Source organism: Nautilia sp. PV-1 (assembly GCF_004006315.1).
Lineage (GTDB): Bacteria > Campylobacterota > Campylobacteria > Campylobacterales > Nautiliaceae > Nautilia > Nautilia profundicola_A.
Map to the genome: position 1 here is coordinate 1,306,888 of NZ_CP026530.1, position 115,343 is coordinate 1,422,230.

The 115,343-nt window shown below is 33.9% G+C and carries 104 protein-coding genes, 1 tRNA gene and 1 pseudogene (2 of these 106 only partly in view); 26 read left to right on the forward strand and 80 right to left on the reverse strand.

Going from position 1 to position 115,343, the window contains the following annotated elements; translation table 11 throughout:
* The 3 genes from thrS to C3L23_RS07035 all read left to right on the forward strand — a co-directional run.
* Positions 1 to 378 carry the end of a threonine--tRNA ligase gene (gene thrS, locus C3L23_RS07025; RefSeq protein ID WP_127681225.1) on the forward strand. It extends 1,458 nt beyond the left edge of the window, so only the last 378 of its 1,836 coding nucleotides appear in the window; its start codon lies beyond the left edge, outside the window; it ends in the stop codon at positions 376 to 378.
* A complete protein-coding gene (infC, locus tag C3L23_RS07030) occupies positions 375 to 911 on the forward strand; it encodes a translation initiation factor IF-3 (protein WP_127681227.1) in 537 nt (178 codons plus the stop codon). The genes thrS and infC overlap by 4 nt, the downstream gene beginning before the upstream one ends.
* A gap of 74 nt (positions 912 to 985) precedes the next feature.
* Positions 986 to 2,221, forward strand: a complete 1,236-nt coding sequence (locus C3L23_RS07035; RefSeq protein ID WP_127681228.1) for a diguanylate cyclase — start codon at positions 986 to 988, stop codon at positions 2,219 to 2,221.
* Here the strand turns inward: C3L23_RS07035 and fliY are convergent, their stop codons facing one another.
* The 10 genes from fliY to aroQ are packed head-to-tail and all read right to left on the reverse strand — an operon-like array spanning position 2,222 to position 9,456.
* Positions 2,222 to 3,034, reverse strand: a complete 813-nt coding sequence (gene fliY, locus C3L23_RS07040) for a flagellar motor switch protein FliY (RefSeq protein ID WP_127681229.1) — start codon at positions 3,032 to 3,034, stop codon at positions 2,222 to 2,224.
* Positions 3,027 to 4,097, reverse strand: a complete 1,071-nt coding sequence (gene fliM / locus C3L23_RS07045; RefSeq protein ID WP_127681230.1) for a flagellar motor switch protein FliM — start codon at positions 4,095 to 4,097, stop codon at positions 3,027 to 3,029. Before fliM ends, fliY begins: the two co-directional genes overlap by 8 nt.
* The gene (locus C3L23_RS07050) at positions 4,090 to 4,779 is read right to left on the reverse strand and encodes an RNA polymerase sigma factor FliA (protein WP_127681231.1); all 690 of its coding nucleotides are present in this window, start codon (positions 4,777 to 4,779) and stop codon (positions 4,090 to 4,092) included. The genes fliM and C3L23_RS07050 overlap by 8 nt, the downstream gene beginning before the upstream one ends.
* Positions 4,776 to 5,111: a hypothetical protein gene (locus tag C3L23_RS07055; RefSeq protein ID WP_127681232.1), complete on the reverse strand. Its 336-nt coding sequence runs from the start codon at positions 5,109 to 5,111 to the stop codon at positions 4,776 to 4,778. The genes C3L23_RS07050 and C3L23_RS07055 overlap by 4 nt, the downstream gene beginning before the upstream one ends.
* A 9-nt stretch (positions 5,112 to 5,120) precedes the next feature.
* Positions 5,121 to 5,987 carry a MinD/ParA family protein gene (locus C3L23_RS07060; RefSeq protein ID WP_127681233.1) on the reverse strand — a complete coding sequence of 289 codons (867 nt, stop codon included), beginning with the start codon at positions 5,985 to 5,987 and terminating at the stop codon, positions 5,121 to 5,123.
* Entirely contained in the window at positions 5,984 to 7,240 is a 1,257-nt protein-coding gene (flhF, locus tag C3L23_RS07065) for a flagellar biosynthesis protein FlhF (protein WP_127681234.1), read from the reverse strand. Before flhF ends, C3L23_RS07060 begins: the two co-directional genes overlap by 4 nt.
* A 1-nt stretch (position 7,241) precedes the next feature.
* Positions 7,242 to 7,742 carry a 2-amino-4-hydroxy-6-hydroxymethyldihydropteridine diphosphokinase gene (folK, locus tag C3L23_RS07070; RefSeq protein ID WP_127681235.1) on the reverse strand — a complete coding sequence of 167 codons (501 nt, stop codon included), beginning with the start codon at positions 7,740 to 7,742 and terminating at the stop codon, positions 7,242 to 7,244.
* Positions 7,743 to 7,745: 3 nt separating this feature from the next.
* Positions 7,746 to 7,910: a hypothetical protein gene (locus tag C3L23_RS09515; protein WP_168175725.1), complete on the reverse strand. Its 165-nt coding sequence runs from the start codon at positions 7,908 to 7,910 to the stop codon at positions 7,746 to 7,748.
* A 16-nt stretch (positions 7,911 to 7,926) separates the two neighbouring features.
* A complete protein-coding gene (locus C3L23_RS07075) occupies positions 7,927 to 8,940 on the reverse strand; it encodes a M24 family metallopeptidase (RefSeq protein ID WP_210402412.1) in 1,014 nt (337 codons plus the stop codon).
* 24 nt (positions 8,941 to 8,964) lie between these two features.
* Entirely contained in the window at positions 8,965 to 9,456 is a 492-nt protein-coding gene (aroQ, locus tag C3L23_RS07080) for a type II 3-dehydroquinate dehydratase (RefSeq protein WP_127681237.1), read from the reverse strand.
* A 74-nt stretch (positions 9,457 to 9,530) separates the two neighbouring features.
* On the opposite strand from aroQ, the gene C3L23_RS07085 reads away from it, so the two are divergent.
* Entirely contained in the window at positions 9,531 to 10,745 is a 1,215-nt protein-coding gene (locus C3L23_RS07085) for a metal-dependent hydrolase (RefSeq protein ID WP_127681238.1), read from the forward strand.
* On the opposite strand, the gene C3L23_RS07090 is transcribed toward C3L23_RS07085, so the two are convergent.
* From C3L23_RS07090 to C3L23_RS07135, 10 genes and pseudogenes are all read right to left on the reverse strand, one after another.
* A complete protein-coding gene (locus C3L23_RS07090) occupies positions 10,746 to 11,363 on the reverse strand; it encodes an OmpA family protein (protein ID WP_127681239.1) in 618 nt (205 codons plus the stop codon).
* A gap of 10 nt (positions 11,364 to 11,373) precedes the next feature.
* Entirely contained in the window at positions 11,374 to 13,533 is a 2,160-nt protein-coding gene (locus tag C3L23_RS07095; RefSeq protein ID WP_246831057.1) for a DNA translocase FtsK, read from the reverse strand.
* 28 nt (positions 13,534 to 13,561) lie between these two features.
* Positions 13,562 to 16,171: a flagellar hook-associated protein FlgL gene (gene flgL / locus C3L23_RS07100; protein WP_210402413.1), complete on the reverse strand. Its 2,610-nt coding sequence runs from the start codon at positions 16,169 to 16,171 to the stop codon at positions 13,562 to 13,564.
* A 166-nt stretch (positions 16,172 to 16,337) separates the two neighbouring features.
* Complete coding sequence (xseA, locus tag C3L23_RS07105; RefSeq protein ID WP_127681241.1) at positions 16,338 to 17,675, reverse strand: exodeoxyribonuclease VII large subunit; 1,338 nt, start codon at positions 17,673 to 17,675, stop codon at positions 16,338 to 16,340.
* 8 nt (positions 17,676 to 17,683) lie between these two features.
* The gene (locus C3L23_RS07110; RefSeq protein WP_127681242.1) at positions 17,684 to 18,661 is read right to left on the reverse strand and encodes an alanine racemase; all 978 of its coding nucleotides are present in this window, start codon (positions 18,659 to 18,661) and stop codon (positions 17,684 to 17,686) included.
* Between the two features lie 39 nt (positions 18,662 to 18,700).
* A complete protein-coding gene (gene rpsR / locus C3L23_RS07115) occupies positions 18,701 to 18,985 on the reverse strand; it encodes a 30S ribosomal protein S18 (RefSeq protein WP_127681244.1) in 285 nt (94 codons plus the stop codon).
* A gap of 10 nt (positions 18,986 to 18,995) precedes the next feature.
* Positions 18,996 to 19,481 carry a single-stranded DNA-binding protein gene (ssb, locus tag C3L23_RS07120; protein WP_127681246.1) on the reverse strand — a complete coding sequence of 162 codons (486 nt, stop codon included), beginning with the start codon at positions 19,479 to 19,481 and terminating at the stop codon, positions 18,996 to 18,998.
* Positions 19,474 to 19,809, reverse strand: coding sequence for a 30S ribosomal protein S6 (rpsF, locus tag C3L23_RS07125; protein ID WP_127681248.1), 336 nt, complete (start codon positions 19,807 to 19,809; stop codon positions 19,474 to 19,476). Before rpsF ends, ssb begins: the two co-directional genes overlap by 8 nt.
* Before the next feature lie 184 nt (positions 19,810 to 19,993).
* A pseudogene (locus tag C3L23_RS07130) lies at positions 19,994 to 20,251 on the reverse strand (four helix bundle protein); the annotation flags it as partial.
* Positions 20,252 to 20,346: 95 nt separating this feature from the next.
* Positions 20,347 to 21,897 (reverse strand): fatty acid--CoA ligase, encoded by a 1,551-nt coding sequence (locus C3L23_RS07135; protein WP_127681250.1) that lies wholly within the window; start codon positions 21,895 to 21,897, stop codon positions 20,347 to 20,349.
* Between the two features lie 96 nt (positions 21,898 to 21,993).
* Between C3L23_RS07135 and C3L23_RS07140 the strand changes: the two genes are divergently transcribed.
* Positions 21,994 to 22,953 carry a PAS domain-containing sensor histidine kinase gene (locus C3L23_RS07140; protein WP_127681252.1) on the forward strand — a complete coding sequence of 320 codons (960 nt, stop codon included), beginning with the start codon at positions 21,994 to 21,996 and terminating at the stop codon, positions 22,951 to 22,953.
* A gap of 63 nt (positions 22,954 to 23,016) precedes the next feature.
* On the opposite strand, the gene C3L23_RS07145 is transcribed toward C3L23_RS07140, so the two are convergent.
* The 16 genes from C3L23_RS07145 to prfB all read right to left on the reverse strand — a co-directional run bounded on the left by C3L23_RS07145 (position 23,017) and on the right by prfB (position 36,157).
* Positions 23,017 to 23,502 carry a type II secretion system protein gene (locus C3L23_RS07145; protein WP_127681254.1) on the reverse strand — a complete coding sequence of 162 codons (486 nt, stop codon included), beginning with the start codon at positions 23,500 to 23,502 and terminating at the stop codon, positions 23,017 to 23,019.
* A complete protein-coding gene (locus C3L23_RS07150; RefSeq protein WP_127681256.1) occupies positions 23,502 to 23,948 on the reverse strand; it encodes a type II secretion system protein in 447 nt (148 codons plus the stop codon). Before C3L23_RS07150 ends, C3L23_RS07145 begins: the two co-directional genes overlap by 1 nt.
* Before the next feature lie 159 nt (positions 23,949 to 24,107).
* Complete coding sequence (locus C3L23_RS07155) at positions 24,108 to 25,325, reverse strand: type II secretion system F family protein (RefSeq protein ID WP_127681258.1); 1,218 nt, start codon at positions 25,323 to 25,325, stop codon at positions 24,108 to 24,110.
* A complete protein-coding gene (locus C3L23_RS07160) occupies positions 25,315 to 26,988 on the reverse strand; it encodes a GspE/PulE family protein (RefSeq protein WP_127681260.1) in 1,674 nt (557 codons plus the stop codon). The genes C3L23_RS07155 and C3L23_RS07160 overlap by 11 nt, the downstream gene beginning before the upstream one ends.
* Positions 26,985 to 27,509 carry a hypothetical protein gene (locus C3L23_RS07165; protein WP_127681262.1) on the reverse strand — a complete coding sequence of 175 codons (525 nt, stop codon included), beginning with the start codon at positions 27,507 to 27,509 and terminating at the stop codon, positions 26,985 to 26,987. The genes C3L23_RS07160 and C3L23_RS07165 overlap by 4 nt, the downstream gene beginning before the upstream one ends.
* Positions 27,493 to 28,149, reverse strand: coding sequence for a tetratricopeptide repeat protein (locus C3L23_RS07170; protein WP_127681264.1), 657 nt, complete (start codon positions 28,147 to 28,149; stop codon positions 27,493 to 27,495). Before C3L23_RS07170 ends, C3L23_RS07165 begins: the two co-directional genes overlap by 17 nt.
* Positions 28,146 to 28,829 carry an AAA family ATPase gene (locus tag C3L23_RS07175; protein WP_127681266.1) on the reverse strand — a complete coding sequence of 228 codons (684 nt, stop codon included), beginning with the start codon at positions 28,827 to 28,829 and terminating at the stop codon, positions 28,146 to 28,148. The genes C3L23_RS07170 and C3L23_RS07175 overlap by 4 nt, the downstream gene beginning before the upstream one ends.
* On the reverse strand, positions 28,819 to 30,168 hold the full coding sequence (locus C3L23_RS07180) for a type II secretion system protein GspD (protein ID WP_127681268.1): 1,350 nt from the start codon (positions 30,166 to 30,168) through the stop codon (positions 28,819 to 28,821). Before C3L23_RS07180 ends, C3L23_RS07175 begins: the two co-directional genes overlap by 11 nt.
* On the reverse strand, positions 30,165 to 30,533 hold the full coding sequence (locus C3L23_RS07185) for a hypothetical protein (RefSeq protein WP_127681270.1): 369 nt from the start codon (positions 30,531 to 30,533) through the stop codon (positions 30,165 to 30,167). Before C3L23_RS07185 ends, C3L23_RS07180 begins: the two co-directional genes overlap by 4 nt.
* Entirely contained in the window at positions 30,530 to 31,117 is a 588-nt protein-coding gene (locus tag C3L23_RS07190; RefSeq protein WP_127681272.1) for a hypothetical protein, read from the reverse strand. Before C3L23_RS07190 ends, C3L23_RS07185 begins: the two co-directional genes overlap by 4 nt.
* On the reverse strand, positions 31,110 to 32,543 hold the full coding sequence (locus C3L23_RS07195) for a hypothetical protein (protein WP_127681274.1): 1,434 nt from the start codon (positions 32,541 to 32,543) through the stop codon (positions 31,110 to 31,112). The genes C3L23_RS07190 and C3L23_RS07195 overlap by 8 nt, the downstream gene beginning before the upstream one ends.
* Before the next feature lie 4 nt (positions 32,544 to 32,547).
* Positions 32,548 to 32,997, reverse strand: coding sequence for a Tfp pilus assembly protein FimT/FimU (locus C3L23_RS07200; RefSeq protein WP_127681276.1), 450 nt, complete (start codon positions 32,995 to 32,997; stop codon positions 32,548 to 32,550).
* Entirely contained in the window at positions 32,997 to 33,443 is a 447-nt protein-coding gene (locus tag C3L23_RS07205) for a hypothetical protein (RefSeq protein ID WP_127681278.1), read from the reverse strand. The genes C3L23_RS07200 and C3L23_RS07205 overlap by 1 nt, the downstream gene beginning before the upstream one ends.
* A gap of 1 nt (position 33,444) precedes the next feature.
* Complete coding sequence (locus C3L23_RS07210; protein ID WP_127681280.1) at positions 33,445 to 34,401, reverse strand: type II secretion system protein; 957 nt, start codon at positions 34,399 to 34,401, stop codon at positions 33,445 to 33,447.
* 26 nt (positions 34,402 to 34,427) lie between these two features.
* Positions 34,428 to 35,057: a type II secretion system protein gene (locus C3L23_RS07215; protein ID WP_127681282.1), complete on the reverse strand. Its 630-nt coding sequence runs from the start codon at positions 35,055 to 35,057 to the stop codon at positions 34,428 to 34,430.
* The gene (gene prfB / locus C3L23_RS07220) at positions 35,054 to 36,157 is read right to left on the reverse strand and encodes a peptide chain release factor 2 (RefSeq protein WP_127681284.1); all 1,104 of its coding nucleotides are present in this window, start codon (positions 36,155 to 36,157) and stop codon (positions 35,054 to 35,056) included. Before prfB ends, C3L23_RS07215 begins: the two co-directional genes overlap by 4 nt.
* 58 nt (positions 36,158 to 36,215) lie before the next feature.
* On the opposite strand from prfB, the gene panC reads away from it, so the two are divergent.
* A complete protein-coding gene (gene panC, locus C3L23_RS07225) occupies positions 36,216 to 37,034 on the forward strand; it encodes a pantoate--beta-alanine ligase (protein ID WP_127681286.1) in 819 nt (272 codons plus the stop codon).
* Here the strand turns inward: panC and C3L23_RS07230 are convergent, their stop codons facing one another.
* Positions 37,035 to 39,713, reverse strand: a complete 2,679-nt coding sequence (locus C3L23_RS07230; protein WP_168175726.1) for a hypothetical protein — start codon at positions 39,711 to 39,713, stop codon at positions 37,035 to 37,037.
* A gap of 19 nt (positions 39,714 to 39,732) precedes the next feature.
* The gene (locus C3L23_RS07235) at positions 39,733 to 39,972 is read right to left on the reverse strand and encodes a hypothetical protein (protein ID WP_127681289.1); all 240 of its coding nucleotides are present in this window, start codon (positions 39,970 to 39,972) and stop codon (positions 39,733 to 39,735) included.
* Positions 39,973 to 40,037: 65 nt separating this feature from the next.
* On the opposite strand from C3L23_RS07235, the gene rimO reads away from it, so the two are divergent.
* Together rimO and tilS are read left to right on the forward strand one after the other, a co-directional pair.
* The gene (gene rimO / locus C3L23_RS07240) at positions 40,038 to 41,336 is read left to right on the forward strand and encodes a 30S ribosomal protein S12 methylthiotransferase RimO (RefSeq protein WP_127681291.1); all 1,299 of its coding nucleotides are present in this window, start codon (positions 40,038 to 40,040) and stop codon (positions 41,334 to 41,336) included.
* Positions 41,317 to 42,246 carry a tRNA lysidine(34) synthetase TilS gene (gene tilS / locus C3L23_RS07245; protein WP_127681293.1) on the forward strand — a complete coding sequence of 310 codons (930 nt, stop codon included), beginning with the start codon at positions 41,317 to 41,319 and terminating at the stop codon, positions 42,244 to 42,246. Before rimO ends, tilS begins: the two co-directional genes overlap by 20 nt.
* A 109-nt stretch (positions 42,247 to 42,355) precedes the next feature.
* Here the strand turns inward: tilS and C3L23_RS07250 are convergent, their stop codons facing one another.
* Entirely contained in the window at positions 42,356 to 42,817 is a 462-nt protein-coding gene (locus C3L23_RS07250; RefSeq protein ID WP_127681295.1) for an HAD family hydrolase, read from the reverse strand.
* Between the two features lie 109 nt (positions 42,818 to 42,926).
* Here C3L23_RS07250 and C3L23_RS07255 point away from each other — a divergent pair, with 109 nt between their 5' ends.
* Positions 42,927 to 44,252 (forward strand): CsgG/HfaB family protein, encoded by a 1,326-nt coding sequence (locus tag C3L23_RS07255; protein ID WP_127681297.1) that lies wholly within the window; start codon positions 42,927 to 42,929, stop codon positions 44,250 to 44,252.
* A gap of 1 nt (position 44,253) precedes the next feature.
* A complete protein-coding gene (locus tag C3L23_RS07260) occupies positions 44,254 to 44,721 on the forward strand; it encodes a hypothetical protein (RefSeq protein WP_127681299.1) in 468 nt (155 codons plus the stop codon).
* Here the strand turns inward: C3L23_RS07260 and C3L23_RS07265 are convergent.
* From C3L23_RS07265 to glmM, 3 genes are all read right to left on the reverse strand, one after another.
* Positions 44,722 to 44,798: transfer RNA gene (locus C3L23_RS07265), tRNA-Val, on the reverse strand.
* Positions 44,789 to 45,265, reverse strand: a complete 477-nt coding sequence (lspA, locus tag C3L23_RS07270; protein WP_127681301.1) for a signal peptidase II — start codon at positions 45,263 to 45,265, stop codon at positions 44,789 to 44,791. Before lspA ends, C3L23_RS07265 begins: the two co-directional genes overlap by 10 nt.
* A gap of 3 nt (positions 45,266 to 45,268) precedes the next feature.
* Positions 45,269 to 46,591 (reverse strand): phosphoglucosamine mutase, encoded by a 1,323-nt coding sequence (gene glmM, locus C3L23_RS07275; RefSeq protein WP_127681303.1) that lies wholly within the window; start codon positions 46,589 to 46,591, stop codon positions 45,269 to 45,271.
* Between the two features lie 79 nt (positions 46,592 to 46,670).
* On the opposite strand from glmM, the gene rpsT reads away from it, so the two are divergent.
* Together rpsT and prfA are read left to right on the forward strand one after the other, a co-directional pair.
* Positions 46,671 to 46,943 (forward strand): 30S ribosomal protein S20, encoded by a 273-nt coding sequence (rpsT, locus tag C3L23_RS07280; protein WP_127681305.1) that lies wholly within the window; start codon positions 46,671 to 46,673, stop codon positions 46,941 to 46,943.
* A 96-nt stretch (positions 46,944 to 47,039) separates the two neighbouring features.
* A complete protein-coding gene (gene prfA / locus C3L23_RS07285) occupies positions 47,040 to 48,107 on the forward strand; it encodes a peptide chain release factor 1 (RefSeq protein WP_127681307.1) in 1,068 nt (355 codons plus the stop codon).
* Here the strand turns inward: prfA and C3L23_RS07290 are convergent.
* The 5 genes from C3L23_RS07290 to C3L23_RS07310 all read right to left on the reverse strand — a co-directional run bounded on the left by C3L23_RS07290 (position 48,104) and on the right by C3L23_RS07310 (position 62,522).
* A complete protein-coding gene (locus tag C3L23_RS07290; RefSeq protein WP_127681309.1) occupies positions 48,104 to 49,549 on the reverse strand; it encodes a TIGR03032 family protein in 1,446 nt (481 codons plus the stop codon). The two genes, prfA and C3L23_RS07290, sit on opposite strands and share 4 nt — an antisense overlap.
* A complete protein-coding gene (locus C3L23_RS07295; RefSeq protein WP_210402415.1) occupies positions 49,524 to 50,375 on the reverse strand; it encodes an alpha/beta hydrolase in 852 nt (283 codons plus the stop codon). Before C3L23_RS07295 ends, C3L23_RS07290 begins: the two co-directional genes overlap by 26 nt.
* 2 nt (positions 50,376 to 50,377) lie before the next feature.
* Positions 50,378 to 59,986, reverse strand: a complete 9,609-nt coding sequence (locus C3L23_RS07300) for an autotransporter domain-containing protein (RefSeq protein ID WP_127681311.1) — start codon at positions 59,984 to 59,986, stop codon at positions 50,378 to 50,380.
* Between the two features lie 79 nt (positions 59,987 to 60,065).
* Positions 60,066 to 60,470 (reverse strand): NUDIX hydrolase, encoded by a 405-nt coding sequence (locus C3L23_RS07305; protein ID WP_127681313.1) that lies wholly within the window; start codon positions 60,468 to 60,470, stop codon positions 60,066 to 60,068.
* 66 nt (positions 60,471 to 60,536) lie between these two features.
* Positions 60,537 to 62,522, reverse strand: coding sequence for a methyl-accepting chemotaxis protein (locus tag C3L23_RS07310; protein WP_127681315.1), 1,986 nt, complete (start codon positions 62,520 to 62,522; stop codon positions 60,537 to 60,539).
* A 122-nt stretch (positions 62,523 to 62,644) separates the two neighbouring features.
* Between C3L23_RS07310 and bcp the strand changes: the two genes are divergently transcribed.
* Positions 62,645 to 63,100, forward strand: coding sequence for a thioredoxin-dependent thiol peroxidase (gene bcp, locus C3L23_RS07315; protein WP_127681317.1), 456 nt, complete (start codon positions 62,645 to 62,647; stop codon positions 63,098 to 63,100).
* A 160-nt stretch (positions 63,101 to 63,260) separates the two neighbouring features.
* On the opposite strand, the gene smpB is transcribed toward bcp, so the two are convergent.
* The 12 genes from smpB to mqnP form a co-directional block, all read right to left on the reverse strand.
* On the reverse strand, positions 63,261 to 63,716 hold the full coding sequence (gene smpB / locus C3L23_RS07320) for an SsrA-binding protein SmpB (RefSeq protein ID WP_127681319.1): 456 nt from the start codon (positions 63,714 to 63,716) through the stop codon (positions 63,261 to 63,263).
* 31 nt (positions 63,717 to 63,747) lie between these two features.
* The gene (proB, locus tag C3L23_RS07325; protein ID WP_127681321.1) at positions 63,748 to 64,506 is read right to left on the reverse strand and encodes a glutamate 5-kinase; all 759 of its coding nucleotides are present in this window, start codon (positions 64,504 to 64,506) and stop codon (positions 63,748 to 63,750) included.
* The gene (gene obgE, locus C3L23_RS07330) at positions 64,487 to 65,560 is read right to left on the reverse strand and encodes a GTPase ObgE (RefSeq protein ID WP_127681323.1); all 1,074 of its coding nucleotides are present in this window, start codon (positions 65,558 to 65,560) and stop codon (positions 64,487 to 64,489) included. Before obgE ends, proB begins: the two co-directional genes overlap by 20 nt.
* Positions 65,561 to 65,701: 141 nt before the next feature.
* Positions 65,702 to 65,965 (reverse strand): 50S ribosomal protein L27, encoded by a 264-nt coding sequence (gene rpmA / locus C3L23_RS07335; protein ID WP_015902555.1) that lies wholly within the window; start codon positions 65,963 to 65,965, stop codon positions 65,702 to 65,704.
* 14 nt (positions 65,966 to 65,979) lie between these two features.
* The gene (gene rplU / locus C3L23_RS07340) at positions 65,980 to 66,291 is read right to left on the reverse strand and encodes a 50S ribosomal protein L21 (protein WP_127681325.1); all 312 of its coding nucleotides are present in this window, start codon (positions 66,289 to 66,291) and stop codon (positions 65,980 to 65,982) included.
* 84 nt (positions 66,292 to 66,375) lie between these two features.
* Positions 66,376 to 66,747, reverse strand: coding sequence for a RidA family protein (locus C3L23_RS07345; protein ID WP_127681327.1), 372 nt, complete (start codon positions 66,745 to 66,747; stop codon positions 66,376 to 66,378).
* A gap of 41 nt (positions 66,748 to 66,788) precedes the next feature.
* Positions 66,789 to 67,625: a patatin-like phospholipase family protein gene (locus C3L23_RS07350; RefSeq protein WP_127681329.1), complete on the reverse strand. Its 837-nt coding sequence runs from the start codon at positions 67,623 to 67,625 to the stop codon at positions 66,789 to 66,791.
* 234 nt (positions 67,626 to 67,859) lie between these two features.
* Positions 67,860 to 68,252 carry a 30S ribosomal protein S9 gene (rpsI, locus tag C3L23_RS07355; protein WP_246831117.1) on the reverse strand — a complete coding sequence of 131 codons (393 nt, stop codon included), beginning with the start codon at positions 68,250 to 68,252 and terminating at the stop codon, positions 67,860 to 67,862.
* A 5-nt stretch (positions 68,253 to 68,257) separates the two neighbouring features.
* Positions 68,258 to 68,680, reverse strand: coding sequence for a 50S ribosomal protein L13 (rplM, locus tag C3L23_RS07360; RefSeq protein WP_127681333.1), 423 nt, complete (start codon positions 68,678 to 68,680; stop codon positions 68,258 to 68,260).
* Between the two features lie 109 nt (positions 68,681 to 68,789).
* Positions 68,790 to 69,254 (reverse strand): DUF6115 domain-containing protein, encoded by a 465-nt coding sequence (locus C3L23_RS07365; protein ID WP_127681335.1) that lies wholly within the window; start codon positions 69,252 to 69,254, stop codon positions 68,790 to 68,792.
* A complete protein-coding gene (locus C3L23_RS07370; protein ID WP_127681337.1) occupies positions 69,247 to 69,756 on the reverse strand; it encodes a hypothetical protein in 510 nt (169 codons plus the stop codon). The genes C3L23_RS07365 and C3L23_RS07370 overlap by 8 nt, the downstream gene beginning before the upstream one ends.
* 2 nt (positions 69,757 to 69,758) lie before the next feature.
* Positions 69,759 to 70,595 (reverse strand): menaquinone biosynthesis prenyltransferase MqnP, encoded by an 837-nt coding sequence (gene mqnP / locus C3L23_RS07375; RefSeq protein ID WP_127681339.1) that lies wholly within the window; start codon positions 70,593 to 70,595, stop codon positions 69,759 to 69,761.
* A 77-nt stretch (positions 70,596 to 70,672) separates the two neighbouring features.
* Between mqnP and miaA the strand changes: the two genes are divergently transcribed.
* A complete protein-coding gene (gene miaA, locus C3L23_RS07380) occupies positions 70,673 to 71,530 on the forward strand; it encodes a tRNA (adenosine(37)-N6)-dimethylallyltransferase MiaA (protein WP_127681341.1) in 858 nt (285 codons plus the stop codon).
* Between the two features lie 11 nt (positions 71,531 to 71,541).
* Here miaA and C3L23_RS07385 read toward each other — a convergent pair whose 3' ends face one another.
* From C3L23_RS07385 to C3L23_RS07445, 13 genes are all read right to left on the reverse strand, one after another.
* Positions 71,542 to 72,903: a class II 3-deoxy-7-phosphoheptulonate synthase gene (locus tag C3L23_RS07385; protein ID WP_210402416.1), complete on the reverse strand. Its 1,362-nt coding sequence runs from the start codon at positions 72,901 to 72,903 to the stop codon at positions 71,542 to 71,544.
* Between the two features lie 105 nt (positions 72,904 to 73,008).
* Positions 73,009 to 75,273: a hypothetical protein gene (locus C3L23_RS07390; protein ID WP_127681345.1), complete on the reverse strand. Its 2,265-nt coding sequence runs from the start codon at positions 75,271 to 75,273 to the stop codon at positions 73,009 to 73,011.
* A 31-nt stretch (positions 75,274 to 75,304) separates the two neighbouring features.
* Positions 75,305 to 76,642 (reverse strand): NADH-quinone oxidoreductase subunit N, encoded by a 1,338-nt coding sequence (locus tag C3L23_RS07395; protein WP_127681347.1) that lies wholly within the window; start codon positions 76,640 to 76,642, stop codon positions 75,305 to 75,307.
* Positions 76,642 to 78,069, reverse strand: coding sequence for a NuoM family protein (locus C3L23_RS07400; RefSeq protein WP_127681349.1), 1,428 nt, complete (start codon positions 78,067 to 78,069; stop codon positions 76,642 to 76,644). Before C3L23_RS07400 ends, C3L23_RS07395 begins: the two co-directional genes overlap by 1 nt.
* Positions 78,069 to 79,922, reverse strand: coding sequence for an NADH-quinone oxidoreductase subunit L (locus tag C3L23_RS07405; RefSeq protein WP_127681351.1), 1,854 nt, complete (start codon positions 79,920 to 79,922; stop codon positions 78,069 to 78,071). The genes C3L23_RS07400 and C3L23_RS07405 overlap by 1 nt, the downstream gene beginning before the upstream one ends.
* Complete coding sequence (locus C3L23_RS07410) at positions 79,915 to 80,223, reverse strand: NADH-quinone oxidoreductase subunit K (protein WP_127681353.1); 309 nt, start codon at positions 80,221 to 80,223, stop codon at positions 79,915 to 79,917. Before C3L23_RS07410 ends, C3L23_RS07405 begins: the two co-directional genes overlap by 8 nt.
* Positions 80,224 to 80,225: 2 nt before the next feature.
* Positions 80,226 to 80,693: an NADH-quinone oxidoreductase subunit J gene (locus C3L23_RS07415; protein WP_127681355.1), complete on the reverse strand. Its 468-nt coding sequence runs from the start codon at positions 80,691 to 80,693 to the stop codon at positions 80,226 to 80,228.
* On the reverse strand, positions 80,693 to 81,262 hold the full coding sequence (locus tag C3L23_RS07420) for a 4Fe-4S binding protein (protein WP_127681357.1): 570 nt from the start codon (positions 81,260 to 81,262) through the stop codon (positions 80,693 to 80,695). The genes C3L23_RS07415 and C3L23_RS07420 overlap by 1 nt, the downstream gene beginning before the upstream one ends.
* Before the next feature lies 1 nt (position 81,263).
* On the reverse strand, positions 81,264 to 82,235 hold the full coding sequence (locus tag C3L23_RS07425) for a complex I subunit 1 family protein (protein WP_127681359.1): 972 nt from the start codon (positions 82,233 to 82,235) through the stop codon (positions 81,264 to 81,266).
* Between the two features lie 9 nt (positions 82,236 to 82,244).
* Positions 82,245 to 83,894 carry an NADH-quinone oxidoreductase subunit C gene (locus C3L23_RS07430; RefSeq protein ID WP_127681361.1) on the reverse strand — a complete coding sequence of 550 codons (1,650 nt, stop codon included), beginning with the start codon at positions 83,892 to 83,894 and terminating at the stop codon, positions 82,245 to 82,247.
* Between the two features lie 9 nt (positions 83,895 to 83,903).
* On the reverse strand, positions 83,904 to 84,377 hold the full coding sequence (locus C3L23_RS07435) for an NADH-quinone oxidoreductase subunit B (RefSeq protein ID WP_015901732.1): 474 nt from the start codon (positions 84,375 to 84,377) through the stop codon (positions 83,904 to 83,906).
* A complete protein-coding gene (locus C3L23_RS07440; protein ID WP_127681363.1) occupies positions 84,361 to 84,699 on the reverse strand; it encodes an NADH-quinone oxidoreductase subunit A in 339 nt (112 codons plus the stop codon). Before C3L23_RS07440 ends, C3L23_RS07435 begins: the two co-directional genes overlap by 17 nt.
* 159 nt (positions 84,700 to 84,858) lie before the next feature.
* The gene (locus C3L23_RS07445; RefSeq protein ID WP_127681365.1) at positions 84,859 to 86,571 is read right to left on the reverse strand and encodes an ATP-binding protein; all 1,713 of its coding nucleotides are present in this window, start codon (positions 86,569 to 86,571) and stop codon (positions 84,859 to 84,861) included.
* 51 nt (positions 86,572 to 86,622) lie between these two features.
* Between C3L23_RS07445 and C3L23_RS07450 the strand changes: the two genes are divergently transcribed.
* From C3L23_RS07450 to C3L23_RS07490, 9 genes are all read left to right on the forward strand, one after another.
* The gene (locus C3L23_RS07450) at positions 86,623 to 87,282 is read left to right on the forward strand and encodes a 16S rRNA (uracil(1498)-N(3))-methyltransferase (RefSeq protein ID WP_127681367.1); all 660 of its coding nucleotides are present in this window, start codon (positions 86,623 to 86,625) and stop codon (positions 87,280 to 87,282) included.
* A 149-nt stretch (positions 87,283 to 87,431) separates the two neighbouring features.
* Positions 87,432 to 88,070 carry a response regulator transcription factor gene (locus tag C3L23_RS07455; RefSeq protein ID WP_127681369.1) on the forward strand — a complete coding sequence of 213 codons (639 nt, stop codon included), beginning with the start codon at positions 87,432 to 87,434 and terminating at the stop codon, positions 88,068 to 88,070.
* 63 nt (positions 88,071 to 88,133) lie between these two features.
* Positions 88,134 to 89,999, forward strand: coding sequence for an ATP-binding protein (locus tag C3L23_RS07460; protein ID WP_127681371.1), 1,866 nt, complete (start codon positions 88,134 to 88,136; stop codon positions 89,997 to 89,999).
* Entirely contained in the window at positions 89,996 to 91,327 is a 1,332-nt protein-coding gene (locus C3L23_RS07465; RefSeq protein WP_127681373.1) for a response regulator transcription factor, read from the forward strand. The genes C3L23_RS07460 and C3L23_RS07465 overlap by 4 nt, the downstream gene beginning before the upstream one ends.
* Entirely contained in the window at positions 91,324 to 94,761 is a 3,438-nt protein-coding gene (locus C3L23_RS07470) for a tetratricopeptide repeat protein (RefSeq protein WP_127681375.1), read from the forward strand. Before C3L23_RS07465 ends, C3L23_RS07470 begins: the two co-directional genes overlap by 4 nt.
* Positions 94,758 to 96,068: a glycosyltransferase gene (locus C3L23_RS07475; protein WP_127681377.1), complete on the forward strand. Its 1,311-nt coding sequence runs from the start codon at positions 94,758 to 94,760 to the stop codon at positions 96,066 to 96,068. Before C3L23_RS07470 ends, C3L23_RS07475 begins: the two co-directional genes overlap by 4 nt.
* Complete coding sequence (locus tag C3L23_RS07480; RefSeq protein WP_127681379.1) at positions 96,065 to 96,250, forward strand: hypothetical protein; 186 nt, start codon at positions 96,065 to 96,067, stop codon at positions 96,248 to 96,250. The genes C3L23_RS07475 and C3L23_RS07480 overlap by 4 nt, the downstream gene beginning before the upstream one ends.
* On the forward strand, positions 96,213 to 98,039 hold the full coding sequence (locus C3L23_RS07485) for a polysaccharide deacetylase family protein (RefSeq protein WP_127681381.1): 1,827 nt from the start codon (positions 96,213 to 96,215) through the stop codon (positions 98,037 to 98,039). The genes C3L23_RS07480 and C3L23_RS07485 overlap by 38 nt, the downstream gene beginning before the upstream one ends.
* Positions 98,032 to 99,009, forward strand: a complete 978-nt coding sequence (locus C3L23_RS07490) for a hypothetical protein (RefSeq protein ID WP_127681383.1) — start codon at positions 98,032 to 98,034, stop codon at positions 99,007 to 99,009. Before C3L23_RS07485 ends, C3L23_RS07490 begins: the two co-directional genes overlap by 8 nt.
* Here the strand turns inward: C3L23_RS07490 and rdgB are convergent.
* The 8 genes from rdgB to typA all read right to left on the reverse strand — a co-directional run bounded on the left by rdgB (position 99,002) and on the right by typA (position 111,749).
* The gene (gene rdgB / locus C3L23_RS07495) at positions 99,002 to 99,583 is read right to left on the reverse strand and encodes an RdgB/HAM1 family non-canonical purine NTP pyrophosphatase (RefSeq protein WP_127681385.1); all 582 of its coding nucleotides are present in this window, start codon (positions 99,581 to 99,583) and stop codon (positions 99,002 to 99,004) included. The two genes, C3L23_RS07490 and rdgB, sit on opposite strands and share 8 nt — an antisense overlap.
* Complete coding sequence (locus C3L23_RS07500; protein ID WP_127681387.1) at positions 99,580 to 100,863, reverse strand: M14 family metallopeptidase; 1,284 nt, start codon at positions 100,861 to 100,863, stop codon at positions 99,580 to 99,582. The genes rdgB and C3L23_RS07500 overlap by 4 nt, the downstream gene beginning before the upstream one ends.
* Entirely contained in the window at positions 100,863 to 101,831 is a 969-nt protein-coding gene (locus C3L23_RS07505; RefSeq protein ID WP_127681389.1) for a murein L,D-transpeptidase family protein, read from the reverse strand. Before C3L23_RS07505 ends, C3L23_RS07500 begins: the two co-directional genes overlap by 1 nt.
* 27 nt (positions 101,832 to 101,858) lie before the next feature.
* Entirely contained in the window at positions 101,859 to 103,772 is a 1,914-nt protein-coding gene (locus C3L23_RS07510; RefSeq protein ID WP_127681391.1) for an EAL domain-containing protein, read from the reverse strand.
* Positions 103,773 to 103,849: 77 nt separating this feature from the next.
* Entirely contained in the window at positions 103,850 to 107,326 is a 3,477-nt protein-coding gene (locus C3L23_RS07515; protein ID WP_127681393.1) for an efflux RND transporter permease subunit, read from the reverse strand.
* Between the two features lie 8 nt (positions 107,327 to 107,334).
* Positions 107,335 to 108,369, reverse strand: a complete 1,035-nt coding sequence (locus tag C3L23_RS07520) for an efflux RND transporter periplasmic adaptor subunit (RefSeq protein WP_127681395.1) — start codon at positions 108,367 to 108,369, stop codon at positions 107,335 to 107,337.
* Positions 108,366 to 109,748 carry a TolC family protein gene (locus C3L23_RS07525; RefSeq protein ID WP_127681397.1) on the reverse strand — a complete coding sequence of 461 codons (1,383 nt, stop codon included), beginning with the start codon at positions 109,746 to 109,748 and terminating at the stop codon, positions 108,366 to 108,368. The genes C3L23_RS07520 and C3L23_RS07525 overlap by 4 nt, the downstream gene beginning before the upstream one ends.
* A gap of 192 nt (positions 109,749 to 109,940) precedes the next feature.
* Positions 109,941 to 111,749, reverse strand: coding sequence for a translational GTPase TypA (gene typA / locus C3L23_RS07530; RefSeq protein WP_127681399.1), 1,809 nt, complete (start codon positions 111,747 to 111,749; stop codon positions 109,941 to 109,943).
* Between the two features lie 181 nt (positions 111,750 to 111,930).
* Here typA and C3L23_RS07535 point away from each other — a divergent pair, with 181 nt between their 5' ends.
* From C3L23_RS07535 to C3L23_RS07545, 3 genes are all read left to right on the forward strand, one after another.
* A complete protein-coding gene (locus tag C3L23_RS07535) occupies positions 111,931 to 113,631 on the forward strand; it encodes a methyl-accepting chemotaxis protein (RefSeq protein ID WP_127681401.1) in 1,701 nt (566 codons plus the stop codon).
* A gap of 45 nt (positions 113,632 to 113,676) precedes the next feature.
* Positions 113,677 to 115,083 carry a flagellar hook-length control protein FliK gene (locus C3L23_RS07540; RefSeq protein WP_127681403.1) on the forward strand — a complete coding sequence of 469 codons (1,407 nt, stop codon included), beginning with the start codon at positions 113,677 to 113,679 and terminating at the stop codon, positions 115,081 to 115,083.
* Between the two features lie 65 nt (positions 115,084 to 115,148).
* On the forward strand, positions 115,149 to 115,343 hold the start of the coding sequence (locus C3L23_RS07545; protein ID WP_127681405.1) for a flagellar hook capping FlgD N-terminal domain-containing protein. 477 nt of this gene lie beyond the right edge of the window; the window shows 195 of its 672 coding nt (coding positions 1-195); it begins with the start codon at positions 115,149 to 115,151; its stop codon lies off the right edge, out of view.

Below are 115,343 nucleotides of genomic sequence, written 5' to 3' on the forward strand. Positions count from 1 at the left end.
AGAGCTATTATAGGAAGCTTTGAAAGATTTATAGCAATCCTTACAGAACATTATGCGGGTGAATTCCCTACATTCATAGCTCCTATAAAAGCTATATTCGTACCAATTTCAGAATCGCACGTAGAATACGCGAAAAAGCTTCAAAAAGAGCTTCTTGAAGCCGATATTAATACTGAAATATTTGCAAGCAACGATTCACTTAATAAAAGAATCAGAAACGCAGAAAAAAGAAGAGTCGGTTATGTTGTAATAGTCGGTGATGAAGAGGTTGAAACTGAAACAGTTGCAATCAGAGACAGAAAAAAAAGAGAACAATACAAAATGACAAAAGGAGAATTTGTGGAAATGATCAAAAACTTAAGCGAGGTTAAACTATGAGTAAAAAAGAAGATAAAGTACTAATTAACGAAGAAATTGTTGATTTAACAGACAGAGTAAGACTAGTTGACGGAGAAGGTGAGCCTAAAATCGTTGATTCAAACAAAGCTCTTGAAATTGCATATAATAAAGGACTGGATTTAGTTTTAGTGGCACCTAATGCAAATCCTCCCGTAGCTAAAGTAATGGATTACGGAAAATACAAATACGAACAGGAAAAAAAGAAAAAAGAAGCTAAGAAAAAACAGGTTAAAATAGAAGTAAAAGAAATCAAATTCACTTCTAAAATCCAGGAAAACGATATAAATTATAAAGTAAAACATATAAAAGAATTTCTTGAAAAAGGAAAACACGTAAAACTGAGAGTTTTCTTAAGAGGTAGAGAACTTGCCACGCCTGAAAAAGGATTTGAAGTAATCAACAGAGTATGGGACATGATAAGCGATGTAGCTGAAAAACAAAATGAGCCTAAACTTGAAGGAAACTATATAAACCTCCTAGTAACTCCAATTAAAAAGAAAACTAAAAAATAAAACTTCCTTCTTTCTTAACCCTCTTTTATTATAAATATGTTAATATATTGTATATATATCAATAAAGGAACTTTATGCTCCCGCATAATAAAAAACTGCTTATTTATATAGCCGTACTGTTTATATTTTTATATAGTGTTATTGTAGTTTCTTTTTATTACATTCTTAACGATATAGCCATTAATCAAAACAAACAAAAACTTCATAACATACTTTTATACGAACAGGCACAAAAAAATTACGTAGACAAATATCAAAAGAAATTTATTTATTCCCTACAGCATCAAAACATACTTTCAAAAGAATTTTTTTCACCGGTATTAATGTCTGCCACATTTATAACAAGGCATACGTTGGAAGAGTATAACAAACTAAGAAAAAAAGAACATCTTCCTGAAATAAAATACAAAATTGCTTCAGACAATCCAAGAAACCCTGTAAATAAGGCAAATAAAAAAGAATTAAAACTTTTAGAAAAGTTTAATAATAAAAAAATCGATATTTATTCAAAAAAAATTAAAATTAACGGAAAAGATTATATATATTACGCAATCCCGGTAGTGCCCAACAACAAGTCTTGCATGAAATGCCACAGTAATCCTAATCTGGCTCCGGAAGATTTAATCAAAATGTATGGGGACAAAGCCGGTTTTCACGAAAAAATCGGTCATATCAGGGCATTGCTTTCATTAACTCTGCCTCTTGAAGAAGAGTATACTTTTATTAAAAAAATAAGTTTCATTTTTAATCTAATTCTTCTTGGACTGTTTATCTTTACATATATAATTATCTATTTTATAATAAAAAAACTTGACAAAAAAGACAGACAGATCATCGAAAGTTCATATACGGATGAGCTGACCCAGATATTTAACAGAAAAAAATTCAATACCGATATCAAAAAAAACATGAAAAACTTTAATAAACTTTCACCATATCTGATGCTCATAGATATTGACCATTTTAAAAAAATAAATGATACTTACGGCCATCCGGTGGGAGATTACGTGTTAGAAGAACTCACTAAACTAATATCTGAAAACATCAGAAGCAATGATAAATTCTATAGAATCGGAGGTGAAGAGTTTGCAATAATCTCCACCCAGAAAAACAACGAAAATGAAAGAATCTTTGCTGAAAAAATTAAGAATCTGATAGAAAAACACTCTTTTGACAAAGTAGGCAATATAACGATAAGTATAGGCTTTACCAAATACCAGCCTGAAGAATCATATCACAACTGGTATAAAAGAGCGGATGAAGCTTTATATGAAGCAAAAAAAACAAGAAATACGATTATTGAAAAATAACTACTTTTTAAGAGAGTTTAATCTTTCTTCCCTGCTGCCTATCGAAGTAATCTGAATACCGAAGTTTCCGTCAACTATCACCACTTCACCTTCACCTATTTTTTTATCTTCAATTAAAATATCAAGAGGCTCTTTTGCAAGCTGGTTAAGTTCTACGATACTTCCTATATCCATTCCTATCACGTCTTTTAAAAGCATAATTTTACTGCCTATTCTAACTCTCAGCTGCAGTTTAATATCCAGAAGCATTTCAAGATTTTTCATTTCACCTTTTAAATCCGGATGTTTAGCCTGATGCTGTGCTTCTGCAGCCGCTTTTGAAGGCATTAGTTCGTCATATACGTTTTCATCAAACACAACCTGACAAACTTTAACCACATCATTTACCTTACATTCCATATTTATGGCATATGCGTATTCGCTAAGGTCTTCTTCTTTGTCTACAAAAAACACATTTGTTATTTCAAAATCCAGATTCGGCATATTGTCCTGTGCGCCCAAAGTTGTTTTAAGCGCCCCGAACACATTTGAAATAATCTCTTTTATTGCGTCTAAATCATCATCGTTCATTTCAGTTTTCGGAGTACCCTCACCCGCTAACATTAAATCACCGAGAGCAGTAGCAACTTCTGCGGGAACCAGGAACAGTATTTCCCCTTTAGGTTTTACTTTAATAACAATTTTTGCATAAGGAGGCTTTGTAGGACCTAAATCTTTAGTTTCGGACAACACCGAAACTTCAGGCGCTATTCCTATTAATCCTTCTATAGTGGATTTTATTTCGTTTATTAACAGTTCTTTAAACTCATTCACTTTCTTCTCCTGTTATCTGTTCAAGTCTTTCTTTACGTTTTTGTTCCAGTTTTTGTAAAATTTCTTTTATTTCGTCATGTTCGGTTTTTAGGATTTCTTTTATTTTTATACTTCTTCTGTATCTTCTGACTCCAAATTCCGCCACAAATTTTTCTCTGCCGTCAACTTTTACAATAACGGTATCGTCTGCTGGCCTGTTCAGTTTGATTATATCACCGACTTCAAGATCCAAAACCTGATTCATATTAAGCTCAGCATATCCCAGAACTGCCTCAAGCTCTATTTTAGCACCTCTTAACAGAGCTCTTAATTCTTTATTTCTTGATTTTCTTCCGCTTGTTTCGTTAAGCATCAAATCTCTGTTTGCAAGTCTAGGAAGCAAAGATTCTATAGTGATTACTGGATAACATATATTCATCATACCACTGGTCTGTCCTATTATAATTTCCATAATAACCATAATAACGATTTCGTTTTGAGCAACAATCTGTACTACGTTAGGAGAAGACTCTTTTGCTTCAACAATAGGATACAAATCCATAATAGGAGACCAAACTTCTTTCATATTCTGTGTTACTACTTTTAAAATCTGATCAAGCAGATTCAGTTCTATATCGGTAAATTCCCTTGTCGTATCAAAAGGGGCTCCGCTGCCTCCTAAAAGTCTGTCAATCATAGGAAAAACAATTGAAGGGTTAAGTTCTATAACACCTTTACCGTCCAGAGGTTTCAAAGAAAAAACGTTAAATGACGTAGGACTCGGAAGACTCATCAAAAATTCGCCGTAAGTCATCTGGTCTACCGAATGCAGTTGTATTTCAACTATACTTCTCATTAAAGAAGAAATATCGCTTGCCAGACTTCTTGCCATTTTATCATGTATGGCTCTAATTGAGCGAAGCTGTTCTTTGCTTACACGGTTAGGTCTTTTAAAATCGTATAGCGTTATCTGTCTGTTATCAAGTATATCGGACGCTTTATCAAGCTCGTCCGGTGCTATATCTTCTTCTTCAACAACTTCAAGTAGAGCGTCTATTTCTTCTTGTGATAGAATATCAGCCATTTAACTCTTTCCTTAATTTTTTAATTACGTTTTTATGAATTTGAGAGATTCTGCTTTCGGTAACACCTAAAATTTCGCTTATTTCTTTTAAAGAAAGCTCTTCGAAATAATAAAGCTGTATAATGAGCTGTTCTTTTTCACTCATTTTTTTTAAAACCTTTTTAATTGTTTCAATCAGCTCTTCTTCTTCTATTTTCATACTTACGTTTTCAAAAAAATTCATTTGCTCTTCAATAGGCATCACATTGTATATTTCACTGGCGTTTTTAGCCCGCCTTACTTTTTCAACATCAATGCCAAGCTGCTGCGCAATATATTCGTCATCAGGCTCAACATCATATTCAGCCTGATAACTTTCCACTATTTTTTCAATATCTTTTATAATCTTTCTGTCGCTTCTGCTGACCGTATCCAGACTTCTAAGAAAATCAAGCATGCTTCCGTATATTCTTTTTTGGGCATATCCCCAGAAATTATCGTTTTGCTTCGGATCATATCTTCTTGCAAGCTTTACAAGCTCTTCAAGTCCGATAGACACAAGATCGTTAAACTCCACACTGCTAGGAAGCCTTTCTTTAAGTCTGGCCGCCATTGCTTTTACGGCAGGCATATAATCCACCGCCAGTTCGTCTTTATATGTTTTTAAATTTTCCTCATAAGGATTATTCATTACCTGCGTCATGATTTATTCTTTATGATTTGTAATTCTTCTTCTTCAATCTGCTTAATAAACTCATAACTTTCAAGAATAAAATCTTCTTTTTTCTCTAATTCTTTTATCTGAACATCCAATATTTCGTCTATTTCGTGTTTGTTAAAATATATTACTTTTTTAATATCAAGATATTTAATAAAAAACGTTACACTGGCAAGTCCCAGTAAATAAAACAATGCGGTAATCAGTACAGTTGCGTATAAAAAATGTTCGAAATCGAATTCATGCAGTATAGAAAATATGACACCTATAAAAAATCCGCAAGAAGCTAAAAAAAAGATAAAGTTTTCTCCTCTCATTTTTCACCTTTAAAATCCTGAAAATATTTTTCTGAAAAAGCGAGTAATGCCCTTTTCTTCTTCTAGCACTTTTCGTTCCGAAATTTTTGCTATCTTTCTTGCCACTTTAAAAATCTGCTCGCTTGGAGCCGAGAGAGGATCTTCTTTTACAAACAAAACTCTTTTAATAGACGAGTTTGTAACAAGTTTGTCCTTTTTAAGATATCCGATCATCTGCAGCCTGAAATCGCTGTTGAGATTACTATTTGCAACATTTTTTATTTTTGTAAAAATATTAATAGCCTCTTTTTCACTTGAAACTTCATTTAAAAGCATAAACGCAAGTTCTTTCTTTTCACTGATAATTTTAATCATTGCATACGCATCCGTAATTGCGGCCGGCTCCGGAACCGTTACAACGATTATATCATCTGCGGCATCAAGCCACATCTGTACTTTTTTATCAATACCGGCTCCAGTGTCTATAATGAAAAAGTCGTAATCATTTAAAAATTCCAGTTCGTTAAAAAAACGGCTTAAACTTACCTCATCGGCAAAATCCATAATTTCATCCCCGCTCTTACCCGGAATCAACACAAAGTCTTTTTCTATCTCAACGACTATATCTTTTAAAGAACATTCGTTTTTCAATACGTTATAAATATTTTTTTTAGCGTTAACCTTTAAAATAACATCTAAATTCGCAAGACCAATGTCAGCGTCAAAAAGAGCCACTTTAAATCCTAATTTATGAAGCGCGTATCCAAGGTTAGCGGTAACTGTGGTTTTACCAACCCCACCCTTACCGCTTGTTATCGCTATAAAACGTGTATTCTTAGGGCGTTTAATATTATCTGTCTGTAATAATTCTTTTAGTTTGTCCGCTTGAGTTTTCAATTAAACTCCTTATTTAATATACCTTTTAGTAAATAATCCGCCCCCGCCTCCATCAAATCATCCGGCACTTCCTGACCTATTGAAAAATAGCTCACAGGTTTTTTGGTGTCAAGAAGCAGCGAAAATATATTACCGTATGTTTTTGTTTCGTCAAGTTTTGTAAAAACAAACGTATCTATCGGCAATATTGAAAAGTTTTTATAAATATCAACTAAATCTTCATATTTTGTAACCGCCGATAACACAAGATTGATATTTATTTCGGCAAATGTATCCACTTTCAAAAAACTCTTAAGTTTTTCAATTTTTTCTTTGTCGTGCTGAGAGCTCCCGACTGTGTCTATAAGAATATAATCATTGTGTCTGAGAGAATTCAGCGCATCTCCAAAATCGCTAGGATCAACCACTGTTTCAATAGGCAGCCTCATCATCTTGGCATAAGTCATAAGCTGTTCTACCGCACCTATTCTGTATGTGTCAAGGGTAATAATTCCGACTTTATGTCTTTGAGAAAGTTTATATGCATATCTGGCCGCAAGTTTTGCGATAGTAGTCGTTTTACCTACCCCAGTAGGCCCTACAAACATCATTATTTTTTTATGCGGCGGTCTTACTTCCCTTTCTACCCTTATCGGAACCATTTTTTTTAGAAGCGTATGAAAATATCTTTTTATTGTTTCTCTGTTTTTTCTCATTTTAAGAGGCATATATTTGATAGTGAGTTTCATTATTTCGTCAAGATGTTTTTCGCTCATTCCGCTTGCTCGTGAAAGAGCATATATTTCACTAAATTCTGGAGGCAGTTCCAATTCGTTATTGTTTACCATATCCCATACAGTTGCCTGTAAAAATTTAAGCGTATCGGCTATTTGCGATATCTGGTTTTTAAGAGCTATAATATCTTCGCTCTTTTGAGGTCCTAAAGGATTTGAATGTACAGCTGCTGCCGTATTTTGTGTATGTGAAGCGTATTCATAACTTTTTTCGTCATCGGAAAGAGAAGAAATCTCTTTTGCCGCACTGCTGAGTTTAAGCATAACTTCTTTTACATGTTCTTCGTCACTCGTAACGTTTTTGCGTGGTTTAATATTTTCTTCTTCTATTGCAACCACTATTTCATACAGCCCTTGAGAAGTTAAAGTTTTTTTCTTTATTTCCTTGCTTGAGACAATAACAACGTCATCTCCAAGTTCTTCTTTAACTTTATTCAATGCTTCTGTATATGTCGGTGCGGTAAAAGTTTTTAGTTTCAATTTAATCCTTTAATGCAAGTGGTACTAAAACTGAATCCCTTTTTTTGTAATACGGGTGCGGCAAAATTAATCTTTTTTTGTTTATTTTAACATTATTATACAATATTATATCTAAATCTAGCGTTCTTGGCGCATTTTTAAAGCTTCTTTTCCTTCCGAATTTCTTTTCTGTATACAATAAAAACCTTAAAAGCTCGCAAGGTGAAAAATCTGTTTTTATTACCATCACGGAATTATAAAAATCCGGCTGGTTTAAATACCCGAAAGGCGGGTTTTTATAAATAATTGAAGTCTGAACAATATCTATTTTAGGATGTTGCCGTAAAAAAATATACAGTTTTTTAAACCTTCTTATACAGTTGCCTAGATTACAGCCTATTCCGATTAAAGCCGCATTTTTTTTCCTGCTTTTTTTGATTTTTGCCGGGAAAAACACGGTTTTGATTATTTTTATATTTTTGTTGTTCCGGTTTTTTTCAGTTGCCAACTTTCCACACTCCATTTTTTATTTAGGCATGCCTCTTCCGGCTATATATCCGTAAATTCTTCTTATTATTCTTTTTATGATAGGAGTGAAATCGCCTTTTTTTATTGCTCTTTTTATAGCATTCACATCCCCTAAATATTTTGCCGTTTTATAAAGTACCGTTCTGATTTTGCTTATACTCATAATATCCCCCTGTTTTTTACCACTCGCTTAATACTTCTACTTTACCGTCATGCGTAATCATAACCATATCTTCAATTCTTACTCCGAATTCTCCCGGAAGATAAATGCCCGGTTCGATAGTAAACACCATACCCTCTTGTATTTTTATTCTGTTTTTTGAATTTACGTAAGGCCATTCATGTATATCCAGCCCAACTCCGTGCCCGAGTGAATGAACAAAATAATCACCGAACCCTTCTTTTGCGATAACATCTCTTGCTATTTTATCAAGTTCGCATATTTCCATGCCTATTTTTATACTTTCTATGGCTTTTAACTGCGCTTTTAATACGGTGTCGTATACTCTTTGTATTTTTTTATCTTTAAATTTCTGATATTTACTCATGGAGATATGTTTACCGATATGTACCGTTCTTGTTCTGTCCGAACAGTATCTTTTATATTTAATACCCGCATCAAGCAGCAAAAGATCATTTTTCTTAAGCTTTTTATTACTTACTTTTGCATGGGGCTTAGCTGCATTTTCGTTTACTGCCACTATAGGTTCGAAACTCAGCTCTCTTCTTCCTCTTTTTGTCAGAAACTCTTTAAACCTGTAAGAAAGTTCGTATTCGTCAATACCAGTATCTATAGCCGAAATAAAGTCATCAAAAGCTTTTGCGCCTTTTTTAACAGCTTTTTTTATAATATGAAGCTCCTGATCGGTTTTAATCATTCTTTTTTTATGGGAAAAATATTTTTCTTCTTTTATATTTGCAACTTTAGAAAGTTTTCTGTAGGAATCAATATCCCAGTTTAAAGGGTCAAGCACTATTCTTTTAATTTTGTGTTTTAAAATAAGCTCTTTTGCCTTTTTTAATAAATCTCTGGCTTCAATAACCTCGGCCTGGGCTTCTTCTTTTGCTTCTAATGTATATCTACCGTCGGTTATTACATATCTGTAATCGCCCAACTTTAAAAAAACGGCATTATCGCTGCTCCATCCGCATTCATAATAAATTTCATTTTCTTTATTTACAATATAATCCATTATATGGCCTTAAAAAACGGCGGCTTATTGTTTAGCCGCCTCTGCCTGGGCTTTAGCCTGAGCTTCTTTAGCCATTTTTATTTCATTTAAAATTTGAATCATTGCAATTAGACCCAAATGATAGCTAAACGGACCGAATCCGCTGATTGTTCCTCCGACGATATCAGAAATTAAAGATTTTTGTCTAAACTCTTCTCTTGCCGCAATATTTGAAAGATGAACTTCTATTGTAGGTAGATTTACAGCTTTAATCGCATCTCTTACAGCTATAGAATAATGTGTAAGCGCCGCAGGATTTATAATAATTCCATCAACGTTTTCATTCACGCTTTCCTGAATTGCGTCAACTATGTCACCTTCATGATTTGACTGATAAAATTCTATTTCAAAACCGTTTTGTTTAGCAAACGCTTCCATGTTTTTATTTATATCTTCCAATTTCATTGGACCGTATATATTCACTTCTCTTACACCTAACATGTTTAAATTTGGACCGTGTATAACTTTTATTTTCATAAAATCTCCTTTTTTTATGTTATTTTACTATAATTTGGCACAAGTTTTGCTACAAATTTAAAAAAGGACCGATTTTGATTAAATTAAAAGCCGATTACGTTCTGACTTTAAATGAAAAATATGAAATTATTAAAAACGGAGAAGTGGTCTTTGATGATAAGATCATAGACGTAGGAACCGATCTTGAATACGATTTAAAAGAAATCTACCTTGGAAAAAACTCAGTAATTATGCCTGCACTTATTAACACACATACCCATTTAGAATTCAGTTCTAATTATACACATTTGGAATACGGGGATTTTATGAGCTGGCTCAATTCAGTTTTAGAACACCGAGAAGATCTTTTTCACGGATGTAAAAGCGAATGTTACAAATCGGCAATAAAAGAGATGAAAAAAAGCGGAATATGCGCATTCGGTCAGATAAGCTCCACTGGCAACGATCTTAAATACCTTAAACACTCTCCGTTAAAAGTCGTGTATTTTAATGAAATAATCGGTTCAAATCCTGCTGCCGTCGATATGATTTACCAGGATTTTCTGGCAAGAATAGAACAGTCAAAAGAAGTTAAAAACGATAAATTTAAAATCGGCCTTTCAATACATTCACCATATTCGGTTCATCCTATACTGATGAAAAAGGTTATTGAAATTGCAAAATCTGAAGATCTGCCTATACAGACGCATTTCATGGAAAGCAAGGCTGAGAGAAAATGGCTTGAAAACGGAGAAGGAGAATTTAAAATATTTTTTGAAAAACATTTCAAAAACGCCAAACCTTTAATAACTCCTCAAGAATTCATTGAACAGTTTGAAAACACCAAAACAACATTCATCCACTGTGTACACGCCAATGAAAAAGAACTTCAGAAAATAAACGAAATAGGAGGCTATATCAGCCACTGCCCTATCTCAAACAGACTTTTAAACGTAGGACTGTTAAATTTAGAAAGTGTAAAAAACTTCTCCATTCCTTATAATGTTGCAACAGACGGTAAAAGTTCAAACTTTTCTTTAAATCTGTTTAAAGAAATCAGGGCGGCTCTGCTTATGCATACCGACCTGCATCCTAAATACCTTGCAAAAGACTTGTTAAAATCAGTCACTATAAACGCGGCTAAAGCTTTAAATCTAAACAACGGATCTTTAGAGAAAGACAAAGAGGCTGATATTATTACATTCAGACTGCCTAATAAAGTAGAAGATGAAGAACTGCTTCCGTTACAGATAATTCTCCATACTAATAAAATAGATAATTTATATATAAACGGAAAAGAGGTAAAATAGTTATTTTTGATTTGTAATATTAACTATTTCCACCCTTCTGTTTAACGCTCTGTTTGTTTCTGTGGTATTAGGTACAAGAGGATATGCTTCTCCGTATCCTTTAGCAACAATTCTTTGAGGATTTATACCATAAACATTTACTAAAATCTTTTTAACAGCTTCCGCCCTTTTTTGAGAAAGTTTTAAATTATATTCTGCGGATCCGATATTATCCGTATAACCGGCAACTTCAATTTTTAAACTAGGATTGTTTTTTAAAATTTCCGCAACTTTTTTTAATTCGGGATAATATATTTTTTTAACTACGGCTTTATTAAAATCAAAATTTAATCTTAGCGTAGTAATTATAGGACATCCGTTATGGTCTACCAGCATATTAGCAGGCGTATTCGGACATTTATCAAAATTATCAGGCACTCCGTCTTTATCGCTGTCTTTAACAGGTTTACATTTTACAATTTTTATTACCGGTTTAGGCTTTGTATTATTATTTTCTCCCCATCCGGCAACTTTCTTATTCCCGGCCATATCTATTACTGAAGTAGCCATAGGTGTTTCCGCACATCCGGCTATAAATATTCCCGCTACGGCGGCAGTCGCGATGATTACTTTTTTCATTTTAATCCTTTCATATTAATATCTCTCTTTGACCTTTTGCGTTAGGAGAAGAGAGGATTCCCATTCTTTCCATCTGCTCTATAATATTAGCTGCCCTATTATACCCAATATTTAATCTTCTTTGAAGATATGAAATACTTGTTCTTTTCTCTTTAAGGATAATTTCTTTAGCTTCTTCGAACAGTTCGTCAAGTCCGTCTATTTCTTCAAGCATTTCGGTATCCTGCAAAGTGTTTACTATCATTGTATCATAATCGGCAATTCTCTGAGATTTTAAATACTCCACAACTTTTTCAATTTCCTCTTCACTGGTAAAAGGAGCGTGAAGCCTTATCAGACCCGTAATTCCCGGAGGAGTAAAAAGCATATCTCCGCGACCGAGAAGACTTTCAGCTCCAAACTGGTCAAGGATAACTTTAGAATCTATTTTCTGTCCGACTTTAAAACTTATACGGCTAGGAAGGTTGGCTTTAATAAGCCCTGTCACTACATCGACACTAGGTCTTTGCGTCGCAACAATAAGATGTATACCGCTGGCCCTTGCCATCTGTGCCAGTCTGGCTATGGAATATTCCACATCTTTACCGCTTGTCATCATTAAATCCGCAAGCTCGTCTATGATAATAACAATATAAGGCATTTTTTCGTTCTGAGAAACTTTTGCATTATAACCTTCTATGTTTTTAACTCTGGCGTTAGCCATCAGCTTATATCTTCTTTCCATCTCTTTTACCATTGAATTCAGAGCCATTATAGCCTTTTTAGGCTCGGTAATAACGGGGGTCAGCAGATGAGGGATATCGTTAAAAATTGAAAATTCAAGCATTTTCGGATCAATCATTAAAAACTTAAGCTCATCCGGAGAATTTCTGTATAACAATGAAAGAATCATTGCGTTTATTCCGACACTTTTACCGCTTCCGGTAGTTCCGGCTATTAAAAGATGCGGAAGCTTTTTCAGATCCGTTACAAAAGGTGCCCCAACTATATCTTTACCAAGCGCAAGCGTTAAAGGCGATTTGGCTTTTTTAAATATATCGCTTTCAAGTATTTCTCTTAAATATATCGTTTCCACTTTTTCATTTGGAATTTCTATCCCTACAACGTCTTTTCCGGGAATCGGCGCCTGAATACGGATAGACTGGGCTTTAAGAGCCATTGCAAGATCATCCTGAAGAGCCAGTATTTTAGATACTTTAATATGAGGAAGAGGTTTAAATTCAAACGTGGTAACTACCGGTCCAACATAATATCTTACCACGTCTCCTTCTATTTTAAACTGTTTTAACTTTTCTATTAAAATTTTTATTTTTTTATCTATTTCGGCTTCGTTTATCTCTTTTTCCCCCGACTTAGGTTTGCTTAAAAAATTCAAAGGAGGAAATTTCCAGTTTTTAGGTTTTTCTCTCTCCCCTGTTTCAATTTCGGAAAGAAGCTTTTTGGTATCCTCAAGCTCCTGAACATGCGTCACGTGGCGGGCTTCTTCATTTTTCACGTCGGCAGTATTTTCGTTATTTGAAACAGCCTCATTATTTTTTTCCTGAACTATTTCATTATCTTTTGTTTCTTCTACCCTCAACACTTCTTCGTCGTCAAGTTCTATATTGCTTACATCGTTGTCAAAAGCAATCTCTTCCATTTCAGTTTTAGCATTATCACCGTTTTGAACAGTGTCTTTTTCGTAAACATCGCTTTCATATGTATCAGTATCCGAAACGGCACTCTTTTGAGCTTCTTTTTTTACATGTCTTTTTTGATAAAAATTCAATATTTTATCTTCAAAAAGCAAAAAGAGACTCCACAAAAATATTACAAATATAAGCAGCCCGACACCGGCAACGCCTATATATGCTTTTAACGTGTCTACAAAAAGATTTCCCAAAATACCTTTTGAAAACAGTGCTGACTGTAAAAACAGCAAATCAAAAAACAAAAATATACCGCCTAAAACCTTAATACTGACAGTCGCGTCAAATTTTTTCTTATAACCAAGATAAAGCAGTACAGCCAGTAAAAAAGGAAAGACATAAGAAAGATAACCAAAAAGTTTAAAATCAGCATTTCCTAAAAACTCCCCAACTTTTCCGACTATATGAGGTTGAGGAATAATTGTAGCTATTAATAAATAAACAGCAAAAGCAAAAAAGAAAATATAGATACTTTTACGCAAAATCAGACCTTTTTTAATCGTAATTTTATCACAAATAATTGAGTAGCGTTAAATTATTAATTTTAGCTACCGAAGCAAGCAGGGCCTGATAGGAAGTCTGAAGCGAGTTGAGTTTCATTGTTGCTTCGCCTATATCGGTATCTATATTGTCTGACTGAAGCTGCTGAACATTTAATTTCAGCATATCCGTTCTTTCTATTGTTAATTTAAATTCATTGCTTACAGCACCTATTTTGGCGTGGCTTCTTCTGACGTGGTCTGTTACATGGTCTATCGCCTCAATGGCTCCTTCAATACCGAAACTCCTCGGATCCTTATCCCCGTCCGGATAAAAATTCCCGTTTTCCACAGCGTCTATGGCTTTTTGAAGCGTTCCGAAAAAGTCAACCTGAGGTTCATCTACGGTAACAGCATTATTCGCCTGAAAATAAAGAGAATTATTATCCGTATACATACTTAAATCGATACTGCTCGGATTGTTTGAATTGTCTTTTAAATAAAATTTGCCATTTTTATCCATACCTACAGACACTTCCTGTTTTGCGGTATTTAAAGCTTTATTATAATCCTCGGCTGAATTGGAAGCCGGCAGATTGTCTGAAGTAATCATAGATATTACGTCAGCAAGCTGCTGATAAGTCATTCCCTTGTCAAGTTTCTCTTTTGTACACACTTTACATGTATTTGTATCCATTTCCGTTGTGGTTGTAATTTTATCGTGGGCCGGAGTCAAACTTCCGTCTGGTTCATATATATCGAAAACCTCGTTAGAATCCCTTACACCGTCATTATTCAGATCTATCCAAAAGTTGCTTAAATGCCCGTCCGCATCGGGAGTATTCCTTAAAGTTATAACCGCTGTTTTAAGGTCTCCGTTTTTATCTTTGAATTTTACTTTAATCTCCTGCGGCATACTGTCTGTACCCATAGTATCAGCTATTACCGTATCTTTAGTAGCATATGTCTGAGCGTCCGGATTTTTTTCTATTATTTTTTCACCGTTTTTAAAAATCGTTTTATAATCTTTAACTATCTGGGATACATTGGAAGTTATTTCATTTCCGTTTTTATCCATGTAAATTTTGTCAAAATTAGAAACGTCGCTGCTTGAAAACACTTCTAAAGAGTTATTATTAAAATCAAACGCATTAATATTTAAACTTAATTTTGAACTGTCTGTCTGATTTATAGAATTGTCGGTAACCGTTAATTTCCCATCTTCCAGACTTACACTTACATCGCCGAAATTATTTTTTATCTGATCCATTAAATCCTGCATTGTCGTAGTTGAATCAACATTTAAAGTAACATTTACACTGTTTCCGTCTGTATCCGTACCGCTTAACGTCAAGTGGTCCAGCGTCTGAATAGTACCGTCAGAATCCCTAACGCCTTTTTCTCCCAACACCTTATAAAGCGTATCGCTCGGAAGTGCGTCTCTTTTTGTATCTGTTGTTTTAAAATCGCTTCCGAATTTAAAAATCCTGTTGTCAAAATAACCGTTATTCGCGCTGATTGAAGACAGGTTTCTGATAGTATTAAATCCGCTTTTTTGGAAAGCCACGGTATAATCACCGTTTTTGGCCAAATCGTCTATACTCGGTTCATCTTTATCGCTTGCAACCATATAAAAATCAGTAAGCATTTTACCGCTCTGTACGTCTTTAACCTGAATTTCGCCCTGATCGTTCAGACTTACGTCGACTACTTTAGTAGTAGCCGTATTTCCGTAAAGCTCTCCTATTTTATTTAATAAATCGTTTACCGTATCCGAATTGGACATTGAAAATTTAATATCTATTGTAGTTCCGTCCGGTTTTTTCCCTTTTATATAAAAATAACTGGTCCCGTCTTTATATGTATCGGTAGCAGGATCGTAAATATCCGAAACTCCTGTAAGCATTCTTATCTGAGAATTACCGGTCACGGGTGTGTTGATAGGGTTATCCTGAGAATCGGGCTCTTTTCCGTGTGCTTTTATATCTTTATCAATATAAAGTTTACCGTCGCTTCCTCTTACAACAAACTGAGGATTTGCCTTCATTTTATCATACTGGGGCATATTGGTTGAAATATGTTTTGAATAATCGTTATCCCTTCCTAAAAATAAAGATGCACCGTCAATATTATATTCTCTCTCAATTCCGGCACCCAAATAAGCTTTTACTTTCGCATCGTTTCCCTGATACTGATAATTATCATCAATCGGCTTGGTATTAAATTTACTGCCGCTGAAAAGATATTTTCCGTCTATAGATGTATTGGCCAAATCTTTTAAATGTTCCAGTTCACCCTTTAACTCACTGACAATAGCTTCCCTGCTCGTATCATCATTTGTATCGTTTGCGGCTTTTAAAAGATTTGTTTTAAAACTTCCCAATGTCGTAACAAAATCATTAAGGGTGGTGTCAGTCTCATTTGCAAACGTTTCAGCAAAATTAGCCGAAGATTTTATCTGGGTAAATGAATTAAGTTCTTCATTTAATTTCAGATATTTTGTATACACTACGGGATCTTCATACATATTCTGAATTTTTTCCCCGGTAGATATCTGTGTTTGAACATTATTAAGAGCGCTCAACGTTCTTTGCTGGTATAAAACAAAATTATTATATTGTATAAATTGTGTAACTCTCATAATCCTTCCTTGGACTTTTTTGAAATAAAGCAATTTCTATTCCTAAATCGGCAAAAAAAGTTTAAAATTTACATACTAAAGGCGTCTGACACTAACTCAATTCTCAATTCTCAATTCTCTCTCTTCACCCCAAAAAGTCTTACGACTTTTCAGGGAGCCCGTTTTTTTAATTCTCAATTCTCTCAAGCGCTTTTGATTTTATCAAAATTTCCGAATTGCTTACTTCAAAAATATCTCCGGCATTAATGTTTTTTAAATCAGCCCTTTTACCGTTTACCGTAACTTCGGCAAAACCTTTTTTTTCTCTCTTTTTAGGATTTAACGTATCATATGCGCTTTTAAGATTTTCAAGCTCTTTTTCTTTGGAATAGACAATCTGGGCGGTCTTTTTCTGAAAAGTCTCTTTTAAAAGCGTTATTTCATTTTGTAGAGTGTTTATTTTCATAATAGGCGAATGAATATTAAAACCGTTTTTCAGTTCATTCAGTTCTTTTTCTTTTCTTTGAATGACGGAAAGATAAAAATGGTTAAATTTTTTTAACAGAAATTCACATTCTTCCAATTTAATTTCAAGTTTCCTTAAAGGCGAATTAACGCTTAAAAGCTCTTTTAAATGCAAAAGCTCTTTTTCTTTTTTTTGCAGCAGATGCGAGATTTTATAAATAAACGTATTTTTCATCTCATCAAGCATCAGCAAAATTTCATTCTTATCCGGAAGGGCGATTTCCATGGCGTTTGAAGGCGTTGCGGCTCTTTTGTCCGCTACAAAATCACTTATCAAATAATCTATTTCATGCCCTACGGCCGAAATTACAGGCGTTTTAGCCTCAAAAATCGCATCGGCTACCGCTCTTTCGTTAAATGCCCACAAATCTTCTTTACTGCCCCCACCCCTTCCGACTATTATCAAATCAAAACCTTCACCGTCTTCAAAAAGATACTCATCCGCAAGTTTTATTTTATAAGCTATATCTTCCGCCGCACCGTCTCCCTGAACCAAAGCGTTAAAAAGATAAAATTCGCTCAGCAGCCATCTTTTCTGGGCGATTCTTAACATATCCTGCAGCGCCGCTCCCGTAGCGGATGTAACAATGGCAATTCTTTTAGGAAATCTCGGAATCGGCTTTTTTTTGTCTTCGTCAAAATATCCGAGGCGGCTCAGCTCTTCTTTTAACTGTTCAAAAGCTTTTTGCAGTGCGCCTATTCCGCTCGGTTCAATACTCTGTGCTATGATTTTATACTCGCCTCTTGGCACATAAACACTTAAAGCTCCGTAAACATATACTTTTTCGCCTTCTGTAAGTTTAAATTTCATACGCGCAAGATTACTTCTCCACATTGCACAGTTTATTGATGAATTTTCATCTTTAAGGGTAAAATAAAGATGTCCCGAAGAGTGATACACAACCTTACTGACCTCTCCTTCCACCAATACTATTTCGAAATGCGACTCAACAATGCTTTTAATCTGATTATTAAGTTCTGTTACGCTGATTGCTCTCAATTTTTACCTTAATCTACTATTTTTCTCGGGATTCTCGGAGATATTTTTACAAGTATGTCATACGTGATGGTATCAAAATTTTTTACGAATTCCTTTACGTCGTCAAAAACAACCACTTCTTTTTCAAAATCACCTTCCACAATCATAGAATCCATTGATATTTTACCAAGCGCGTTTGTATTTTTTAATCTGCATCCGTTTTTAAAATACGGCAGCCCGTCTCCGTAACCCATATCTACAGTCGTAACGCTTATATCTTTTTGAGACATAAATTTTTTATTATAGCCGCATCCCTGTCTGTTTTTTAAAATTCTGTTCGATATCACACCGGCAACAGCTTCCATAACCGGTTTATACCCTTCTATTCCTCCGTAAAGCGCAATACCCGGTCTTACATAATCAAAAGTATCGGGAAGTTTATCTAATGCATATGAATTTGATATATGAAAATACGGTACACTAAAAGAGTTTTGCCTGCAAAAAGCCTCTGTTTGAGATTTTATCTCTTTAAATCTTTCATACTGTATAAAAACATCGTTTCCTGTCTCGTCTGCACAGCAAAAATGCGTAAAGACACCTCTTAGTTCAAAATTTTTTTCTTTAATTATTTCAAGCGCGGTTTTTAATTCGCTCATGAGAATTCCGTTACGGTGCATTCCCGTATCTATTTTCAGATGAATATACGGATGTCTGTTTTTTTTGAGCTGTTTTAATGAATTTATACAATATGAAATATTTTTTGCATTTCTTCCCGTTTTGGGGAAAAATACGATTATTTCCTCAAAAAAAGGTTTTACCATTTCAGCCTCATCCGTGTTTTTTACACAAACTTTTTTAATACCCCATTCGCTGAGCATTTTTGAAAAACTTATAATACCGTGCCCGTATGCGTTGTCTTTAATAACGGCAAGAATATTGGGATTTATTTGAGAGATTTTGTTTAAATTGTAAAAAAGGTTTTGTTTATGTAGTAAAATTTTAGCCAACTGAAGCCTTTAATATTGGGGACAATCCCCAAAAGGGAATTATTTGCTTTTTAGAGGTTTGATTGCTTCGAAAGGATTTTCTACAACTTTGTGTCTGTCAACTACGTAAGGTATTAATGCAACCTGTCTAGCTCTTTTAATAGCTTTTGTAACCATATCCTGGTGTTTTTTACAAGTACCAGTAAGTCTTCTTGGCATAATTTTATATCTTTCTGATAAAGAATATTTAATTAAATCAAGATCTTTGTATCCGATGAAATCAACTTTCATTTCACAGTATTTACATCTTTTTTTTCCGTATTTTTTCTTTGGATCTGCTGCCATTATTTATCCTTTAAAATGGTATTTCTTCGTCATCTATATCGATTGACGGAATATTATTGTTTTGATTTTGTTTCTGCTGCATCTGAGGCTGCTGCGGAGCCGGCTGCTGATAAGCATTTTGCTGATTATAGTTATTAGTCTGATAACCGCCGGTTTCGTCACCGCTTGATTTGTTCTCCATAAACTGCACTTTTTCGGCAACTATAGAATGTTTGCTGCGTTTTTGCCCAGTCTGGTCAACCCACTGGTCTAAAACCAGTCTGCCCTCAATAAGAACGCGTCTGCCTTTTCTGAGATACTGATTGGCAATTTCCGCGCTTCTTCCAAATACCGTAATGTCAATAAACATTACTTCCTGTTTGTTTTCACCTGTAACATTGTCTTTGTATGTTCTGTTAGTAGCTAAGCCGAATTTGGCAATAGCGGTTCCCGTAGGAGTATATTTAAGTTCAACATCGCGTGTTAAATTTCCTACGAGAATAACTTTATTATACATTTTTTACCATCTCTTCCCAGCGTTTAATTTCTTTTTTGTTTTCATATTTAACAGTCATGAATCTTAATAAATCTTCGTTATATCTCATCTGTCTTTCAAGCTCAAGAACTGCGCTTGCAGGTGCCTTATAATAAACTATACTGTAATCACCTCTTTCGAATTTATTAATCGGATATGCTAGTTCTCTTACACCGATTTTATCTAATGCTGCTACTTCTCCACCGTTTTCTTTGATGGCGTTTTGAATGTTTTCGATGTTTTTAGCCTTTTCTTCGTCTGTAAGTGTAGGCTTAAGAATGAACATCGTTTCGTAATGTCTTAAACTCATTAATTCTCCTTATGGCTTTTTAGCCCCTGCTTTTTGGAGCAAGGAGGCGTTTTTAAATTTTGAGGCGTAATTATACTATATTTTTCACTAAAAGTAAAATTTTAGTAAAAGTGGGTAGTATGTAGTAAGTAGTAAGTAGTTAAATGTTTTTATTTAATATTTTTAACATTTTTATATTTATAAGCTAATTTAACTCTTTTACCCATTCAAAACCGTTTTTTTTATCTATATATTTAACATCAATTCCAATATATATCTGTGTTATAAGCTCTGCACATGAGCTTATGGAATATACCAAAAACCTTTTTTTATCTTTTTTACTACCTCTCTCAAAACCTTCTGCAATATTACTCGGAATTGAAAGGGCGATTCTTGTGATTTGGTCTTTAAAGCCAAAATCCCGGCATTGCGAAAAATATTTATATATACCCGCAGCCAATCTACAGCTTCTTTTTCAAACTTCCAATGTTTCATATTTCATAAAATCACTTTTCTGTTTATTTTATTACTACCCACTACCCACTACTCACTACCAACTTATTTTATATATTCATCTATTTTATCCCTTAACACCCTTTTTAAAACTTTACCCGTTGCGTTTTTAGGAAGTTCTTCCACAAAATAGATGTGTTTAGGCACTTTATAATTTGCAAGCTGTGATTTTAAAAATTTCTTAAGTTCGCTTTCTTTTATTTCAGCGTCTTCTTCAAGTTCAATAAACGCCACCGGAATTTCGCCGCTTTGTTCATCTTTCATTCCAACAACCGCACACTCTTTTACTCCGTTAAATTTAAGACAGATTTCTTCTATTTCCCTTGGATAAATATTTACCCCTTTGCTGATAATAAGGTCTTTTTTTCTGTCAAGAATATATAAGTATCCGTCTTCGTCAAGTTTTCCTATATCACCCGTTAGCAGCCATCCGTTTATAATAGTCTCTTCAGTAGCGTCTTCCCTTTTATAATATCCCTGCATTACATTGTCACCTTTGACAATAATCTCTCCGGCTTCTCCTACAGGCACTTCCATCAAATCGTCATTTACTATTTTAACTTTTACACCGGGTATTGCAGGACCTACCGAATAAGGTTTTTGAAGTTCAGGTCTGTTTACTGCGACAACCGGAGATGTTTCACTTAGCCCGTACCCTTCAAGAAGTTTTCCTTTTTTAAATTTTTTTGAAAATCTTTCAAGTACCTCCCCAGGCAGCGCCGCAGCACCGGAAATATAAAATCTTACTTTATTAAACCAGTGAAAATAAAAAGGAAGTTTCGCACGGCTGAGAGCTGAATAAACATCAGGCACACCAGTAAAAATAGTAACTTTTTTAAGGAGTGTCTGTTTGATGATATTGCTAAAAGGCATTATCGACTTTATAATCACTACCGGAGCTCCGTAAAACATAGGCAGCATAATATTAACAGTCAGAGTAAAAGAGTGAAACATAGGAAGATATGCAATGAATCTGTCTTTATGATTCAGCTTTATAAGCTCGTTGACTCCGTATATGTTTGAAAAAATATTTTTATAGCTAAGCATTGCCCCTTTAGGCTTTCCGGTTGTTCCCGATGTATAAATAATAAAAGCCAAATCGTCTATTTTAGGAAGCTCTGCTACTTCGTGAGATTCAAAATTTGAAAGAATTTCACTAAAAGAAATATTTTCGCTGTCTACGTTTTTAACATCCCCTTCCCATATTATTTTTTTAATATTTGTTTTATTTCTTATGTTCTTTAAATTATTTTCAAATTTGGCACTTGCAACCATCAGTTGAGCTTCAACATCGTTTACAATATATGCTATTTCATCTTCTTTTAAGAAAGTATTTATCGGTACAGGTACCGCGCCTATTTTTTGTATTCCCAAAAGAGCAACAATATATTCAATAGAATTTCCTACAAGAACAGGAACCTTGTCATATTTTTTAACGTCTAAAAATTCCAGTGTTCTTGCGAAAGTATCAACTTTCTTTTTTACCCTGCCCCAGCTGATTTTTCTGTCATCAATAAAATACGCCGTTTTCTTTGGAAATTTTTTTGCATTTTTTTCCAACACTTCGTAAAAATTATTAAATTCGTAATTAAACATACCATTCCTTTAATATATACTATCTTTTATTTCCCGCCGATTTATTATGCTACAATTTTAGCAAATTTAATATTAAAATCCCAAAAAAGGGAAACGATGGATTTACCTAAAGACCAAAAAGAACTTTTAAGCAATCTTGAAACGCTTATCGAAAAAACATACGAAATTGAAAAAGAGTTTATAGAACTCAAAAACATATTAAACGGTGTAATAGAATTCCTTCCTCAAGCACTTTGGGTAAAAGACGGCAGCGGTGAAATAATAGCCCAGAACTCCAAAAGCAAAAAGTTTAAAACAATCCCCAATATCGGAGAAATAGAAATTGACAACAGAGTATATCTTATTCAATCGTCAATAATAAAAGACAAAACAATCATAAGCGCCACCGATATCACCGAACAAAAACGCAATGAAAGATTAATAGCAATGGGACAGATGGCCGCACATCTTGCACACGAAATAAGAAATCCTATCGGCTCAATTTCTATTCTTATCTCCCTTCTTAAAAAACAGTGCCCAAACAGTGAACTGCTGGATGAAATGAAAAGCTCCGTTTTCAGAATAGAAAGAATTATTAAATCAACTCTTCTTTTTTCAAAAGGATTAAAACCGAAAATAAGGTCTTTTCTTTTAAGTGAACTTAAAAACGAACTTGAAATTTCAATAAAATATTATTCATACTCCAAAGAAATAAATTTTTTGTTTTTTATGCCGGACATGGAAATAAAAGCCGATTTCGACCTGCTGCTTTTAGTTTTACAAAACATGTTGTTTAATGCGATAGACGCCATAGAGGAAGATGAAACCGAAGAAGGCCTTATAGAAATTTTATATGAAAGCACAGACAATTACCATGTTATAAATATATATGACAACGGAAAAGAATTTGAAAACGAAGATATACTTTTTGAACCGTTTAAATCAACCAAAACAAAAGGAAACGGCCTAGGACTTGCGCTAAGCCTGGAAATAATCAATGCTCATAACGGAAAAATAGAAGTTTCTAAACAGAAAAAAGGATTTAAAATTTATCTTCCGAAAGCATGTGATGATTGATAGAAAATAATTGATGGTTGATGGTTAATAGTAAACGGTTAATGGTTGGGTGCAGCTTATCTCTCAGTATATGGTCTGTTCACATTCTTCTTTTGTTACATTTACCCCGTCAATACATTCCAGTGTTCCGGATGTTGCATTGTAATCGATTTTCAGGATTTTTGAAGGATTGTAAATATATTCGTATTCATTGTCATTATACTCTTTCCAGCAGCTTTGCGTTCTGTTTCCGCAGCTTGGTACCGGAATTTTCAACACATATTTAAACAATGACGTTTCACCTTTCCCGCTGTCAAGTGAAGTAGGATAACCTTCTGTATTTAAGTCGCTTGTACCGTCTCCGTCAGGATCCCAGACATAATTGTCGTTTATTATCCATTTACCGTGAATATTGTCAATTGAAGACTGAACTGTTGTGACAACAGATTTTATACTCGAAGATTTTGCGTGAGTTGTTAGATTTTTAAATTTCGGAATGGCGAAAGAGGCCAAAAGGCCTATTATAACAATTACGAAAATAAGTTCTATTAACGTAAACGCTTTTTTCATCAGTAAGTAAGATTTACATCCACAGACGTTTTATCACCGAGTAATGTTTTACATTTCTCCTGTGTTGTTGTATCGTTAAATTCATCACAGTTAATTTTATATTCTACTTTATCGTTTGCTTTATCCAATATAATTGATGCAACCTCATTATTATTAATCGGTTCGTCATAATAGTATTTTCCGTCATTTACGGTACTATCATATTTCCAACCTTTACCTTTTAAAGAAATTAAATCTTCTAAAGTATAAGAGGTGTTATTTTCCAAATCTCTTTGGTTAATTGCAGCTTCAACAGCCTGTTGAGCACCGTCAACCGTAGTTTTTACAACAGTGCTTGCTTCTGCGTTTTGCTTAAGATTTACAAACTTTGGTACGGCAACTGCAGCTAAAAGTCCGATAATAACGATAACAAAAATCAGTTCTATAAGCGTAAAAGCTTTTCTCATTTCTACTCCTTGTCATATTTTTGTATTATTATAACACAAAATCGGCATTTGAAGCTTATACATTAGATATTTTGTGAACAATCCAAAGTACAAATCCAAGTATAAACATACTTATAACGGCCGTAACTATACTTCCTGTTTCAACTCCCACATTTTCTCCTATTTTACGACTTCTGTAAGATTCCACATCGGAAGGAATATTCCAAGAGCCAGTGTTAATACAAATCCGGCAATTGCCGCAATAAGAATCGGTTCTATAAGAACTGCTATATTATCGACAATATACCTGTATTTTTCAAGATAATAATTACTTACTTTTTGAAGCATCAATACCAGAGATCCGCTCTCTTCACCTGCGGCAATCATCTGTACTGTCATATTTTCAAACATACCGCTTTCTTTAAAACCCTGTGTTATAGTTCCCCCGGTAACAATAGAATTCCTGATATTTTCAAACTGTTTTTTCATATAGGTATTGTCGATAATATTAAGAGCAATATCAACCGCATCCAAAATCGGAATACCAGAATCAATAAGTCTTTGCAAAACGTAAACAAATCTTCCAGTCATTGCAAGCTTAATTACCGGCCCTACTATATATATTTTTAGAAGCATCTTATCCATAAGAAGTCTTATTTTAGGATTGGTGTTGTATAAAAACGTAATAACGCCGAAAATAACAACTGCTCCCGCTAATATATACATCCCGTAATGCTGCAGCGACGCTTCAATCCATAATAAGAATCTTGTTGGCAAAGGAAGCTGTGCTCCTAACTGGGCAAAAATTGATTTAAACGGAGGAATTACGAATAAAATCACAATTACAAACGCATTACTCATGGCAAAAACTATAAACATAGGATACCTGGTTGCTTTTTTAAGTCTTTTTCTGTTATCAAGAATTTCATGTAAAATTACGGAAAGATCTTTAACCGCTCTAGCCAAATCACCGGTTTCTTCTCCTAGTTTTATCATTGATATAGTAAGCGTACCAAGTTCTTTTTCAAATTTCTCAAAAGCGGCGGTTAAAGAAAGCCCGGCTTTTATATCGTTTTCCAGAGAATAAAAAATTTTTTTTAATTTTTTATTTTTTATACTTTCTTTTATGTTTCCGACAACCATATCAATTGCCAAACCGGCATCAAGCATTACATACATCTGCTCCAAAACGGCAATATATTCTTCAAGATCAATTTTGCTTAGATCAAGTTTTTTTTCTATTTCTTCCCAGATGGAAGGTTTTTTTATTTCTTCAATATTTTTAATAATACCTAATTTTTTTTCTCTAAATTTTTTAATAGCGTCCTTAGGGGAAGGAGCGGATATTATTATTTCTTTAATTTTCCCTTTTTGTATATACTCAACTTTAAAGTACATCTACTTTAACCACCCTTAGAATTTCTTCTAAAGTCGTTACCCCGGCTTTTATTTTATTAATACCGTCTTCAACCATAGATACGAATCCGTATTCTTTTGCCGCTTTTAAAATTTCTGTTTTATCTTTATTCGTCGCAATTAAATGGGATATTTCATCATTTACAACCAAAACTTCGCTTATCATTTCTCTCCCGATATATCCAGTAAATCCGCACTCTTTGCATCCGGAGCCTTTATAAAACTCTATTTCTTCTTTTAAAAAAGGTTTAATCATTTCAAGTTCTTCTTTAGCCGGTACATATTTTGTTTTACAGTAAGGACATATTTTTCTTACCAGTCTCTGAGCAACCACCCCTATAAGAGAATCCGCCACCATATAATTTTGTGCGCCCATCTGTATCATTCTGGTTACAGCGCTTGAAGCATCGTTTGTATGAAGCGTTGCAAGCACCAAATGCCCCGTTAAAGAAGCCTGAATAGCCGCTTCTAAAGTTTCTCTGTCTCTGACTTCACCTATCATAATAATATCCGGATCCTGTCTTAAAATACTTCTCAGAACCGTGGCGAATGTTAGTCCTATTTTAGAATTTACAGGAATCTGCTGTATCAAAGGTATTTCATATTCTACCGGGTCTTCAACGGTGATAATCTTTTTATCCACTCCTTTTATTTCATTTAAAGCCGCATAAAGCGTTGTGGTTTTACCGCTTCCTGTAGGCCCTGTTACGAATACAATCCCGTAAGGAGAGTGTATAAGCATTTCAAAACGTTTCAGATTATATTCGCTCATTCCGAGTTCTGTCATACGTAAAAGTATTTTTTCCTGGTCAAGAATTCTTAAAACAACACTTTCACCGTGAAGCGTAGGAGTGGTAGACACCCTAAAATCATATATATTGGAATTGTAGTTTTTAGTAAATCTTCCGTCCTGCGGCTTTCTTTTTTCACTGATGTCCATATTTGAAAGAAGTTTTATTTTTGATACAAGAGGAAAATATATTTCTTTTTCAAAAGAAAACAGTTCTTTTAAAACACCGTCGGTTCTGGCTCTAACTGAAAAGTTATATCTTAGAGGCTCGATATGCACATCCGTTGCCCTGTCTTTTATAGCTTTTTCCAAAATCAGATCCAACAGTTCGTCTATTGCGCTTATATTTTCCGTTCCTCCGCTTTTAAGCTCTTTTTTAACCTTGTTAATAAGCTCCTGAGTGGAAATATTGATTTTTAAACGCTCAATAATTATCTGGATGTCTTTGCTTAAGGCAATAAACACTTTAAGAGGTTTAGGAGAAAATTTTTCTATAAGTTCCAGAGCGTCATAATCCAAAGGATCTGCCGTTGCTACATAAATATATTCGTCATCTTTTTTAAAAGGTATTACAAAATGTTTTTCAATTAAACTGATAGGAAAAGACGATAACAGATCATAATCTATTTTCTCCCCGTATAAATCTACAAAAGGGAAATTAAGCTGTTTTGAAAGAGCTTCAAGTATCTGTTTTTCAGTAGCAAAACCGAGTTCGATTAATATTTCACCAAGCTTTTTATAAACACCCTGGGCTTTATATTCCTGCTGTTTGGCAAGAGCTTTATTCAGCTCTTCTTCGGTGATTATATTTTCATGTAATAACAAATCCCCTAATCTTACTTTTTGTTTAATCATCTATACCATCGCCTTTTTATTAATTTTCCGTTTTTAAATTCATCTATATACATTCTATCTCCTCTTTTGTATACGTTGTATGTTAGGTTTTTGTCTTTATTTTCTATAATAATAAGATCTCCCACTTTCTTATAATTGCCGTATTTAATTGCTTCAAAAATATAAGAAAGTATATAATCCGTCATCGGAAACGAAAACGAATCAAGAGAAATATTGTCAAACAGATATGAATACAAAAGTTTTTTTTCCATTAAAATCGTTAAGAAATATATAGCGTTTTTTCTTCCGTAATTTGTATGCTTAAGTGAATTGATAATATACGGAAGCAGATACAGACTGTCAACTTTTATACATGACACGCCTATAATACTTAACGCCTTTTCATTGTTTGTATATTTTTTTATATTTTTAAACGAACATATCTGCGCATATTTTTTGTTTAAATAATCCTGGACTATATCCGCTTTTAATACACTCAGTCCTAAAAATAGCATTAAAAAAGTTTTATTTATCCCCTTCATTAAATTCCCCCAACAGTTTTTTTACTTTTTCATCCTTGTGATAATTATAATATATTTTTAATATTTTTACCGCTTCTTCCTTTTTTCCGAGTTTATAAAGAGCTTTTGCGCTCATAATCCATGATTCCGGTTTTTTATTATTTTGTATGTTTGCATTTTTTGCCCATTTTAACGCATCCGTATAATCACCTTCATTATAATATTTTTCAGACAGCGCAATACATGTTTCATATGACGGAAGCGTCTGGGTCTGGAGTAAAGCAGTATTATTCTGATCTGCTGTTTTCATTACCGGTTTTTTTTCTTTGTCTTTCTTTACGACTTTAGGCTGTTTTGATTTTTCGGGTTTAGACTCTGATATATTAAGGTCAATTATAAGCTTAAGCCTGTTTTTTTCTGTTTTTTTATTTTCGATTGTTTTATTTATTTCTTTTTTAATGTTTTTTTTGACGTTTTTTTCAGGTTTTTTTATTATGGTTTTAAACTCTGTTTTTTTGTTCTTTTGTGTGTCAGATGTTTTATAAAAAAAGTAATACCCCGATATACCGGCTCCGCATAATAACAAAACAAATATAAAATATTTAATTCTTCTAAAAAATCTTCTCTGTTTGCATTTTTTTTCCAGTTCTAAAAAAGTCATTTTACCAGTCCTAACTCTATCGCGCTCATTTCCAGTATACAGTCGTCGATTTTATTATATTTAAGAGAATTCCTTAGTGAATAATCAAGCAGAGTAAGCGCCGTAAAAATAAATTTTTTGGAAAGTCTGAAATTACCTTTTGTAAGTTTATATATTTTTTTTAATCTTTTTTTATCAATCAGATCATATCTGTTGTTTTTAATAAATTTCGACATTACGTATTTTTCGAATTCATCAAAACTTAGAGGCTTCATAAAAATTTTCTGGGTATATCTTGAAGCAAACTGAGGCAGCGAAGCTATCTTTTCACCCTCTTTTTTATGCATACTTAAAACCACCTGGTTTCCGCTGTCGCTTAACAGTCTTAAAAACTCGATCATTTCTATAGACAAAAGCTGCGCCTCATCAATTAATATAACTTTGTCTTTTAAATCATTATGAAGATTTAAAAACTCTTCTTTAGTCAAAAACGGCTCTTTTTGCAAAATATATTTTTCAGGATATTTGTGTTTTAAAAGTGAAAGCATATAACTTTTGCCGCTTCCGGGTTTTCCGAGCAGAAATACGATATTGGACTTAGTAGAAAGAAGTTCTTCTTTTACAAGTTCAAAATTGATATAACTGAAAAAATCATTTATATCTATCTTGTCCCTGAACTCTTCAATAAGCTCACTTAACATTTAATTCCTCTAAATTAGGAAGCTTTTTATATCCGTAATCTTTTAACGTCTTTTTATCGTTTAAATTAATAATATGCGGAGTGATTATAAATACCAGCTCTTTTTTATTCGTAATTTCTTCCCTTGAAGAAAAAAGATATTTAAGTATCGGAATTTCTTTTAATACAGGTACACCGTTAACTTTGAGCTGTTTATCATCAGTAATAAGCCCTCCTAAAACAAGTGTATCGTTGTTTTGCAGTTTCACTACGCTTATCATAGTGTTATCCTGTGTATCAGGAGGCATTTCCCTGCTGCTGTTTGTAAGCTGTGTAGGGTCTTTAAATGAACTGATTCTCGGGTTTATACTTAATATTATCTGATTATTGTCGCTTATCTGAGGCGTAATATCAAGCAAAACTCCTACAAACTTGGAATCTATCGTATACTGAGTAGTAGGATTGCCGTTATTATCTGTAGTAATTTCAGACGCATATTTGTAATAAATGGTATCTCCGACTTTAATCAGGGCTTTTTGATTGTTTAAAGTAACTATTTTAGGATTGGAAATCGAATTAACATTCCCGTTTTGAGCCAAAAAGTCTAAAAGCCCGCCTATATTAAAAGTAGCGCTTTTAAATACCGCATTGTCACCTATAATGTTTGATGCCGTAATAGGTACGCTTTTATTGGCCAAAGACAGTGAAAGCTGCGACCAGTCGATACCGGTTTTGTGTGAGCTTGAAAGTGTTACGCTGTATATCTTAACGTCTATAAGCACTTCTTTGTGAAGCCTTTTATTTAAATCGTTTATGTATTTTGCAATTTCCTCAATCTGGTTTTTATTTCCGGTTACCGTTACTAAACCTGAGTTTTTATCGATTATAGGATCTTTATATTCAGCATTGGTGTTTTTTAGTATCTGTATAATGTTGTTTTTCAGATTATCCCAGAAATCAAACTTATAATCGGTTTTTATTGTATTGTCGTTGGAATCTATATTGGTTATACCGCTTATAGAATTAGGAATAAAATCAACCCTGAATGTTTTAGTCTGATTATATGAAACCGTTATAGTATTGTTTTTAATTTTATAAAAAAGGTTTGCATGTTCAAAAAGAATTTTGAGCAGATCATTAAGCGGCACGTGTTCTACATTAATAAACTCTATATTTTTGTTGATAAGCTTTTTTGCTTTTTGATCTTTTAAAACAATATTCAAATTACATTCGTCAACCAAATCTGAAAGCACCGTTTTCAGTTTTATAGGATTTGCTATATGCAGCGAAAACAGTTTTTTATTGCAGTTTGCCGCAAACACAGCCGTTACTGTTAAAACTAAAAATATAATTCTTTTCATTTTGCAACCTTTAAAACTTTTGGGGTTAACGATAATTTTTTATATATGTTATCCTTTTTCAAGACAACCTCTTTATCCGTTATTTTAACTACAACATAGCCTTCTATATTATCACCTCTTTTAACCCAGATACCGTTAATATTGGCTTTATTCTGAAAAATCGCGTTTAATACAAGACTATTTTGCTTAGGCACCGCGGTAATTTTGCTTTTATTGATTTCAATATCTTTAGTAAAAATATTATATGCCGGCACCGTTTTAAATACCGGTTTATATTTTTCCATTTGCTTTATTTTGGTTATTATAGTCAAAACATCGGCAAAAACAAACGATCCGATAAAAATCAGTAAAAAAATCTTTCTCATAAAATACCCCATATTAAAAGCTGAATATTAAAATTAACATCTTTTTTCTTTTCAAAAGTTAAATTTTTAATTTCTTTAACAGCTCTGATTTTCTCCAAATCCCGGATAAATTTATAAAAATTTCTATATTCTTCCGGTGAAAACTTTCCGTTGATATCAATCTGATAAACTACATAGTCTTTAATGCTTTTATTAATCGTATACGAAGCTTCAATATTGTTATTAGTGGCATTTTGCAAAACATCTTTCAATACGTTTAAAAAGCTTTTTTCATCAACATGCAGAATTGAAGACGTTTTAATTAAAAGATTTAAATATTTCAAGTCTTCGTTCAGAGAAAGGTTTTGTTTTTTTAATTTATTTAATTGAGCTTTTATATTGTTGAGTTTTTCCTGCAGACTGGATACTTTTTTAACTTTGCTTTGTAAAAAGGATATTTTTTCACCGTTTGTGTTTATCTGCTTTGATAAAACTCCGTAATTGAAATTGTAATAAACAATAACGGCAATTATTATTATAGAAAGGTATAACAGTATAATGTTTTTTTTATCCAGTGAATTTAAATAAGTTTCAAATTTATTCATCGTAACTCACTTTTGCAATGTAAATTCCCAAATTGTTTTTTATTTCGCTTGAAGTTACGTTTTTATATCCCATTGAATTTAAATCTTTCATAAGCCTTGCTATATCCGAAGAATTATCAAACGTACTAGTAAGAATAAGCTGTGTATGAGTCCCTTCTTTGTCAAATGATATAAGTTTAAGACTGTATTTTTTTAATTCTTTTACCAAATCCGCCAACTGGTTTGTAACAGGCTCCTGTTTTTGAATATTATCCAGATAAAGCACTTTTCCGGAAATATCCGATATCTGTTTTTGCAAATCAATATTCTGTTCGTGCAGTTTGACCGCTTCATTTTGAAACTTGGCAATTGCTGTTTTTAAAAGCTTCTCTTCCCTTTGTATTCTTTGAACTTTTCTTTTTAAAACTAGTATTTTATTTTCCTGCTGTTTTAGAGTCTGATATTTTATAAAAGCATCTGCAGCCACAAACCCGAAACAAACGACAGCCAGCAAAGACAAAGTGCCTGTTTTAGTTTTATAAAAAGGCACGGGTTTAGGAAAAATAGAAAAGTTTTCTTCCTCATTTAAATAATGTCTGCTGTTATATACGGCAGCCGTATAATCAAAAGAATCATAATCGGTATTATCCAGGGAATACTTTTTAAATTCTATACCGCTGAGATTCCAAAAATTTTCATAATTTTCAATCAAACCTTTTATTTCAAAAGGAGAATATAAAAAAATTCTTTCTATTTTAGAAAGGGAGTAATAACTGACCGAATAATTGATTAAATTGTTGACTTTCATAAAAAACTGTGAAAAAAAGTTCTCAATTGCGCTATATGTTTCTTTGTCTTCATAATTTTCTTCATTAAAGCCTTTGGTTTTAAGTATTTCTATAACTTCTTTTAGGCTTTTATCAAGCTGTTTTGCAAGAGAAGAAAGTTTAGAAATACTTTTAACAAACACAAATTCTCCGTTTTCAAAACAGCTTAAAAAGGCCTCTTCCTCATCCAAATAGATAAAGGCGTCATTTTTAGGAGCAGCTCCCGTTATATCGTAATATGATTTAAATATTCTGGGTTTGAGAGAAATAAAATCGATATATTTAAAAACCTTGAGATATTTTTCAAATTCTTTTTTTAAAACTTCCGTATCAACCACAAAAGCTTCAACATTATAAAACTCTTCAAACTCTCTGAAAACATAACTTATTTTATATTCTTTGTTGTAATCTAAAGACCCTTCGGTAAAAACATACTTCTCAGCCTCAATTTCAAGCATATCTTTATCAATGTTTTTTGGAAGTTTAAAAGTAATGTTTAAAACATTTTTATATCCGATTGAAGATGTAATAATACCTTTTTCATATGAAAGTTCTTTTCTGATTATTCTGTCATTTTCGTTAATATAAATATAATTTTCAGATAAATAGATTACTTTCAATGTATCACCTTATAGCTCCGGTTATCGGATATATCGTTATATTCTGTTCTTTATTCCTGTATTTTAGCGAAATAATTATATTAGTATGTACCATTTTTGTCAAATCAGTATCTATTTCCCCGTCAAAAGGTCTTCCTAAATAGTCAAAGCAAAGAGTGTTCCCGTTTAAACCCTGCAATACACTTATATCAGATTTAAACGTATAATGAACTTTTTCGCTTGAATTTTTATCCTCGCTGTTTAACCAGTCTTTATTAAAAGTAATACACACATAATCATCTGTTCCTGTTGTTTTGTAACCTAACGCATTTGATTTTGTCTGCAGTATTTTTTCTTTAAGCATTTGTGTATCCACCGTAAGTGTTTCATCCGGTATAAACTGCATTCCCACAAAAGTAAGAATACCCATAATAACAATTACAAAAATCAGTTCTATTAAACTAAACGCTTTCATTACGGCCTTTGCAGTGTGATTTTTTCTAATTTTATTTTTTTATCGTTGTTTTTAGGATTGCTTGTATTACTCTCAACTGTTACTTTTAACAACACATATCCGTGCGATTCCGGTGTGGATATTTTTACGGCATTTCCACACGGACAGTCGTTTAAATCATAACAGTAATACCTTAAAACATCTACATTAGCTGTAAATCTTTTATCTTCGTCTTCAAAAGTCATATGTTCCAAACATCCGTTATTCGCTTTTCTGTCATATCCTTCTATAGCCTGAATAGAATTTTCTATAGCGCTTTGCATAAAAAGCTGAGCCCTTTGCTGAAGATAAGAATCTCCGGTATGTTTAACCGTAACAAATGAAAATTTTACTACGATAACCATTAATGTCGCAACAAGCAGCATTATAATCAAAGCGCTTATTACCCCGAAACCTTTTCTCTGCATTTTAAAAAGCCACCTTCTGTTTTGATACCGATATATTTATATCGGCTCTGCTTTTAAAAAGCTCCAGTTTAAGCATAAGATGATAATTGATTTTTTTCACCCTGAATGATTTTACATTTGAAGCCAGCAAAGTAACGTTTCCGTCTCCGCCGTCACCGCAAAATGTCTCACCCAGCCACGGTCTGTAATTATAAAACAAAAGCAGATCGTCGTTTTTAAACTTGTCAAAACTTACGCCGCAGTTCCATTTTGAGATATTTAAATCTTTTTTTAAAGCTATGGCATAGGCGCTGTCTGCCAGATAAAACTTTTCATATATTTTAATTCCGGACACATCACTTCCGTCATACCTTGTGAGATTAAGATCACAGTCGCTGCCGTTTTGGGTATAACTGCTTATACGAAAAACATAATCGGCTCTGTTTCCGTGCCAGCCGAAAGCGTTTTTATATTTATACAAAGCGGCTTCGCTTCCCCTGTCAAAACTTCCGGCAAATATCACTGACGTCAAATCCTTAAGCGTTTTTGCAGTACTGTATTTATTCTGCAGTATTGTATTTATAAAACTGCTGTTGAAATCAACGGCTTTTAAAACAGGCTTTTTACTTGCATAAAGATCCGCAAATCCGCTGAGATTCGCATCCACCATCGCATCATTCAGATAACCTATCCATTCCAAAACAGGAAAATCGTCAGTGTCAGTTATATTTCCGATGTATTTAAAATTCCCGGTAGACTGATTATAGCCTATTACACTTAAAGGAACCCTGTAATATATGAGAGACGCCACCTGGTCTAAAACCTGCTGGGAAACAAATTCAAATTTAGAAGTCTGTTTTGCGATGTAGTTTCTTACATACAGCTTGCTGATAATCTGAAAACCGCCTATTAAAATAAAAGCCAGTATTACAATTACAAAAATCGCTTCTATTAAAGTAAAACTCTTTTTAATTCTCAATTCTCAATTCTCCATTCTCAATTTATTCACCACTGTACGCTGTTTATTTTAATATGCCCGATATTGGCGCTGTAATAACTGACTGAAGATATTGTCTGATTATTAAAAGAAACGGTTACATTTATTCTTTTGATATTTGTTTTGGTGTTGTCGCTGGTTTTGGTAAAGTGAAAAGACAGACTGCCGTTTGAATAATCGCTTTTATTCCATTCATCCGTATAGCCTGCAGTAATTTTTAGCGTATATACCACTCTTCCGTCTTTTGTGGTATTCTCTTCTATTCCGTTGTAATCGTCTACGTCGTCATAAGGAGGTTCGTTTGCGTCCTTGCCTATACTGCTCTCGAAAATTCCGTCTTTACAGTTTCTGCTTCCCGCGAACCCTCCTAATCTGTATCCGCTGCTTGCATTACAGTCCAAAACGTTTTTAGGCGGGTCGTTTACAAGAAGTATATCGTCGTAATTTGTGTTTTGCTCGTCATATTCCTTTAACGAAATATCCATTATTTTAGACATCATATTAAATATCGCGTCCTCTTTTTTAGAAAATTCCAAAGATTTATTGCTTATATATATTATTTTAGGAATCACCGTAAAAACAGCGGCAATTATTACAATCGTAAATATAAGCTCAATTAAAGTTAAAGATTTCCTCAATCCTCTTTTTCCTTTTCAGAAATTAAAACATCCTCAATTACTTCGTCCAAATCGCCGTCAAGTATGTCGTCTACCCTTGAATAAGCTTTATTGCTTCTGTTGTCTTTAACCTGCTGATAAGGGAATAGAACGTAACTTCTTATCTGATGTCCCCATCCCATCTCGTCTTTAGGTTTGCCTTCCTCTTCGGCTTTTCTTTTTTCAAGTTCAAGTTCGTACAGCTTTGATTTAAGCATTTTAAAAGCCATCTCTTTATTTTTATGCTGGCTTCTGTCAGTCTGACATCCTACAACTATACCTGTAGGAATATGCGTAATCCTTACGGCACTTTCGGTTTTGTTTACGTGCTGGCCTCCGGCTCCGCTTGCGCGGAAAACGTCTATTCTTATATCTTTAGGATCAATTTCTATTTCAATATCATCGTCAATTTCCGGAGAAACCTGAACAGACGCAAATGAAGTATGTCTTCTTCCGCCGCTGTCAAAAGGAGACACCCTCACAAGTCTGTGAATACCGTTCTCAGCTTTCAGATATCCGTAAGCGTTTTCCCCTTTTACAAGAAAACTCACATCTTTTATTCCGGCCTCGTCTCCGGCCTGATAATCAAGAACGTCAACTTTCCATCCTCTTCTTTCGGCATATCTCAGATACATTCTGTAAAGAATCGAAGCCCAGTCGTGGGATTCTGTCCCCCCGGCTCCCGGATGTATTGAAATAATTGCGTTTTTAGAATCGTTTTCATCACTTAACATCACTTCAATTTCCAAATCCCTTATGGCTTTTTTCAGCTCTTTTACGTCTTCAAATACTTCGTTAAGGGTTTCTTCATCTTCTTCCATGCTTGCAAGCTCGAACATGTCTTTATTATCCTGAAGGGCTCTTTTGGCTTTTTCGTATTTTTCAAGTTTTCTCATTATCGCATTTTTTTCTTTTTGCACTTTTGCGCTTGTTTTAGGGTCGTTCCAAAAATCGGGATCGTTTTCCATTTCCTGAATTTCTTTTAACCTTTTATTTAAATTATCGGGTTTTAAAATAGATTCTATATTCTCAATTTTATTCTCCAGCTCTTTTATTAACTCGCTGTATTCATAAGCATCCATTGCCGTCCTTTTATAACGTATTAAAATTTATATATAATTCTACCAAAAAAGGCGGCTTATGAAAATTTTAAATTCCCCAAAAGAAGCCATCGAATTCAGAAAAGCCCTAAACGGAAGTATCGGATTCGTTCCTACGATGGGAGCGCTTCACGAAGGACATTTAAGTTTAATAGAAAAAGCAATAAGTGAAAACGATTTTGTAGTAGTTTCCATTTTCGTAAACCCCACCCAGTTTTTACCCGGAGAAGACTTGGACAAATATCCAAGACGCCTGGAAGCGGATTTTGAAATATGCAAACGCGCGGGAGTCGACGCAGTTTTCACGCCTACAGCCGAAAACATGTATACTAAAGATGAAGTTTTAATAAAAGCCCCTAAAATCAAAGGTTATATACTCGAAGGTTTTAACCGTCCGGGACATTTTGACGGAGTTTTGCAGGTTGTAAACAAACTTTTCAATATTATAAAACCTGCAAAAGCTTATTTCGGCAAAAAAGACGCCCAGCAGCTGTATCTGATAAAACAGATGGTTAAAAATTTTTTCTTTGATATAGAAATAGTTGAATGCGAAACCAAAAGGGAAAAAGACGGACTGGCGCTTTCAAGCAGAAACGTTTATTTAAGCGATGAAGAGAGAAAAAGGGCGCTTAGCATCAGCAAAGCACTTAAAAGAGCCGCCAAACTTTCGTCAAAGACAAAAAACATTGAAGAAATCAAAAAAGAAATGCTTGATATTCTAGATGTGGACGAACTTCAGTATATCGCATTTGTCGACAGGGATTTCAATTATATTAATAAAATAAAACCGGGAGATACTATTATTTTAATTGCGGCAAAAGTCGGAAACACAAGGCTTATCGATAATATATGGATATAATTATCTAAATATCTTCACTCCTCTTTTGGTTGAATTGGTATCCGTTACATTGGCTTCAGTACCGTTAAATTCTCCGCTTCCGACTTCTCCTTCATTATTTGTATTCTGCCATGAAACGGCAAAACAGAAATGGTTTAAACAGCTGGAATTATTTGAAATATCATATTTTTCATAAAATTTGGAATACCAGAGCCACTTGAGATTCGGGCTTAACAGATGAATAACCGCATAATTGATATTGCTGTTTGTTCTGTCTATTTTAAACGTAATTTTCCCGCCGTTTATGGAAACAACACTGACCGTTACGCCGTTTAAGGTATTTGATGCGTTAAAATCTTTTGAAACGACAATTTCCGAATCTGTAACATTGCCGTCTATTACGGAATGTTTATCATTTAAATACCAGTTGTAAACAAGCTCTTTTGTGCCGGGATTAAGAACTCCGTTTCCGTCATATACGATAAAAGGATACGTTTTGTTAAAATCGTTTTCCACAGCCAGAACATCGCTTAAAAGCAGATTGCCGTAATAATATCTGGCGGTTTCATTTAAATTCAATGTTCCGTTTGCATCGGTATCGTTAACGTCAATGTCTGTAATATTAAATTCAAAAGGATTTAAAACAACCGATGAGTTTCTGTCAAAATTGAAATATACATTTACGCTGGTTGATCCGTTATTATCGGTAGTAAAATTATTTTTATTATATACAAACGTAACATTTTCATCTTTTGAAACGTTGCCGTCATATTCCGTGCCGTTGGTATCTATATATTTATACAGTATCTGAGACACATTAACTTCGACATTGTTATGTGCTATATCCACGGTAATGTTTTTAGCATAACAGTCTTTATTGTAATTGCTTAGCACATTTCCGTTTTTATCAACTGCCGTAATATTCAGCTCCAGTTTAGAAGCGATATTCAAATCTCTGTCATAATAGGTAAAATTGCCGTCTTTATCATAATTTTCAAAAAGCGCACTGAGTTTAAAATGATCCACACTAAAATCCAGCACATCCGAAACACTTTGTATAAACCTCTGAGTATCATTTGTATCGTCACTGTCTACTAAAGCATATTCACTACTGTTTACTTCTTTTACCGTTAAATTCAAATCTCCTACTTCATTGTAATTAAGCGTTAAATTGGCTTCACCGTTAACGAAATTCCCTCCTGAAACTTTATTTAAAATTCCGGTTTTACATCCGCTTTTTGTTTCGTTATACTCTAAATCCACACTTTGTCCGTTAACATATACCGTCTCGTTATAATCTTTAACTGGATTTCCGTTTTCATCGACGGCTTTTATCGTAATATTAAAATCATTCCCGGCCTTCACCGCATTAGGAATATTAGTAATTATAAACTTATAAGGCCTGACGGCAAAATTATCGGTTGAATTTGATTCGTTTACATCGGTAGAAGTATTGCTTAAAGCCCTCCCCTGAATATTTACCTCAACACATTTTACGGCTCTGTCGACATTAAGAGTGTTTTCATCAAGTGTCATACATCCGTTAGCGTTTGTCTGTCCGCAGTTATTACATATAACTTTGCTTCCGATCAAATTACCGCTGCACTGACCGTTACTTGAAGAATCGTAATAATACAATGTGACTTTCGTAATATTAGCTTCCAAAGGAGTATCGGTATCAGGATCTTTTGCAAGAAGCGTCAAATTAAATTCTTTATCGGCAAGTTTTGTAGTAATATTATCATCCCAGTCGTTTACTGCATTACACTGTGTAATATCCGATATATAATCCACTGCATTGAATGTAGTGTTTGTCTGTTGAGGATTATTTACACAATGAGGAACAACTATAAACTCATCCCAAGAAAAGTCATCGTAATCACCCCACCAGTTGCTATTGGAAATTATTTTAACTTTTCCGTTAAAAGGACCTTTAATCAAATTTTGATAAACATAATGCAGATCGTAAACACCGTCATCATTTGTATTTATATATGCATATCCTGCAAAATTACCATTTACATAAAACTGTATTTGATTTTTATTCTTATAATCAATATCTCTTACTCTATATAAATAAAAATCCACAGAACTTACACTGCAGCTTACATTAAAGTCATATGTAATTTCTGTACCCTCGTTATCATCTGGATACCAAAACGGCTTATTCCAATCATCACTTAAATCATCATACCAGTCATTATTATTATCTTCATCATCACCTATATGATGTCTTTGAACAAAATTTTTAATATTTTCATCATTATCGGAGGTTAATAATTTATAACCTTCAAAATAAAAATCATCAATATCATCTACATCACTTTTATTACAATTTTCTTTTTTACCATCTGCATAACAGACACCTTTTACCGCAATTGTATGAAAACCTGCTTTTAATGTTAAATTAAAGTAAATAATATTACTTCCCTTTGTACCTCTTCCTACTCTCTTTCCATCAATATATACCTTTATTCTGTCATCAGATTCAATACCTATTGCATTTACCAATTCTACACCGGTAATAGTTATATCTTTTGATATGTAAAAGTTTGTAGGATTGTTTAGATAATAATTATAAGTATGCTCTCCATCAAAAGTTATTGGTTCTTTAGGAATATATCCACTAAAATCATCGTTATCCCCTATATGTAAATAACCGTTTAAATAAATATCTGCTCTTACAATACCAATTAACAAAAAAAATAAAACAATTATCTTACGCAAATTTAACTCCGATCAGCAGTATTATTAATCCAAAAACTGCAGGCATAATTATTTTCATCAAACCTCCGAATTTCTTATAAAAGACCCATTCCACCCAAAAAACAAAAATATTAAAAGCCGCAAAAAAAACATATTTCCCAAAATAATTTAAAGTAGGAATTAAAAACATATCTATCTTAACTATTCCTATAATCGTCAAAACAAGCCCTACAATTAACCCGATTTTTTCCATCAGCAGCCTTTTCACATTTTACATAATTATAACACTTTTGATAAAATTTTAAAAAAAGGATTTTCTTGAAAAAACTTTATTTAGCATCGTTAGGATGTGTTAAAAACCTTATAGACAGCGAAGTAATGCTTGGCCGTCTCAAAGACGGATACACTCTTACCGACAATCCTGACGAAGCGGATCTGCTTATAGTAAACACCTGCGGATTTATTAATCCTGCAAAAGAGGAATCGATTCAGACAATACTTGAACTGGCTGATGCTAAAAAAGACAATGCGGTTCTTGCTGTTACGGGATGTCTTAGTGAAAGATATAAAGACATCCTTCCAAAAGAGATTCCGGAAGTAGACATATGGACGGGAGTCGGAGATTTTGATAAAATAGACAAACTTGTAAAAGAAAAAAAATCCGAATTTTCCCCAAAAGTTTATTTGATTCACAACGACGAAAGAATAATAACGGGCAGCAGCTACCACGCATACATCAAACTCTCTGAAGGCTGCAACCAAAAATGCGCATTTTGCGCCATTCCGAATTTCAAAGGCAGACTAAATTCAAGAGAAATTCCCGAAATCATCGGTGAAATTAAAAGATTAAAAGATAAAGGTTTTAAAGATTTCTCACTTGCTTCTCAGGATTCCAGCTCATATTTAAGGGATAAAGGCATTAAAGACGGGCTTGAACGATTAATTGACGAAATTGATAAAATCGAAGATATTACCGTTAGAATCTTATATCTATATCCGGCGACAACAACCAAAAAACTGATAAGAAGAATATTCGCTTCCGAAGTTGTAGAAAACTATTTCGATATGCCTATACAGCATATAAACGAAAAAATGCTGAAAATAATGAAAAGACCCGGAAGCGTTGAAAAACTTAAATCACTTCTGTATGAAATGAAAAAAGAGTTCAGTTTCATAAGGACATCCGTAATAGTAGGTCATCCTGGAGAAAGCGAAGAAGACTTTGAAGAGCTTAAAAATTTCATAAAAGAGTTTGAATTCGACAGGGTAAACGTATTTGCATATTCCGACGAAGAAGATACCGCAGCTTTCAAAAGAAAAGACAAACTTCCTCAAAATACAATTGATAAAAGAGCGAAAGAAATGGGAAAAATAGTAAAACAGACAACTAAAAACGCCCTTAAAAAATATCTGAACAAAACCTGCAGATGTTATCTTGACGGACTGACGGAAGACGAACTGTTTTACAGCGTCCGCCCTAAACTCTGGGCTCCAGAAATAGACGGAGATATTTTAATTAATGACAGCGAAATAGAAAATCTTGAAATAGGCGGTTTATATAACGTAAAAATAGAAAATCAGGCAGGAGAACAGTTAATTGGAAAAATCATCAAATAACCTACTTGCATTTTCAGCGGGAGTGGATTCAACTGCCCTTTTTTTCCGGCTTATGGAAAATAATATATCTTTTGATATGGCCATTGTCAATTACCATACCAGAGAAACCAGTAATGAAGAAGTCGAATATGCCAAAGAGCTTGCACGCAAATATAATAAAAAAATTTATATTAAAGACTGTTATTTAGAAAAATTTTCTGAAAAATCGGCAAGGGAATGCAGATACAGATTTTTTGAAGAAATTATAAAAAATCACGGCTATGATACACTCATTACAGCCCATCAGTTAAACGACAGATTCGAATGGCTTTTGATGCAGCTTGGAAAAGGCGCAGGTCTTAAAGAAATAATAGCAATGGGTGAATGGGAGGAGAGAGAGGGTTATAAAATATACAGACCTTTTTATAATGTATCTCGTAAAGAAATTGTAGCTTTTTTAAATGAAAAGGGAATTAAATATTTTATAGACCGCAGTAATTTTGACAAAAAATATAAAAGAAATTTTATAAGAGACGAATTTGCGAATAAATTCATCGATCTGTATGCCGAAGGAGTAAAAAAAAGTTTTGAATATCTTGAAAATGATTTAAACCTGCTCTTTCAGAAAAACTGGAAAAAAAAAGAAAAACTCTACAGATTTCAAAAAACATCGCCAGAAATAGACATTAAAAAAACAGACCTTATTTTAAAAGAACTGGGAGTCATAATGAGCAAAGCTCAAAGGGATGAGGTAATAAAAACTGGTTTTTCATGTGTAATACAGGGCAAAATCGCAATAGACAGCAATGAAAAACATATCTATATAGCACCTTATATAAAAACCGCAATGGATAAAGAATTCAAAGAAAAAATGAGAAAAGAAAAAATACCTCCAAAAGTCAGAGGATATATTTATAAATTTGACAGTTGACTGTTGATAGTTAATAGTTGATGGTTAATGGTTTATAGTTGATGACATAACGTTTATATAAAATGAACTACCAACACAAACAACAAATACACCAATCAGCTCAAACGCCTCATTCACGGAGAGTTGCAATGATTCTTTTCGGTTTTATCAAAAGCTCAAATGCATTTTCAATACTTTTACATACAATATCAGCATTCAAAACACTTTTTACGCTTGCCCCTTCGTCTTCAATTACGCATACGCCTATATCCGCCGCTTTAAGCATAAGAGAATCGTTGCTTCCGTTACCGATAGCAAAAACATTTTTCAGCTCTTTTACAAAACTTTCTTTTTCTTCTGTATGATTAGAACTTGTTAATATTTTAAGCTTAACATCTGTTCCTTCAAGATTTTTGGCCGCGCTGCCGTGAGTGTCGGAAGTAATCACATATATATCGAATTCGCTTTGAAGCTCTTTAATATATCTTTTTACGCTTTCTTTTACAATCCCGTCTTCCGCTATCGTACCGTTATAATCCAAAACAATATTTTCAATTTCTATTTCACCCACATTCTGAATTAAAAGTTTCACTTAAATCCTTTTTTGATAATTATACAAAGAAATAAGATTTTTTTATATACTTGACATAAATATTACAAACATTATAAAATAATTAACAATACATTAAAAGGAGATTAATATGAAAATCAAAACCTTATTAGTACTGCTGTTAGGAATTTTCTTTATAAGCGGCTGTATGCAAACGACAGCAAATGTCACTGCTTCAAAGGAAAATGTAAACAGTATAACCGAGTACAACGGTCCAAAAGCCAGAATAGCCGTAGCGTCGTTCAAATGCAAAGCTGCAAAATGTAACGGTCAGATAGGCAGCGGTATTGCGGATATGCTTACAACCGAACTAGTAAAAACCGGAAAATTTATAGTTCTTGAAAGAGGTGAAGGCTTAAATGCTGTTGAAAAAGAATATGCATTAAATACAAATATAAATAAACCTATAAGAAATCTGGAAGGGGCTGATATATTGATTGTAGGCGCTATTACGGCTTTTGAGCCTAAAGCCGGAGGTATTGCTGCCGGAGGTTTTGTAATTCCTAAAGGTATCCCGTTTATAGGCGGAGTAAAATTAGGTAAAAATGAAGCATATATAGCTGCAGATCTAAGACTTATAGACGTCAGAACCGGAAGAATAATAGCAGTAGCCACTGTAGAAGGAAAAACAAGCGACTGGAAAGTAGGAGGTCTTGGCGGAGGTGTAAGCGGCATAGGAATCGTGGGAGGAGGATTAAGCGTATATAAAAATACGCCTATGGAAAAAGCAATAAGGGTCATGATAGCAAAAGCCGTAAACAAAATAGAAACACTGATACCTGAAACCTATTACAGATACAACGCTAATAATACGTTAAATAATAACCAACAAACGACAATCAATACTAATCATAACAGTATTAATCATGAAAAACGTATATTATTATTTAAAGAAAATTTTGAAAAATACGGAATCGGACAGACTACCCCGTTCGGTAACTGGAAAGGCAATAAATTTGAAATCCAAATGGGTGTACAAAGTAATGGGAAAATAGGCAAACTGCTTAAAGCGCATGAATGGAGAAAAATATGTTTGGAAAATTTCAGAGCCAAAAACATTATATTAACTGCTGATGTAAACGGAAACGGAACTTTTTATTTCAGGGTTGTTAATAAAAAACCTTTTATCGGCTATGAAGCACATATTTCAAAAGACGGAAATATAAAACTGGACAAAATTGCAGGCCAGACGGTAATGACAATTGCCAAAAACAAAATCAACATACCAAAATCAAAATGGCATAAAATCAAAATCATCGCAAAAAATTCCCATATTTCAATATATGTCGACGGAGTACTTGGTATTGATATTAATGACCGTGACAAAACCCTAAATCAAGCAGGCAGCATATGTGTCGGGGCAGATTGCTGCGATGCTTTTATCGATAATATTTATATATATAAAATAAAGGATTAAAATGAAAAAAATCTTATTGTTTATTTCATTTTCTCTTTTGTTTGCGGAAGGAAATCTTTGCAGTTTGCTCCCCGATAATATAGGAAATTACTCCTCTTATGAAAAATGCAAATCCGTAAATATTCAAACAGACACTGTAAAAGGAGAACAGGCTTACAAAGAATATAAAAAAAATAACAAAAATATTTCTTTACAAATTTTAAAAGGCGGACCTTCTTATCAGTTTATATCCGTGTTTTCAATGCCTTTAACAGTTAATACTGACGAAACATTCATATCGACGACTACATGTAAGAAACTCAAATGCGCCGTTACTTACGCAAAAAAAGAACATAACGGTATTATTGTTGTAATGTTAGATAAAAAAATACCTGCTGTTTTGGTTTTTACATTTGAAAACATGAAGCCGGATGAAGTAGTAAAAATATTAAATAAAGTAGATATTCAAAAAATTAAAAATAATCTTTAATGGTGGTCGCGACAGGATTCGAACCTGTGACCCCTACCATGTCAAGGTAGTACTCTAACCAACTGAGCTACGCGACCTTCTTTGGAATTTTACCAAAAAAGTAATAATAAGCAAACATAATTATTGAAAAATCTATACAAACATCAGCAAAATTAAATATTGCAAAATCAAATCCGCAGTGCCAGTATACATAATCAACAACACCGCCTCTTATAAATCTGTCAGAAAGATTGGATAAAGCTGCTGCAAACAGTATACCGCTTATTACAGGATGAGTGAAAATAAGCTTTTCTTTATAAAACACATAAATAAGCACTCCTATTAAAATCAGCTGAATATATTTTAAATATGCGCCCAAAAAAGCAAACATGGAAAAAGCCACACCTTTATTAAACGTAAGAACTAAAGAAATGCACCTGCTGTTAAATTCAAAACCTTGTAAAAAAACATATTTTATCAATTGGTCTATAATAAATATTAAAAAAAACGCACTTAAAAACTTAACCGCTAACTTTTTCTCAATTCTCAATTCTCCATTCCCCATTCTTTATGAAAGCCTGCTTTTAAAAAATTCTTTTAATTTAACCAGCAGTTCTTTTGCTTTTTTTTCGTTTTCACCTTCTATCAGCAGTCTTAGTTTATTTTCCGTACCTGAATATCTTACTAGATGTCTGTACCCTTCACTCTCAACCGATTTCAGGATTTCCTCAGCACCTTCTATTTGTTTAATAGGAGTCTTTGTAGAAACGTTAATATTATCCTGTACCTGAGGGTAAAGTTCAAACAGATCAAATGCCTCACTGGCTTTTTTACCGCTTTCAATAAGATATGCAACAGCCTTAAGAGCACTCACAAGCCCGTCACCTGTTTTTGCATAATCGCTGAATATTATATGGCCTGACTGTTCTCCTCCGAAATTCAGTCCTTTTTCTTTCATAACTTCCAAGACATATTTATCCCCTACGGCGCTTCTGTATACCTTTATGCCGTAGCCGCTTAAAAAATCTTCAAGCGCGCCGTTACTCATAACCGTTACCGCTACACCGTTGTTTTTTAATTTGCCACTTTTATGAAGGTAATATGCCAAAGAGCCTAAAAGTTTGTCTCCGTCTACAACCTCTCCTCTCTCATCCACAACTACAAGCCTGTCTGCATCTCCGTCAAGGGCAAACCCGATGTCAGCCCTGTATTCAAGCACTTTTTTAGCCAAATATTCCGGATGCATTGCTCCCGCATTCTGATTTATGTTAAACCCGTCAGGCTCATCGTTAATGGTGATAACATCGGCACCTAGTTCTGTAAAAATAGTAGGCGCCACTTTATACGCCGCACCGTTTGCTGTATCAAGAACTATCCTCATTCCGTTTAAATTCACATGTTTTGGAAACGATGATTTTATATGAACGATATACCTTCCTATTACGTCGTCAATTCTTTTACTTTTTCCAATATCTTTTTCCGTTTTTAAATCAAAATTATTTTCAAAATACCTTTTTTCTATTTTTTCTTCACTATCCGTAGAAAGTTTATTTCCTTCACTGTCAAAAAATTTTATTCCGTTGTCATAATAAGGATTATGCGATGCGCTTATCATTATTCCGCCGTCGCATCTCATATCTTCCGTTAAAAAAGCTATAGCCGGTGTAGGCATAGGACCTATTTGTATCACATCATACCCTATTGCTGTAAGTCCGCTTACAAGGGCGTTTTCTATCATATATCCGCTTCTTCTGGTATCTTTTCCGACTAAAATCTTCCCCGTTTTCTTCTCCATACTTTCCCCAAAAGCCATTGCAAGCTTCATTGCTAAAAAAGGAGTTATCACCTCCCCCGCCTTGCCTCTTACACCATCAGTTCCAAAAAGTTTCATCCGTTTCCTTTTAAAAATGAAATATTTATTTGCAAATTTTACCAAATTTTTATAAAATACGCTTCAAAAAAGGACATAAATGGCAAACGTTAAATCTGCTGAGAAAAGAATCAGACAAACAAGAAAAAGAACAGAGAGAAATAGATACTACAGAACAAGAATCAAAACAATCACTAAGAATGTTGAAACTGCGGTAGCTGAAGGAAATTACGAAGCTGCATTAAATGCATGGAAAGTAGCAAACAAAAAATTCCAAAGCTTTATCAACAAAGGGATTTTAAAGAAAAACACAGCAAGAAGAAAAATTTCTAGACTTCATAATTTAGTAAAATCAATCGAACCGTCAGCATAATTTTTATATTTCCCCCTCTTTCCACCCCACTTTTTAATAATTTGGAACTGTAAATGTTATAATTCCAAAAAATTATATAATCTTTAAAGGATTAAAATGCTGCTTGATAAATTAAAACCGTTCGTAAACAAATATAACGATATAAATCAAATGTTAAGTTCTCCGGAAATTACACAGGATATTAAAAGAATGACAAAACTTTCGCGTGAGGCCAGAAGTCTAGAACCGATTGTAGAAAAAGCTAAAGAGTATGAAAGTATAATCCAGACAATAGAAGAAGCAAAAATGATGCTTGACGATCCTGAAATGGCCGAACTGGCAAAAGAGGAATTAAAAGAAGCAGAAGAAAAACTTCCTAAACTTGAAGAAGAAATAAAAATACTGCTTCTTCCGAAAGATCCAAACGACGATAAAAATATTTTCCTTGAAATAAGAGCCGGAACGGGAGGTGACGAAGCCGCACTGTTTGTAGGAGATTTGGTAAAAGCATATCTGCGCTACGCCGATAATAAAGGATGGAAAGTAGAAATAGTCAGCGAAAGCAAAAGTGATATGGGAGGATATAAAGAAATTATTCTTTTAATCAAAGGTGAAAGCGTTTATTCCAGACTTAAATACGAAGGCGGCACACACAGGGTTCAAAGAATTCCTGCAACAGAATCACAGGGCAGAATACACACTTCTGCCGTTACGGTGGCAGTAATGCCAGAAGTTGACGATGTTGATATAGAACTGGACCCTAAAGATATTAAAATAGAAGTAATGCGTGCCGGAGGAGCCGGAGGACAGCACGTAAACAAAACGGAAAGTGCGGTAAGAATGACTCATATACCGACAGGTATCACTGTATCAATGCAGGATGAAAGAAGTCAGCAGAGAAACAAAGAAAAAGCAATGCAAATATTAAAAGCCAGAGTTTTTGAAAAACTTGAAAACGAAAGACTTGCGGCAATAGGGGAAGCACGTAAAAGCCAGGTGGGAAGCGGTGACAGGAGTGAAAGGATCAGAACATACAACTACCCTCAAAACAGAATAACGGACCACAGAATCGGCCTGACACTGTACAGACTCGAACAAATTATGAGCGAAGGGCTTTTTGATGAAATTATAGATCCTCTTATTGCATATTATCAGGCCGAGGCACTGAAAGAGGCAGGCCTTTAATTTTTAGTGTCTTTATTGCTTTCTTTTTCTTCCTGTTTTTCTTTTAATTCTTTTTCTAAAACAATCAGTGCGTTTTTAGGCTGTTCGTATTTAGGATTTAATTCCAGTGCTTTTTCAAAATTTTCTTTAGCCCTTTTGTAATCACCCATTTTATAATACACATAACCGAGCGAATTGTATGCTTCCGCTATTGAAGCGTCTTTTTCAATCACATCCATAAGTATTTTTTCAGCTTCTTCAAATCTGCCCAAATCACCGAGCGATATAGCTATATTAAAAGTTGCTGGAAGGAAATCAGGCTGTATTTTCAGAGCTTTTTTAAATTCTTCAATAGCCTCTTCTTTTTTATTCATGTTATACAATTCGTTACCCTTGTCAAAATGAGGAGCTGCAAGTTCTATTTCAGTCTGGGGCATTTTTACCATGTCCGCATATTCCGGATTAATAAGATAATTCACATGTGAATATTCGTTGTTCGCATCATATATATCAACATGTGCATGCGGCAGCACGGAAACCGAAAAAATCTCATCCACACCTTCTGTAAATTCAAAAAACGAAATAATTTTTTTGCTCGCAGTATCTACAAGCCATACACCACAGACCCTTTTTGGCAGTTTTGTTATCGGCAGGCCGCTGAAAGTGGCGCTTTCTCTTACTTTTGAAACACCGATAAAAGCTAAATTACCCAGAAAATGCAGTCCTCTTGTAAAACCAGGCACTTCAATTACCTTTGTTATTCTTTTACTTTTAAGGTTAATATATGAAAGTGTCCCTTTTCCTGATTCCAAAAACCAAAGTTTTTCCTGATGCCATCTCGGAGAATGAGGCATGGAAAGACCTTTTGCCAAAACTTTATCGGTTTTGATATCAATTAACAAACCGCCCTTCGCTTTATTTTTCCTCCATCCCAAAGGTTCGTCACTTGAACCTAATGTAGTTACATATCTCGGTTCTCCGTCTTTTATACACAGCCCGTTTAAATGGCATTTATCGGTAGGCTGTAAATCGGTGATAAATTTAGGTTTCCAGATCGGTTTGAAACTGCAGGTGGGATCATATTCGCACAGACATGAAAATTTTGTATTTATAAAATAAAGTTTGTTTTCATACGCTTCCATTTCATGTATGTCTATATCGCCTGTATAATGTATGTTAAGAGGCAGATAACATGCATCATTTTTTGAATATTTTTTTATTTTGTCGAAATTATGAAATTCCCATATCGAATGACCAAGGCCCGCCCATAGTTTTACACCGTTGCCATACATACCCATCGGACGCGGCAGATTTATGTATTTAATCTCAAGATCCCCGTCTTTTTCGGAGATCATAATGATTTTACCGGTCTGATAAGTACTAATTACAATAGTTCTTTTTAACTGTTTTAATATATCTATTAAATTAACTGAATAATTAAAACTGATTTTTCTCTCGTTCATCTATATCCTTTAAAATTTTTTTCCACTGTTTTACCCAACAGCAGTGATGATTAAAATCTTTAAATATTTCATATTTAATGTTTTTTTTATTTTTAAACCTGCTGAGATATGATTCAAATACACTTTTTTGAATAATCCTGTCGTCTCCGCCGATTAAATGAAACTGTTTTACATATTGAAGCTTATCAGAAAAATCAGCCGGATTCAAGGACCCCCTTAACGGTGTGATATACTCGTTTTCAGCCCATTTTTTAATATCCAAATTACCACAAACGGTTACAAGCAGTGAAATATCCTTTCTTTTTACCGCAAGTAAAGCCGCAACCGCGCCTCCTCCTGAATATCCGAACAAACGGTATCCATGAAGTTTATATTTGGATTTTATACTCTCAAGAGCCCTGTTGAAACTTGCAATAACCTCAGGTGAAAACCTGTAACCAGTCCAGTATTTCACACTGCATTTCGGATCATCTGTATACTGACACGGACGGGCCATGTAAATTTTACATTTGTGGTAATCCTGCAAAAAAAGTTTAAACGCGGTAGGATTTATGGGTGTGGGGTTCGGTGAGACGGTATCTGAAGTAATCCAAGAAAGACCATCTCCTTCAATATACACATCCGCTTTTTTACCTGCGCATGCGCTAAGATCACTGCTTACTGTAAAAATTTTAAATATACCTGTTGAATAAACCTTTTTTGTAAGGTGCTGTGAAGAGGAAAGCCTGTTAAGGGTTTCTTTCCTTTGTTCAACACTGGGAATATTGTAACCGCATCCTATTAAAAAAAGCGCAAAAAATATACTTGATAATATATTTTTCCGCATTCCTAAAACTTCCAGTCAAATTTCGCAGTTACACTTTGATTTAACAGGCTGTTCATATTTTTGTTTACATTATAGTATAAATCGAATGTGAAATTGTTTTTAAAGTGTTTAATCATTCCGACATTCAATCCTACTCCGAGTGTGCTGTTATCAATTCCTGTTGTATAGAATACGCTGCTCGGATCACCTTGGAAATATGCATTTAATCCGTTTTTATTATTGTCGTAAACATAATTTATACCTATATTTGAAGTAAATTTCAATGAATCGTCATGTCTGTAATTGAAGTTGCTTGAAAGTGACAACACTTCTTGTGAATGATTGGCGCTTTCAACTGTCAAATTATATAAATCGGCACCTGTTTCGGTATAACCTGGTGTTTTTGCATATCTAAACGTTCCGCTTATAATCGGAACAGCTGAGAGTTTGTCGCTTAATTTGTAAACTCTTGACAATGATCCCTGAACATAGAAACTTTTGGATACATAATCAGCAGTAGCTGTTTTTCCTATTACGGAAACATAACGTTCTGAATGATTTTTCTGTAAACCGATTCCTACCTGATAATTAAACATTGATCTGTAATCAATCACAGGTTTGCTTCCGTATGCGACAAAGTCATAACCTGAAACTTCGTTGCTCTGATCCACATTGTTTACATCGACTTTGGTATGGGAATAGAAAAATGCAAGTCCGGCGAATTTGTTCATGTCATATTCACCGTCCACACCCATACCGAATCCGTAAGTATTTGCGCTGTAACCGTTTTTACCGTCTGTGTCAGACTGTTTTGTGTTCATTCCGAACGGTTTAAACCAAAGGTATTTGTCTGTAAATACTTTATCACCTGAGTTCAAACCTTTTGCATTGTTTTCCCTGTTTATAATCAGATTACTAATTATATTCATAAACTGTAAACTGAACGATGTGCTTGAAAGTGCTGAACCAGGTGTGTATTCAGGCGTATAATGTTTTTCCATAACAGTTTCAAGACTCAAAGCTGTTCCGTTGGCGTCTAAAACTGCTTTAAAGTTAACTACAGGTGAATTGTCCACGATTTTAATGTCTTTAACGTTTACGCTCATGTTGTTGTCGGCGATTAAAATGTCTGTAATTTTTCCTTTTTCATCATAAAACTGACGTGCCACACTGTTGTTGTTCCCTGTAAACCAGATACTTACAGTGCTGCCTTTTGACATTGTTATACTATTTGCAGCATGCACTATAGGGGTTACAGCTTTAATTTTACCGTCATTTTTAATCAGTTTTGTATCAAGTTTCAATACACCGCTGCCTAAAAGTTTGAAATCGTTAACTTCCACCTGTCTTTGTGAATTTGCGGCTGTCTGTGCGTTTGCAAGATGTAAATACAGCATTCCGCTGTTTTCAAACAATGATTTAGGCGTATTGATCATTGTTGTTTCAATATATTTGGTATTATTAATTACAGCCTGATTATCAGGCACATCAAATGCGGTATAAGCTTTTATAATTCCCGCATTTGTTAAGGAAATATTTCCGTCTGCGGTATATGCTTTTATAGCTGTGACTGTTTTGTTCTCGTCAATGTTATAACCGTAAATCACACCTTTGTTGGTTATGTTAATGTCTCCGCTTTCGGTATTTGCCACGATACCGTAAGAATTTTCGGCATTTGCATTGATTATTCCGATATCCGCATTATTGAATACATTAACATTCCCGCTGTGATGTGCTTCGGCAAATATCAATGTTGATGCATTGTTGTCTTTAAGCGTAATGTTTCCGGTATTGTTTATGTCTATATTTCCGTTTCTAAATTTGGTATATGCGTAAATTGCAGTTGCATCACCGTTGTTATAAATATTTAACGAAGCGGTATTGGTAATGTTAAGATCAGCTTCTACAAAAGCACGTATACCGAATGTTTTTGTATTGTTAAATTCATTAATATTACCGCTGTTTATTATACTTGTATTCATTTCATATGCGTTAATGTCTATTCCGTAAGAAGCTGTTCCTTTATTTCCGTAAGCGGTAAGTATACCTGAGTTGTTTACATCAATATTTCCTGCACGGGCAAAATTATTTACTGCGATATTTGCGGCATATTCACTAGTATTTGATTCAGACAGATTTCCGGTATTGTATATGGAAACATCACCGGCGGTCTGTGCCCCGATATTAATTCCAATTTTTGCTCCGCTGATGTTTATGTCCGCATTGTTATTGTTGATTGTTAAATTACCATATGTTGAACTGGCCAACAATCCCATTACTGCACTGTCTGTTCCGTTCAAATCAATATTTGAGATATTGATTGTGTTTGAGTTTTGTATTGTTATATTTCCTTCATCGGATTTTGCGTTTATTGCGGCCAGTGTCATATTGTCTTGAGCGCTTTTAACATCGGTAATACTGATTCTTCCTGAGTTAATGATATTTACAATTCCATTTCCGTCTTTAATATAAGCGTTTATTGCTGACGCTTTTCCGGTTATATTGTTTTCATTAATGTTTCCAGTGTTTGTAAGGGTAATATTGCCTTCATACGCAGTAAGTTTAAATGCATTTGCACTGCCGTTAATGTCTGTAATATCCACTAATGCGCTGTTTGCTACGTTTATATTTCCGTAATCTGTAATATTTGCATTTAATCCCGATGCGTCCCCGTTGATATCGTTTTCATTTATTATATTCTGACTGCTAATATTTATGCTTCCGTTGGTTTCCACATTTGCAACTATTCCGTTTGCATCTGAACTGATATTGCTCTCGTTTATTGATCCGATGCTTATGTTTATATCCCCTTTATGAACAGTGCCTGATATTCCGGTTGCTTCTGAGCCGATATTTTTCTGAATCACAGAACCGATACTTATATTTAAATCCGCATCACCCGTATCTGCAATTATTCCGTTTGCTTCTTCACTTACATTGTTTTCACTTATCAGTGTGCCGTTTATACTTATATTCCCTCCTGAAAAAGCAAGTATTCCTGCTGCCCTGTTCTCTATATTATTCTGTGTGATAGAACCGATACTGATATTTACATCCACATTATCTGTTTTTGTCCTAATTCCTGTAGCGTCATCGCTGATATTGTTTTCACTTATCAAACTGCTGCTGATGTAAATACTTCCATTCTTTTCATCAGCTGTTATACCGCTAACTTCGCCTTTTACATTGTTTTGTATTATTGAACTGTTTGTTATGTTTATGTCTCCGACATGTGTAAAAGCCATTATTCCGCTTGCACCATGGCTGATATTGTTTTCATATATCGAACCGCTGCTTATATTTACATTTCCGTTATCTTCCCTTGCCATTATTCCGTAAGCTCTACCGCCCACATCTTTTTGCGTTATTGAACTGTTTGATATATTTGTATCTCCAAAATTGGAATAAGATATTATTCCTGATGCATCTTTACTGATATTGGTCTCATTTATAGAGCCGGTATGAATATTTACATCGCCGTTACCGTTTATATATGTAAAAATACCGTATGTATACCCCTGTATACCTGAAAGAGTCATGTTTTGACTGTTTGTTACTGTTACACTGCCGTTACCTTCTGTCAACGTATGAACACCTGCAATATAATTGTAGCCATTGTATGAAGTCACATCGGTTATATTTACAATGTCAGAATTTGAAATTGTCACATTACCGTTATTATTTATGTTGGCCTCTATCGCCACTATATTTATATGAGGAGTTAACGATACGTTATCAACATTTATAGATTTGGAATTTGACACTGTTATATTTCCGTCTTTTTCTATATTTGTTCTTATACCGTATACATAACCGTTAATATATTTTGCTGTAATATTGGCATCGTTTCTGATATTAATATTTCCGTTTGTGAGATTTGCATCAATTGAAACAGAGCCTAATTTTTCATTTCCTGATGATGAAGTGTCTACCAGTTGCATACCTTCTCCGCCTGTTATATGCTCTGTATCCAACTCTCCTGTGTTTACAACGGATATATTGCCTTCATAGGCATTCGCAAATATATTTTTGCTTAAATATGTCACATTGTTATCTGAAATTTGTCCTTTATTTACAATATTGATATTACCTTCCAAAATTGCTGAATATATTCCGGTAAAATTACCGTCAATATTTTGTGTTCTCAAGGTGCCGCTGTTAATAACGGTGATATTGCCGGCATTGCTGGAAGAATCCAATATATGTTTGGTTGAATTTGCATCAATGGCTACCACGTTACCTATATTTGAAACATCAACAATGTTTCCTGTATTGTTAATATCAACATTCCTTCTTGAACCGCTGTAGGTAAAAATATTTCTTGTAATTCCTACACTGTTATTTAATTCCATATTTCCGCTGTTTGTAATATTGATGTCACCTATGTCAGTTTCCGCTTTAATTCCGGAAATATTATATTGACTGTCCGAACCGCTGTTGATGTAATCCATATTTATATTTTTGGAATTGGAAATTGTTATATTTCCTTCCTGCACATTTGCCCGTATACCATAAGTATAACCACTGATGAGTTTATTGGTAATGTTGTTTTCATTAATAATATTCACATTACCTGTAACCACATCCGCATCTATTGAAACGGATCCTTGTATTGCATTACCTGACGTTCCAAGAATTAAACCGCCTGTTTCTCCTATATATTCTGCATTGAGGGCTGCTTTATTAACAATTGTAACATTTCCTTCATCAACTGTGGCAAAAATCTGTTTATTTAGATTTGTTATATTGGTATCTGAAATTTCACCTTTATTCGTAATACTGATATTACCATCATGAAGCTTTGAAAAAATTCCGTAAGAATAACCGTCAATATTCTGATTAACAATATTTCCACTGTTTAACACTGTTACATTTCCTCTATAAACAGTTGCATTAATATCAATCAAATTACCATTATTTACATTATTTGAAATATTTCCGTCATTGTTAATGTACGCATTTATACTTGAAGCTGAACTGTGAAGCCCTACAACATAAATATTTGATGTCGTACCGTTATTGTCTTTAAACACCATGTTTCCGAAATTATTTATATTAATATCACCGTTAACTGAAACAGCCCCTATTCCAAGAGTTTTTTTCTGACATTTTTCAATTGTTAAAATTCCTGTGTTTTTAATGTTAACATTATTTTCTCTTAAAGTGGAAATTACAAAAATAGATCCTGCGTGAGATCCGTTGTTTTCACTTAAGTTGCCTTCATTGTCGATATTAATGTCACCTTTACCAAACGCTAAGATATTTGTAGCGTATCCATTAATATTTGATCCTGACAAATCGCCGGTATTATGAATGTTTATATTTCCTGCAATACCGGCATCGGCATAAATATTTGCGCCGTATACACTTTCATTTTCCTGATCCAAAGATCCTGTATTTGTAATAGTAATGTTTCCGTTTTTTGTATTAGCGAATATAGAATAATTATTTGTTCCGTTTATGTCTTTTATGTTACCGTTATTTACAATTGTTATATTACCGTCTTTTTGAATTTTTGCACTTACAGCTTTGTTTGTTCCGCCGATATTGTAACTGTTTATATCAGCAGTGTTTGTTAGATAAATATTACCATTTGATATATTAACATCTAAAGAACTGGCTTTCCCTGTAATGTTATTAAGTGTAATATTACCTTCATTTAATAAATTAACATTACCCTGATTATAAGAAACTGCAGAAACAGCTTTAAACTGTGAGGAATTAATGTCTGTTATTGAAGCTGTGTTTTTAATACTTATATTTCCGTATTGGCTTGATGCGACTATTCCACTGTTATAAGTGCCGTTTAAATCACTCATCTTAATAATACCGTTGTTGGTAATATTAATATCCGCACTGTTGCTGTTTACATCGATACCCGCTGTGTTATTGCTGTCCGCACCGCTGATTGTTCCGCTGTTTTTTATGGTCAAATTACCGTATTGGGCATATGCATTGATTCCTGATGCGTTTTTATGTATTTCGCTCAGTGTAATATTTCCGTCGTTTTGAATATTCAAATTACCCCTATAAACGCCGCCGTATATACCTCTGGCGCTGCTTATATTCATTTCATTAATCGCTGCTTCATTTTTGATTTCAACATTTACATTTGATGTTTCTGAATTGCCATATGCATATATTGCCGTATCGGATTTTTTCCCGTTTGCCAATGTAATAATACCGGAGTTGTGAATACTGACATTACTATCGGAATATGCACTGATTCCTTCCGTGAAACCTGATGTTCCGGAAATAGTAATGTTTCCGGAATTGTTTATATAGGCTTTATTGGAACCGTTTGCATAAAGCCCAGTGCTTCTTTCAGCTGTTATGTTTGTTTCATTTATTGCACTTTTGTTGATTATATTTGCATATGTTGCATATTTGCTTACAATTCCGTAAACACCTTCATGCTCATGATCGCTACTGCTAATATTAATGTCACTGATGTTTATGATGTTCGAATTCGTTACTGTAATGTTTCCACCGTATGTCTGTGTGTTGATGGCGTCTACAAACGCTTTGTCATAATTATATCCTGTAACATTGCTGATATTTATGGTATTTGAATTTGTAATGTTTATAGAACCGTTATAATCGGTATTTGCGTTTATTCCGTAAACACTGTTGCCTGCCGTGGAAATTTTTATGCTTCCGCTGTTTGTAACATTGATATCTTTTCCGTTTTCAATATTGACGTTTATTCCCGTTACTTTATCTGAAACATTGTTTTCTGTTATTGAAGTGGAATTTACTACACTTATGTTTCCTTCAGATGTGTTTGCACTGATGCCGTATGCTTTCCCTGCAATATTTTCACCAGTAATATCACCGTTGGTGTTTATTATTATATTGCCGCTGGTGTTTACATCAGCCTTTATAGCATATACGTCACCGTTTATATCAACAGAACTTACAGAACCTCCGCTTATGTTTATATCCCCTTTATTCACATACGCATCAATTCCTGTTGCTGATTTTAACACCCCGCTTTGCTGTATGGATCCCGTATCTGTAATAGTAATGTTTCCGCTTGATGTATTTGCCTCGATACCTAAAGATTTGCCGAGTATATTCTGGGCATAAATATCACCGGAATTGACAATGTTTATATTGCCTCCGTTTTTAATATATGCATTTAAAGCTGTCACATTGTTTTCAATATTTACTGCACTGATCAAACCTGAGTTGTTTATATCGAGATTTGCCTGTAATGTTTTGGCATTTATGCCGTTGCTGTAACCTGATACATTATTATCAGATATTGAACCGCTGTTTGTAATCTGAATATTCCCGTAAAGAGTGTTTGCCTGTATTGAATTAACATTACCTATCACATTATTGTTTGAAATGTTGCCGCTGTTGTTTATACTGATATTTCCGTCTTCATTAGTATTAGCGGAAATATCATATGCACCGTATACATTATTCATATCCATATCACCGGAATTGACAATGTTAATATTTCCGGCATTAGCGCTTACAGCTTTTATTCCGTTCATACTTCCGGATATGTTCGTATCTGTAAAAGAAGCATTGTTTTCAACATTAATGTTTCTGTTGTTTACCGTTGCGTATATATTACTGCTATCTCCCGATGCTCCCAGAACATTGCTGATATTAATTGTACCTGAATTTTTCACGATCACGTTACCGGTTTCTGAAGATTTGGCAATAATTGCATTTACATATGTAGATACGTTGGAATCGGATATTGAAGCACTGTTTTGTATACTTATATTACCGTCTGTGACAGTAGCATGAATATTTCCGGCGTAATTGACATTTTCAATTTTCATTGTTCCGGAATTGGTTATTGTTAAATTTCCGTTTGTCGTAGAGGTTTTAATATTATAGGCATTATTGTTGTTTGTGTTTATTATTTCAGCATCGGTGCTGCTTGAAATATTTATGCTTCCGTTATTTTCAACATCTGCTTTAATACCGTATGCAGTTCCGTTTACATCGGTTATTTTTATCGTATTTCCAGTATTTTTTATAGTTAAATTACCGTTTTGCGTATATGCGTTTATACCTTTTGCGGCATTTGAAATATTGTTTTCTGTAATCGAACCGGAATTGATTATATTTATATTCCCGCCTGTTGTGTTAAATTCTACGGCATATGCGCTTCCGGCGATATTTTCAAGTGATATGTCGCCTGTACTGTTTAAGTCAAGGTTACCTCCGTTGTCGGTTTTTGCAAATATTGCATTAACCTCAGAAGAATTTATATCCGTAATAGAACCTGTGTTTTTAATATACACATCACCTTCACCCACATGCGCTTTAATACTGTAAACACTGTTATTTATATCTGTAGTGTTTATGCTACCACTGCTGATTATATTTATATTACCATTGACAGCATAAACATCTATACCTTTGGCAGTATCGGAAATATTGTTTTCGGTTATATCGCTTGAACTGTTAACGGTAATATCCCCGTCTCTTAAATTCGATGCTTCAATTGCATATGATTTTCCATCAATGTTTTTAATATTGATACTGTTTGAAGTAATTATATTTATATTTCCTGAAGTGTTTACATCCGCTTTTATTGCGTATACATCAGATCCTATATCGGAAAAACTCATACTTCCGCTGTTTGTAATACCGATATTTCCGCTTAAAACGTTTGCATTTATTCCTCTTGCCGCATTAGAAATATTACTTTCATTTATATCGCTTCCGCTGTTAATTAATATATTCCCGATTTTTGAATATGATTCAATAGCAAAAGCTTTTCCAGCTGCTTCATTAGTGGTCAAATCCCCTTTTGTGGTAATATTAATATCACCTGAGGAAGAAACTGTTTTAATTGAATATACATTACCACCGTTTGAAGAATTAATAATATTTGCACTGTTGTCTATACTTATTTTGCCACTTCCTGTAGAAGCAGCGTTTATTCCTATCGCATTACTATCGGTAATACTGTTTTTTATCACTCCGGAGCTGTCAATGTTGATATTTCCGTTTCCTTCCGCTAAAGCATCAATCCCGTAAGAGTAACCTGTAACATCTTGGTTGTTAATACTTCCATCCGATTTAATACTAATATTTCCGTCTTTTAGAGACTCACTTTTAATACCCACTGCATTGGCGTCTATTATTAAATTTTCAATGGAACCGCTGTTAACAATATTCGAATTACCCGTATCAGTATCCAAAAGAGCCTTAATTCCTGTGCTATTTCCTTCATTGTTTCGGTTAGATATCGTTCCACCAGTATTTTCAACATTTACCGTCCCGTTTTGCGAACTTACAGAAATACCCACACTCGTTTTTGAATTATTGTCTTCCAGTAATAGATTTGTGTTAAGGATATTAATATCACTGTTGACATCAGTGTTGGTATAAATTCCGATAAAACCTTCTGAATTATTCTCACCTTCGATAATACCATCATTTCTAATATAACCGCTACTATTAGAATCGACAGCCTTTACCAAAGAAGTGTTATTATCAGAAATGATGATACTACCATTTCTTTCAACTAACAAACTGTCACTACCTGTTAAAACTACACCTGTTGTATTTGTGTCATCTATGACGATTGTCTGAGCATAACTGGCGCTTATTATCAAAGAGGCAGCTACGCAGCTAAAGAAGATTTTTTTATTCATAACAATATCCTTATATTAGATAAGAACATTATAACACTTTTTACTTAAAAAAAGAAAATTTAATATAATTTTAAGTTATTTAAGTTATAAACTTTATTAATATATCCGCATGGTCAAAAACAAGTTTATCCCAGGGAAGTTCCTCAAGTTTGACCACAAATGCCTCTTTTGCATCATCCCCGGCTTCGGGAAGGTCTTCTGCCCTGCATATAAAAACACAGCTTGCGGTATGAAGCCTGGGGTCTCTTTTCGGATCGGAAAAAACACCTAAAAGTTTTTCAATTTTTACATCAAGACCTATTTCTTCTTTCATTTCCCTGATCAAAGCATCTTCAACACTTTCCCCTCTGTCCACAAACCCTCCCGGTAATGCGTATCCTAAAGGCGGATTTTTTCTTTTTATAAGCACTATTCCCTCAAATTTGGGATTAAATATTTTAACTATACCGTCTACTGTTAAATATGGAGTTTCAGGAGGCCACATATTTTTCCTTTTTTCAAGTCACAGAGTCTGGCATATTTACTTCAATTAATACAACCCAAAAAGGGATTATATTTTAAACTGGCTGATTTCTTTAAGAAGTTTATCCGCAAGCTCTGCAATTGTTTGAATATTTTGATTATTTTCGAGAACGCTTTTTTTATTTTCATTTGACATTTTTTTAATATTCTCCATTTTTTCAATAAATTCCTGCATTATTTTTACAATAGCTTCAACTTTGTCCACATTATGCTGTACTTTTTCCACAACAACTTCCATTTCATTTGAAACATCGCCTATTTTAGCCTGAACTTCCTGAGTTTGATTAGTTACTAAATTTACATTTTCAATATTTTGATGCATTTCATCGTTTGCAGTATTGATAGACTGTACTATTACATTTATGGTCGCGTCAATTTCACCTAAACTTTTCTGTGTTCTTTCCGCAAGTTTTCTCACTTCATCCGCAACAACTGCAAACCCTCTTCCGTGTTCTCCGGCTCTGGCGGCTTCTATTGCGGCATTTAACGCAAGTAAATTAGTCTGGTCGGCTATTTCACTAATAACAGTCAATACATTTTTAACCTGTTCTGCATCCTGGGAAAGCTGCTGCAGTTTTAAAGCAAGATCGTTTTCGTTTTGAGCATTCTGCTGAATATTTTCCATTGTTGAATCTATCAACTGCATAGCTTCTTTTAAACTTTCGTTTGCTATTAATATATTATTTTTGACTTCATTAGAAGTCTGCGATTCTTCTAAAAGATTATCTTTAAGTTCATCAGCTGTTTTAGCCGCTTCTGTTACGATTTCAGCTTCTTTTTGGATGTTTTCGTTTATTTTTCTAAACGCATTTTTTAAATTGGTTGCAAATTTTTTATTTTCGTTTGAACTCATATAAGCGCTTGTCATTACATCGTGAAGTATTCCAAGGAACTCTTTAAGAGCCATTCTGATTGTTCCGAATTCGTCTTTTTCATATATTCTGACTTCTAAAGATAGATCTTTATCTTTTGCGATTGTTAAAATAAGCCCTTTTAAACTTCTTAACTGCATTTCAAGTTTTTTAACGCTCATATAACCGAATATGATCATAATGATGTTTATAAGTACTCCAATAACAGTCTGAAGTATATAATGGTCTTTTATATTGTTTAAATCTCTTAAAATAATATCGGAAATTCTGTCATCAATCTTTTTCAAAATATTTATTTTTTTTGTTATGGTTTTAAACCAGTACTCAGGGTCAATATTAAAATGTCCTTCTTGAGCTTTTTGTAAAGCTATACTTCTCATTCGATCTACCTCTTTAAAAGAAGGATCCTTTATAAGCTGATAATACATTTTTTTCATTTCAGGTGAAGCGAATGTTAAAAAGTCGTCCAAATACGCATCCTGTTCTGAAATCAGTCTTATAAACTTCACAAACATTCCAGGTTTAAACTTATCAGCACTAAATGTGGCGCTAAGTATCGCTCTTTCTATACCAGATCTTTCTTTAGCTTTTAAAAAGCTGACATATGCGGCAAGATCCATTGCTATTCTTTCATTCGGAGCAAGTCTGGAAGTTAAGCCTATAATTTTAAGAATAGTGGCGTTCATTTGCGTATACCATTTTACTTCGTCTTTCAGACTTATACTTAGAGTATCAACTTTCTGTCTTATTTCAGGCAGCTGGCTTAAATACTGATTTAATTTGTTTACCTCTCTTTCTAGTTCACCGTCATATTTTTTAATATCTACGGTTTTCAATACTTTTTTATACTCTCTTATTTTTTCATCTGTAAGCTGTCTTTGTTTAGGTAATATTGTTTTGAATTTTTTACCTCTGCTTCCGATATAACCTGCACTGGCCCCCCTTTCTTTTTGAGTTTCGTGAATAAGGGCGCTTAATGATTTACTAAGCATTACCAGTTCTCTCAATGCCGTTTTTTCTTTTTCTATCTGCATTGAAGTCATTAAATCCCTAATATTGTAATAAGAAATCACCATTGTAGCCAATGCTATGATAATAATCATAGTGTTTCTTAAAGAAAGAGAGTAAAAAATCTTCTTCATCTTCACCCTTTTTTTTCTTTATTATATCACTTAAATGTCACTTTTTAAAAGCTATGACGTTTTTTTTGACAAATTTATAAAATATCACTAAAATAAAGTAAAATTAATGTAAAAGGAGCATAATGAAAGCATATGAGTTTTGTTTACCCAATCAGGACAACGTTGAAATATGTCTTAGGGATCTAAAAGGAAAATGGATAGTTTTATATTTTTATCCAAAAGACAATACACCAGGTTGTACAACTGAAGCAAAAGAATTCAGCGAACTTTTGGACGAATTTGAAAAACTTGGCGCAATTGTAATAGGAATAAGCCCGGACAGTCCGAAAAGACACTGTAACTTTATCGAAAAACACAACCTAAGCATTACGCTTTTATGCGATGAGGATAAAGAAGTATTAAAAGCCTACGGAGCATGGGGCAAAAAGAAAATGTACGGAAAAGAATATGAAGGAGTTATCAGATCGACTTTTATCATAAACCCTGAAGGAGAAATTGTAAAAGAATATAAAAAAGTAAAAGCCAAAGGTCACGCGGCAAAAGTTTTGGAAGATTTAAAAGAGCTTATTAACGCTTAAACTCCCTCTTCCAACTTAGTCAACCCAAATTAATCTTAACTAATTTCAAACTTTAATAACTTAACCATTAATAACTAATATACTAATATACCAATATACAAATAACTAATTAACCTTATCCCTCACAACTTCACTACTTATCAACTTCACAGCTAATTTTTTAAAACCCGTATCTCTTCATAGCGCTTGCGGCTTCTTTTTTAAGTTCTTTTTCTTTCATTACTCTGCGTTTATCATGAAGCTTTCTACCCTTGGCCACTGCAATTTCAAGCTTGGCGCGGTTACGGTTATTAAAATATATTCTTAAAGGTACAAGGGTATAGCCTTTTTCGCTGGTATATCCTGCAAGCTTAGCTATTTCGCTTTTATGAAGCAGAAGTTTTCTCGGTCTTTTTTCGTCATGTCTGTAAGCTTTATATGTGGTGTCAAGATTGCTTATATGCCCCTGAAGCCACCAGACTTCACCGTCTTTTATTCTTACGTATGAATCCTTAAGATTTACCCTGCCCTGGCGGAGAGCCTTAACTTCGCTTCCTTTTAGTTCTATTCCGGCTTCGTATTTATCATATATATCATAATCATGATAAGCTTTTCTGTTTGTAGCAACGACCTTCATACAATACCTCCCAACTTTACACTTTTAATTTTTACTTTTCTCCCATAAAGAGCGTTCCGCCTTTATGTTCACCTTTAATAAACGATTTTACATCGTCTAAATTAAATCCGCTTGCAAGAAACATAGATTTTCCTCTGTCCATTAAAAATTTCGCGGCTTTTAGTTTGGTAACTATTCCGCCGGTTGCAAATTTATCATTTGGATTACATTCCTGTTTAAGCCACTCGTCTTTTATTTCTTTTACAACTTTTAAAGGCTTCGCGCTTTTGTTCGTTTTCGGATTATCGGTATAAAAGGCGTCTATATCGCTTAAGATAAAAAGCATATCAGCATTAAAATAATAAGTAACATAAGCGCTCAGTTGGTCATTGTCTCCGAATAATATCTCCTCAACGGAAACTGAATCGTTTTCATTTATAATCGGAATCACTTTATTTTCAAGTAAAACATTGATCATTTTTTTAGCATTCTCTGTTCTTTTCCTGCTGTCAAAATCGGCAGCCGTAACCAAAACCTGAGCAACAGTCACATCGTATTTGTGAAATCTTTCTTTATACTCTTTCATTAAAAGCGGCTGTCCGATTGCTGCAAGGGCCTGTTTGTTTTCCAGTTTACTTTTATCAAGCGGACACCTGGTATATCCGGCTCCTACCGCCCCGCTGCTTACCAGCAAAACTTCATATTTTTTATTAAGTTCACTTAAAAGCTCTACGATTTCATCTATTCTTTTACTTAAATGCCCGTCTTCGTATAATGTAGCCGTTCCGACTTTAAAAACCAGTCTCTTCATTTTCTTTTCTTTTACTTTTTTCAATAAGATCATATAAAGCGAATTTAAGCGCCTCTATGTTAATATTTGCGACTGAACTGATAGGTAAAACAAATGTTTTATCATCAAAATGGCAAGGATATTCCGGATTTGCTTTATACTTAGGTTCGCTTTTTTCAATACCGAGTTTGTCAAAAAACTCTTCTATTTTTTCAGTATCCACACTGTCACATTTAGTAAGAGCAATGGCATAATCCCTGCTTGCCAATTTTTCACTGTATTCTTTAAGCTCTTTTTGCAATGTTTTAAATTGATATACTGGATCTCTGAATGAAGCCATATCTATCATATAAAGAATTGTCGAAGTTCTTTCTATATGTTTTAAAAACTCTATTCCAAGACCTTTTCCTTCATGAGCACCCTCAATAATTCCGGGAATATCTGCCATTACAAAACTTCTGTATTCATCAACTCTTACTACGCCCAGTTTAGGTGTTAATGTTGTAAATTCATAATTTGCAATTTCAGGTTTTGCATTGCTAAGAATACTTATCAAAGTTGATTTTCCGGCATTAGGAAATCCTACAAGCCCTACATCGGCTATTAGCTTAAGTTCCAGTACAATTTCCAGTTCTTTACCCTCTTCTCCTGGCTGAGCGTATCTTGGAGTCTGGTTTCTCGGACCTCTAAAATGCCAGTTTCCAAGTCCTCCCCTGCCACCTTCAAGTAAAATTTTTCTTTCACCGTGTTCTTTCATATCCAAAAGCACTTCGCCTGTCTCTGCGTCTTTAATAAGTGTTCCTGGCGGTACTTTAAGTACTAAATCTTCACCGTTTGCACCGTGTTTTTTTCTTCCCTCTCCAGGTCTTCCGTTTTTAGCTTTTAAAAGCTTTCTTCCTTTATAATGAGAAAGAGTATGGGTGTTATTGTCACATTCAATAATAACATCTCCGCCTTTTCCGCCGTCTCCGCCGTCAGGTCCGCCTTTTACTACAAACTTCTCACGTCTGAAACTTACACAGCCCTGACCGCCTTTGCCTGATTTTACTTTTAGTTTAATATTATCTACAAACATTTATTTCCTTTTACAATGGATAATAGGTAATGATTATTAATATACACTGTATATTTTCAACTGCTAATAATTAACTACTAGCCATTAACTAATTATGAATTTTATCAAATTATGAATTAAAATGAGGGGAAAAAGAGAGAATTAGTTGTTTTCGATCGGATATACTGAAACTTTTTTTCTTTGTTTGTCTTTAATTTCGAATTTTACGTATCCGTCAATTAAAGCATATATAGTATGATCTTTTCCTAGTCCAACGTTATTACCAGGGTGAACTTTTGTTCCTCTTTGTCTGATAATAATATTACCTGCTCTTACGAACTCTCCTCCGAATTTTTTAACGCCAAGTCTTCTACCAGCAGAATCTCTGTTGTTCTGAGTTGACCCTTGTCCTTTTTTATGTGCCATGGAATCTCCTTAAATTAAGCTACGATTTCTTTAATTACTACTCTAGTGAAGTCTCTTCTGAAACCTCTTTTTCTTCTAGAATCTTTTCTTCTTCTTTTTTTGAAAATAATAACTTTTTTTCCTCTTCCGTTATTAATTACTTCAGCTACTACTTTAGCACCTTCTACAAGAGGCGCACCGATTTTAGTATCATCACCTTTTACTAATAAAACTTCATTTAATTCTATACTTGATTTAGGCTCAGCACCTTCAATTCTATCAAGTTCTAATACGTCTCCAACGCTTACTTTATATTGTTTTCCGCCATGTTTAATAACTGCATACATTTCTTTAACCCTTTATTGGTTTTTTAGGATGAAATATTAACTATATTTCCTTAAACTAAACTTAAATTAAGAAAAGTTTAAGTTTTATTCCACGAATGCAACGCATTCAATTTCAACTTTAGCACCTTTTGGCAACTCTTTTACAGCAACGGTGCTTCTTGCAGGTTTGTGAGTGAAATATTCTCCGTAAACTTCGTTAACAGCCGTAAAATTATTAATATCGTCTAAAAATATTGTTGTTTTTACTACATTTTCCAGTTTTGCACCGGCAGCTTCCAAAACAGCTTTTAAATTTTCACACACCTGTTTCGTCTGTGTTTTAACATCAACATCCAAAAAATCGCCTTGAGGAGTCAGAGCAATCTGTCCGGATGTATAAATAAAATTGCCTACTTTAATAGCTTGTGAATACGGCCCGATTGCTTCAGGAGCGTTTTTAGTAAATATTTTTTGCATGTCTTCTCCTTTTTGCGAAATTATAACAAAATGAAACTGAGTTATTTGTGTTTATCCTGCTTTCTCATTTTTTCTTTTATTAAAACTTCCCTTGTATATTCCCTGCCTATTTCTATAAGCTCAATCGCTCTGTGGAATTCGTACCAGTTTGCTATATTTGACGGAAATTTAATTTCCAGATCGGGAATATATTCCGCTCTTCTGTATCTAAAGATCACTTTCATCATAAGTTCAATAGACATGCTTGTCGGATCGTCTTTTTCTTCAAATATTTTATCCCACATTTCATGAAGAATATTAATTTTCTTTTTTGTTTCTTTCTTGTACCTTACCTTGATTTCCTTATCTTCTTCCCCATATAAATTAACGGCAATTATCAAATCGCTTATATCGCTCATTACAGGCGCCACCGGCATTAAATTAAGCACACCGCCGTCAACAAGCGTCATATTATGAAGATGTACTGGCTCAAACACGCCAGGTATAGCTGCAGATGCTTTTACAGCCTCCCACAAAGGACCTTTTTGAAACCATACCTCCTTGCCTTTTTTTAAATCCGTTGCAACAGCTGTAAATTTTATAGGCAGATCTTCAATATAATATTCTCCGACAAGCTCTTTGATTTTATTGAAAATTTTATCACCGTTTAACTTAAAAGGAGGTTTAATAAATTTGAGTATGTCAATAAGTTCTAATGATTCAACCCAGTTTTTATATATATCAAGTTTGCCGCATGCTTCTAAAGCACCGATAAGCGCTCCCATAGAAGTACCACTAATTGAAACGATTTCATATCCTTGAGCTTTTAACTCTTCAATAACACCGATATGTATATATCCCCTTGCACCTCCGCCGCTTAAAACTAAAGATATTTTCATTCATCTCCTTTTGTCTGTTATTTTATATTTTATCAAAACTTCTATATTTATATATTAAAAGTGATTAAATACTTATTAAAATATAAAGTTTTGATTTGAAAATTTTTTTTATATTTTTCTATTAGTAAAATTTAACATACTAAATTTAATATAGATATATAGTAGTAATGAAACAACAAACAAGATAGTGACAGACACTCTTTTGGGTAGTAAAAAAGAAAAAAAGATAAAAACTTATCTTTTTGAGAATTGTGGAGATTTTCTCGCTTTCTTTTTCCCGTATTTTTTTCTTTCTACTCTTCTTGCATCTCTTGTCAATAAACCTGCAGGTTTAAGAATAGTTCTGAATTCAGGAGCATATTCTACAAGCGCTTTAGATATACCGTGTTTTACAGCATCAGCTTGAGCCGCAAACCCGCCTCCGAATACTTTTACATCGATATCTACGGCATTTTCTTGTTTAGTAAGCATTAACGGCCATCTTACTCTAAGTTTAAGCGCTTCTCTACCACCTAAAAACTCGTCTAAAGGTTTACCATTAACAGTAATATTACCGCTTCCGGCTTTTAGCCATACTTTTGCTACTGCTTCTTTTCTTTTTCCTGTTGCGTAAATTCTTCCGTGCATTTTCATTAGTTACCCTTTACTTGAGCTGTATGAGGATGATTTTCACCTGCGTATACTTTTAATTTTTTAAGCATTTTTCTTCCAAGTTTAGTTTTTGGAAGCATTCCTCTTGTCGCAAGTTTAAATAATTTTTCTGGATTGTTTGTAAGAAGTTTTTCTACTGTTTCTTCTTTTAGGTTTCCAAAATAACCTGTATGTTTATAGTATTTGTCTTCTAATTTTTTTGATGTAGAAAATTTAACTTTATCTGCATTAATAACAACTACATAATCACCACAGTCTACGTGAGGAGTAAAATATGGTTTATGTTTACCTCTAAGAATTGTTGCGATTTCAGTGATTACTCTACCGAATATTTTATCTTTTGCATCTATTAAAATCCAATCTCTTTTAACATCTTCTTCTCTAATTGATTTAGTAAATTTCATTATCACACCTTTTGTGAATTTTTTAGGTATGGAATTTTAGTTTAGAAAACTTAAAAAAACCTTAATTTAAGTAAACTTTAAGTTTTAAAACTCTTTTTTATTCTTTTTTCTATAAACTTTGAAATTTTATAACCAGTTCAACCTCACCTGCAGGTATCCTCAATTCTCTGCTTATATCTTCAATGGAGTAACCGTTTTTATACAAATTGATTATTTTCTGTTCGTCTGTTTTATTGATATTTGAAAAATCCACCATCTTACTTTTAACAGAATGCTCAACGCTGAAAAGTTTATTTTCAAGTTCTTTAATATACTTAATGTTTTTTTCTTCCATTTTTTTTACATTAATTATAAGTTTTTCTATTACACTTTCCATCTCTTCCAGAGTTTTCTGCGTATTATTGTTTTTTAAATCTTTTTTTATTTTAAACAGTTCCTGATTCAAATCTTCCAACGCAAGTTCTAACGCCGCCATTTTACTGTCTACGACTTTGTCCCTTTTTAACATATAAAAAAACAAAAAAAGTATAAACCCGCTAAGGCCTAAAAACATAATTATTTCAATTTTACCCATTAGTACCCTTCATTTCCCTGATTATTGCCCTTTCTCTAGCCATAATAAATGCGTTGTAATCTTTCAGGTCTCGTTCGTGCATCAGTAAAATTTTACCCAATTTTTCATTTTCCGCTTCAAATATAATAGGTACTGTTCTTGGAGGAAATACCGGAAGAGACATTCTGCCGTAATATTTTACGCCCTTTTTAAAAAGCGGCTCTTTTATTTCAAAATAGTCAAAACCGATCTTTTCTATTTCGGTTTTTTCGTTAAGTTTTAAAAGCTCTTTTTTTTCATTTTTTATATAAGCGCTCAGTTCGTCTATTTTCCTGTGAAGCGCTATTAGGAGTTCCAGTAAAACGGGATCTGTCTCTTTTGTTTCGCCTCTTGCTTTTGCAAGCTTTATATACTGCCCTATCGGATCGTCGCTTTCGCTTCCGAGTTTATCATACTCCTCTTTTAACACTTCATTATATTCGTTAAATTCAAATTCGATAAACGCAGGAATTAATCTAGGCATTTTTACACCTTGTCAAGAATAATTAATATTAAAAACGCTATTCCGAGATATCCGTTTACATCAAAAAATGCTTTTGGAATATTTTTAAAATCTCTTCTTACAAGTTTCTGCTCATAATAAAGCATTACCGCAGCAAGAACCACCGCAAGCCAGCCAAAAAATCCAAGATTTGCATAAGCGGCGAAAAGAGCCCAGAATATTACGCTGAACACATGAAACATGCTTGAGATAAAAATAGCGCCTTTTTCTCCAACAAGCACCGGAATGGAATGCAGCCCCTCATTTTTATCAAACTCCATATCCTGAAGCGAATATAAAATATCAAAGCCTGCCACCCAGAACATCACTCCGAGAGCCAAAAACACAGACCAGCAAGGTATTGATGCACTTATTGCAATTGCTCCCGCAATCGGCGCAAGTCCAAGTGATATTCCAAGTATTAAATGCGCAAATTCGCTAAATCTTTTAAAATAACTGTAACCGCCCAAAACAATAAGAATCGGAATTGAAAGTTTAAATGCCAATGAGTTGATTAAATATGCGGTCCCTATAAAAATAAGAGCATTGGCTAAAATAAAGAGCTTTATTTGAGATTCACTTATTTCTCCTGTTACAGAAGGTCTGTTTTGCGTTCTGGGATTTTTAGCGTCAATATCCCTGTCAACCAGCCTGTTTACGGCCATTGCAAAATTTCTGGCGCTTACTGCTGCAAGCAGACCCAAAAACAGCAGCTTCCAACCAAACCATCCGTCTGCCGCTACAACCATAGCTATCAAAATAAAAGGTATACTGAATATAGTATGTGAGAATTTAACCAGATCCATATATTTTTTTAACATTATTCTTTCTCCTTAACTGCTTCACAACTTATCAACTTAATAACTTATTTTGTATAATTGTATCAAAAAAGGTCTTTATGTTTGCAATTATAGGTCCTACGGCTAGCGGAAAAAGCGATTTGGCAATAAATCTCGCATTAAAACTCGGATATGAAATACTTTCTCTAGACTCGCTGAGTATTTATAAAGAAATAGATATAGCATCAGCCAAACCTTCTCCTAAAGAGCTCTCACTCGTAAAACATTACGGTATAAACGAAATTTATCCAAATCAAAAATTCGACGTAGCGAAATTTATTGAAATTTACAGACAGATTCCGCATAAAAAGCTTATAATAGTTGGGGGAACCGGATTTTACCTTAAAGCTATGACCGAAGGAATATCACAAATGCCTGAAATTACTGAAGAAATTAAAAAAGAGGCAAAAAAAAGAGATTATAAATTTTTAAAATCAATAGATAAAAACTACGCAGAAAAAATTTCTCCCAATGACACATACAGAATACAAAAAGGAATAGAAATATACTTGGCTTCAAACACTCCTCCAAGTGATTATTTCCGTTTAAATCCTCCCAAACCGGCAATAAAAGACATCCCTATTTTCGAAATTGACGTAAACAGGGAATTGCTTAGAGAAAGAATAAGAAAAAGAACCGAAAAAATGTTTAAAAACGGACTTATAGACGAAGTGGCATATCTTGAAAAAAAATATCTGGACAGAAGACTGCCGGCACTAAAAGCAATAGGAATTAAAGAAGTCTTGGATTATTTCAACGGTTTATACACTTACAATAAACTAAAAGAAAAAATTATTACCAACACTGCAAGACTTGCAAAAAGACAGCAGACATTCAACAGAACACAGTTCAAACAAAAAATATCGGCACCGCTTGATAAACTGGAAGAAATTATATTAAAAGAAATCCGGAAATAAATCCTTCCGGATTAAATTTGAGGATTTTTGTTAATTGCCTGTTTTAAAAGATCCGCAATTAAGAATGAAAGCTCTAATGCCTGCGTAGCGTTTAATCTAGGATCGCAGTGAGTCTCATAGCATCTTTCCAGATCGCATTCTTTAATTTCTTGAGAACCGCCGACGCATTCTGTAACTTCCCTACCGGTCATTTCCAAATGAACTCCTCCAGGGAATGTTCCCATTTCTTCATGTACTTTGAAGTAGCCTTTTACTTCTCTTAAAACTTCGTTAAAATCTCTTGTTTTATACCCGTTCGGGGTTTTTACAGTATTTCCGTGCATCGGATCGATGCTCCATACAACGTTTTTACCTGCATCTTTTACTGCTTTTAATAATTTAGGAAATTCATTTTCAATTTTATCAGCACCCATTCTCACGATTATATTGATTCTTCCCGGTTCATTTTCAGGATTCAGTTTTTCAATTATTTCCAAAAGACCTTCCGGAGTCATAGTCGGCCCTGCTTTAACGCCTACAGGATTTTTAACTCCCCTTAAAAATTCAACATGTGCTTCATTAGGATCTCTCGTTCTGTCTCCGATCCACAGCATGTGTGCAGAACAGTCATACCATTCTTCCGTAAGAGAATCCTGTCTTGTAAGGGCTTCTTCATAATTCAGTAAAAGCGCTTCATGTGACGTATAAAGAGTTGTTTCTCTTAATTTTGGAGTGTTTTCAGGATTTATTCCCACAGCTTCCATAAATTTGAGACTTTCCGTAATTCTGTCTGCAAGCTCTTCAAATTTATGTGCCTGCGGTGATTCTTTAACGAAATCAAGTGTCCATTTGTGTATTTTTCTAAGATCCGCAAGACCGCCCCTCGCAAAAGCTCTTAAAAGGTTCATTGTGGCCGCTGACTGGTTATATGCTTTAAGCATTCTTTCCGGATCAGCTTTTCTTGCTTCAGGAGTAAATTCGATAGAATTTATTATATCTCCTCTGTAACTAGGTAATTTAACTCCGTTTTTCTCCTCATAATCACTGCTTCTAGGTTTCGCAAACTGACCGGCTATTCTGCCTATTTTTACTACAGGAAGTCCTCCTGCAAAAGTAAGTACTACAGCCATCTGCATCATAACTTTAAACATATCTCTTATATTATTTGCATCAAATTCCGCAAAACTTTCCGCACAGTCCCCACCCTGAAGCAAAAAAGCTTTTCCTTCGCATACTTTTGCCAAATCTTTTTTTAAACTTCTAACTTCCCCGGCAAATACAAGCGGAGGATATTTACTTAACTCTTTTTCAACCTGTTTTAATTTCTCTTGATCTTCATATACCGGCTGCTGTTTTATTGGTTTATTTCTCCAGCTGTTTTTTGTCCAATCCATTATATTCCTTTTTAGATAATTATCGGAATATTATTAAAATTTTTCTTAAATTTCAAATATTCACGCAGATATAAGCTAATAAAATACTTCCGTTAATATTTTTTATTAAAAAAGATTTAAAGCGTCTTTGCAAAGACCTTTCCAAAGTTTCGAATTTTTGACTTTAATACACTGATTAAGATAAGTTTTCTTTCCTGTCAGATTAGCCAGCATATAAAGCGCCCTGGCCTTGTCTTCGCCGCTAACTCTCGGAAGGAGATCTTTAAGAACTTTTATCGCTTCTTTTTTATTTTTAGTATATTTAGCATACGTAAATTCTACAAAAGGCGAATATGGATACGCTTTAAACATATTTTGCAGATCTATAATTTTTTTGGCATAAACGGCGGCCGTCAAACCGTCACCGTTTTCCAAAGACCAGTTTACAATCTTAATAAACGCATCACAGTTTCTTATATCTTTCGTTTTATCAAGCTGTTTAGCTACTTCAAGCGCTTCTTTATATCTTTTAAGTTTCCATAAAGCAAAGAATTTTTTTAATTCATATTTATAACATTTAACTTTTTTTACCCTGCATAAATCATCTATTGCAGTTACTACGCTTTTATAGTCTCCCATTCCTTCTAGTGCTTTTATCTTTCTTTCCATCCATTTAATAAAAACTTTATCATTCGGAGAATCCAGATATTTATTGCATATTACCGATGCCAGATCAAAATTTCTTGCATCTATCGCACATTTATACAGCCGGTCATCATATTTTTTATCAAGAGCCAGTCTGTATTCTTTAATAATTTTAACGGCTTCTAAACAATTGTTTTCTTTTAACAGCTTCACTGCATATTCTTTAGCAACCTTTTGAATAAACTCTTTTTTGTTTTTCATAAGAGTATCGTCTATATTCATAATCTGTTTTTTCATTTTTAATATATCGCCATATTTTTTTAATTTATATAAAAGCATTACTTTTTTATATAAAGCTTTTTGTGCTATAGGCTGGCCCTTGTATTTTTTTATAATTTCATCGATTTTTTGAAGCTGTTCGGTTACGTTTCCGTCGTTTACCTCAAAAAGAACCTTATCTCTTAACGCCTGCAGCTGATCGCTATAATCACCATAAGGAAATTCGTTTAAATATTTATTAATCCAATACGCGGCTTTATCATAATTGCCTGCTTCATAAGACCATACCGCCAAATGGTATTCAAGCGGCTCATATAGATTATCCAGTTTTTTCAGTCTTTTAAGAAGATCTTCGCCTATTTCTATAGCAAGCGAATATAACTGGTGCGAAGCAAGTGTTTTTGCAAGTTCATATGCTTTTTGTTTATCCTTTAAAATAAAATTCTTATTCGCCTGATAAACTCTCTTATAATATTCAAACGCTGTTTTTATATCGCCTTTATCCATATATCTCTGTGCCAGTCTCATTGCTGCAAGCGATGCAATGTTTATGTCTTTTGTTGAATATAAAGCTTTTTTATACAGTTCGAAAGCTTTTTTGCTTTCACCGGTTATATACATCTGGTCAGCCCAGTATATCATTGCAAGGTATGCTTCTTTTGTATTAGGATATTCATTTATAATTCTTTGATAAAAATAACTAGCGTCTGTCATAAAACCGAGCTTTGTATAGTTTTTAGCCATTATAAGCAACACTTTTGGAAGATTCTCATTATAAGCAAATTTTTTTAACCACTCTTTCGCAAGTTTAATAACTTCGTCAGATTTATTTTCCTGATCCAATATTTTTATTTTTAAAAACTCTACATCCGGCAGAAAAACGGAATTTGGGTAATCTTTTATAAACTGGTTGATTTCATCAAGTACGTCCCTTCCTTTTTCATATGCTTTTTTGATTTCAAAATATTTAATTATATCTTTCGCCTGATTGTTAATATTAATAGGATTTCCGTTTTCATCGATAGTGCCTATATAAGGCTTGGGAGAATTATGAAAATAAAAATTTAATCCCGTATTTTTAGAATTGTCTATAAAAGGTATAATTTTCGAAGCTATAACAACCCATTTTTTTGCTTTTTTTAAATCGGCTCCTATAACAGGATTGTTATACTGATTGTCTTCAAAAGATTTAAGAATAAAATTACCTTTGATATTAAAAATAATAAAAAATTTGCCGTTTTTAAACACCGGTGTGATTTTAAAAAATATTGTATCTGTTTTAAATACCGGAGTTGAAGGAGTTTTGTCAAAAACGCACTCTGCCGAGTGCTCTTTTTTTATACATGAAAAAGGCTGTTTGTTATATAACGTCATTATTTCATAAGGATACTTTTCTTTTGAATAATCTACATTAATATTTAAAGCAAATAAATTTAAAAAAGAAAATAAAAGAAGAAGAAATTTCAACTCTAGCCTTTTTGCTAATTATAGCAAAAGACTACATTGAAATTGTAGTGTTAAATACTTGAGCTGCTACTATACCGAAGTAAATAGTTCCGATTAACAGTATAAGCTGCCCTATAAGACTTCCGCTTGAAATTGTTATTTTTTTAATAGTTCCTTCAACAGGCTTGTCAAAATAAATATGTTTAACTATCCATGCGTAATATGCAACCGCTAGGGCTGAATTTAACAACGCAATTAAAACAATCGGCCATAATCCAGCATCTATACCTGCATAAAACGCAACCGCTTTAGATAAAAATCCTGCCAATAGAGGAATACCCGCAAGTGAAAACAGCTGAATGGTAAAGAATAAAGCATGTACAGGAGCTTTTGCGCCAAGTCCTTTAATATCTTCTAAATATTTTACACCTGATTCTCTTCTCAAGTCATTTAAAATTAAAAATACGCTTGTCTGCATAAATATATATGCAATCGCATAATAAAGTACACCCGTATATGAATATACACTTGCGGCAGCCGCAAACGGAATTAATGCATAACCGCTGTGTGCGATTGATGAATATGCAAGTATTTTAGATATTCTTTTTTGCCATAAGGCCATGAAGTTTGCTAATGTCATAGTCAAAATCGCAAAAAAACTGAAAATTAAAACTGTTGAAGTAGGATATGCGATTAAAAACTTGTAAAATGCTTTAAATACGGCTACTAACATTACACTTTTAATAACACCGCTCAGTATCGCAGCGGCAGCGTGGTTGACCTGAGAATATGCATCCGCTGCCCAACCGTGCATTGGTACAACTGTAAGTTTGTAAAAAATACCCGCAAGCATAATAGCTACGGCAATTAAGGTAAATTTACCGTGAACGTTCATTTCCGCATAAGTAAAACTGTCTGTTACAAAACTGAACAAAGCAAAACCAAGCAAAATAATACCGCTGGCTACCGCACCCGCGATAAATGCTTTTATTGCACCCTCAGCATTGTAAAAGTTTCTGATATTTGCAACTAAAACATATGAAATAATTGCAATCACTTCAAATAAAACTATAAATAAAAAGAAATTGTCAGTCTCTAAAATTGCAATACTCGCACCTGCTACAAAAAGCATCTGCGCAATCAGAGGTCTTTCAAAACCTGTTAACGAAAGTGTAACCGCGGCTAATGTCGCCAACAGTACATATTCCATCAACTGAGTTGAACTGTCCAACACAAAAAACGGAAATACGTCATTTAAACTCATTCCGTTGTAAATCATTACCGCACTAGCAATAAAAGCGACAATTGCAATAAGTTTTGCAATAAAAATGTTGCTTTTATAAAAAACCGGTACAAGTAATCCCGCTGCTATTAATATTATAAAACTCATTACATACCTCCAAGAAAGCTAAATGCTTTATTTGCTAAATCAAATATCGGCTGTGGTTGAATACCGAAATAAACAATCAACAACGCAAAAATTGCCAATGCAGCTTTTTCAGGAAAACTCATAGTAAATTCTACTTTTTGTACAAGCGGTGACATTTCACCGTGAATAGATCTTCTTACAGCCCAGATAATATATCCGGCACTGATTAGTGAAGCTATTGCTATCACAGCTATCCACCATCCGAATGATTTAATAGCCGATACTATAATAGTAAGTTCACCTACAAATCCCATTGTGCCAGGCAGACCCAATGCAGCCATACCTGCTAATATAAATATAGCACTCGCATAAGGAGCTTTTTTCATAATTCCGCCCATTTCATCCATATACCATGTATGCGTTTTATGATGCATCCATCCCGCAATTAAAAATAACGGAGAAATAACAAGAGCGTGCCCGATCATTTCATAAAGAGCTGCGCTTAAACCGTCATAACTCATTGTAGCAATGGCAACCACTACAAGTCCCATATGCGAAATCGAGCTGTAAGCAACCATTCTTTTGATATGTCTTTCGTAAATAGCCAGCATTCCGGCAAACAAGGTAGTATTAAGACCGATTATAAGCATCCATTTTGCAAATTCCTGAGTAGTTATCGGCATTAACTCTACAGTAAATCTTATTAAACCGTAAGCGCCCATTTTAAGTAAAACACCCGCAAGCAATACTGAAATACTGCTAGGCGCTTCAACGTGTGCGTCAGGCAGCCATGTATGGAATGGAAATGCAGGAAGTTTTGCCGCAAACCCTATAAACATAAACCACCATATTAATGCAGGAGTCGCTAAAGCGGTTTCTCTTATTAGTGTTAAATCCCAGTATCCTGTCTGTTTAAACAGAAGATAAAAACCGACAAACATAAACATACTTGCAACGTGTGTATACAAGAAGAATTTAACCGCCGCATAAATTCTTCTCTCTCCGCCCCAAAAACCTACAAGGAAAAACATCGGTACTAATGTAAGTTCCCAGAACATAAAGAACCATAAAACGTTTGTTGTCATAAATACGCCAAAAATTGGTCCGCTGAATAGTACAAGCAGACTGAAATACGCTGCCTGGTTTTTTTCTTCCCATGAAGTAAATACAACCAAAATCAACAATGCGGCCGTAAGCAGTAACATTGCGACACTAAGCGCATCGACTCTCAGCGTCAAATCAAATCCGAACTGCGGAACGCTCAAATATGTTCCAAGTTCCAAAAAGCCTTCTTGAGGAAGAGCATTGTACCAACTGAATGCGATAAAAAACTGTACTATAAACCAGCCGAGAGCTATATATTTAGCAAGCTCCTGATTGTTTCTCGTTAAAAAATAGAGTAATACCGATAAAAAGATCGGTGCAAATATAATATCTACAGCCACCATCATAGACCCTTTACAATTATTAAGATTGCAATAACGATTATCGCAACACCGATAACGAATTGACCCATATAAGTACCGATTTTACCGCTGTGTCCGGCTCTTAATACTTTATATACGCCCTGCGAAGCCGGCACTGTCGCGTTTACAAGATAATCTATTACATTTGTATCAAACCATCTTGCTGCCTTAGCCACAGCGTTTACAACTATGGTTTTTGATATCCATGTAATCATTTTTTCAACATAATATCCGTTGAATAAAATCTGATGGATTGTCTGTACAAAATGATGAGATGCAATTTTATATAAAAGATTGAGGCCTTTTACATAAAGCCCAACAACAATTAAGAAAATAATCATCATACCTGTAAGCATAAATGCGGTAAGACCTGCAATATGCGGTTCTACCATTTCTTTACCGTTTAATATAAAGCTTACAATATCGCTTTGCCAGATTGATATAAACAGAGTGACAAACGCCAATATTCCGAGAGGCAGTCTTATCCAAAGATTGCTAGGCGTATGTACACTACCCGCTATATCTTCATTTCTAGGTTCGCCTAAGAAAATAAGTACCCAAAGTCTTGTAATGTATCCGATTGACAACAGCGCAGCAATTGTAACGAACACTTTTGTAAATTCATTTCCATGAGCCCATGCTGAAGCAATTACCGCTTCTTTAGAAAAGAAACCGCTAAACGGCGGAACACCTGCAAGTGAAAGTGATCCCATTGCCATAAACAACGCAACAAACGGAGCGGTTTTAATTAAACCTCCCAGTTTCCATGCGTCTTTTGTATGGTGTGCTATATATATAACGGCACCAGCACTTAAGAATAAAAGTGCTTTAAAAATAGCATGATTTACCAAATGAAGCATTCCTGCAGCTAAACTGCCGACACCTAATCCTACGAATGCTATAGACAAATGCGACATTGTTGAATACGCAAGTATTTTTTTGATCTCTTTTTGTACAAGCGCACTTGTCGCTCCTATAAACGCTGAAAGTGCAGCAACGTTAGCCACAATAAATAACGCATCAGTATAATGGAAGAAGTCAAATAATCTAGCAACAATATATATACCTGAGTTAACCATTGTCGCACCGTGGATTAACGCCGATACTGTTGTCGGACCTTCCATAGCGTTCATAAGCCACGGATAAAGAGGAAACTGACCTGATTTACCGATAGCACCCATAAATATAAACAGTGCTACAACCAATGCAACATTTTTAGAAATTTCACCTGCATTTGCCATTTCATTCAGCTCAACCAAATTAACAGTACCTGTATAATAAACAAGCAAACCTATAGCCGCTAAAATGAATATATCACCGAATCTCGTATATAAAAACGCCTGCATACCCGCATCGGCTGCAGAATTTTTATAATACCAGAAACTAATCAGTGCATAAGACGCAAGCCCCATGAATTCCCAGCCTACGAAGGCACCGATTAAATCTTTTGTAATTACGAGTAAAATCATACCTCCAATAAAAAATAAAACTTTTGCATAGTATCTAGGCTGATCAGGATCATCACCCATATAATCATGCGCAAAGTGTATATCAGCAAAGCCTAAACCTGTTGCAATCAGTAACATCACTATACTTAAATGATCAATATAAATACCAAACGGCAGTTTTAAATCCCCGTACGATATCCATGTATAATCAATATTTATCGGAGTATCACTGTAATTAATAAAAATCACAATACTGGCCAAAAACAGCATTGCACCTACTATTTCAGCTACCCAAAACGCTAAATTTATTTTAATTTTTCCTAAAATGTAAGCTAACACCGCACCTAAAAACGGTGCGCACAATAATATTAATACTGCATTATTCATCGCTCACCGCCTTATCTAGTTTATCTGGAATAATTTCGCCGGTAATTCTATAGCTTAATAAGAAAATAAGCACTCCGGCAGCCGCTTCAAGTGTTGCGATCACTATAATTACGTATGCAACCGCCAGTCCTCTTGTAAGACCGAAATGATATGCCGCACTAGCTAAAAACAGAATTACTGCATTTAGCAGTATTTCAAGTGAAAAGAAAATCTTTAAAAAATCGCTTTTACTTGTAACTCCGTACAAACCTACTCCGAACAGTATAATTGCAAATATTGCATCTATATAAAAATTAACCATTTTTATTCCTTTTCATGTTTTAGTGTATGCAGCATTCTAATACTACCGTACAATACGCTAGCAGCTACAACACCCATAAAAATTGCTATTTCAGCATAAAAATCAGTAAATACCTTAACCTGGTCTTTTAAAGGAATAGCTTTCCCTTCATACGGAATAGGAGGTAAAATAAACGGAATTATCAATAAACCGATTACTACAACCGTTACAATAGCAACAGCCCAAGGTCTGATTTCAAATTTAGGAAATTTCGCACCGATAACAGTTACACCGAAAAGCGTCAATACAACAATACCTCCGGTATATACAAATATTTGAAATAAACCTAAAAGTTTTTCATCCATTAAAATATAGTAAATACCCAGCAAAAACATCATCAGCACAAAAGCAAGCACGGCAGGAACCGTGTTTTTTTGTGTTAACGACATTACTGCAAGAATTACCGCCAATGCAAGTATTAATACACTCATTATGCATCTCCTTTAGAAGCTTCAGTATTTTCAGCAGACTTCTCAGCTTCTTCTTTTGCTTTTGCTTCTGCTTCAGCCTTTTTCTTAGCTTCGGCTTCCGCTTTTTTCTTAGCAAGCATTTCAGCTTTTTTTCTAGCTTTTTCTTCTTCTTCTTTTTTCTTTTGTTCTATCCATTCAGCCGGAACTTCCGGTTTAACCCAGTAATTCTTAATATCATCATCGGTACCTCCGGTAATCATTTCGAACGTACCGCCGCTTAGTTTGATGGCTTTTTCCGGTTTTGTCGGACACACGTCTTCACAAAGTCCGCAGAATATACATATACCCAAATTAACTTCAGGCAAAGCTTTAGGTCTTTTAATCGGCAGAGGCTCCATTATAATCGCATCAACCGGACAGATTTTTGCACAGGCTTCACATCCTGTACAGATATCATATCTGATTTCATGTTTACCCCTAAAAACAGGAGATTGATGCATTGTTTCATGAGTAACGTCTTTAGTAGCAACTCTCGGCTCTTTAAAAGCTTTTGTAACCCTTATTATTTTTTCTACAACATTAAAAAACATCTTATGCTCCTAAAATATATATTTTCGCAAAAATTATCCAAACTAAGTTTAGAATTGCCAAAGGAGTCAGCCAGCTCCAACAGAACTTAAGCATTTGGTCAAGTCTTAATCTCGGGTTACTTGCCCTAATTGCAACCATTACCACTGCTAAAAGAGCTATTTTCAAAAACAGCCACCAGAAACTGTCAAAAAACAGCCCTCTGTATCCTCCGAAAAACAATACTACAGCTGCAGCTGAAACAACAAGCATTTCTGTAAATTCAGCAAATTTTAAAAGTACGTAGTTTGTACCGGCATATTCCGTATAAAAACCGTATACAATTTCCTGTTCAGCATCAGGAATATGAAACGGAGGCTGTTCAAGAATACCTAGCATGGCAATAATGAATATAATTGCCCCTGGCAATAAAATCAGTGTAGTAAGCCAAGTATTCATTGACTGAATTTCATATAAATTCATTGTTCCGAACAGCAAAGCAGGAGCTAATGCCGAAAGGAAAAACGGCGCTTCCATCGAAAGCATCTGAGCCAAAATCCTCATACCGCCAAGAAATGAGTATTTATTGTTTGAACCGAAACCTGTAAGGAATAATAAAAACGGCTCAACACCGATTAATACAACAAGTCCCAAAACACCGTAATTTGTATCTAAAATACCGTGCCCGTTATTAATCAGAGGCGTCCAAGGTATAAGTATAACCGGAAGCGCGGCAACCAAAGGCGTAATTATTGGAATGATATTAAATAGATAAGGGTCCGCACTCTTAGGAGTGATAGATTCTTTAGTCAATAATTTAAATACGTCAAATACTGTCTGCAGCGTTCCTGCAGGACCATTAAAATGCGGACCAACCCTTTTATGTATATAAGCGAGCGTTTTTCTTGCGAAATAAAATACGAAAAACGTCCATGCTAATAAAAACAGAAGACCCGGAAATACCAAAATGTAAAATAACATTGCTCCAACACTCATTTTCTCTCCTTATCTATCCAGGTCACCCTGACAGATATGCATACTTCCGTACAGTAACGGAATATCTGAAAGGGTTTTACCTTTTAATAGTTTGTTTAGCATCATCGTATGGTTTACGCTAGGCGCTTTAATTTTAAGTCTGTAAGGACTTGTTGATTTATCCTGTGTAACAAGATGCATTAATATTTCGCCCCTAGCCCATTCAATTCTTGAAACGGCTTCGCCTGCCGGCATTCTTCTAGGCATTTTTACAAGATGGTCTTTTTTAGGATCCATTTCACCTGCTTCAATACCTTCTTCTATTTTTGCCATTGCCTGCTTGATAAGATCCATTGCCTGTTCTAATTCTTTGAATATAATTAAAAGTCTGTCTCTGGCATCACCTGTATCACAATTTACATAATCCATTTCCAATTTGTCATACGCTGCATAAGGTTCGTCGATTCTCACATCTATTTTTGCACCGCTGGCTCTGGCAATAGGCCCAGCCAGATAATATTCCGCAACATCTTCAAGAGTGAATATACCGTTACCTTTAGCCCTTGTATTCATTAGAGGGTTTTTCATAAAAATATCAGTAATATCCGCTTTTGTGTCTTCAAATTTTTTAATGGCCTTATTTATTCCTTCAAACCATGCTTTATAATCGTTTAGCGGGTATCTCACTCCTCCCGGTTCTACACATGCAGTGGCGATTCTTGCGCCGGAATAATCTTCCAATACATCCAAGAAATATTCTCTTATGTCAAGACACCACATCATAAACGTATGAAGCCCCATTGTACCGAAGAAGCCTCCCATTGAAATCAAGTGGGAAGCTATTCTTCCGGTTTCTCCTAAAATCACTCTCATGTATTTAGCGAAATCGGTAATTTCTTTTCCTGCTATTTCCTCAACAGCCTGTGAATAGCAAATCATTGGATTTGGATTATCCATAAAACAGATTCTCTCAACCGCTACAATAGTTCCTATAAAATCTTTTCTTTCCGCCAAATGTTCAAGAGCACGCCATACGTAACCGATATCCGGCTCTACTCTTTCAATATTTTCACCGTTTACATATACTTTTAATCTTATAGGTCCGCTGGCAGGATGCGTAGGTCCCCAGTTAAGAACCGTTCTGCTTCCTTCATGCCCGAGATTTTCTTCATTTTCATCATATTCTTCAAAATATTCTTCTGTAATATCGTTGATATTTTGGATCAGATGCTCTTCATGCGCTTTCCAGTCAAAATCTTTTCTAAACGGAAATTTACCGTAATAGTCACGGCTGATTAAGAAATATCTTAAATTCGGATGGCCTTTAAATTTAACCCCGAAAGTAGAATATGCCTCTAGCTCATGCCAGTCTGCGCTAGGCATTAAAGGAGTAATCGAATCGATTTCACATTTATCAAGATCTCTTTCAACGTCAACTTTCAGCCAAACATTCTTTTTGTTAAAAAGATCTTCTAAAAAGTAATTTACTTCTATTTTGTTCTCATCAATAAAATCGGTTGGTGAAACAGTTGAACATGTTTTTACACCCGCTTCTTTTAAAGCTTCTACAACTTCTAACAAATCTTCTTTGTTTTTAAGTTTAGCTTTAACCCATGTAGGTTTATAATCTTCAACATATTCCATGTCGAATTTATTTAAAATATTTTTAATATTCTCCATCGCCAACCCTTAAAATTTCATTTGTTTCCAGAGTCCGCCCTGGCTTGACGCGCTGGGCTCTCCTCTTTTGATTTTTTCTTTAAGTTCCTCCAGCCCTGCGATAATAGCTTCAGGTCTTGGCGGACAGCCGGCTACAAACACATCTGCCGGAAGAATTTCCGTCATGTTTTTAATAACGGAAACCGAATCGTTGTAAGGACCTCCGTCATATGCGCAAGCTCCGATCGCAACCACATATCTAGGTTCAGGCATCTGTTCATATGTTCTAAGAAGCGCCGGAAGTATTTTTTTACTTACCAGCCCCGTAATAAACATAATATCCGCCTGTCTCGGCGTCGGGGTCATTATGTATCCGTATCTTTCCCAGTCATATCTAGGCCCCATAGCCGCAAGCATTTCCAGCGAACAGCATCCGCTACAAAAATGTACAATCCAAGGAGATTTACTCCTTGCATAATTAAAAAAATCAAGAACTTTTAGCATTTCTATACTCCTTCATACTAATCGTAATAGCCGCGAACAGCAAAATCCCAAATACCATTGCCCAGTTAAGCGCATCAGTAGAATCTGCAAAAACAAAAAGACTGAAAAACAGTCCTGCCATATCGAATACGATAAAAGCTATTGCAAAAATAAAATATCCGAAATTTGCTTTCATCGGTACTTCTGAACTCGGCGGAAGACCGCACTCAAAGTGATCGTTTTTTATTTCGCTCGGATTCAGAGGCGCCACCGCTATACCTATCAGGTACAGTAAAATCACGCCTAATAAAATTCCGGCCGCAAAAAATAGAATTGTTCCCATTTACTCTCCTTTTTGGAAATATTATCAAAATGAACCTATTACTAATTCAATTTATCAAATTATAAGTGAAAATTATTAATTACACAAATTTTATCTTAACGCTATTTTAACTTTCGTTACTTTAAGTAATAAATGAACATTCAGTTATCTTACCATATTTCACACTTTTATGAACCCTAACTCTTTGTCACTGTCAAAAGCATTGCCTTTTTCTGTTTTTATCTGTTCGATAAAATCATCGGTTTTAAATACTGGTTTTTTTCTCATTGCGACTTTCAGGGCGGTATTTTTAATTATCACTTCTATCTGCGCTCCGGTTAATTCGAATTCTGCAAGCCTGTCTATATTAAAATCAGTTTCATATTCGGCATTTTTAGGAAGTTTGATTTTCCATAGTTTTTTCCGTTCTTTAAAAGAAGGCTTTTCAAACTTTATTTTATATTCGAATCTTCTGGAAAAAGCACTGTCAATTGTTTCTAAAAGATTGGTAGTGGCAATTAACAATCCGTCAAATTTTTCCAGCTGCTCTAAAAATATATTCTGCATCTGATTATGCATTTTATCTGCACTGCTCAGCGCCGAAGTAGTACGCGAACTTAAAAACTGATCAGCCTCGTTAAGCAGTAAGATAGGTTTAGTTTTCAGTTTTTCGCAAATCGAATAATATTCGTCAAACATCTTTCTGACGTTTTTTTCACTCTCCCCCACATACATTGATAAAATTTTACTGGAATCCAGACTTAAAACTGGTTTTTCCAGCTCTTTAGCTATAGAATGCGCCGTAAGGGTTTTACCTGTACCCGGAGGCCCGTAAAAAATAATTTTTGCCTCCATATCGTTGCTTTCTTTAATACCCCATTCTTTTAACAGTCTAAGAACTTTTTTATCTATCTGTTTTAAAAGCGTATTTATCATTTCTTTGGTTTTTGCGGGCAGTATTACCTCATCAAGCCCTTTTTTAGGCTCTATAAAATCAAAAATCGTTTCTCTTACAATATGTTCGATTTTATGTTTTTTCTTTGGATGAATAAGTCCGTTTAAAATATCCTCATTTAAAAAGTATATTTTGCTGTATCCGCCAAATGCCCCTATCAGTTCGTCATATTCAAATATACCTTCGCTTAAAAGTTTGGAGTTGTCGTCTAAGAGCGTTCTGTTTTTTATTCTTTCTATTTCATCGTTGCTGATTAAACTCAAAAGATAATTCTGTTCCCTCGCGTTTTCGTTGCTGGAAGTATATTCTTCTTTTAACAGAGCCAAAAAAAGTATTTCTTCTTTTTCGTTTAATTCGTTCTCTTCAATGAAATTTTGAACCGGAAGTTCTATTTTCGTTTTTTTAATTTTTTCTTTAATCGTATTTTCAATTAGTTTAAGTTTGCTCTGAAGCCTTTTGATGCTGGCCGTCTCTTTATTAGAATTTGATTTTATTCCGCTTAGCTGCTCATACAGTTCAATCCTCAAAAACTGATCATGCAGATATTCCAAATGATCTTTATAAGGCGTTTTTTCAGGAATAACCAAATCAAGGCTTCCCTGTTCTATCAGTTTTAAAAACGCTACCGAAAGTGAAACTGAAGAATTGAATATCTCAAGCACTGAAAGATCGTTATTTTTAATCTGGCTAAGACTGCTTACAACAATCCAGCCCTCTTCCAAAAGATTTTTTATCAACGCGACTTTTTCCAACGCTGTAATTTTATCTTCCCCGAAAAGCTCTTTTAACAGATTTCTGACTCTTACATCTTCGTTGCCGTCTATGTATTCGGAAAGAAGTTTTTTTAATATCTGCAGTTCTTCATCGTTTACATTCAAAATATCAATAATTTTGCTTTTTTTTGGTTCGTTTAAAAAAAGCTTTATATTTTCGATCATACAGTCCCTTTATATAAAATATATTATAATTTTATCAAAAAAAGGCCATTTATGCAGTTTATATATCTGCCAAACCCTCAACCGCAGATAACACTGAGCGGTGAAGCCCATAAATATCTTTTTAAAGTCAGACGTATAAAAAAAGACGAATTTGTAAAAGTAAGAAACTTAAAAGACGACTATCTTTATATTTACAAAATAGAAAACATCAACAAAAAAGAAGCCCTGCTTTCACTCACAGAAAAAAAACTGCAGCCGAACAGACCGAAAAAATATTTTCATATAGCCTGGTGCGTAATAGACCCTAAAAACATAGAAAAAGCCCTTCCGTCACTAAACGAAATAGGAGTCGGCAAAATAAGTTTTATATACTGCGACCGTTCTCAAAAAAATTTCAGACTTAAACTTGAAAGACTGGAAAAAATACTTATAAACTCCTGCCAGCAGTGCGGCAGAAGCTCCTTAATGGAAATTGAAACAATAAAGTCTTCAAAAGAGTTTTTTGACAAATACGGCAGTTTTTACGCACTTGATTTTGACGGAGAAAAACTGAAAGAAAATATTGAATGCAATTATCCTTTTCTAATAGGTCCGGAAGGCGGTTTCAGTGATGAAGAAAGAAACCATTTTAAAGAAAAATTTAAACTTGAAAGTTTTATTTTAAGAAGTGAAACGGCTGCAATCGGAATAAGCTCTAAAATATTGTTATAAATATTACATTAATTTTACACAAAAAAACTCTTTTTTTCTATTTTTTGTCTTTTTCACGACAAACTTCTGCAAAACGGTTGTTTTTTTCGTTATTTTCTGTTTTTTCTTCTGTTTTTTTTATTATAATTGTTAAAAACGGAAGGATTTACATGAAAATAATCGTAATTGAAGATGAAGAAACTCTTAACGACGCATTAACCATGTTTCTGGAAAGTGAAGGTTATGAAGTCCATTCTTATTACAATTTAAAAGATTTTTTTTCATCTATTTATGATTATTTGGATGCCGAGCTTATTATCGCCGACATTTCCCTTCCGGATGGAAATTTCTTAGAAGAAATGAAAAAACATCCGAATATTGCAAAAAAAACAAAGACAATTATAATCTCAGGACAGACTGAAATTGAAAATATAAAAAAAGCTTTCAACCGAGGTGCGGAAGATTTTATAAAAAAACCTTTCGATTATGAAGAAATATTACTAAGAATCAACAAAATATTTAATCAAAAAAACTATAAAATCAATGATGAAGTCAGCTATGACGCGGATGCGAAATGTTTGATAAAAAACGACGAAAAAATTATGCTTTCCAAAAAAGAGTCGGCAACTCTTGAACTCTTCTTAAAAAACAGGGGGAAAATCCTATCACCCGAACAGATAATGCAGGAAGTCTGGGGTGAACAGGTAGAAAACAACACTTTAACCGTAATGATAAAAAGAGTAAGGGAAAAAATCGGAGATAAAAGAGCTATAGTCTCTAAAAGGGATCTCGGCTATATCATGTTCTAAAAACAGTCATTTTAATATCATTTACTTTAAATATTATTTCATAATAACTAAACTGGGGTGAAAATGTTCAAATTTAACAAAACGCCGTTTGCGCATGTTTTTTTTCACGATATCAAAAACAAACTGGGCAGTATTAAATTCAGTATATCTATGCTTAAAAATCCGAAAATTGCCCAGTCTCAAAGAGAAAAACTAATAAACTCCCTGCTCTCTACCATAGAAAAAACTATAGACATGCTCCAAGACTTTATAGAAATGGAACGATTTAAAAAAACCAAATTTTTAAAAAACGAGAAGTTTCATCTAAAAGAAATAATCGATGAAATCGTAAAAGAACTGGAAATAGACATAGAAAGAAAAAACATAACCTTATACGTAAACACTGATGAAGCCGAATATATAAAAACAAATAAAGAATGGCTGAAAAAAGCGCTTTTTAACATAATTCACAACAGCATTAAATACAATAAAGAAAACGGAGAGCTTTTTATAAGTATAAATAAAGAAAAAAAAGGTTATATGCTTATAATAAAAGACACCGGTATAGGAATGAGCGAAGAAGAAAAGAAAAATATTTTTAAAAAATACTATACTTCCGGAAAAGATCACGGAACCGGAATCGGGCTGAACATGTCAAGGGCGGTGATAGAATCGATAGGCGGTGCAATCGCCATAGAAAGTGAAAAAGACAAAGGAAGCAAGTTTTTTATATATCTTCCGAAAACCGCCAAACAGATAAGAATCAGACAGCTAGCAACTGCATTGTCCGGAATCGCCCTGTTTTTATTTATAAGTATAGATTATTTTTACTGTTTAATCCCTCAAAGAATAATTACCGAATCCTCCAACAACAGTGTAATTTACAAACTTCAAAACAATGTGGTCGCCAGAGCCGATAAAAACGATAAATTACAAATAATCGCATACAGAAACATATTCAATACAAAATCCAGAACAAAGTTTATTCTGAAAAAAGCCGATGTTGCAATCAATACGGCTTCTAACCCTATTGAAGTAATCGCAAACGGAGAGGTTATTAAAAACCACGGAACGGAATTTGAAACAGTGGCTAACACGAACAAACTCGCAACAAGTGTTTACAAAGGAAGTATTCAGGCGGGAGACACCAATGTTATGAAAAACGAAGGACTTATTTACAAAAAAAACAGACTTGTAAAAGAAAATTTACCGGCTGAAGTAACAAACATTGTCATAACTACAGACAGAAATTACAATACCGACGTTTCATGGGACAGTCCTTATAAAAACTTTGTAATAACTTTATCAAGAGACAAAAATTTTGCCAATATTCCTCTTATAAAATTAAACACCGCAAAAAAATACCTTTCTTTCGATATGCTTGAAGACGGAAAATGGTATATTGCCGTTCAAAGCGAAAAAGAATCCCTGTTTTCAATTCCAGCGGTTAAATCCTTCTTATCTCTGAAAAATTATGAAAAAGCGCTTCAGGCCTTTAACCAGGGAGATTTAAGCCTGGCAAACACACTTCTGAACATAAGTTTGTCAACCATAAGAAACGATTCGTATAAACCTTACCTGTTAAAAGCAAAAATTTTATTAAAACTGGGCAGCGGTTCACAGGCTTTGGATTATGCAAAAAAAGCTTATGAAATCAGCAAAAACGACCAGACCAAATACGAACTGGCTCTTATATATTATAAAAACGCTTATTACAACAAAAGTATAAATCTGTTAAAAAACATCAAAAACAAAGACGTCAGCAAACTACTTGCTTTTAATTACTATAAATTAGGAGATTATAAAAATGCCAAAAAATACCTATATAAAACATTAGAAGCCGATCCTAAAAATATAGAAGCATTAAAATATATGATAAACATTCAGGAAAAAGAACACAATAAATTTTTATTACAGTATTTTAAAGAACAATTAAAGGAACTTAAATGAACTTTGACGAAATAGTTCAAAAATCCGAAATAATTTTAATCGAAGGCGGTAAAAAACAGGGAAAACTGAGTTTAGCCCTTTACAAGTGCGAAAATGAAAAAACAGTTATTTTTTCCGCTTACAACAAACCTATATTTTTAAAAAGACTTAGTGCTATTTCTAACCTGAAAGACGATAAAATTCAAAATGTGCTGAGTAAACTTAAATTTTTTACCCTTAAAGAAGACTGGCTGGAGTATAAAATCAAATACGGGTATGATTTTCTGCTAGAAGACATAAAAAGAATAATAAAAGAATATAATCCGAAAAATGTCATATTTCACAGGCTTGATATGATATTCGGGTCGCATATAAACGACAACACTTCTATCTTTATGGAAAAACTTATCTCTTTAAAAGAAAATTTTGACTGTAAGTTTTTTATAACCGTTATTCCAAACGAGGAATATGAAACGATAATAGAAACAATAGAAGATTTCAGCGACTTAAATATTGAGATAAAAAAAGAAAATGAAAGAATTATTTATATAAAAAACTCTATTTTTCCGGTAACACCGGATAAATACTTTTTTAAATACGAAAACGACAAAATAAAAATATATCCTGTGGAAACACAGATAAAATCATCAAAAAACATCCACATTTTACTTATTACGGATAAAAAAGAACTGATAGAACTTCATCAATATATATTTGGGAAAAAAGGCTTTTTTATAGACATTGCAACCAGCATGTCAGATACGATAAACAAAATTTTAAGCGGTCCGGACATAATAATTTACAATCCAAAAGACGAAAAACTGGATTTAAGCGTATGCAACACTATCAAACAGCAAAAAATACCTTCAAAACTTATTTATATCACTCAATCCGAATATGTAAGGATGGAAGATAAAATGAAAGCCATCGAATCCGGATGCTATGAAATGTTTCCTTTGAATTTCACGCTTGGCGAATATATTCTTGAAATTGAAAAAATGATAGGCACCAATTTTTATACGAATATTCTAAACAAACTTTTAACCAACAAAATAGTAAACAATATAAAACATTTTTGCGATGTTATTGATTCTATGTATGAAGAAAGAGTTTATTTTACCGTTCTAAAATTCAAATCCGACCATAATCCTGAAAACATAAGAAAAAAACTAAGAAGCACCGATATTATATATTATGATGCAAAAACGAAACAGTATATATTATGTCTAATAAACATAAGAAAAATGAATATAGACCCGGTTTTAAACAAACTGTTTGAAACAAAACCGGATATTTTGATTATAGAATCGACACAGTGGAATGAAAAAAAAGAGGAGATATGTAAATGAAAAAGCTTATAATACTGCTTTTATGTGTAATTGCATGGAGTCTTAATATTGACATACATTCGCTTGAAAACGAGCTGCAAAAACATCCAGAAGATATCAAAAACCGTTTGGTAGCGGCCAGTTATTATATCGAACACAATAATTATGCCAAAGCTCAAAAATACTTAACGGAAGTTTTAAAAAAAGAGCCTAAAAACAAATATGCCTTAAAACTGAAACAAAAAATTGAAGCCGTTTATTTATATGAAAAGGTCCTAAAGAAATACAAAGATATAAATACCGCTTTTAACGATTTATATGAAAAGCAAAAATACAAAGAACTATTACATCTGTATAATGCTTTAAAAACTCTCTCAAAAACCTCTCAAATAAATGAAAACAACAAATTAAATATTGCCAGAGTCGCAATGTGGGAAGGGAAATATGATCTTTCTTTAAACATTCTTTCCAGATTAAAAAACAAAAAAACGCTTGATTATTACGAAATAAAAGCTTACGACCTTTACTATAAAGGCGATTACAAAAACGCTAAACGGTATTTTCAGACACTGTTTCAAACTACCGGAAAAACAGAATATGCAAAAAAACTCCTTGATATATACTTTTATTTAGGAGAAACCGATTCGGCACAAAAATTACTTCTTTCATTAAAAAGAACTCATCCAAAAATTGCAAAAGAATACGAACAAAAAATAACACAGATAAAGCAAAAAAGATTAAAAACCCTTGAAAAACAGTATGAAAAAAACCCTAACTTTTCAAATCTGCAGCAACTGGCTTACGCACTTTTTGAAACATCTCACAAAAAAGCAATTGATTTGGTTAAGGACTATATTAAACAAAAACCTAATGACAAAAACGCAAAAATATTTTTGGCACAGCTTTTAAGCTGGAGCGGCAACAACGAAGAAGCTTTAAAATATTTAAAAGAATTTCAAAACTCAAACGATATGAAAGCCAAGCTTTTATTTGGAAAAATATTGGCATGGCAGGGAGAATACGACAAAGCGCTGCTGTTTTTAAGCGATGTTTACGAACACGGCAGCCCTTCTCAAAAATACGAGGCAAAAAAAATGCTGGGCTTTATCGCCATGTGGCAGAATCAAAACTCAAAAGCCAAAAAAATATTTACATCTTTACTAAAACAAAATCCCAAAGATGAAGATGTCATAGAAGCTTTAATGGTTTTAAACCATAATATTAAACCTTTAATTGCCAAATATGAAAAACTGCTGAAAAAAGATCCAGGTAACGAAGAATATATATTAAAACTGGCAGATTATAATTATATGCTTAACAATTATGAAAAAGCCGCATATTATTATGAAAAATACTTAAAAATACATCCGGAAAAACTGGAAATTTATAAAACGCTTGGAGATATTTACCTAAAACTGAAAAACTTCTATAAAGGATTCGGAGACCTAGAATACTACGCCAGCTATAAAAACACAAAAGAAGCCTATCTTGATCTTGCAAAAAGATATTACTGGAACGGATTTAACAAAGAAGCCCTTAAAGTGCTGGATGAACTATTGAAAAAATATCCTAATTATCAGGACGCCCTCATTTTAAAAGCCAAAATTTTGAAAATAAATCCTAGATTCGTAAATTCAAGCAGTGCCGCAACTATAGACGAATATTATGCTAAAAGAAGCGAAAAAATACTGGCACTGGGTGACAGGGCTTATTTTGCAAATTTATATAAAAGCGCATCAGACTATTATAAAGAATATCTTTTCTTAAAACCTAACGATTACGACGTAAGAGAAAAATACGCTTACGCGCTTGAAGCATCAAAAGAGTATGCAAAAGCCGCCGGAGAATTTTATCTATTAATGTGGTATAAAAAAACACCTCTTATAGAATACCACTACGCCTACAACCTTCAAAAAGCGGGCAAAATCCAACAAGCTAAAAAAATATACGAAAAGCTTCTTAAAGAAGTGCCAAAACCTCTTCCTGGTTTTTTGAAAACGTTTATAAACGACTGGAAAAACGCATGGGAGAGTATGAACTTTAATAAGTATGCTTCCTTTTACGACAAATCCATTTCTCAAAAACTGTACTGGCGACTTAAAAAACAGTCAATATTCAAAAGAGCCTCTTTTATAAGCGTAGGTATATATGACCCTATACTTTTATCCAAAAAAGGAAATATTTATACAGTAAGATTTTTTCAGGTATACGCCTCTAAAATAAAAAAAGACAAAGGATATAAAACGCTTGAGATAAAATGCGACAATCAACAACAGTGTAAAATAATCAAAGAAAGCTGGACTCCGGGAACATACACTCCTTACAATCCTGACAACTCTTTGGAAAAATATATTAAAGACAATCTCAATGAAATAAACAGCACAAAAAAAACGGAAATAAAACTCACGAACAAAACCTTTCCTAAAAACGGTAAAAACTATACTCCAAAAACCCAAACGGCCCAGCAGACCAACACCGACGACATAAAAAAACAGGACATCGTCCTTGCGTCAGATCTTACACTGCATCCCCAAAGCGAAAAACTGGCTTTGGATTACACTTATTTGAAAAAAGAAAAAGCCACGGTTAAAAACATTATCCAGCAGGATTTGAAAGCGTCAAACAATAAAGCATACAATTGGGAACTTTACGGATATATAAACTATTTCAAAGACAATCAAAACACTGATATGTTTACAAGGTATATACGGCTTTCGCATTTTGTTAAAGGATATTATCCTTTTTTGTTTTATAAAAACTACAACCTCTCAGAAGCATCAGATAAGAAAGGGTTTTTATACGGTTTCGGCGTAAAAAAAAATCCTTTCTTATTTGATGTTTTTATAGACAGAAGCGGTGTAAATGCTCTAGGGTGGGATTTTGAATATTCTCCGTTTTATCTAAGAGGTATTACGTTTAGACTAAACAGACACAATATGGTTTATTCCAGAAAAACCGTATGCAGTGCGCAGCATATGAAAATAAAATCGGAAATCACCGGTTACAAAGTTATTCAAAAACCGAGAGAGCTGTGGTGGTCAATAGCTTATGAAAAAGTAGACGACGGCAACAATGTTTTAACACCCCAGCTTGAATACGATATTAAAAGTTTTTCTTTTAAAAACATACCTGCAGTATTGTATTTTTCAGGATGGTATCAGTTTAACACCAAACAGACGGACTGTTACTATTCTCCTGATAAAACGGACACTAATATTATCGGTCTAAAAGTTTTTAAAGAATTCCGGTATGTCCGCTTAAAACTTAAAGGCGGGCTCGGTTACAGCTTTTTTGACAACACTTATGTATATAATTACGGTTTTTGGTTTTTTTCAAAAAACATCAAAAACTTTGAAGCAAAAGCCGGATGTCAGTTTAGCAACACATCGGGCATAAGCAGCCCTTCAAATTACAAAAGTATGGAATGTGAAATTTCAGCAAGGAAAATCTGGTGAAAACTTTTTTTCTTATAACCGTCAGTCTGATACTTATAGGGCTTTTAGGATTCGTACTTTATAATTTTTACAATGATTTTTTTGATATAGAAAATATGTTTGTAAAAATAGGCTCGGCGCTTATACTGTTTTTTACTACAATAATAATATTAAGATATATGTTTTTGCTGTTTTTTTCAATTCTTAAACTTATCTTTAAGTCACAAAGAAACATTAGTCTAAAACAGATATCAACAAACAAAAAAGTAACGATTATAGTTCCGGCATACAATGAAGAAGTGGTAATAGAAACATCCATAAAATCTCTTCTGGAACAGACCTATCCGAATCTTGAAATACTTATAATAGACGACGGTTCTAAAGATCAGACATTTATCAGGGCGAAACAGTACGAATTCGACAGCGGCGACAGAAGTTTAAGAGTGCTTTCAAAAGAAAACGGAGGAAAGGCAAAAGCCATAAACTACGGCATTTTAAATTCCAAAGGGTCTCTTATAATGGTAGTAGACGCCGATTCAAAACTGGATAAAAACGCTGTTATATTAATGAGCAGATATTTTGAAGATGAAGAAATAGCCGCAGTAGCCGGATCTGTATACGTCAGCAATCAGCATAATATTTGGACTAAACTCCAGGCTCTTGAATATATTGAAGGTCTTAATATGGTAAGAAACGGCCAGGCTTTTTTAAAACTCGTAAATATAATACCGGGACCTATAGGAATGTTCAGAAAACAGGCTTTGTATGACGTTGGGCTTTATGACAGCGATACTTTTGCCGAAGACTGCGACGTAACGCTTAAACTGATTTCCAAAGGCTATAAAATAGATTTCGAACCGGAAGCGGTAGCTTATACCGAAGCGCCTGACAATCTTCTTGATTTGATAAAGCAGCGTTACAGATGGACAAGAGGCATTCTGCAGGCAATAAAAAAACATAAAGCGCTGCTGTGGCATTTCAAAATAAATCCAGCAGCGTCGTTTACAATGTGGTATATGCTGTTTGAATCGGTATTTTGGCCGTTTATGGATTTATGGACAAATATGTTTATCGTCTATGTATCTATCGTATCTGGATTTAGCGTTTTAATCTTTTACTGGTGGAGCATGTTTACTATACTCGATATTACTGGCGCATTATATTGTGTACTTGTAACGGGAGAGAGAATTTCGTTAATATTTTACGCAATATACTACAGACTTTTTTTTATAGAAATAATAAACATTGCAAAAATTTTATCCACATTCGAAGAATGGTTCGGTATAGAAATGAGCTGGGGAAAACTTGAAAGGAAAGGACAGTTATGAATATTTTATCGTTTCTTGCAATGCTGATTCTAGTTATTACCATAATAACTTTGGTATTCGGTCTTATTGCATATTTTCTGTATAAAAGCAGAGAATCCCAAAAAAACAAATATGACAAAAAATTACATTATGAAGAGGTGCTGAATGAGACAGGCGATAAATACATATTCTTCGAAGAATAGCATACATATATTCCCGATATTATTTTCTTTCTTTTTAATTATACTGATAGCCGGTTATCTTTCTTATCAGTTTATTCCGAAAAAAGAAAATTCATTTTTTTATTTTTCAAAAACTAAAAAAACGGTTTACTTTTTACAGTCACAGGAAAATGAAATTTATTTAAACAAAATAGGAGCTTCTGTTGATGCTTATGAAGACAAAATAAACCAGTTTATAAAAAAACTTTCTTCCGACAAAATCAATTCAAAAATTATTAACGAATCAAATATTGCAGATTTAAAAAATGGAGACACACTGATTGTACTTGATGATTATTATATTTCTGACAAAACAATGAGCAATATTAAAAACTTTTTAAAAAAAGGCGGAAATCTCCTTTTTAATTATCATTTCGGATATATAAGCGACAGAGGTTTTATAAAAGCGAAAAGCATTGAAAAAATTACAGGTTTAAAATATTTAAGCGAGTCCGTATCTCGCGCATCGTCTAATTTTTATGTATCTAAAATACTTTCTCCTTTGAATTTAGGCGAAAACTCATACAGACACGACCTTGTTCTTTACGCTAACGACACAGTACCTCTGTTTCATTCTAAATATACACCTGATGCCATATTAACCAATTGGGAAATAACTTCGACTCCTATATTAAATAAAAAAATGCTGCCCGTAAAAGATTCCGGCATAATATGGCATGGATTTTACGGTAAAGGCAAATGGTTTTATTTTTCTTTCCCGAGTTATGTATTTCTGGATATGCCGAAAAACACTTTCGACAAATTTTTTAATAACATTTCATCTTATATGAACAATACATTCAGTATTGCAAAATATCCTTTTTTGGATTCCAAAAACGCAATTTTCATTTCAGAAGACACGGAATACAAATATACCAATATGATTCATTTTGCCAAACTGGCACATAAATACAATATTCCTGTAACTCTCTTCTGCGTGGCCGAACTTGCCCAAAAATATCCGCAAATTACAAAAGAAGCGGCTGAGCTTTCGAATGTGGAAATAGGTTCTCACAGTTACAGCCATACCAAAATCCAGGGCGCACCGCTTAAAAAAGTTATAAAAGAAATTTTGGGTTCAAAAGAAATTTTAGAAAAAATAACAGGAAAACCCGTATTTGGATTCAGACCTCCCAGGGAAGAAATCGATAAAACAATGGAAAACGAATTAAGAAAAGCCGGATATAAATATGTAATGGAAAAAACAAAGCCGTATCTGCTTCCGGAAGAAGAATATGACAAACTGATAACCATCCCTAGACACGGAACCGATGATTATATCTATCTTATAAATTTAAACTGGGATAAAGCACAGATACTGAAAAAGATAATTCAGGAAACAAATATGCTAACTTCCATTAATGCCGTTTACACCTTAAGCGTTCATACCCATCTTTTAAGCTATAAATCAAATCTAGATGTCTCAGAAAAATATTTTAATTATTTGATAAAACACAAAAATCTGCATCCTTTCAAAGGGATTGAAATTACAAACAGAATTAAAATGAATAAAAAAATCACCCTTTCCATACAGCCTATGAACGACAAAACGTTTTTATATATCCATAACAAAAACGCTGCACAGATTAAAAATTTTTCTTTAAGAATTTATTGGCCGAATTCTAAAAACATAAAAATAATACCGGAACTGTCAAATGTTAAAATAAAAACACTTGAACAAAACATTCAAAGAAAATACACGGATATTAAAATTGATTTATTGAGACCAAAATCAACAATATCCCTGATTCTGGAAGAAAACAATGAATAAAATTATTTTTCTTTTAATTTCCGCATTATACATGTTCGCATCTTCCTTTTATATAGGTGTAGGCGGATTCAGTGCCTGCGCATCTAAAAACGGCAGCAGTTATTATAAAAACTGCCCTTATGAAAAACAGCAGCCGCTTTATAAATTTTTAAAAAATGAAACTCCTAACGTTAACGCCGTTTCAATATGGATAACAAAAGGATGGAAAAAAAACTGGTATCCTGCCAAAACTGTAAATAACTTCATTAAGAAGGGATATACACCCATATTTATTTTCTACTGGTTTGCAGATGATATATCTCCTAAATACGTATCTGAACATAAAAAAGAATATTTTAAATCTCTTAAAAATTTTTCCAAATATCTGCAAGAAATAAACGGAACAAAAATTGTAATTTTAAATCCCGAATATAACGAAAACGGAATGTCAGATTCAAAAAACTTCGATATCCTCCAGGCAAAATCCATTTTAATACTTAAAGAAACAAACAATACCCTCGTAGGTATCTGCCCAGGAGATTTCGGAGATTACAGTAAAATATGGGATGATTACAACTGGGATCTTTTCGCTCCTTCTATGAAACTCAGTTCAAAACTGGCTGATTTTATAGCTTTTCAGGAGATGAGGGCTCTTACAAAAAACAGTATAAAAGAAATACTCGACACACCGTTTAGAGCATTGGCTTTTGCAACATATCTGCATCAAAAATACCATAAACCGACATTTCTGGCTTATCTAGCCGTTTCAAGCTATAAAAACGAAAAACTGCAGGCAATGGTTTTTAAAAATTTCTCCAAAATGCTTCCTATTTTCAGACACACCGCAGACCTGATGGGAATAAATATTTTTCATTATATAGATGTCCCGGGACATAAAGGATATTTCGCAAAAGCGGAAAAATATTTCGGAATAAAAAAATCTGACGGGAAAGAAAAACCGTCATTTAAAGAGTTTTTAAAATTTAAATAGTTTTTATAATTATTTTAGCCAGCTCAAGAGCTTTGCTTCTGTGAGATATATTTTTTTTAATATCTTCGTCAAGTTCGCCCAATGTTTTTTCATAACCTTGAGGAATAAACATAGGATCATATCCAAAACCTTTATCACCCCTCGCCTCATCTATTACATTACCTCTCATAAAACCGTGGGTTGTAAAGACACCGTATGGCGTCGCAAGGGCTATAGCGGCAGTATAATACGCCGGCGTTTTTTTAATATCTCTTTTTTTTAATTCGTCAATCAGCTTATAAAGATTGTCTTTATCTGTAGCATTCTCACCGGCAAATCTGGCGGAATATATTCCCGGTATATTTCCCAAAGCAGGAACGCTAATACCGCTGTCATCAGCCAAAACGATATTTCCCGGAAGTTTTTCATAAATCGTAACGGCTTTTATAACGGCGTTTTCTTTGAATGTTTTGCCGTTTTCCTCTATTTCAAACAGTTCTAATAATTCCGAATAAGGCACAACTTCAAAATCGCTAAAATATTTTTTAATTTCCTTTATTTTACCTTTATTTGAGCTTGCCACAATAATTTTCATTTTTTCCCTTTAAATCTTACTAAAAACATTCCGCAAAAACTTTTTTTATCATAAATCTCAACTCTGTAAATATTACCGTTTTTATCAACGGCATATCTTCTGATAAGCTTATTTTTACTTATTTCAATATTTGCTTCATTCCCTTTTGAACTGTATCCGATAATATTAATTCTTTTTTTACCGCCCAAAACTCTAAAACTTTTATATACATTGACAATACTTGGTATTTTAACATTTTTCACGCTTCCGTCAATTTCAACTTTTATACTTTTTATTCGACAAAAATTCTTAAAATACTGAGGATACAAAACAGCCAGTCTGTGATAAGCCTCGTATAAAACATAATGGTTTCCTTCTTTTACAACTGCAACCAAAGGGTTATCGCTTTTATATTTAATCGTTTTTTCCGTAACAGGGAAATAATTTATAACTTTATCAAGGCCGTTAAGAGGAAGTATGGCATTTCCGTTTATAACAACATAGTCTTCTTTTTTTAAAAGTTTTTTGATTTCAGGTATATTCAGTTTAAATGCTCTTGTATATTTAATTCCGACAATTTTCATAAACTCTTCAATTGCTCTTAACTGATAATATATTTTTGTGGGCAGATCTTTTATATTTTTACTTGTTTCAATGGCAAAAGCAGGTTTATTATGAGTTATGGCAAAATATGTAAGAGAAAGACGCATCTGTTCGTCTTTAAATTTGGTTTTAGTATTTTTAACATTAAAAAAATGATAGTTTTTTTGAAGGTTTTGATTTAAAGTTTTTGCAACTTTTCTGGCTATCTCACCTAAATTTCCAAACTTGGGCGTTTTTATTTTTTCCTGGTCTATTATACACGTCTGCCCCCAGGCAGCCGGGTTAAAAATAGAGTTTTGCCATGAATTTCTGTAAAACCCATGTCCGTCGTGAAGATTTAATATAAGATCCACTTTCGGATTAAGTATGATTTTTTTTATATCTTTTACTATACGGTAATCTTTATCCTTTTTGGAGACATATGCAAATTTTCTGTTCATATCTCCGTATACGCCTCTTCTAAATCTTATAATAGAATCAAAATTAAGATTCGGAACCACCCACAACGAACCTTTTATAATTTTATAATACCTGATTAAAAATGAAGGAGCATAATACCCTCCTGGTTCGTTACCGTGAATTCCACCTATAACCAAAAGTGTATTTCCGGGGATTTCACCGTTTTTTTTATATAAATGAAAATGTAAATTAGCACTGAAAAGACAGACACCAAACAGTAAAAACAGTAACTTTTTCATTATTTTTCCGCAATTATTTTTAAACCGTCAGGCATAAACTGCACATAAAGCTCTTTTTTGCCTTTAAATTTATAACTGTTTGATAAGTATTTTTCATACATATCTATCCTGAATATTTTTTTATTTTCGATATTCTGATAAGGTATAATATTTATATCGCTGAAATAGATTTCGACTTTTTGATGTTTTTTATTTTTAAACACTCTTTTTTTATAATCTAAAAACTCTTTTAAATCCTCACCGTTGGATTTTCTGAAATTTTTTGAATAAAACGTTTTATATTTGTCAAAATCATTTTCTCTCCATGCTTTTCTCCATTTATATATAAACGCCAAAATATCTGCGATTTCTTTTTTTGTTGCAGTCAAAGGAGTGTTTTCGCTGATAAGCAGATATGTTTTTTGGTAATTTATCTCTTTTTTCAAATTCTCAAGCATTTTATTATTCATAACAATACAGCCTTTTGTATTGTTATTGTCTCTTTTAGCGTGGATTGGCATTCCGTGTATCCATATTCCGTGTCCGTCTTTATCTTCTATCCTGTCCATCATATTAGGATAACTGGTCACAAAAGCAAAAGGTCCGTAAAAACTATCTACATTATTAATTAAGGCTTTTAATGTATATACGCCTATAGGTGTTCTTAAATCTCCCTCTTTTTCTTTTTCCCCGTCAAGACCCGTCAACACATCTATTTTATCCAGCAGTTCAAAACTGCCGTTTTGTTTTTTTAAAACATCTAAAATTTTCTTGGATTTAATGCATACCAGAAGATCTTCAGCAGATTCGTAATATCCCCATTTTACATTTTCGTTATTTAATCTTTTAAGCCAGTAATCTTCGCTGCAAAGCAGTTTTTCCATCTGTTTCGCTGCGGCGTCAGAACCTTTAAATCTATATAAATCAATAATTTTTGAAAAATTTGAAGAATATAACAAAGTAGCCAGTAAAATTATTAAAAACCTCAAATCCCGCCTTTTTTAAGCGAAATTATATCAAATAATCTCTGAGGGTTTTGAAAAATAAAATCCCTGTGAACAATCTACTCCAAGCTCTTTTACTTTTTCAAAAATCTCTTTGGATTCTACATACTCAGCAACAATCCTCATGCCGCCTTTTTTAGCAAAAGCAACCATAGTTTCCACAATCATCTGAGATTTTTTATCCGTTAAAATATTTTTAATAAGACTGCCGTCTATTTTAAATCCGTTTACTTCAAAATTAAACAGATAACTGAAATTCGAATATCCGCTTCCAAAATCGTCTATGAAAATTTTAACTCCCATAGATTTTAAATATTTCATAAATTCGATTGACACTTCAGACTGTGTAATATCTTCACTTTCTAAAAGCTCTATTGTTATTCTTTCAGGCTCAGGAAACTGATTAATTATATTTTTTACAAATTCCCTGAGCTTTTCGTTTTCAAAATCTTCAAGGTCCAAATTCAGAGAAATAATTTCTTTTCTGTCTTTAAACGTATCCAAAGCTTTTTTAAACACTCTTTTTGTAATTTCAGGATAAAGATTGGCACTTTTTGCAATATCTAAAAAACTGCTAGGCAGATATATTTTCCCTTCTTCATCCTCTATTCTTACAAGAGCTTCATATTTAACTACTTTTAACGATTTATTGTCAACTATTCCCTGATAATAAACTTTCACCCTGTCATGTTTAATCGCTTTGACCAGGATACTAAGCATCTGAAGGTTTTTTTCAAACACTTTAAGAGTATCTTTTATATCACAGAAACAGAGACATTTCACTTTCTTTCTTTTTGCGTATTCCAAAGCGATATCAGCAGTAGTCAAAAGGTTTTCTTTCGTTTTGCTCATACCACATCTGAACGTTAAAATAATCTCTTTATCGTAAATTTTATACGGTTTTTCAAGTTCTTCTATAATGTTATGGACGAATTCGAAATTTTTTTCTTTAACTCCGTAAGGAAGAGGCATTGCAAATTCGTCTATATTTATATGATAAACCCTGTCTGAGAGGTTTTTAAGCCTTTCTCCTATCAGTCTGATAAGCTTATCTCCTATATCCTGTCCGAAATAGTCGTTTATTTCCCTGAAATTGTTTATGTTCAGTATCGCTAAATTAAACTGCTCTTTTTTCAAATCCTCAAGAAGCTTCATTCTGTTAGGAAGTTTTGTCAAATCATTTACCAGATAACTTTTAATCAGTTCATTTCTGAAATACACTATAGAGTTGACTGCGTTGTTAATCTCTTTTTTGAGTTTTTCAAACTCTACATACTGCATTTTTGCTCTCAAAGGCTCATACAGCCCTCTTTCTATTTTATTTCTGAAATAATAAAGAATAGTGCCTATGTCGGTTTTAATGGTTTTCATATAATCGTAAAAATAATACAAAGTAAAAATAAGCGCAATTCCGAGTATCGCAAATATCCATAAAAATGTATGATTATATTTGCACAGCTGTTCTTTTATAGGGAGTTTTGCCTCTAATACCCCTATAAACTCTCCTAATTTAAATCCGGTATATCTGTTTCTTTTAATTCCACCGTGACACCTCACACACTCGGCCTCGACTCTTAGAGGCCTGTAATAAATAAGATTGTCGTTTTCGATTTTATAAAATTGATTGTTTTTTAAAATATTGTTTATAAATTTTTTATCAAACGGCATATTTCCGAATACAGGATATATATTAAACTTGATATCGGTTCTTTTGCTATAAATTTTTATTATGTCTTTAAATGTATTATTATGAAGCATTTGAGAGTATTTCATTACTATAATCGAATCGGTAGCGGTTTTTGCTTTATCTATCTGATCGGTTATAAGCAGTTTATAAATAATAAAATAAAGTATAACCAAAGCTGTACTCGCCACTAATAATGACAAAACTATAATTCTTGCCATTTTTATAAAAAGATTTGTCATAACGTTCCCTTGATGAACATTTGTTCAGGGAGTAATTATAACAAAAAGAAAAAAAAAGAAAAGGATATAACTTTAATTTATACCTCTTCTAAGCCGTAGTGTACGTGTTTTTCTTTTTTATGTTTAGAAATCAGATATCTCCAGTAAAGTACCGGAACTACGACAACTGAAAGAAGTGTAGAAGCTAATACACCAAAAATAAGTGCAACAGCCAGACCCTGCCATACAGGATCAAGTACGATTACCATTGATGCAAGTATAATCGCAAGAGCTGTTAAGATAATAGGTCTGAATCTTGTAGCAGCCGCTTCTATTACCGCTTCATTTATAGATCTTCCCTGTTTAAGCAGATCATTGGTAAAGTCAATAAGCAACAGCGAGTTCCTTACAACTATACCTGCTAGGGCAATAAACCCGATCATACTCGTCGCCGTAAAATAAGTTTTAGAATGCCAGAATGCTAATGTAATCCAGTTCATAATGGCATGTCCCGGAAGCACCCCTATAAATGTAAGAGGCACAGCCGCAAGAACGATTCTCGGTACTCTGAAGTTTTTATAATATGCAACCATCAATAAATAAATTAGAATTACCGCAACACCGAATGCGCTTCCGAGGTCTCTGAACACGTCAAATGTAAGTTCCCATTCTCCGCCCCAGATCAAATCGTATGTCTCGCCGGTTTTTAAATCGGTCGCTTTTAGATTAAGTCTAGGATTTCCGTCATATGTTATTTTATAACCAGGTATTCCTTTATCTTTAAGCTCGCTGAATACGTCAAGCAGTGCATATAAACTACCCCTTTTATCCATTTCACCGGTAACCATTACCATCGGTCTTAAATCTTTAGAGGTAATCATACCGTCATATGCCACAGGAACGACTTTTACCACCTCTTTTAAAGGAACAAGTCTGTGTGTCGTCATTGACATAAGTTTTATCTTATCAAGTGCTTCAATGGAATTTCTGGCATTTTTAGCAAATCTTACAAAAATTCCAACCTGATCTTTTTCGCTAGGAATATGCGCAACGCTTACAACCGCACCTCTAAGTCCCATTCCTAAAATTTTAGCAATCTGATCCGTACTTATTCCGAGAAGCGCAGCTTTTTCCCTGTCAGGAATAATTTTATATTTTACAATTTCCCTGTCTCTCATTACATCTATATCAACAACTCTTTTAGTATGTTTGTAAATTTTTTCTATATCTTCCGCAAGTTTGACTCTTCCGTTTTCATCACCGCCGAATACCTGCATTAACAGCGTAGCGATTACAGGCGGTCCCGGAGGGTCTTCTACAAGTTTGATATTTGCGTTATGAAAACTGCACTGTTTTTGAATTATAGGTCTTAAGCGCGAAACCATATCGATTGAGCTCTCTTTTCTTCCTTCTTCCTTAGGATAAAGGTTGACTCTGATTTCACCTATGTTTTCACCTCTTTTCATTGAACTTCCTCTAAGAAGTCCGTTAAAGTCAACTACCCCTGTGATCCCTATAAACTGTTCAAAATCTTTAATCTCTTTTTGCTGGGCCAAAATAGAAGCCACACAGTCGCTGACTTCTTTGGTTGAATCGATAGAGCTTCCTTTTGGCAGGTCTATTGTAATGTTAAATGTGTTTTTATTAGCTGAAGGCAGCATTTTAAAAAGCACTATTTTAAATGCAGGAAGCGCCATAGAACCGAGCAGCAATACGATAAGCCCCGTAAAGAATACAATTCTTTTAGGAGTTGATGTTAATAGAGGGTTTAAGATTTTATAGAAAATTTTATATGTTTTTGTTTTTCTTATGTCAAACGGTTCATGATGCTCGTCTTTTTTGTGTTCAGGCAGGAATTTAACAGATGCCCAAGGCGTAAAAATATACGCTATAACAAGTGAGGCAATCATAGCAATCGGAACGTTAAAAGGAATAGGCTGCATATAAGGCCCCATCATTCCCGTAACGAAAAACATCGGCACGAATGCAAGAATAATGGCCAACGTTGCAATATTTGTAGGGTTACCTATTTCATTTGTCGCATAAATAGCCGCATATTCTCTTGGTTTGTCACCGATTTCAAAATGTCTGTGTATATTTTCGATAACAATAATAGCACTGTCGACCAAAAGCCCAAGTGACAAAATAAGCGCAAACAGAGTAATTCTGTTGATAGTCTGTCCGGCAAGCATACCTATAAACAGCGTAATGGATAAAATAAGCGGAACCGTAAAGGCTACGATCAGCGCTTCTCTCCATCCGAGCATAATAATAAGAAGTATTACGATAATACCCAGTGAAATCAATAAATGGTAAATCAGCTCGTTAACGGCATGGTTGGCTTTTTTACCGTTGTTTCTGGTAATGTAAATATTTACATCTTTTGGAAGGGATTTTTTAAGCTCTTCTGCTTTTTTAATTACATCGTGAGCTACAAATACCGCGTTAGTTCCTCTTTTTTTACCTATGAATATAGTTACCTGGTTTTGTCTTACTCCTACAGGAAATTTATTATCAGCTTTTCCTGTAATTTTAGGATCTTCATAGTAAGCCTGCCCGGCTTCGTAATATGTCTGATGTTTATGCTGGAAATCAACACCGTCAACAACTTTTGCTATATCTTTAATATAAATAGGTCTTCCCATATAATTCGCCACTACTAAATTCGCAACGTCTTTAGGTGATTTTATAAATCCGTCGAATTCCACAGGAATAGAATATTTTTTATTATCAACACCGCCTAAAGGATAATCAACGTTTCCGGCTTTTAAAGCCATTGCGATCTGACCTAAAGAAAGATGGTAAGCAGCCAGTTTCTCAGGATTTATAATAATATTAAACTGTCTTTTATGTCCGCCTTTTATACCTATAATACTTACATTTTTAACTTCGGCTAAAGGTGAAAGCAGTCTTTGAGCCATTCTGTATAACTGGGCATCATTATATTTGGTACTTGATAGAGCCAATGTAACAATCGGAACTTCGTCAATGTCTATCGGTTTAATAAGCGGAGGCATAACGCCTTTTGGCATTTTATCCATATTCTGCATAACTCTGTCATAAAGTTTTGAAATACTTCTGACTTTATCCTGACCGATCTTAAATCTGACAGTTACGATACCGACACTGTTCATAGCCATACCGTATACATGTTTAACGCCGGTCATCGCTTTTAGAGTTCTCTCAAGAGGCTCGACAATAATATTCTGCACTTCCTTGCTGCTGGCCCCCGGATATACAACCATTACGTTAGCCGCCGGTACGTCTATTTGAGGGTTTTCTTCACGAGGCGTAAAAAATACCGCTATAAGCCCCATTAATATAAGTGTTATTGCAATTACAGGAGTCAGCGGGTTTTTTAAAAATGCTCTTGCCAGTTTTCCGGCAATATTTAATGAAAGCTCTTCTTCAATAGCTTCTAATTCTTTTTCTTTTTTTACGACCTCTTCTTCCAAAGCTTTCAGTTCGGCTTCGGTTTCTTTGAGCTCTTCAATGCTGCAAGAAGAGCCTTTTTTTTCTTCAAGCTCTTTTCTTTTAGCGTCGATTTTAGCTTTTAAAGTTTTTAATTCATCCATCGCTTCTCCTATAATTTTTGTCCGTCACTTAAATTTGCAGGCGGATAAAGTATAACTTTTTCTCCTCCGTTTAATCCTTTTACGGCAATTTTATCTTTCACCTGACCTATCTGAGTAACAGGCACAAATCTTGCAATATCTCCGTTTACAACAAACACTCCTACAATACCGCTTCTTGATGTTAAAGCGCTGAAAGGAACAAGTACCGCTTCTTTTTTAGCTATAGTAACTTCTGCTTTCGCATACATTCCTGGAAGCAGGCCTTTTGTAGTTTCAAAAGTATATTTAACTATGTATGAATGTGTGGCAGGATCCGCACTAGGAATAATTGTTGAAACTTTTGCTTTAAATTCTTTTTTGATTGCCGGAACTTTGATAATTACAGGCATTCCAATTTTAAATTTGTCAATATCTTCTTCTTTTACGAAACTTTTTGCTTTAAGGTTATGTATATCGCTAAGAACAAGCACCGGATAACCCGGAAGAGCCATTTCGGCTACTTTTTTCATTTTCATTGTAACAACACCGTCGATAGGTGATTTAACTTTTGCATATTTAAGCTGGTTTCTTGCCATAGCAAGACCCGCTTTTGCCTGTTTAAGCATACCTTTTGCCATATCTACCTGTTTTTTTCTAATATTCATATTTAATGTCATTTTTTCAAAATCTCTTTTACTTACCGCACCGTGCTCGTATAAATTTTTGAATCTTTCATAATCTTTTTTTGCATCGGCATATGCCATCTCAGCCATAAGCACACCGCTTTGTGCCTGGAGCAGCGCCCCTCTTGCCTGATTCAGCATTGAATAAATATCACTCGGATCTACAACAAACAGCTCTTCGCCTTTTTTTACTACATCACCCTCTTCTACATTGATTTTTTTTATATAACCCATTACTCTTGTTGCAACCATAACCTGTGAAGGCGAATATATATTTGCAACATATTCTTTTTTAATATTAATATCTTTTTTTACCGCCGTTGCCGTTTCAAACGCAAACAGTGCAGCAACTAAACCGCTCAAAAGTGCTATTTTTTTCATTTACTCTCCTTTACTAAATCTCCTAATGCCGCTTTTAATTCAGCCGCAGCAAGCGCTTCATCATATTTAGCCTTAATAAGCTCCGCTCTGGCTTTTCTGGCATCCGCCTCTTTCATTAAAAGAATTGTCATATTAATCATTCCCTGTTTATACATATATTCGTATTTTTTAAGTATTTCTTCCGCTAAATCTCTGTTAATAATTTTATTTTTAAGTACAGCCGCTTTTGCTCTCAGGTCTAAATATTTCTGTTCAACCTGAAGTTTTACGCCTTTTTTCATATATTTGTAATAATAAGCAGTCTGAAGCGCTTCGATTTTACTTTTTTCTATTTTGGCTTTTTCGCTGTTATCGAAAATATTATAATTAAGCCCTACAGCCGCCACATAATAATCTTTGTCCGCACTGATGTTATTAAGCTGATTGTCATTCCAGCCGTATTCAAGGTGCGCACCTATTGTAGGATATTTTACAGAAGAATCCATTTTTACTTTTTTCTGCATTGTTTCAACGTTTTTCTGCATCCATTTTAAATCGTTTCTGTTCTGGAGCGCAAGTTTTTCAAGCTCTTTTAAATCCGCATTAGGCGAAACAATCACCTTAAAGTCGCCTACATTGCTTATACTGTCATCCCCGCTTAAAAATCTGAGATAAGAAAGAGCAAGAGCATATTTATTTTTTGCTTCCACAAGCATTGCCGCTACTTCGCTGTCTCTTTTTTTTGCCTGAAGAAGATCAGTATCCGTTGCCATTCCGACTTTCTTAAATTCGGTAATCATTTTTACAAAGCTGCTGGTTGTCTGTTTGGCTTTTTGAAGAGCTTTAATAAAATATTTAGCCGCTACGGCACCGTTATATGCCTTTAACACTTCTATTGCCAGTTTGTTTTTGTCATGAGCATATTTGAATTTATTTGCAAGAACCTGCAGTTTTGCCATTTCTTTGGCATATTTTAATTTAAATCCTGTAAAAATAGGAACTTCATAAACAAATTTTGTTTTGAAATTGCTTCTGCTGCCAGGATAATTCAAATCCTTAGGCTGAATAGCCAAAAGCTGATCAGGAGTCGCTCCGCTCCCCCATGCACTTAAAAAATCTGCAAAACCGAAATCCCTAAAAGTAGCTTCCCTGCTTTCAAGCTTCATGCCGAAAACATACATTGCGTTATTGCTTCTGCTAATCTCTTCGCTGAAAACAAGTTTACCCCAGTCATATCCCTTGGCTGTTTTTAAATCAGCTTTAGCTTTGTCAATGTTAAGCTTTTTAGCCTTTAGCTCCAAGTTGTTATTTAAACTTTCTTTAAGCACGGTATCGAAATTAACCGTTTTAGCTAAAAGCAGACTTGACAAAGCGGCTGAAATAAACAAGAATTTTTTCATACCGCTCCTTTAATAATTTTGTCGAATTTTATCAAATTAAGAATGAATTACTTATGTTATAAGAATAAATTATAAGATTTTTTTTATCTTAATTTTAAAAGTGTAAAAATTTACACATTTTACAATGCAAAACATGTATTTATTTTATGTGTCTGACACTTATAAAAGGAAATAAAGAAATAAGAAAAAGAATTATTTTTTATTTTTTGACATTCTTTTTCTTACTGAAGGATCAAGGTATTTTTTTCTAACACGGATAGACTGAGGAGTAACTTCCACAAGCTCATCGTCTTCTATCCACTCAAGCGCTCTTTCAAGCGTCATTTCAACAGGAGGAACAAGTTTGATAGCTTCATCACTGCCGCTGGCTCTCACGTTTGTAAGGTTTTTACCTTTAATAGGATTAACTTCAAGGTCGTTGCTTCTGCTGTGTTCTCCCACTATCATACCGTTATACACTTTATCACCAGGTTTTATAAACATTCTTCCTCTCTCTTGCAGGTTGAATATCGCATAACCTACGGCAACCCCGTTTTCCATAGAAATAAGCGCACCGTTTTTTCTTGTATAAGGTTTTGTAGTCGCAGGTCTGAAATCTAAAAATGAGCTGTTAAGAACACCCTCACCTTTAGTATCTGTCATAAATTCACCTCTGTATCCGATAAGCCCGCGTGCAGGCATTTCGAATTCGATTCTTGTAGAACCGTCGCTTAAAGGCATCATGTTTTTCATAATTCCGCCACGGGTTCCGAGTTTTTCGATTACCGCACCGCTGTACTCTTCAGGAACGTCAACCACTACGTATTCATACGGCTCTAACTTAACACCGTTTTCTTCTTTGATAATTACTTCCGGACGTGAAAGTGAAAACTCAAAATCTTCTCTTCTTAAGTTTTCAGCAAGGATGGCTATCTGAAGCTCACCTCTTCCTGATACTTTAAATTTACCTTCGCCTAGCTCTTCAATTTTCATTGCGATATTTGTTTCCATCTCTTTAAAAAGTCTGTCTCTAAGCTTAGGAGCGGTTACGTTTTTACCTTCTGTTCCTGCAAGAGGAGAATCGTTAACGCTCATAATTACGCTGATTGTAGGCTCTTCGATATGTAGAGGGTCAAGACCTACAGGATTGTCTTTGTCTGCAATAGTATCTCCGACATCAAGTGCACTGAACCCAGCAATAGCAACAATATCCCCCGCACTTGCTTTATCAATCTCAACCCTGTCAAGTCCAAGAAAACCTAACAGTTTGGTAATTCTGCCGTTTATTTTTTCTCCACTAGCTTTAACCAGCGTTACGCTTTCACCTTTACTTACACTCCCGTTGAAAATTCTTGCAATACCTATTCTACCTACGAAATTATCGTAATCAAGTGTAAATACCTGCATTTGAAGAGGTTTATCCTCTTCACCGGTAGGTGCAGGAATATGTTCCACTATAGCTTCGAATATCGGAGTCATATTTTCATTGTCGTCTTCAAGCTCCCATTTTGCTATACCGTTTTTAGCTGCAGCATAAATAATAGGAAACTCAAGCTGGTCTTCACTCGCACCCATACTTACAAAAAGGTCAAAAACCTCATCCACGACTCTGTCCGGCTCTGCAGCTGGTTTATCTATTTTATTTACTACTAAAATAGGTTTTAATCCCAGTGAAAGAGCTTTTTTTACAACGAATTTAGTCTGAGGCATAACCCCTTCTTGTGCGTCAACAAGAAGCAGAACGCCGTCAACCATTTTTAAAACCCTCTCAACTTCTCCTCCGAAATCGCTGTGTCCCGGCGTATCGATAATATTAATTTTGTAATCGTTCCATTTTATTGCGGTATTCTTACTTAAAATAGTAATACCTCTTTCTTTTTCCAGGTCGTTAGAATCCATTACCCTTTCGCCTAGTTCTTTTCTTTCGTCAAGAGTTCCTGACTGTTTTAGAAGTTCGTCAACCAGTGTAGTTTTACCATGGTCAACGTGTGCGATAACCGCAATATTTCTAATATTTTTCATTAATTGCCTTTTATTCTGAAATTTTTCCGCAATTATATCTAATTATGTTCAATATAGATAACAATAAATATAATTAAAACCATACATTAAAATAAAAAAAATTTATAAACGGACATTTTACTAATATATTTAAAAAAAAATAGATATGATTCGAGCATTAAAAAATTAATCAAGGATTAATATGAGCTCAAAACTAAAAATTGTTTTACTGATAATACTCGCATTTGTTTCCATTCTAGTTCCGGGATACTTTATAATCCAAAATCAGATATACAAACTTGCCGAACAGGAAAATATAGACAAGGCAAGAAAAGCAGCCGACCAGCTTATAGCAATGAGAGGTTATATGGCCAAAATAGCTCCACACGTTACACGAAAAGACAAATCTATTTCAAGATGGGCATGTACTCCTGCATATTCCGGAAGAAACGTCGCTAAAACGGTTACCGAAAAATCAGGTTTTTATATAAAACAGACTTCCTTAAAATACAGAAACCCTCTAAACAAACCAAATAAATATGAAAAAAGAATCTTAAAACTCATTGAAGAAAAAAAACTGCCGGAATATTATGAAATCGGGAAAAATGAAAAAGGAGAACAGGTTATAAGATACGCAAAACCGCTGTATATTAAAAAAGCGTGTTTAAAGTGTCACGGTGTGCCTCACAAAGACGTTCCTGAAAATTTATACAAAGCCCTGGTAAAAGATTACGGACCTGTTGCCTTTAACTATAAAGTAGGAGATATCAGAGGAATCGTTTCAGTGGAAGTTCCAATGACTCAGGTTAAAAAATCTATAGCAAAAACACAGGAAATAATGCTTGTCGGAGGAATTTTAGCTTTAATACTATTTATTGCAATAATAATTATCGCTATTAATATCTTTTTTGAAAAAAACATAATAAAACCGGTTACCGAATACTCCAACGTTTTAACCGCAAATGAAGACGATTTAACTATAACTCTGGACGAAAAAGGTTCAAAAGAAATAAAAGGTATTGCCAAAGCTATTAATAAATTTATAAAAGCATTAAAAGATATTATCAATAAAATCAAATACTCAACACAAAAACTGCTTAACATTACGTCAAATATTTCAAAAAATGCCGAAAACATCGAATTAAACGTTGAAACTCAGACAAACCTCATAAAAAATCTTAACACATATATTAACAGAGTTCAGCAAAGCGTCGACTCGGCAGAAGACAAAGTGGTAAAAACGGTTGACGATATAATCGACACTCAAAAAACACTTGAAATGACAACCAAAAAACTGACAGACGTTGTTAATAAAATACAGCACGAAGTTCAAAATGAAACGGAAATAGCACAGCACATTACAAATCTTGCGGGCCAGTCAAATCAAATCAAAGATATAATTATAATTATCAAAGAAATAGCTGACCAGACAAACCTCCTGGCACTTAACGCGGCAATCGAGGCCGCAAGAGCGGGAGAACACGGAAGAGGTTTTGCCGTAGTGGCAGATGAAGTAAGAAAACTGGCCGAAAGAACACAAAAATCTCTTTCCGAAATAGACGCCGGTGTAAATATCATAGTTCAGGGTATACTTCAGGCCCAGCATACCATAGAACAAAACGTTCAGGAATTTCAAAACACTACAACCGAAACGGACGAACTGATAACGCAAACCAACAGCACCATGGAAAAACTTAACACAACCATACAAAACGCACATATAGCAAAAGAAGAAACGTTAAAAATAAACGAACACATTCAGGCCTTAATAGAAACGGCTCATGGTCTGTTGGAAGAAAGCAAAACGACAGAAGACATCTCAAAAAAACTAAAACAGATTGTAACCGAACTTGAAAGCGTTTCAAACGAACTGAAAAACGAAACAGAAAAATTTAAAATTTAAATTAGGAATAAAAATTGCTTGAGCCTCTTAAAAAAAGGCTCATGCATGTCTATTATTGAAAGTCTTATTTTAAATACAGCCGATGACGGGAGCGTTAAACCTTCAAACGGTTCCAAAGGCAACTTTTTATTGGATTTAATGAAAACATACAAAGACAATCCTGAAGAACTTACTAAACTTTTTAAAAATTTAAATCTAAACGAAAAAGATCTGGACAAAATAACTTTACAGGATAAAGACGCACAGAGCCTAAAAAAGCTTATTGATGATTTAAAACAATCTTTAAAAGAAGAAAAAACCGCTAATTTAAAAGATTTTCCAAAACCAGATATAAAAAATTCAAAAGAAAAATTAAATGAAAAAATCGTCAAAGACATTAAAACTGACTCAACCGAATCGGAAATACTAAAAAAACTCATTAACGAAACACCAATATCCAATAAAGAGCTTGAAGACAAAATAAATAAACTCTTTACTGACAATAAAAAAAATGAATCAGACAACAGCAGTGAAAATATAGCTGAACTAATAAACAGCAATCCAAATACTTCTTTATCAACCGATAAAAACGCTCTGGAAGAAAAGATAGTAAATGTAACGAAAAAAATGATTACTTCCCAGCAGACACTTGAAAATATAAAATTTTCAGAAAATGACGTAAAAGAATTCAAAGAAATAAAAACATTTAAAGAACTTGTGGATTTTGCCAACAAAAAAGAATTAAATATAAGCAAAATAGTTATTTCTTATGAAAAAAATCCTCCTAAACAGAATATTCAGCAATTTCTTCCTAAAAACAAAATAGCTTTAAAAACCGACAAATTAAACAGTTTAAAAAAAGATTTAAAATTTAACAATAAAAACACGGTTTCAAAAGAAACCCCTAAAAACATACTTTCATCTTTAATTAAACAGACCAAAGACACTCTAAAGCCGGAAGAACAGTTAAATATCAACGCTTTAAAAGACACTGTGGCTGACAATAAAGAAAAACACACACAAAGCAGAAACGTTAAAACAGATTCAATTACACAAAACAGCGGTTTCAGTGTCGACCAATTAAAACAAAACATACACAAAGCCAAACAGTCTATTCAGCATTTCAGCAGCAGATTAAAAGAAGCTATTGACAATTATAAACCGCCTATTTCCAAATTATCAATGGAACTTCATCCAAAAGAACTTGGAAAAGTAGAAGTAACTCTTGTACACAGGGGAGACAATTTACAGATACAGATAAATTCAAACAACACCGCCGTAAGTTTTTTACATTCCCAACAGCAGGAGCTTAGACAAAACTTAATTAACATGGGCTTTACCGACGTAAATATGAGTTTTAACCAGCAGCAGGATCAGGGCAATAAAGAATACAGACAAAATCAAAAATTCGGCAATAACAACAGCGAAGAAAACGACGAGCTCATTATAGAAATACCTTACCAATACGCTTAAAACAAAAAACTTCTTTTTTTCTTATTTTGGAATACTAATTGCTTGGTTTATAAAAAAGGCTTATTATGGCAGTAACAAGCGTATCAAACACAACTACCGCTTCAAGCAGCGATTTTGTATACAATCCGAACTCACAGTTAACTTCAGACCAGTTTATGCAGCTGTTTTTAACCGAACTTGAACATCAGGATCCGACCGATCCCATGGATACGGATAAAATGCTTGACCAGACAGCTCAATTATCTACAATGGAAATGAAC

Bases quoted from the DNA above. Each gene is read 5' to 3' on its own strand.
- infC (WP_127681227.1), top strand. From the start codon at position 375: ATGAGTAAAAAAGAAGATAAAGTACTAATTAACGAAGAAATTGTTGAT.
- C3L23_RS07035 (WP_127681228.1), top strand. From the start codon at position 986: ATGCTCCCGCATAATAAAAAACTGCTTATTTATATAGCCGTACTGTTT.
- fliM (WP_127681230.1), bottom strand. From the start codon at position 4,097: ATGGCTGATATTCTATCACAAGAAGAAATAGACGCTCTACTTGAAGTT.
- C3L23_RS07050 (WP_127681231.1), bottom strand. From the start codon at position 4,779: ATGACGCAGGTAATGAATAATCCTTATGAGGAAAATTTAAAAACATAT.
- C3L23_RS07055 (WP_127681232.1), bottom strand. From the start codon at position 5,111: ATGAGAGGAGAAAACTTTATCTTTTTTTTAGCTTCTTGCGGATTTTTT.
- folK (WP_127681235.1), bottom strand. From the start codon at position 7,742: ATGGAGTGTGGAAAGTTGGCAACTGAAAAAAACCGGAACAACAAAAAT.
- C3L23_RS09515 (WP_168175725.1), bottom strand. From the start codon at position 7,910: ATGAGTATAAGCAAAATCAGAACGGTACTTTATAAAACGGCAAAATAT.
- C3L23_RS07075 (WP_210402412.1), bottom strand. From the start codon at position 8,940: ATGGATTATATTGTAAATAAAGAAAATGAAATTTATTATGAATGCGGA.
- aroQ (WP_127681237.1), bottom strand. From the start codon at position 9,456: ATGAAAATAAAAGTTATACACGGTCCAAATTTAAACATGTTAGGTGTA.
- C3L23_RS07090 (WP_127681239.1), bottom strand. From the start codon at position 11,363: ATGAAAAAAGTAATCATCGCGACTGCCGCCGTAGCGGGAATATTTATA.
- flgL (WP_210402413.1), bottom strand. From the start codon at position 16,171: ATGAGAGTTACACAATTTATACAATATAATAATTTTGTTTTATACCAG.
- rpsR (WP_127681244.1), bottom strand. From the start codon at position 18,985: ATGGCAGCAGATCCAAAGAAAAAATACGGAAAAAAAAGATGTAAATAC.
- ssb (WP_127681246.1), bottom strand. From the start codon at position 19,481: ATGTATAATAAAGTTATTCTCGTAGGAAATTTAACACGCGATGTTGAA.
- rpsF (WP_127681248.1), bottom strand. From the start codon at position 19,809: ATGAGTTTAAGACATTACGAAACGATGTTCATTCTTAAGCCTACACTT.
- C3L23_RS07135 (WP_127681250.1), bottom strand. From the start codon at position 21,897: ATGTTTAATTACGAATTTAATAATTTTTACGAAGTGTTGGAAAAAAAT.
- C3L23_RS07140 (WP_127681252.1), top strand. From the start codon at position 21,994: ATGGATTTACCTAAAGACCAAAAAGAACTTTTAAGCAATCTTGAAACG.
- C3L23_RS07145 (WP_127681254.1), bottom strand. From the start codon at position 23,502: ATGAAAAAAGCGTTTACGTTAATAGAACTTATTTTCGTAATTGTTATA.
- C3L23_RS07150 (WP_127681256.1), bottom strand. From the start codon at position 23,948: ATGAGAAAAGCTTTTACGCTTATAGAACTGATTTTTGTTATCGTTATT.
- C3L23_RS07155 (WP_127681258.1), bottom strand. From the start codon at position 25,325: ATGTACTTTAAAGTTGAGTATATACAAAAAGGGAAAATTAAAGAAATA.
- C3L23_RS07160 (WP_127681260.1), bottom strand. From the start codon at position 26,988: ATGATTAAACAAAAAGTAAGATTAGGGGATTTGTTATTACATGAAAAT.
- C3L23_RS07165 (WP_127681262.1), bottom strand. From the start codon at position 27,509: ATGAAGGGGATAAATAAAACTTTTTTAATGCTATTTTTAGGACTGAGT.
- C3L23_RS07170 (WP_127681264.1), bottom strand. From the start codon at position 28,149: ATGACTTTTTTAGAACTGGAAAAAAAATGCAAACAGAGAAGATTTTTT.
- C3L23_RS07175 (WP_127681266.1), bottom strand. From the start codon at position 28,829: ATGTTAAGTGAGCTTATTGAAGAGTTCAGGGACAAGATAGATATAAAT.
- C3L23_RS07180 (WP_127681268.1), bottom strand. From the start codon at position 30,168: ATGAAAAGAATTATATTTTTAGTTTTAACAGTAACGGCTGTGTTTGCG.
- C3L23_RS07185 (WP_127681270.1), bottom strand. From the start codon at position 30,533: ATGAGAAAGATTTTTTTACTGATTTTTATCGGATCGTTTGTTTTTGCC.
- C3L23_RS07190 (WP_127681272.1), bottom strand. From the start codon at position 31,117: ATGAATAAATTTGAAACTTATTTAAATTCACTGGATAAAAAAAACATT.
- C3L23_RS07200 (WP_127681276.1), bottom strand. From the start codon at position 32,997: ATGAAAGCGTTTAGTTTAATAGAACTGATTTTTGTAATTGTTATTATG.
- C3L23_RS07205 (WP_127681278.1), bottom strand. From the start codon at position 33,443: ATGCAGAGAAAAGGTTTCGGGGTAATAAGCGCTTTGATTATAATGCTG.
- prfB (WP_127681284.1), bottom strand. From the start codon at position 36,157: ATGGATGCTTATGAATACAGCGAGTTAATAAAAGAGCTGGAGAATAAA.
- panC (WP_127681286.1), top strand. From the start codon at position 36,216: ATGAAAATTTTAAATTCCCCAAAAGAAGCCATCGAATTCAGAAAAGCC.
- C3L23_RS07235 (WP_127681289.1), bottom strand. From the start codon at position 39,972: ATGGAAAAAATCGGGTTAATTGTAGGGCTTGTTTTGACGATTATAGGA.
- C3L23_RS07255 (WP_127681297.1), top strand. From the start codon at position 42,927: ATGAAAATCAAAACCTTATTAGTACTGCTGTTAGGAATTTTCTTTATA.
- C3L23_RS07260 (WP_127681299.1), top strand. From the start codon at position 44,254: ATGAAAAAAATCTTATTGTTTATTTCATTTTCTCTTTTGTTTGCGGAA.
- lspA (WP_127681301.1), bottom strand. From the start codon at position 45,265: ATGGGGAATGGAGAATTGAGAATTGAGAAAAAGTTAGCGGTTAAGTTT.
- glmM (WP_127681303.1), bottom strand. From the start codon at position 46,591: ATGAAACTTTTTGGAACTGATGGTGTAAGAGGCAAGGCGGGGGAGGTG.
- rpsT (WP_127681305.1), top strand. From the start codon at position 46,671: ATGGCAAACGTTAAATCTGCTGAGAAAAGAATCAGACAAACAAGAAAA.
- prfA (WP_127681307.1), top strand. From the start codon at position 47,040: ATGCTGCTTGATAAATTAAAACCGTTCGTAAACAAATATAACGATATA.
- C3L23_RS07290 (WP_127681309.1), bottom strand. From the start codon at position 49,549: ATGAACGAGAGAAAAATCAGTTTTAATTATTCAGTTAATTTAATAGAT.
- C3L23_RS07295 (WP_210402415.1), bottom strand. From the start codon at position 50,375: ATGCGGAAAAATATATTATCAAGTATATTTTTTGCGCTTTTTTTAATA.
- C3L23_RS07300 (WP_127681311.1), bottom strand. From the start codon at position 59,986: ATGAATAAAAAAATCTTCTTTAGCTGCGTAGCTGCCTCTTTGATAATA.
- C3L23_RS07305 (WP_127681313.1), bottom strand. From the start codon at position 60,470: ATGTGGCCTCCTGAAACTCCATATTTAACAGTAGACGGTATAGTTAAA.
- C3L23_RS07310 (WP_127681315.1), bottom strand. From the start codon at position 62,522: ATGAAGAAGATTTTTTACTCTCTTTCTTTAAGAAACACTATGATTATT.
- bcp (WP_127681317.1), top strand. From the start codon at position 62,645: ATGAAAGCATATGAGTTTTGTTTACCCAATCAGGACAACGTTGAAATA.
- smpB (WP_127681319.1), bottom strand. From the start codon at position 63,716: ATGAAGGTCGTTGCTACAAACAGAAAAGCTTATCATGATTATGATATA.
- proB (WP_127681321.1), bottom strand. From the start codon at position 64,506: ATGAAGAGACTGGTTTTTAAAGTCGGAACGGCTACATTATACGAAGAC.
- obgE (WP_127681323.1), bottom strand. From the start codon at position 65,560: ATGTTTGTAGATAATATTAAACTAAAAGTAAAATCAGGCAAAGGCGGT.
- rpmA (WP_015902555.1), bottom strand. From the start codon at position 65,965: ATGGCACATAAAAAAGGACAAGGGTCAACTCAGAACAACAGAGATTCT.
- rplU (WP_127681325.1), bottom strand. From the start codon at position 66,291: ATGTATGCAGTTATTAAACATGGCGGAAAACAATATAAAGTAAGCGTT.
- C3L23_RS07345 (WP_127681327.1), bottom strand. From the start codon at position 66,747: ATGCAAAAAATATTTACTAAAAACGCTCCTGAAGCAATCGGGCCGTAT.
- C3L23_RS07350 (WP_127681329.1), bottom strand. From the start codon at position 67,625: ATGAAAATATCTTTAGTTTTAAGCGGCGGAGGTGCAAGGGGATATATA.
- rpsI (WP_246831117.1), bottom strand. From the start codon at position 68,252: ATGCACGGAAGAATTTACGCAACAGGAAAAAGAAAAGAAGCAGTAGCA.
- rplM (WP_127681333.1), bottom strand. From the start codon at position 68,680: ATGAAATTTACTAAATCAATTAGAGAAGAAGATGTTAAAAGAGATTGG.
- C3L23_RS07365 (WP_127681335.1), bottom strand. From the start codon at position 69,254: ATGGGTAAAATTGAAATAATTATGTTTTTAGGCCTTAGCGGGTTTATA.
- C3L23_RS07370 (WP_127681337.1), bottom strand. From the start codon at position 69,756: ATGCCTAGATTAATTCCTGCGTTTATCGAATTTGAATTTAACGAATAT.
- mqnP (WP_127681339.1), bottom strand. From the start codon at position 70,595: ATGTTAAAAAAATATATGGATCTGGTTAAATTCTCACATACTATATTC.
- miaA (WP_127681341.1), top strand. From the start codon at position 70,673: ATGTTTGCAATTATAGGTCCTACGGCTAGCGGAAAAAGCGATTTGGCA.
- C3L23_RS07385 (WP_210402416.1), bottom strand. From the start codon at position 72,903: ATGGATTGGACAAAAAACAGCTGGAGAAATAAACCAATAAAACAGCAG.
- C3L23_RS07395 (WP_127681347.1), bottom strand. From the start codon at position 76,642: ATGAGTTTTATAATATTAATAGCAGCGGGATTACTTGTACCGGTTTTT.
- C3L23_RS07400 (WP_127681349.1), bottom strand. From the start codon at position 78,069: ATGGTGGCTGTAGATATTATATTTGCACCGATCTTTTTATCGGTATTA.
- C3L23_RS07405 (WP_127681351.1), bottom strand. From the start codon at position 79,922: ATGAATAATGCAGTATTAATATTATTGTGCGCACCGTTTTTAGGTGCG.
- C3L23_RS07410 (WP_127681353.1), bottom strand. From the start codon at position 80,223: ATGGTTAATTTTTATATAGATGCAATATTTGCAATTATACTGTTCGGA.
- C3L23_RS07415 (WP_127681355.1), bottom strand. From the start codon at position 80,693: ATGAGTGTATTAATACTTGCATTGGCGGTAATTCTTGCAGTAATGTCG.
- C3L23_RS07420 (WP_127681357.1), bottom strand. From the start codon at position 81,262: ATGTTTTTTAATGTTGTAGAAAAAATAATAAGGGTTACAAAAGCTTTT.
- C3L23_RS07425 (WP_127681359.1), bottom strand. From the start codon at position 82,235: ATGAGTGTTGGAGCAATGTTATTTTACATTTTGGTATTTCCGGGTCTT.
- C3L23_RS07430 (WP_127681361.1), bottom strand. From the start codon at position 83,894: ATGGAGAATATTAAAAATATTTTAAATAAATTCGACATGGAATATGTT.
- C3L23_RS07435 (WP_015901732.1), bottom strand. From the start codon at position 84,377: ATGCTAAAAGTTCTTGATTTTTTTAATTATGCAAGGAGTAAATCTCCT.
- C3L23_RS07440 (WP_127681363.1), bottom strand. From the start codon at position 84,699: ATGGGAACAATTCTATTTTTTGCGGCCGGAATTTTATTAGGCGTGATT.
- C3L23_RS07445 (WP_127681365.1), bottom strand. From the start codon at position 86,571: ATGATCGAAAATATAAAGCTTTTTTTAAACGAACCAAAAAAAAGCAAA.
- C3L23_RS07450 (WP_127681367.1), top strand. From the start codon at position 86,623: ATGCAGTTTATATATCTGCCAAACCCTCAACCGCAGATAACACTGAGC.
- C3L23_RS07455 (WP_127681369.1), top strand. From the start codon at position 87,432: ATGAAAATAATCGTAATTGAAGATGAAGAAACTCTTAACGACGCATTA.
- C3L23_RS07460 (WP_127681371.1), top strand. From the start codon at position 88,134: ATGTTCAAATTTAACAAAACGCCGTTTGCGCATGTTTTTTTTCACGAT.
- C3L23_RS07465 (WP_127681373.1), top strand. From the start codon at position 89,996: ATGAACTTTGACGAAATAGTTCAAAAATCCGAAATAATTTTAATCGAA.
- C3L23_RS07470 (WP_127681375.1), top strand. From the start codon at position 91,324: ATGAAAAAGCTTATAATACTGCTTTTATGTGTAATTGCATGGAGTCTT.
- C3L23_RS07480 (WP_127681379.1), top strand. From the start codon at position 96,065: ATGAATATTTTATCGTTTCTTGCAATGCTGATTCTAGTTATTACCATA.
- C3L23_RS07485 (WP_127681381.1), top strand. From the start codon at position 96,213: ATGAGACAGGCGATAAATACATATTCTTCGAAGAATAGCATACATATA.
- C3L23_RS07490 (WP_127681383.1), top strand. From the start codon at position 98,032: ATGAATAAAATTATTTTTCTTTTAATTTCCGCATTATACATGTTCGCA.
- rdgB (WP_127681385.1), bottom strand. From the start codon at position 99,583: ATGAAAATTATTGTGGCAAGCTCAAATAAAGGTAAAATAAAGGAAATT.
- C3L23_RS07500 (WP_127681387.1), bottom strand. From the start codon at position 100,863: ATGAAAAAGTTACTGTTTTTACTGTTTGGTGTCTGTCTTTTCAGTGCT.
- C3L23_RS07510 (WP_127681391.1), bottom strand. From the start codon at position 103,772: ATGACAAATCTTTTTATAAAAATGGCAAGAATTATAGTTTTGTCATTA.
- C3L23_RS07515 (WP_127681393.1), bottom strand. From the start codon at position 107,326: ATGGATGAATTAAAAACTTTAAAAGCTAAAATCGACGCTAAAAGAAAA.
- C3L23_RS07520 (WP_127681395.1), bottom strand. From the start codon at position 108,369: ATGAAAAAAATAGCACTTTTGAGCGGTTTAGTTGCTGCACTGTTTGCG.
- C3L23_RS07525 (WP_127681397.1), bottom strand. From the start codon at position 109,748: ATGAAAAAATTCTTGTTTATTTCAGCCGCTTTGTCAAGTCTGCTTTTA.
- typA (WP_127681399.1), bottom strand. From the start codon at position 111,749: ATGAAAAATATTAGAAATATTGCGGTTATCGCACACGTTGACCATGGT.
- C3L23_RS07535 (WP_127681401.1), top strand. From the start codon at position 111,931: ATGAGCTCAAAACTAAAAATTGTTTTACTGATAATACTCGCATTTGTT.
- C3L23_RS07540 (WP_127681403.1), top strand. From the start codon at position 113,677: ATGTCTATTATTGAAAGTCTTATTTTAAATACAGCCGATGACGGGAGC.